Source organism: Paenibacillus algorifonticola, from assembly GCF_050481745.1.
In the GTDB taxonomy this organism is placed as follows: Bacteria; Bacillota; Bacilli; order Paenibacillales; family Paenibacillaceae; genus Pristimantibacillus; species Pristimantibacillus algorifonticola_A.
Map to the genome: position 1 here is coordinate 57672 of NZ_JBCNGR010000002.1, position 115343 is coordinate 173014.

Consider the following 115343-nt stretch of genomic DNA (forward strand, 5'->3'; position numbering starts at 1 on the left):
AAGCGGCGTTGCCTCGATCTCCAGCTCTACTTGCTCGCCTAGCCGGTCCATAACGAGCCGTCCGGTCGCTCCTCGCTTGCGCAAGCATTGCAGCGCCTTGAACTGCACGATAGGATGAACGTCTGACGCCTCAGTGAGCCACTGTGTAATGATGTCATCCACCTCGGTTGCCCGAATGAATACCGCCCGCTCCAGCGCCAAAATCTGCTGATCAATCATCGGGTGATGCTTCATAATGTAGAGTACCTGTTTCACATAGCCTTCATCCTGCTCAGCAGGATTGAGCAGATCTTCACGTATCGCTTGCTCATCCGCTTCCTGCTCTGCTGGATTCATAGCGTCCTCTTCACCTGGAACGCGATATTCCGGGAAAGCCATGTCGAGCCAGGAAAGCAAGCTTTCCCATTCCTCATAGTGCCGCTCGTCCTCGCCTTTGCAGGAAAGCAGAAACTGCAGCAGCCGCTTGGCTTCACCGTATTGCTCGGCTTCAAGCATCCGGGTCAATTGAATTTGATACTGATCCAACATTCGCGGGAACAAATACACGTTTTTTCCTGTGCCTTCATTATGCGAGTCATTGGGAGTTGTAATGGTACCACCACCTTGTCGGTCAAACTCCAGCTTCGTCTGTCCATTGCTTGCGATAGATTATACCATGGAAGCGAGCAATATAAAAATATACGTTTATCCGGCAGCATAATTTCAAAAAAAGCTTGCCCTGCCCATTGAAAATGTGTATATTAATTCATGTGGCTTTTTTACCCAACTGTTTTCTAATAGAAACATGAAATTGCCTATTGCGTAAATGCAGGCCGCCATGCTATACTCATTCTTACGTGTCCCAGTAGCTCAGCTGGATAGAGCAACGCCCTTCTAAGGCGTCGGTCGGGAGTTCGAATCTCTCCTGGGACGTATTTCAATTCCATTTATTTCAATTAGATAAAGCAACGAAAGCATACCATTTTTTCAAAAATGTGCGCTTCCGTTGCTTTTTTATTTTTAATTTTAACAAAGGAGTGGCTTCTCAAATTGAGGAGCCACTCCTTTGTTTTTACTACTTATAGTTCTTACGAATACATTAAATCTTGATGCTTTCTAAATCTTCATCACCGTAAATATCTAATGAGTAATACATTCTCTCTTCTTTATAATCGAACATTCCAAAAATAAAATTATGGAATACGCGGTACCCCGAGCCTTCTCTTTCAATTGATTCAGCAGGGTAAGCGCTAGGATAGGTTCTTGAATACGTATCGAGGTATAAACCGACAACTGCTTTTTCAACATTCAAGTTATCGTGCAGCTCTTCCGCAATATAATACATCAGATCCGGTATAACCATATCATCCTTTTTTTGCATTTTCATCAAGCTGGAATAATCAGCAACATCCGTAATGGCTCCACCAATTAATATACTCTTGGTATCCTCAGAATACGAAACAAACCAAGTGAACTCAAGATCTAAACCATCCTGGGTCAAGAAGCTATACTCATCATTCAGAAAATTTTCAATTTGCTTTACCGTTGCAGATTGTGTACTTCCAGACGTTGTTTCTCCTGGTGCTGCCGCAGTATAAGATTTAGATTGCTGAGGCTTCTTCAAAAATGTGCTTACATCAGTAGAAGGAATAGCTAAATTAATAGCCGCAGAGCTTTCCACAAGCGCAGTTGTAATACCCACCAGCTCGCCTCTCAGATTAAATAAAGCCCCGCCGCTGCTGCCATGATCGATAGGTGTAGAAATTTGGATATAATTTTGACCGTCGACCGTTCTGCTCTTCGAACTAACCACGCCGGAAGTAAGAGAATTAGTAAAGCCTAGCGGTGATCCGATCGCCACGACCGATTCGCCCAATTTCAGCTTGGAGGAATCACCAATCGTAACGGTTGGCAAGTTCAAATTGGAAGAATCTATTTTGATCAAAGCCAGGTCTCTATCCTTATCAGCATTCAAAACAGTGCTGGATACATATTTTACTTCATCGCTTGTATAAATGACCGCTTTATGAGCACCTTCGATAACATGATAATTAGTAATAATTTCACCTTTTGCACCGACAATTACGCCGCTGCCACTAGCGATGGCCTTATTATTTTGATCGACTACCTCAATATACACAACCCGATCGGACAGCTCGCCTATTTGCTCAACCGTCATATCTTGCGTTTTAGCAGGATCTGTTGGGGTTGGGGTAGGTGCTGGCGTAGTGGTCGGAGCAGGCGTTTCCGTCGTTGGCGCCGTTGCATTGCCAGCATTCAAATATATTTTTTTGCTTTTCACTTCAATGCCATAGCCTAACGTTTCACTTACAAAACGAAGCGGCACATACGTTACACCCGATATCGCCTTAGGAGCCACATTTAATTTAAAGGATGCCCCATTTGAATAAGCTATCGGATTATTGATCGTTAAAATAATTTCTGTGCTATCTTTTTTGGCATTGATCGTTTTTGTTTTGCCATTGTAGCTAATCGTTGCCCCTAAAGCTTCAAACAAATTGCGGAAGGGCACTAGCGTTGTGCCTTCACTAACAAATGGAGAATTGCTGAATGTCAGCTCTGTACCATCCAAATATACTTTCCATTTCCCTTCTGCTGCATAACTTGTTGTAGTACTTGGAATAAATAACGAAATCATAAGGATAAAAAATACTATTTTCTTCACTTCAAACATCCCTTCAGTTTATATGCTTCCTGCTTATTGAAGTATATTACAACATAGCTATGTAAGTAAAAGATTAATTTTTAAAATAAAAATATTTTTACGAAATTATAGCATTCATTATCCACATAGAAAAAGAAAAGACACCACTTCTTCCCCAATAAGCAGGAGAAATGGCGTCTTTAATTCCTAATCATTCAATTATAGCAACGATTTACTACTGTCTTTCAACGGTAAAGCCATCTTTCTCAAGCACCGTCACGATACCATCAGGGCCCAACATATGCAATGCCCCTACTACTACAAAATAGGTCGATTTATCAGTGCCGTTCAAAAACCCTTTCACTTGATCCGTCATGCCTTTATTGCGGTCTTTAATCAAACCATTATAATATTCAGGCTCTTTGGCAACTTCTTCTGTCAATGAAACGAGTACATCATCGCTGCCACTTACCCACATATCCGTTAAAGCATCAATGCCTGTAGGCTCCGAAGGTGCCTGCTGGCTTACTGCATCTAGAGCTTCAACCAGTTGCTTCTCCTGCAATGCATCAGAAAAACTGTCAAACATCGACAACTGGCCTTCTGCTGTCTCAAGGGAAATGACAGGGACATTCGCTTTATTCGCTTTTTCCGTAAAATAAAGATCTATGCCATTGCTGGTCTCATAGCCAGTACCCTGCATCTGCAGCGCAGCAATAGATTGTGTTACTGCCCAAGGCTTATAAGGATCAAACGCATTTTCTGGTAATTTATTTGCCTTCAACAAGGCAGCGATTTTCGCATACGTTTCAGCCGAGACATGATCCTTCAGCGTCGTGCCATCCGAGTAAGTACCCAGTTTGTTTGCATAAGTTTGCAATGCAGCTGCATCCAGCTTCGTCAAATCTACTTCTACCGCTAGATGCTGTGCAGTTTTGAACGCCTCTTCAATTTCCGGGCGAAGCGGATACATGCTGTCTTTCGCCACGTGAATTGAACCAAGCAAGTAAACCGTATTGCCGTTTTTTTCTACTTTCCACAGGAAGCCTTTGCTGCCTTCGGCATTGACCTTAACTGTGAAAGTAATCGTGCGAAGCGCTTTGCTCCAGTCTACTTGATAGCCAGCTGCCTCACCAATGAAACGAAGCGGAATATACGTTACATTTTTGATTGTTTTTGGAGCTACTTCAAGCTGTTTTTTCTCGCCGTTGACCGTAGCCGTTTTGTTGCCAATTTGCAGCGATAGGTCTACGCCCTCTTTGGTAGCGGTTACCGTTTGCGTGCTTTTGTTCCACACGACCTTCGCATCAAGCTCTTCCAAAATCGGACGCATTGGCACGAGCGTGCTGCCCTTCTCAATAACAGGCTCAAAATTGTCAAATTTGACTTCGCTGCCATTAATAACGACGCTTATTGGCTTCTCAGCCGCATATGCAGGAGTAAACAGGGAAAAAGCTACAAATAATGACATGATTAAAGCACTAATTTTTTTCATTTGGACTCCTTATAAAACCGTATTAGTAGGGAAGAATGCTGCTTGCTCGTTGTAAAAGCTCCCCCTTTCACACTCGTATCATTCCACCCCTCTTGGTAAGTTTACCCTCTTCACCCACAGGTTTCAATACCCGCCACCGCTGCATTTGTTAATAAACTCCATTTATTAAAAGATGAAAGCCTTTGGTCTTTTTAATAAAAAAAGCGAATGCTTACCGCATTGTACGCGCCTTACCCATTCGCTTCTTGGCGAATTCGTAAGGCGAAGCAGTAAAGCATTCGCTATCAGGTTATTAAAAAATGGTTGCATTCAGCCTTTGGCCAGCTAACGTCAAAAATAGCTTATCTTTGATTGCCGCGACGTTTGCCGGTCGGATTATTTTGCGCATCATGCTTGGGATTTTTATCGACGACCTGCTCGGCAAACTTCGGGTTTACGTCAAATTTCAAGCTTTTATCCTTAGGTGATTGACTCATCTTCTGCTCCCCCTCCCATTGTCTCCTATATAGTTCATTTCTTTATCACTAGCTGGGCTGAACGGCGTTTTGGCAAAATGGAACGTCTGCCCAGCCTGGACGGATACATAATATTTTCAGCGGGTTTGATCCAATCCATCGCCTTGTCTCATTTGCAAGCTGACACTCCCTTCTGAATTAATGCCGCAAACACAGCTGCTTGCCACGCCGCCACCCCTAGCTTCCCCAGATGGACAGACATTTTATGCCTTTTTTCAGCATATGACTATTATTATCGCGACTGGAGTCCTGCAGAAGAGAGGGATGAGGGCAATGTGTGGAATAACCGGCTGGATTGATTGGACGCGCGACCTAACCCAAGACAGCAGCACTTTGGAAAAAATGACAAAAACATTGGAGCTTCGCGGGCCTGACGCCTCAGGCACTTGGATATCAGCGCATTGTGCGCTTGGACACCGGCGGCTTAGCGTCATCGATCCGGAAAATGGTGCCCAGCCGATGATTCGGCGCACCGAAGACGATGATCTATTTGTCATCGTCTATAATGGCGAATTATACAACGCAGGTGAGCTGCGCAAGGAATTGGAGGCTGCTGGAAGCAAATTTACAACGACCTGCGATACGGAAGTGCTGCTCCATGCTTTTATGGAATGGGGCAAAGCTTGCGTCGAACGCTTTAATGGCATTTTCGCCTTTGCGATATGGAATGTGGAAGAACAGGAGCTTTTTTTGGCTCGCGACAGACTTGGCGTGAAGCCCTTGTTTATTAGTCAAGCCAGCGGTCTGTTTTTGTTCGGTTCAGAACCAAAGGCCATTTTAGCACATCCTGACGTGCTGCCGGAGGTCGGTGCAGAAGGGCTTGCCGAGCTGTTTATACTTGGTCCTGCACGAACGCCAGGCCAAGGCGTCTATAAGCATATTACCGAGCTGCTGCCAGCCGAGTGCATGACCGTGTCGCGGGCGGGCATCCGCAAAGCGAAATATTGGAGCCTCGAAAGCTCGCCACATACGGAAAACGTTCAAGAAACGGCCGAGCATGTCCGCGACCTGCTCCGTGATACGACCGAGCGCCAGCTCGTATCGGATGTCCCGGTGTGCACACTGCTGTCTGGCGGGCTGGATTCCAGCGCCTTGACGACGCTTGCGGTGCAATATTACGAGCAGACCGGGCAAGGAAACGTTCATACGTTTTCGGTCGATTATGCGGATAATGCCAAGCATTTTAAAGCTCATGCGTTTCAGCCAAACAGCGACGCCCCTTGGATCGAGCGCATGACCACCTACCTCGATACCGTCCATCATTCGGTGCAGTTTGATACGCCGGAACTGGTAGCCGCTTTGCGGGATGCCACCTTCGCCCGTGACCTGCCAGGCATGGCGGACGTCGATGCTTCGCTGCTTTTGTTTTGCCGTGAAATTAAAAAAGAAGCGACCGTCGCCATTTCTGGTGAGGCGGCCGATGAAATTTTTGGCGGCTATCCATGGTTCCACCGCGAGGATGCGCTGAATGCGTCCACCTTCCCATGGTCGCTCGCCTCGGATATGCGCGCAAGCCTGCTCGCCCCGGATGTGGAAAAATGGATTAAGCCGCGCGATTATATCAGCGACCGCTATGCCCAAGCGGTTGCAGAAGTTCCGCATCTGGACGGCGAAAGCGAGGCTGTACGCAAAATGCGGCAAATGTCTTACCTCAACATCACCCGCTTTATGCCAACGCTGCTGGACCGGAAGGACCGGATGAGCATGGCTGCTGGACTGGAAGTCCGCGTGCCATTTTGCGACCATCGCCTCGTACAGTATGTATGGAATATTCCCTGGGAAATTAAAACATCTGGGGACCGCGAAAAAGGGATTCTACGCAAAGCGCTCCGCGGCGTATTGCCAGATGATGTGCTGACACGCAAAAAAAGCCCGTATCCGAAGACGCATAATCCGAATTATTTAGCCGCTGTCAAAGGGTTGTTGCTTGACGTATTAAACGATTCCTCCTCCCCGTTGCTGCCGCTCATTGATGTTAAAAAAGTGCGCGAGCTCGCCGAGTCTGCTGACGCCAGCTCCAACATCCCCTGGTTCGGCCAATTAATGTCTGGCCCCCAGCTGTTTGCCTATTTGTATCAAATGAACCTTTGGTTAAAGGAGTATAGCATTCGCATTAAATAATACTGCCGTTAGTCGCTTACAACAAATGAAGGCCTGCTGAAATGGATACGTGAAAGCAAGGAAGGATTATAAAAAAGGAAGCGACACGCCTCGCAGCGTGCTCGCTTCCTTTTTAGTTATAAGTAGCCCTATGTGCGCCACTAGACCAGCTTCGGCAAAAGCTCCTTAAGCGCATTGCCGCGATGACTAATTTGCTGTTTCTCTTCCTTGGACAACTGTGCCATACCGCGGTCCAGGGTTGGCAGCCAAAACAGCGGATCATAGCCAAAGCCGCCATCGCCGCGCGGCTTGTCCATAATAAAGCCGTCAACCGTTCCTTCGGCTTCCATAAATTCGCCTGTCGCTGGATCATACAGCGCCAGCACACAAACAAATTGGGCACGGCTCAGCAGCCTTGTGCCATCATCCAGCGACTCAGCCGCTTCTGGCTGCGCCAAACGGTTGAGCTCAGCAAGCAGCTTCGCATTATTGGAGCTGGCCGTAGCCCCTTCACCAGAATATCTGGCCGAATATACGCCTGGAGCACCGGCAAGCGCCGCCACGCTTAAGCCAGAATCATCGGCAAGCACTGGCACTTGAAACGCATCGCCCGCTGCCTTCGCTTTAATTCGCGCATTTGCCGCGAAGGTATCGCCATCCTCTACAATATCCGCAAACCCCGGATATTCGTTCAGGCTGACAACACGCTTGCCGAGCTTGGCGAAGGCGTGGGCAAATTCCTTGACCTTGCCCTCATTTTTCGTAGCAATCAGAATGATCTCGCTGCTTAGCTCCATCATTTCTCTGCTCCTCCTCCGATCAAACCCGCTGCTTCCCCAAGCACCTCGCGCTGCTTTGAAATCAGCTCAGCGATGCCGCCTTCTGCTAGCTCTAGAAGCTCGTTCAGCTCCTTGCGCGAAAATGGCGCATCCTCGCCTGTACCTTGAAGCTCTACAAATTGGCCGTTTCCCGTCATCACGACGTTCATGTCCACCTTTGCCTTCGAGTCCTCGTCATAGGCAAGGTCAAGCATTGGCTGATCTTGAATAACGCCAACACTCACAGAAGCCAAATAATCCGTTATCGGATATTTCGTAAAGGTGACGTTCGTCGACAGCTTGTTAACTGCCAGACAAAGCGCGAGAAAAGCGCCAGTGATCGAGGTCGTGCGCGTACCTCCATCCGCTTGAATGACATCGCAATCGAGCGTAATCGTTCTTTCTCCAAGCGCCTGCAAATCTACGACAGATCGCAACGCTCTGCCAATGAGACGTTGGATTTCCATTGTACGGCCTGTCAGTTTGCCCTTAGCCGCTTCCCGATGATTGCGCGAATGGGTTGCTCTGGGCAGCATCGAATACTCCGCTGTAATCCAGCCTTTGCCCTGATTTTTCATAAAAGGAGGCACACGCTCCTCCACGCTTGCTGTACAAATGACCTTTGTTTCTCCGACCTCAATTAGGACGGATCCTTCCGCATATTTATTTACGCCCGTCGTTATTGTAACCGATCGCAGCTCATTGGTTTGACGTCCATCTGTTCTCATCGTCATGCAGCCTCCTAGCCTATGTTTCAACACAATACTACCCATTTTACCAAAGTAAAACTAGAAATGCATCCGTAACCGCAAAAAGAGAGCGCCCATGCGCCCTCTTCCTGCACTGATGCCATCACGTCAGGCTCCATGCATTTGCTTACATTTTACTTTTATGACTTCATCGCATTCACATGATGCGGTCTGCCGACTGGCTCGTTGTAAGAAATATTCTGATCATCTACAACGTTAGCTTCACCGTTCAACCGGATTTGAACTTTAGCTGCTCCTGTATTTTCCGTCACAGATAAGACGACGGCCTGCAGCATTTCAGCAGGAGCATTTTGACCGCTCTCATATGCGGTATCTTGAAGATCCACCGTTACGGTATCATCCTTCTGCTCAATACTTGTAACCTGAATATCATTCGTCATGACGCCATTCAGTTGCTTGCGGTTAAGCGGGCCGGCAATCAGTTCCTCCACCGCTGCCTTCACCGTCGACTCAGGCCTTGCGATCAGCCTTGTAACGGGAACATAATATTGCTCTTCATTGGATGTTTGGGAGGAGAAATACAGCGTCACTGGTGTTGAGTAAGCCGAGCTGACGCCATCCGCTGTTTCCAGGTTGATGCCGACTGAGCGAGTAAGCGGACGGTCCAGCGGGAAACCATCTACCGGCATTTCACTCAGCTTGCTGCCCTCGTACCATAGTTCCACCTTTTCAATTCCGGTCATCGCCGTCAACGTCCACGTAATGGCTTCAACGATTTCCCGCTCTTTCGTTGCCGTATAATCTGCAAAAGGAGCGGAAAACTCTACTGTAGCCATCTTCAACTGCGGATCAACATGGTAGGATTTAATCTGAGTACCTTGTGGAATTACAGCATGAAAATCTTCCGGAAGCTGGCTCGCATAAGCGCCGCCATCGACCATCATTTCCAGCGCCTTCTGCCCGGCTGCTTCTTTGCCGCCAAGCGTTGTATGCAGCGAGATTGGTGCAAGATATCCATTTTTGTCCTCTAAGTATACGGTCAACTGCGTTTCTTCACCCTGTGGATTTACGCTGCTTGTCTGTCCTGTATTCGTACCGTCAATGACGTTGGTTGATTCCGTCTGAGGCGGGTCAATCTCCTTGCTTGTCTCCGTTGAGAACAGCCCGCACCCTGCGGTCAACAGAGGCACAACCATAACACCGCTTATCGCGGCAAGGCGAATCCATTTCGTTTGAACCATTTTGTTTTTTCCTCCTCTAGTGATTTTTGCCGCATGCGGCTTTGTACAACTCTCATTTTGTAGTAATATGTATACGAGCCCTTCCCCGTTTTAGACCAGTTTTGTCCACAAATTTACATCCAATAAGGGGGACACCAAGATGACAACACCACAACCATACAGCTTGAACAGCCGCAAGGTTGCCGAAGCGACGGAGGAGTGGCTTGTAAAGCGCGGCATAACGAAAATCGCCGTGGCCCAGCTCGTGCATTTTTTGCAAAAGGATTATTTCCCAGAGCTAACAATCGATGAATGCATCGTAAATGTTGACGCTGTTTTATCCAAGCGCGAGGTGCAAAATGCAGTGCTCACCGGTATCCAGCTCGATATGCTCGCCGAGGAAGGAAAGCTGCTGCCGCCGCTTCAGGAAATGATTAAAAACGATGAAGGACTATATGGCTGCGATGAAATTCTCGCCTTGTCCATCGTCAATGTATATGGAAGCATCGGCTTCACAAACTTTGGCTATATTGACAAGCTGAAGCCCGGCATTTTGAAAAAGCTTAACGATAAATCGAGCGGCGATGTACACACCTTCCTCGATGATATTATCGGTGCCATTGCAGCCTCAGCTGCAAGCCGCATTGCTCATCGAAAGCAAGCGGAGCGTGAAGGAGCAACTAATCCCCCGCGTGATTAAAGACGGATAGATAACGGACAGGCGCCGCATCTTGCAAAAGACGCAGCGCCTGTTTTATTTCCAACCAGATGTTTACGCTTGCTCTATTTTTTGCTTTATGCTGTTATCCCCTTAGCTCAGAAACTAGGCTTTCATACGCAATCCCCCTTTTCTGAGCTAAGGGGATAACTCCCCAAAGCAAGCAAAAGACAATGTTTATTTTTCCCTTCACGCTCAGCCATCCCTCACACTTTGATTGCCCGGAATAGGCAATAATCATTCCTACCGCAAGCTACACCTCGCGCCGCTAAACAGCGTTTAGTTGTAATCGCTTACATGATCAAAAGAGAACCTTTCCGCCTATTTTCAGCTGAAAACGAGATTTTACAAAAAGCATGCCTGAGGACTATGATCATTGCACCTGCCTCAAGCCGAGTCGCCTGCGGAGAGATCAAGCAGCTTTTTTTTCCATGGTGAAAAAACTTATAACAGGAGATAGTAGCAATAACGTGCTTTGCAAAAATGCTTTTTACTCTTACGACTAACTGCTGGCGGTGACCTGAAATGATGACTTTTTTAAAACGACTTGTAATCGGACGGCCTCTTAAATCCAATGAACTGGGCGATCAGAAGCTGATCAAGCTGAAAGCGCTGGCCATTCTTTCGTCGGATGCCTTATCCTCTGTGGCCTATGGGCCGGAACAAATTTTGATTGTGTTAATAACGGTAAGTGCTGCTGCATTCTGGTATTCAGTACCGATTGCCGCGTTCGTGCTCATTTTGCTGCTGGCGCTTATTCTGTCTTATCGGCAAATTATTTTCGCCTATCCGCATGGCGGTGGCGCATATGTCGTATCCAAAGAAAATCTCGGCATTTTCCCCGGATTAATTTCAGGCGGCTCCTTGCTAGTGGACTACATATTGACGGTAGCGGTCAGCGTCTCCGCTGGAACCGACGCCATTACGTCGGCTTTTCCCAGCCTTCATGAGCATAATGTGTTGATTGCTGTTATTTTCGTCATTTTAATTACGATATTGAATTTGCGGGGCGTGACCGAGTCGGCATCCATTCTTGCCTACCCGGTGTATTTGTTCGTTCTTGCGCTGTTTATTTTAATCGGGGCAGGTATTTACAATATTGCAACCGGTCATGTGCCTCCTGAGCTGCATACGCCGATTGGGACGCCAGTTGCAGGCATCAGCTTGTTCCTGCTGCTGCGCGCCTTTGCTTCTGGCAGCTCCGCGCTCACAGGAGTAGAAGCTATTTCCAATGCGATTCCAAACTTTCGCGACCCGGCTCCCCGGAATGCTGCGAAGACGCTCTCATCAATGGGCATTTTGCTGGCTATTCTCTTCTCTGGCATTGTGTTCCTGGCCTATTATTACGGCATTAAACCGGCGGTAGAAGTAACCGTCGTTTCCCAAATTGCTGAGCATACGTTTGGACGGCATTTTATGTATTTCTTCATCCAGGGCACTACGGCGCTGATTTTGATTTTGGCGGCAAATACCGGATATTCGGCTTTTCCGCTGCTCGCAGTGAATTTGGCTAAAGACAAGTTTATTCCGCGGATGTTTACGGTCAGGGGCGACCGCCTTGGTTATTCCAATGGCATTATCAGCCTTGGCGTGCTGTCCATCCTGTTGATTATTGCTTTTGGCGGTCAGACCGAGCATTTGATTCCGCTTTATGCGGTTGGTGTATTCATTCCATTTACCTTGTCCCAGACGGGGATGATTGTGAAATGGGTACGCCAGAGGCCAAAGGGCTGGGTTGTGAAGCTGCTTATAAACTCGGCAGGGGCGCTCATCAGCTTGATCGTCACAATGATGTTCTTTTTGACGAAATTCGCTCAAGTATGGCCTGTGCTTGTGTTTCTGCCGATTATTATTTATGTGTTTCACCGGATTAAAAAGCATTACAACGCCGTCGGCGAACAACTGCGGCTCACCACGTGCGAGCCTGCGATGCCCATTGAAGGCAATGTGCTGATTCTGCCTGTAGCTGGGATGACACATGTCGTTGATAATTCCATTGCCTATGCCAAGTCTTTGTCGGTGAATCAAATTATTGCGGTGTATGTGCCGTTTGAGCGAGAGGAAGGCGAGGCGTTCGAGGAAAAATGGAAGGATTGGCAGCCGGACGTGCGATTAGTCGTACTGCATTCTCCTTATCGTTCGGTCATGCAGCCTCTGCTGAAATTTATTGATACGGTGGAGCGCAAGGCCAGCCAGTCCAGCTACCGCGTGACGGTGATTATTCCGCAATTTATCCCGAAACGCGGCTGGCATAATATTTTACACAACCAGACGAGTTTTATGATTCGTGCCTTGCTGCTGCACCGTAAAAACGTCGTCGTAACGACCGTTCCCTATCATTTAAAAAAATAAACAACGCCCGCACGCTCCGTTCGCGATATCCGGCCTGACAGCTCCAGCTCATACAAATGGGCAAGCGTCTCGGCCATTGCAAAACGGTGCTGATGCGGGCTTTGTTGTATCCGTGCACCGAAAGATCGTTCACACACCTCGAAGCCCGTGAGCGGCTCCTGCAGCATCATTCGCATTTGCTCCAGCCGCTGTACATGATGCTGCTTGATTTCGGCGATCCGGCTGGCAAACGTAGTGAATGAATCATAATGGCCTGGAAAAGCGCGCTGCACCTCGTATTCACTTAAGCGATCCAGACTTGCCAGAAAATCCCCAAGCGGATTTATCTCTTCACCAGGCATGACGCTAATATTTGGGGTTATGCGCGGCAGCACCTGATCGCCGCATATCATCCATTGTTTATTGGCTTCATAGAAGCAGAGCTGGCCATAGGCATGTCCTGGCGCATCAAGCAGCTCCCACTGCGAACCGCCAAGCTCAAGCGTCTCACCAGCTTCAATATAAATGATTTGATCTTGCTGCGGCTGCGGCGAAACTTTTTCATGAAAGCTGCTAAAGTTGCTGCTAATTTCATCAATATAATGCTGCGGCATGCCATGCAGCGCAAATAAATCAGCAAACTCTTCTGTCATCGTGGTGCCTGCTCCCCATAAGCGCTTGGCGTAGCGATGGGCGCCCCGGGACATCAAGACTGGCGCGCCGCTTAGCTTGGCAAAATAGCCCGCCAAACCGTAATGATCGGGATGCTGATGCGTAAGGACGATGCGCGAAATTTGCTCTGGCGCAATCGAATGGTCCGCAAATACCTCTTCCCAGGCCGCAAGCGTCTCCTCCGTTCGGAGACCAGGATCGATAAGCGTATATCCTCCCGCAGGCTCAGTAAATACGTAGCTGTTTACCGTTTTTAAGGCAAAGGGCAGCGGAAGCTTTACTTGCAGCAGCCCGTGCTCCCATTGCACCGTTTGGGCCGCCATTACGCATTAGCCCTTCCAAGCATAATAAGGCGCGGCGAGTTCAGCTCATCATAGGCTGAGCCATCGACGTTGCCGAATGTTTTCTCCAGCACAAGGCCTGCCTCGGCGAACGCCCGTTCAAACCACGTAAGCGAATACATGCGAACCTGCTCATCATAATGGCGATTATCTGCTTCATCACTGCTAACGGCAATTTCTATATGCTTTTTGACCCAGCCATCCTCAATTTTACGCTGCTCGCGAATGATCCAGCCGGTCTCTGCATCCTTGCGCTCCGATGCCGGAATGAGATTACGCTCTACATAAGCCGGATTCAGAAAATCAATTAGAAATGGCGCACCCGGCTTCAGCATGCGGTGAATTTCCCGCAGCACCTGTACGTTCTCTTTTTCATCTGCAAAATAGCCAAACGACGTAAATAAATTAACCGTCCCCTCAAACGACCCCGATTCGAAAGGGAGCTGGCGCATGTCGCCCTGCACCCAGGTTACACGCTGCAACGCATCATGCTTCCTTGCTTCGCTCAGCAGCGGCTCCGACAAATCCATGCCCGTCACCTCATAGCCGCAGTCCGCCAGTGCCAGCGCATGGCGTCCCATGCCGCAGCCAATGTCCAGCACCTTTGCCGTAGCCGGAAGCTGGAGCCACTGCGCCATCAGCTGTACCTCCTTGTAGGCGTTATCCCAATCCCGATGCTTATAAACAACCATATAATCGCTTCCAAAACTCTGCTCATACCAGTTGGACATATGTATTCTCCTCTACCCTTACGATTCACTTCTCATCCCTTCATTGTACTGCACTTTATGCTGTTTAGGCAAAAGGATGCCCTGTAATGATTCACTCCAATGGGTATAATTACAGGTCGCCTGGCGCACCTTAAGCCCGTAAGCGACAAGCTTGAAGCTCACTTTGCCCATTTTGCCGCTAAGGAGGAAGCCCTATGATTGATCACATCCGCCTTTTGTTTGCCCAATCGGTTGACTTGAAGGTGCAACAGCTCAAAAATGACGATTTGATTATCGAATTTGCCTATATCTCCTCATTATGCGACGAGCAAATGATCAGCAAATATGTGCTAGTTCCTTTTATGAAGGAAGAGGTGCCTTACGATAAACAGCTTCGTACGATTAGCGACTATCTAGTCGTTGATGATCCGGCTACGTGGACTGATTTGCTGCTGAAAGGCAATATTTTAATAGAAGCTCAAGGCATCGTTTACTCGCTTTACACAGCGAAAATTATAAGCAATGAAAGTACCCAAACCCAAGTAGAAAGTGCGATTCAAGGACCGCAGCTTGCGTTGAACGAAGATTTGATGAAATCGCTTAACCTCATCCGCAGCATGTACCACTCTCCTGAGCTGTGTGTAGAGGAGCACACCGTAGGGTCGCTGTCGAAGACGGAAATTATTGTGCTGTTCGATCAGCGCCGCGTCGATCCTAATGTATTGAATCAGTTGAGACAAAGACTGACGAAAGCCCAAACCGAAATGCTGCAGGCCGCAGGCGAGTTAGAGACTATTTTAACCGGAAAGCAGTGGCATCTGTTCCCTACCATTCTGATTACCGAGCGCCCGGATCGCATTACAACGGCTATCTCCAATGGTAAAATCGCCATTCTTATAAAAGGAAATATGTTCGCTCTAGTGCTGCCTGTTACCTTTTTTGACTTTATGCATGCGGTCGAGGATAACTACGAAGCCTTTTGGATGACTCGCACGCTTATTTTACTGCGCTATATTGCGGTTGTATTGACCATTACGCTGCCCGCCCTCTATGTATCCATTATCTCTTACAATCCAGAGCTCTTTCGGGTACAGCTGGCACTCTCCATCGCCGGAAGCCGCTCGGCTGTTCCGTACCCGTCCTTTATCGAGGTAATGGTCATGCTATTTATGATTGAAGCGCTGATTGAGGCCAGCATTCGGCTGCCCCGCTATATTGGCTCGACAGCTACAACCGTCGGCGGTCTTATTTTGGGACAAGCGGCCCAGCAGGCCGGTCTCGTCAGCAGCATTATGATTATTGTGACCTCCGTCGTCGCCATTTCCAATTTTGTCGTTCCGGTCAATTCCTTGTCGTTTGCCATCCGCTTTCTGAAATATCCGCTCATTGTGATGGCCATCTTTTTCGGCATTACTGGTGTTACCGTTGGCTCATTCATGTACGTGGTCTATTTATGCAATTTGCGCAGCTTCGGCAAGCCTTATTTCCGCATGTTTGCAGGCACAAAACCACAGTCAGGGGACATTGGGCAGGTGAAGGTGGAATGACACGCTACTTCTTTTACAACTTTTTTCTGACCAGCTTCGTCAACTTGATGCTGTATGTGCCGCATATTTTAATTGAACACCGCTACAGCGGCGCCGTCTCCTCGATGCTGATTTCCGGGGCCACCGGAACTTTGCTAACCTATGCCTATACTGCTGCGCTAGCACATTTTCCCGGCATGGGGCTGCCTGAAATTTTACGGCTCTATTGGCCGAGGTGGCTCGTCTCGCCCATAATGATTTATGTAGCGATAATTTGCTTCGTATCTTCTACTATTGTCGTGGCCGCCTTTGCGATCATGATTAACCGCTTTTTCAATCCGGAGCTGAATCCACTGGCCATTTTATGCCTGCTCGTTATTGCCTGCGGCTATGCAGCCACACGCTCGACGTTATCCGTACAGCATATTATCGAGGTTGGGCTGCTGCTCAATGCGCCGATTATTTTTTTCGTGCTGTTCAAAATGGTGAGAAGCCCGCAGCTAAATTGGGATGCCATTCATACCGTCGCCAATTTTGTCATGGTGCGCCCAGAGCTTGGCTCTATTGCCGCCGGGGTATTTGTATTCACCGGATTTTTCAATCTGTCGATTTTCAACCGTCTGCTGCCGCCGAATTTCAGCTATACGTACCGCTGGCTCGTTCCGATTTTGGGCATGATTATTTTGAGCATTTCCTTCTTCGTGCCTATCGGGTTTCATGGTACCGAGGCAGTAGGCGAATATCTCTATGTCTGGAGTATGACGGCCGACTCGATTACACTGCAATACGGCTTTATCGAACGGGTATTATTTCTGTTCCTGATTGTCTATTTAAATCTATCGCTCATTTATACGATGAGCTGCTGGCATCAAGCGATGGAATTTATTAAAAGCTGCTTCCCCAAGCTGAAAATGGCAACCGACTTCGAGGAAACGCCGTCTATCAACTATATCATTTGCGGCGTGTTTGCTATAGTGGCCGTAATTTATTTATTTTTCAGCGATGAACGTTTGGAGTTTATATTTACACGCTATTGGCTTACCGCGATGCTGTTTTCTTATATAGCCATCGTGCTTTCCGTGTTCATGCTTAGCCGAAAGGAGCGTAAATCCGCATGAAGATGTGCTGGTTAAAGCTCATGCTGCTAGCTTTGTGCATGCTGTTGGTCTGTACAGCATTAAGCGGCTGCGGCTTTAAAGATATTGACAAACGTTATTTTATCGTGGCGATGGGTATCGACTATAGTGGCAAAAAACAAAATCCTTTTCTCATTACGCTGCGCCTGGCCATTTCCTCACCGAAAATCGAGCCCGGCGCTGGCAAAGCGCAAGTAGAAACAATTGAAGCCGCAAGCATCGCCGAAGGTGTACGCATGCTGAAAGCCCATGTGGACAAGGAGTTGGACTTTGGCCATTGCAAAATTTTTCTCATCGGCGAGCGCGTTGCCTATAAGGATTATTCTCCTGTGCTGGATTGGATGAAAAGACGGCGGGATATACAAAGTATTGCAAATTTGGCGATTGGCAAGCCGGATGCCCGGACGATTTTGAAAATTAATCCCCAGGCAGAGCGCTATCCGGGAAATGCGCTGTTTCTAAGCTTCGGTGCAGATGGAACGGACAATCCCTATACGTATGTAGAAAATCTTTCGGATATGACGAGGCGCGTCATGGAAAAAGGTCTGGACCCCATCCTGCCGATTATTCGCAACGAAGGCAACAGCGGCTATATTATTAACCATACGGCACTGCTGGATAAAACAAAAATCAAGCTCGTCCTAAAGCCGGAAGAATCACAGCTATTTAACCAGTTGGCAAAAAACTTTGAGAAGTCTTCCATACAAGGAAGCTTCTCAAAAAATAGGGTTGTGGGAGCCATCAGCAAAATTAAAAGCCATTATCACTTTAGCGAACATAATGGCAAGCTTCAATTGAACATGGACGTTCGCATTAAAGCACTTATGGAGGAAGCCCCTCCACATTTGTTTGAGCAGGGCTGGGGACCGGTGGAGAAAAAGCTAAGCCAAGATTACGCCAAATTGACGGATAAGCTGCTGATAAAAATACAACAGGCTGGCATCGATCCTTTCGGCTTTGGCCTGCATTACCGGGCGACCCATGCTGGCGAAGCCGCCTGGCAGCAATGGCAAAATATTTACCCGACGCTGCCATTCGCCGTCAATGCCCGAATCAAAATCGAAGGGACCGGCCTGATTAAATAGGCTGCGGTCCCTTCGTTTGTTATGTGGGTATTTCTTGATTAGTCGGCTTTCGAAGCTAGCCGATCCGTCTGGCGCAGCTGCTCAATCGTGCGGACGCCAATGCCGAACATCGCCGCCTTTAATTCAAACTCAATTCGCTCAAACTGCTGGGTAAGCTGGCGAATCGACAGGTCGGTTGTCCCATGCACCGCTTGCGGCAATAAGACACGCCCAAAGCCAGCGAGATTCGCTCCAAGCGCAATCACTTTAGCCGCATCAACACCATGCCTTAATCCGCCGCTCGCTATGACGCTCATATGCGGCAATGTGCTGCGAATCGCGCTAACGCTTTCCGCTGTCGGAATGCCCCAATCGGCGAATGCCTCCGCAGCTTGCCGGCGCAATCCATCACCCGCCCTGTATTTCTCGACCTGGCTCCATGATGTGCCCCCCGCTCCAGCGGCATCAATAAAGGAAATGCCTGCATTCGCAAGCATTGCGGCGGTACCTGCGTCAATGCCCCAGCCTACTTCCTTCACACCGACTGGCACAGGGAGGGCACGGCATACATGCTCAATTCGCGTCAGCAAGCCGCGGAAGTCCGTGTTGCCTTCCGGCTGAAAAACCTCCTGCATGCTGTTGACGTGAAGCACGAGGGCATTCGCCTCTGCTATGTCAACTGCACGCAAGCAATCATCCGTACCGAAGCCATAATTCAGCTGTACCGCTCCAAGATTGGCGATGACAGGTACCGATGGCGCCTCCATTCTGATATGGAAGGAGGCCGCCAGGTCCTCACGCTCAATAGCTGCCCGCATGGAACCGAGTCCAATCGCCCAGCCTCGTGACTCGGCAGCCTCTGCCAGGCGGCGGTTAATAGCTCCAGCCTCTGAGGTGCCTCCAGTCATAGAGCTGACGAGCAGCGGCGCTTTCATCGGCGACTTGAACCACTCCGTCTTCAGTTCAATTTCATCAAATGACAGCTCAGGCAGCGCATTATGACGGAACCGCAGTCGATCAAGCCCTGTATCGATATGCTGACCGTTCACTTCCTCCTGCAAGCAAATGCGGATATGCTCATTTTTGCGTCTCGCGGTTTTCGCCGCTTCCTCCGCCTCCGTACGCTGCGTTGTCGTCATTGCCTTTACCTCCTGCAAATATTCTATCCGTCCATCATAACATACGCTGTGAGCACATGTTAAATTGATTGTAAAATTCATTAATATGAATTTTACAATCAAAATTATTGTTAAAAAGATATTTTTAGTTTAAAATAAAATCATAACCTGAAGGAGGCGCTTCATGATGCAAATCATTCACTTTAACGACTGGGAGCTGCTTGACGCTTATGCGGCTCAAACCATTATTAATAAAATCCAAGAGAAGCCAAATGCGGTGCTAGGGCTCGCCACAGGCTCGACACCTCTAGGCATCTATGCCAAAATAATAGAAGCATATCGCAGCAAGGAAGTGTCGTTCGCCCAGACGACTACCGTCAATTTGGACGAATATGTAGGCCTGCCTGCCGAGCATGAACAAAGCTATGCTTATTATATGAAGCAGCATTTATTCTCCCATATTGATATTGCAGACGATCATTATCATTTGCCTAATGGGCTGGCTGAAAATTTGGAAGCCGAATGCGACCGTTACGACCAGCTGCTGGAGCAAAATCCAATCGATATTCAGCTGCTCGGGCTTGGACATAACGGACATATCGGCTTTAATGAGCCTGATGCGTTGCTATCTGCGGGTACCCATGCCGTCCAGCTGAAGGCGGCAACGCTGGAAGCAAACGCACGTTTTTTCGCATCGGCTGCAGAAGTTCCGAAGATGGCGCTGACGATGGGTGTCGGCTCCATCCTGAAAGCACACACCATTATGCTCGTGGTTCGCGGCGCAGATAAGGCGGAGATCGTAGAGCAAGCGTTGACCGGCCCTATTACAACCGAGGTTCCGGCTTCGCTGCTCCAGACGCATCCCCGGGTTATCGTGCTTCTCGATCGTGAAGCCGGAAGGAAGCTGAAATAATATGAAAAACTCGCCCTTCTCCTGGGTGATTCATAACGTCCAAATCGTCTTGGAAGACCAGATCATTGCCGGCAGTGCCGTTATTAAAAATGGCCTCATTCACCGTCTGCTGGAAAATGCTGCTGTTCTTAGCGCTGAGGAGCAGGCGCTGCCCGCTATAGATGGAGCCGGCGGCTATTTATTGCCGGGCTTTATCGACGTCCATGTACATGGCGGCTTTGGCGCCGACTTTATGGACGCCAGCCGCAGCAGCTACGACAAGATTACCCGTTTCCACGCCTCTCAGGGCACGACGGGCATGCTGGCAACGACGATGACAGCTTCTAAAGAAGCTATTGAGTCGGTTCTGCATGCAGCAGCGGATTACAGAAGCGGCGACATGCCCTATGCCGCGCTGCTTGGTGTCCATCTGGAAGGACCGTTTCTGAATGAAAAATGGATCGGTGCGCAAAATCCCGCTTACCTCTCGCCTCCTCGGCAGGACTGGCTGGAGGCATGGACTGCAGAGTTTCCCGATTTGATTCAAATTTTGACGCTTGCGCCTGAACGGGAAGGCTCGCTTCCGCTCATTGCCTGGCTTGCTGAAAATAATATCGTCGCCGCTTGCGGCCATACCGATGCCTCCTTCGCGGATATCGAAGCCGCAGCAGACGCTGGGCTGTCCCACGCCGTCCATACGTATAATGCGATGCGCCCGCTGCATCACCGCGAGCCGGGAACCGTCGGCGCTGTTCTCAGCGATCCACGGATATATGCCGAGCTGATCGCCGATGGCCATCATGTCCATCCGGGAGCGATCCGGCTGCTTGCAGCTGCCAAACCGGCAGACAAGCTTATTCTCATTACCGATGCCATGTCAGCAGCAGGCATGCCCGACGGGAACTACTCGCTTGGCGGCTTGGCCGTCGAGATGAAAGATCAGGTTGCCCGCCTGCAAGGCAGCGGCAGTCTCGCAGGCAGCAGTCTGACGATGCTGCGTGCCTTCCGCTACATGCTGGCCAACACGGCGCTGTCTATCGCTGAAGTCAGCCGCTGCGCCAGCGGTAATGCGGCTAAGCAGCTCGGCATCTACGAGCAGACAGGCTCCATCTCATCAGGCAAGCAAGCAGATGTCATTTTGACAGATACTGATTTCACCGCAGTGAGCCGCACGTGGGTAGGCGGCAAGCTTGTGTTTGATGCTTCCCAAAATTAAACGATCTTCTCTATGAATAAAGCCGTCCTTGCCTAACAGCAGGGGCGGCTTTATTCATATGGAAGATCCAGCATAAACTCCGCTTTAATTAAGCTTATTTCCGGCAGATGAATCTAATTGCAGCTCACAGCTAGCCACTTTAACCCATTTCGGATAAAATTGGATAAGTCATTCCGCATAAAGAAAGGAGAAGCTATGCGCTTATTCCACTCATTCCATTCGATACGCTCTTTATCTGCTCAAACGCTCACATTAATAGGAGGCTTATTTTTCGTTGTCGTTTTCGCTGCTTCCTTTATGAATACAGCGCAGCTGCTCCAAAGTCCCTTGCTTGCCGCTAGCGGCGTTATCCTTACACTCATCCTTATACTTGCCGCCTCCTGGTTGCTTGGACGCCAACTATCGGCTAAAGGCTATTTGCTCACACTCATAGCGATCAGTCTGCTGGCCCGGCTCGGCTGGATTATTTGGATCGATACGCCTCCCGATTCCGATTTCCTGTTTATGTATAATGCTGCCCAGCTAGCAGCAGCAGGCGATTTTTCCTTTAATCAGGATGAATATTTCCTCAGCTGGGTGTACCAGTTTGGATTTACGATGTATGAAGCAGGCATGATCAGGCTGTTTGGCGGAGCGGCACTGTTCATGCTTAAGCTAGTTAATGTGCTGTTCAGTGCAGCGACCGTGCTGCTCGTTTATTACGCTGCTCTAGAGCTGTTTAACGAGCATACGGCGCGAATTGCGGGGCTGCTTTATGCGCTCTACATTCCCAATATCATCATGTGCTCGGTACTGACGAATCAGCATTGGTCGACATTCTTTTTCACACTCGGCTGCCTGCTCATTATTAATAAAAGCTTCGAAAACAAATATGGCTGGCTTCTAATCGGCCTCGCCTTCGGACTTGCGAACATGATGAGACCGCTAAGCCTCGTTTATTTAGCTGGCTTTGCTGCCTTTCTACTGTTATTTCGCTTGTTCAAAGCTAACCCGAACGATGGCGGGCCAGTTGGGCTATCGTTTGGAAAATCCACTACCCTACTGTTTGCTCGTGCCGCCGGCGTGTTTATTATATTTTATATGGTGCAAGCTTTAGCCAGCTATGCACTCGTGCAAAGCGAAGCCTCGCAATACCCGTTATCTAACCGGGAGCCTTATTGGAAATTCGTCGTAGGATTAAATGAGGAAACAGATGGCAGATGGTCGCTTGAGGATGGCAAGTACGTGCTGCAGTTTAAGCTTGGCGAGGAGCGCGACGCAGCAGAGCTGGAATTGATCAAGGAGCGTCTTGCTGATCCAATCGCAGTAGCCTCATTGTTTGCGCGCAAGCTCGCTATTTTTTGGGGCGAGGAGGATTCGGCGGTTATGTGGAGCTTGAAGGATATGAATCAGGAACAGCTTGCTGCCATCCTAAAAATAGCGGAGCGCTTCCTCTTCACTGCCATGAGCGCAGCGGGAGTCTATTCGCTATACAGCTTATGGCGCAGCCGGTTTGCCGAGCAGCATACGGCCGGCCACATGCTTTTTCTGATTTTACTGCTGGGCTATGCGTTCGTGCAGCTTTGGATTGAAATACAAGCAAGATATCGGCTCGATCTGCTCCCATGCTTTATTTTATTGCAGAGCTACGGTATCTATTTGATGCAAATGAAACGAACAGCGCGGCGAAAAATAAAGGTCGGCTCCCTTGATTGAAGGCAGCCGACCTTTAAATATTGAGCAGCAGCAGCGGAAGTTGCCATTGTCTTCGCTCTTACTGGCCTGATTCCGCTGCTATATATATTTAATTAATGAATGATCATTCATTAAAAACATAAAAATTTATCGCTTTATCGCGTCCCAACTCATTTTAATTGCGCTATCCAGGTTTTCAGGCGTAAACTCAAATTCACCTTTGAACTGCTCTTTAACCAGCTCGGCTACCGGCAAAATAGAATACGTAATGAGCATATGATTATCTACATCCTTGAACAGCTGCTGCTGCTTGCCACTCTCGAAAAACTCAAATATAGGCAAATACAGCGCTGCGCTTTCTTCCAAGCACCAATTTTGCAGCAATGGCGAGTTCGAGATTTGTTCCATAAACATAAAATAAGATTTGTGCTCCTGTACAAACTGGATAAAATTGCGAATGTACAGATTAAAGCGCTGCTCGATCGGTGCCGAATGGTCTACCCCATTAAACAGCTTATCGCTCATTATTTTTTTCGCTTTTAAATACGTCTTGCCGAGCATATCCTCCTTATTCTCAAAATAAATGTAAATCGTAGCTGCGGACACATTCGCCCGCTTGGCGATTTTAGAAATGGACGTTTCCGAAATGCCAATTTCGTTAATCAACTGAATTGTAGCTTCAAAAATTAATTCTATTTTATTTTCATCTCTTAGTCTCATGCGTCAATAATAAACGATCGTTTATTTATTGTCAACGACAAAGGCCAAAAATGCAAAAACAGGCAGCAGGCGCCACTTTCCACGCTCCTGTTGCCTGCCCTTGCTAACCATTGGTTTCTGCCACGTAAACGTCAATATTCAGCTGCTGTGCCGCCAGCTTAAGCTCGCCTTCAATCGGCTGATCGGTAATGAAAGCTTGCAGCGCTGCAAGCGGCGAAATCGAGAATAGTGACATTTTGCCAACCTTCGTCTGATCGAATACCGCATACGTCTCAACGGATCGTCTAATCAGCGCTTTGGCAATTTGCGCTTCCTGTTCCGAATACGTCGTAATGCCCCCGCCTGCTGATACGCCATCGACGCCAATGAACATTTTGCCAATATTCAAATGATCGACCATGCCTTCTCCCAGCGGCCCGCAAAGCTCAAAGCTGTTGTGGCGCATAATGCCGCCCGTGACAACGACTTGAATCGGGCTCCCCGCCAGCTCCATTGCAATATTCACCGCATTCGTCACGACGGTAATGCCGCTTCTGAGCTTAAGCTGCTTGGCGATCAAATAATTGGTCGTGCCGCCGGACAGCCCGATGACATCGCCCTCCTGAATAAGTGATACCGCCTTCGCGGCAATTCTTTCTTTTTCCAGGTACGAAATATCCTGCTTTTCCGAAAAGCCCATATCGCGAACGACGCTAAGCCCGTCATACATCGCCCCACCAATCGTACGAATAATCGGATAGCTGGCTTCCATTTGCTCCAAGTCTCTTCTTGCGGTCGCTTCCGAACAATCGAATTGCTCCACAATCTCGGAAATCGTAACGCGCCCCTGCTGCTTAAGCAGCTGCAAAATCGCCTCGCGGCGGCGCTGTCCTTTAGACGACGGAACATTCGCTTCAGCCATAATTAACGCTCCACCCATGCTTTATCGCTCATTCGCTGCTCGACAACGCTCCATTCTGGAAGCGCCTCCCAATCTCCGCGCATTTGAACGACGAGCGAGCCATTGATGCTGGCAAGCTTTACAGCGTCAACAGGCGTCATTCCCTTCATAATGCCTGCCAAAAAGCCAGCGCAAAAACCATCGCCTGCTCCGACCGTATCAATAACCTTGTCCGCCTTATAGAAAGGAACAGCCGTCTCCTCATTGCCATCCAGTACGATTGTCGCATCATCTTTGCCTTTAATGATCTTCACCGCATCCAGTTCAAGCAGCTTTTGCTTCACAACATCATAGCTATCTGTGTTGTACAGCAGCATCAGCTCATCCCAGCCCGGCAAAAAATAATCCGCAGCAGCCGCAAAGGGCAGCAGCACTTCGCGCGCTTCCTCTATCGACCAAAGCTTCAGCCGCAAATTGGGATCAAAGCTTACTTTGACGCCAGCATCCTTTGCAATATCGATGGCTCTGCGCACCGTCCGGCGGCAATTCTCGCTAAGCGCCGCTGTAATTCCCGTTACATGCAGCAGCTTCGCTCCTTGAATATATGCCTCATCAAGATGCTCCGGCTCCATCCGGCTGGCAGCGGAATGCTTGCGGTAATAATGCACGGCCATGCGTCCTGCTACCGTCTCGCGGAACATCATGCCTGTTGGCGCTTCTTCGCTCAGCCTGACGCGGGATACATCTACCCCTTCCCCGCGAAGCGTTTTCAATATAATCCGCCCGAAAGGATCATTACCAAGAGCGCCGAACCAGCCTACCGAGCTTCCCAAGCGTGAAAGGCCAATGGCGACATTGCTTTCCGCCCCGCCGAAGCCCTGCTCCAGTGTAGTCGCCCGTTCAATCGCCTTATGCTCCTGCGGCATAAAAAGTGCCATTGATTCTCCGAATGTAATGATGTCTGGTGATGCTTGTCCCACATTCTCCGCCTCCTGCAACGTTGATTTGAGTTCGCTTGCCTTCCATAATCAAACAAACACGGCGTTCACTTTCCGTCTTGCTACACAGTAGCAAAAATCGGGAAACGCATAAAATAAATAACAACCAGGTACAGCACCAGCACGATCAGGCTCATGACGCGAGCTTTGCCGATATGTGCAGTAGCGCTTTGGCCTTCACGAATAGAAGAAACGATACGCTTCAACGGCTTCGTAATGATACCGCCCAATGCTGCAATCCCCAAAAACAAAACCGTTACAATAATCATCCAGATTACCGCATAATCGCCTTTCGACATCATGTAGCCGCCTGTCAGAAGCTGTACAATGAGAAAATATTGTGCGACCCGGTTTGCCGACAGCAGGCCATCAGCCAGCCCTTCCTGTCCTACTCCTGCAAGCTTTGATGCCCGGCCAATCATAATCGGAAGTACGATATAAAAACCCATCCCTACAGCGCCCAATAGATGCAGCAAAACCATTACGTTATACATTCTGTTTTCCTCCTAATAAAATTTGCGGGGCAATATGCGTTGCGTAAGCATCAGCCTATTCTCGCATAGGAAAGCTTACGCGAGTAGCGTAAGCTTCATTGTTGCGACACGAAGAGTGCCCTGCCAGCGCTGCATTTGCACCGTTTTTCTACTAAACACAGTATACTAAATGAACCTAGCAAATACAAAGAACTTCCATAAACCAATCAACTTACTCCGTTAAAAAACTAGCCTTCGCTCAATCCTCTGCCTTCAAGCCGTATTTAAAAATAACGGCATGAATCGCAAAATAATCGACATCGTCAGGCAGCGCATCTTTAATCGGACGCAGCTTCTCGGGACTCAGCTCCATAATGGCTGCTACAATTTCCTCTTCGCGATGGGCAGGAATAATACGGCTAAAGTCCAGCTCATAGCCCTCTTCAGCACAGCGGATAATATGTCCCTCCACCGTTACCCGGCTTAGGCCGCGCTCTGCAGAAATGTCCTGCGGCGATTTGCCTTCATTAAACAGCTCTAAAGACAGCACATGGCTAGGCGTTTCATCATTCCCTGCCCTGCTGGAGGACTCTGCGGAAGCCGCGCTCGATTGCCCAACTGAAGGAGTCTGCCCGGAGCCAAAGGAAGCTGCCCTTCCTGCTGCACCGCCAGCTGCTTCGCTAGGCTTGCCTGTATGCTCGCCAATAATAGCTAGCACCTCCGCGCCATATTTCCGCGCCTTGGCTGCACCGATCCCTTTCGTTTGCAGCAGCTCATCTTCCGTAAGTGGTCTGGCATCAGCCAGCTCCTTGAGCGTTGCATCAAAAAACAGCATAAACGGCGGCACATTTTCGCGGGCTGCCGTCTCCTTGCGCCACTGCTTGAGCGCATCGAACAGCGGCGAAGCCATTCCGCCCTGCCCCGAATCCCGACGTTTTACCGTTGTCCGCAGGCGCTGCATGACCGTTTCCTTGCCTTCGAGCACAGGCAGAGCATTCGTCGTAAGCGAGACGGTCGGATATTGCCCATCGCTCATCCGCAAGTAGCCCTCGGCTACAAGCCAATACAGCCAATCGGTAATTTCCTTCTCTGGCCAGCTGCTCAGCAGCCCATATGTCGTGAGCTCATCCAGCCTGAACTCCAGCAGCCGTTTGTCGCGTGAGCCTTTAAGGACTTTAGCTGCCATCGTCACGCCAAACCGCCCGCGCATTCTGCCCACGCAGGATAGCGCCTTCTGTGCTTCTGACGTACGATCAACCAGCTCGCTTTTGTCGAGGCAGTTGCCGCATTTTCCGCACGGCTCTACATTTTTCTCGCCAAAATAATCGACGATAAACTGCTGCAGGCAGCGATGCGTCCTACTGTAGTTCATCATCGTATTCAGCTTGGACAGCTGAATCGACTTCCGTTCCGTATCACCTACGCCCTGCTCGATAAGAAACCGCTGCACCTGCACGTCCTGAGGCTCGAACAGCAAAATGCATTCGCTTTCCTCGCCGTCACGTCCGGCCCGGCCCGCTTCCTGATAATATGACTCTACGTCGCCGGGCATTTGCCAGTGCAGCACATAACGCACGTTAGGCTTGTCGATGCCCATTCCAAACGCATTCGTTGCAACCATAACGCGCAGTTCATCGAAACGGAAGCGCTCCTGGGTCGTCGCCCGCTCCTCGTCGGACAAGCCGCCATGATATTTGCCTGCGGCAATCCCTTTGCGTACAAGCTGGTCGTGTACTGACTCGGCCTCTTTGCGAGTAGCTGTATAAATAATGCCCGACTGCTCTTCGCGCTCGGTTATAAATTTCTGTAAAAATTTCTTTTTGTCCGCACCGCTAATGACCGATAACGATAAATTCGGCCTCGCAAAACCGCTGACAAAAATATTCGGATCATGCATGCCCAGCATGGCCGAAACATCCCGCGCCACCTCGTCCGTTGCCGTTGCGGTAAAGCCCGCTACTAGCGGACGGTTAGCCAGCTGTCCAATCCAGCCTGCCAGCTGGCGATAGCTTGGGCGGAAATCATGCCCCCACTGCGAGACACAGTGGGCCTCATCAATGGCGATCATCGGGATTTCCATCTGCTCGCTAAGCGAGCTGAACATGGGCGCATCAAGCCGCTCTGGCGCCACATACAGCAGCTTGTAATCACCTCTGAACGCGCTTCGCAGCACTTCCCGGTATTCTACAGCCCCAAGCGAGCTGTTCAAAAATGCCGCTGGAATGCCGAGCCTGTTCAGCGCATCGACCTGATCCTTCATAAGCGATATGAGCGGAGAAACAACAAGCGTCGTTCCATTCAGCAGCAAGGACGGTATTTGGTAACAGACGGACTTGCCTCCGCCAGTCGGGAGTATGGCAAGCGTATCCCGGCCTTCCAGTATTCCTTGAATAATGGCTTCCTGACCAGGTCGAAACGAGTCATAGCCGTATACCCGTTTCAGCTCGGCTCTAGCTTGCTCCAGCATGCTTCTTTCCCTCCCTTTGCACATTAAGCATCCTAAAAAATAGACCCATTAAAAGGGTGTAACTTATAAATTCTTATATTTCAAACGGAAAAACCCTGCCAGCAAAGTGTCAGGGTCCTCCCGTACCAAATCTTTTATAAAAGCCAGCTTGCGTTAACTAAGTCCATTAAGCAGTAACGATTTGGATGACAGCTCGAACTGATTGCGCCGATTGATCGAGCGCAGCCTTTTCTTCTGCCGTCAAATCAAGCTCCAGCACTTTCTCAATGCCATCGCCGCCAATAACTGCGGGTACGCCCATGAATAGATCGTCATAGCCATATTCGCCTTCAAGGTAAGCGATAACTGGAATAATGCGTTTTTTGTCCTTCAAAATCGCTTCCGTCATTTGTACGAGCGCTGCAGCTGGCGCATAATATGCGCTGCCATTGCCGAGCAAATTAACGATTTCTCCGCCGCCAACACGAGCGCGCTGTACAATAGCTTCAATGCGCTCAGCTGGGATCAGCTTCTCGATAGGAATGCCGCCAGCGTTTGAATACCGGACAAGTGGAACCATGTCATCGCCATGACCGCCAAGCACGAAGCCGCGAACATCTTCCACGGAAACGTTAAGCTCTTGCGCAATAAATGTGCAGTAACGAGCAGTGTCAAGAACGCCAGATTGGCCGATAACACGATTTTTAGGGAAACCAAGCGCTTGGTAAGCAACGTAAGTCATGGCATCAACCGGGTTGCTAAGAATAATGACATAAGCGTTAGGGCTTGTTGCCTTTACGTTCTCACAAACGGATTTCACGATACCCGCGTTGGTGTTAACAAGATCGTCACGGCTCATGCCGGGTTTACGGGCAATGCCCGCAGTAATTATAACGACATCGGAATCCTTTGTATCTGCATAGTCAGAAGTCCCGATAATGTTAACATCAAGGCCTTGTACTGGTGTCGATTCAAGCATGTCAAGCGCTTTGCCCTTTGTCGGGTTTTCCAATTGCGGAATATCGACGAGCACAACGTCGCCCAGCTCTTTTTGTGCTGCCATCAGGGCAGTTGTAGCGCCTGTAAAGCCTGCTCCAACAACAGTAATTTTTCTGCGTTTGATTGCCATTGTCTCATTACCTCCAGTCATTGCCCGTTCTAGAAGTTGTTAATAACCTCATCAGCGAACTCGGAGCATTTTACTTCTTTAGCGCCATCCATCAAGCGGGCAAAGTCATAAGTTACTGTTTTGTTGTTGATCGATGTTTCCAGACCTTTGTAGATCAGGTCAGCCGCTTCCTGCCAGCCAAGGTGCTCAAGCAGCATTACGCCGGAAAGAATAACCGAGCCTGGGTTAACAACGTCTTTATCTGCATATTTAGGAGCTGTACCATGCGTAGCTTCAAAGATAGCATGTCCAGTCAAGTAGTTGATGTTTGCTCCTGGAGCGATACCGATACCGCCAACTTGCGCTGCAAGTGCATCGGACAGGTAGTCACCGTTCAGGTTCAGCGTTGCGATTACGTCAAAGTCAGTCGGACGAGTCAGAACTTGCTGCAAAGCGATGTCCGCAATAGCGTCCTTCACGATCAGCTTGCCTGCTGCTTCAGCAGCTGCTTGTGCTGCATTAGCAGCTTCAGTGCCTTCTGCTTCTTTAATGCGGTCATATTGACCCCAAGTGAAGGTTTGCTCTGCAAATTCTGTTTCAGCTACTTCGTAGCCCCAGTTTTTGAAAGCTCCTTCTGTAAACTTCATGATGTTACCTTTGTGTACCAGTGTAAGCGACTTGCGGCCATGCTTAATCGCATATTCAATTGCTGCGCGGGCAAGGCGCTGGGAACCTTCTTTGGAAACCGGCTTGATGCCGATACCGGAAGTTTCAGGGAAACGGATTTTGTTAACGCCCATTTCAGTTTGCAGGAAGTTGATCACTTTTTTCACTTCTGCGGAACCTTCTTGGTACTCGATACCTGCATAAATGTCCTCTGTGTTTTCACGGAAAATAACCATGTCAACCAGCTCAGGGCGTTTTACAGGGGAAGGAACTCCGTCGAAGTAACGTACAGGACGCAGGCATACATACAGGTCAAGCTCTTGACGAAGCGCTACGTTCAGGGAACGGATACCGCCGCCGATTGGCGTAGTCAAAGGACCTTTGATTGCTACGATATATTCACGAATTGCTGTCAGCGTATCAGCTGGCAACCACTCGCCGTATTCATTGAATGCTTTCTCGCCGGCAAAAACTTCGTACCAAGCGATCTTTTTGTCGCCGCCGTAAGCTTTCGCTACAGCTGCGTCAAGCACGCGCTTCGAAGCGCGCCAGATGTCGCGGCCTGTGCCGTCGCCTTCGATGAAAGGAATGATTGGATTGCTAGGTACGTTAAGTACACCATTGTCGATTGTAATTTTGTCGCCTTCTGTAGGTAATGCGAATTTTTCGAATTGAGCCATTGTTTATAATTCCTCCTTTAATTTGTGTAACGGTACTAAAAGCAGCGCTTAGCGCTCGTCGATTGGAATATATTTCGCGTTGACTGGACCGATATAGTCGGCGCGAGGACGAATCAAGCGATTGTTCTCGTATTGCTCAAGAATATGAGCACTCCAGCCGGAAACGCGGCTAATCGCAAAAATTGGCGTGAATAGATCACGTGCAATCCCTAGTGTCGTATAGACGGAAGCAGAGTAAAAGTCTACGTTTGGCTTAAGGCCTTTTTGACCAGTAACGAGCTCTTCGATCTTGATCGACATTTCATAAAGCTCCAAATTTCCAGTCAGCTTGCCGAGCTCTTGCGACATTTTTTGCAGATGCTTGGCGCGTGGATCGCCGTTTTTGTAAACGCGGTGACCGAAGCCCATAATCTTCTGCTTGCTTGCAAGCGCATTGTTGATATATGGCTCAACATTGGCTAAGGAGCCGATTTCTTCGAGCATAACCATTACCGCTTCATTAGCGCCGCCATGCAGTGGGCCTTTGAGCGCACCGATTGCCGAAGTAACACCGGAATAAATGTCAGATAAAGTCGCTACCGTTACACGTGCCGCAAATGTAGATGCGTTAAGCTCATGGTCAGCATGCAGCACAAGTGCCTGATCAAGCGCTTTCACTGCAACCTCTTCAGGATCTTTGCCCGTAAGCATGTAAAGGAAATTATGGGCGATGGATACGCCCTTCTTCGGAGCAATTGGATCTTTGCCTTCACGAATGCGAGCGAACGCTGCTACAACGGCTGGCAATTGCGCCTGCAACTTAATCGCTTTCAGCTGATTAGCTTCAGCAGTCATTTCATTAGCCGACTCATCATAAAGAGCAAGGCTTGAAATAGCTGTACGAAGTGCCGCCATCGAATTCGTGTCCTTCGGGTACAGCTTAATTTGCTGGATAACGCCTTCAGGAATTGCTGTGTATGCATCTAACTGCTCTTGCAGTTTTGCTAGCTCGGAACGATTAGGCAGCTTGCCATACCATAACAAATAGGCAACCTCTTCAAATGTCGCATTTTCTGCCAAATCATCAATATCTATACCGCGGTATGTCAACACTCCGTCAATAATCGAGCTGATTGACGAAGAAGCGGCGACAATTCCTTCCAGACCTTTAGTTGCTGTCATCGTTCTCTCTCCTTTAGCTTGGAAATTTCACATCGCAAAATATCATTCGAATCCATGTCGTCCGTATAATCATAAATGATTTTGACAACAAAGTGAACAAAAGCACATATAAAAATGCTTTATCGGTAAGAAAGAAATTTGTGATGGGGCTGCTGTCATGTGAAATAACCTCCACATTTGACACCTTGACTAATCTGGTCACTGCTTATGTAGTTAGATATAAACACCTGTCTTCTATCTTAACAGAAAAACAGACAATGTACTAACCGATCACGATACAAGCTATAACAAACGTTTGTAAATAAACGAAACGACCGCTCCCCGGTAAAATACCGGGAAACAGCCGCTGCTTCATTTTAAAGATGAAATCGCTTGAAGGTTAATGATTTAACTCACCGAACGAGCCTTGGTACTGTGGCTGCTGATAAGCAAAGGACTGGTTTGCATTTGAATTGGAAATTTGATTGCAAATGCTGGAAATTTGCTGCATTTGCTGCATCGCCTTTTGGTGACCTTGCAACGCTGTTTGGATAATATGGGCCGCTTGATGCTCACGCTGTGCAATTTGCTCCAACTGTGCGGCATTCGATTGTTCTTGCTTCAGCAGTTGCTGATACATGCCTGATGCTTGCTGTGTTTGCTGCATCAGCTGCTGTAGAAGATGCTCGCATTGTGAAAGCTGTTGACTAATATTCGTTTGTGAAAACTGATTCATTCGTAATTCCTCCAGTATGTTTAATAAACTACCTCCATTAATATGACTTACAAATCCATTTTTATTCTTGATTTGGCAAATCCCGTTTATCGTGATACGGACTTCGATTCGGAACTTGCGTTCCATGTCGCCTTATGCTTCTTAGGACATTCTTCATTAGCTATGTTAAAATAAATTATTGCAAGGTGAAACGGCTGTTGCCATCCTTTGGCGGCGCGGCGCGTTTCATTCCGGGAAATATAGAGAAAGAATAACGTTAAGTTAGACTTTCCTATATTTCAAAAAAATGGAGGTTCGCTATGAATGAACATCGTATTGGTATTATAGATATAGGCTCCAACTCGGTGAGGCTCGTTGTTTATGAGCGAACAGCACACGGAGCACACCGCGTCATTGATGGGAGCAAACGACCGGCTCGATTAAGTGAACGAATTGACGAGCAAGGCAATCTGTCGGCTGAGGCAATGAGCGAGCTGCTCGGCACACTCAGCCATTTCCGCTTAATTTGCGCCCACAACCGAACTGGAGAAATCCGCGCTGTGGCAACAGCGGCAATTCGCAATGCTTCGAACCGCGCGATTATATTGGAAGCGATAAAAGCCGAAACCGGCCTTGACATAGAACTGCTTAGCGGCGAGCAAGAGGCAGCCTTTGGCTTTCTTGGGATGATTAATGCGATGGACCTGGAAGATGGTCTATTAGTCGATATTGGCGGCGGCAGCACGGAAGTATCGCTGTTTCGCGGACGCAAGCTGCAGCACTCCGTCTCCTTTCCCTTTGGCTGCGTGAGCCTGAATCGGCGTTTCGCCTCCAAAGGCATGCTAAGCGACGAGGCATTGCGCGCGCTGGACAGCTTAGCGCTCGAAGCCTTCAAGTCCGTTCCATGGCTCGCTAAAGCGCAGGGACTGCCCATGATTGGCGTCGGCGGCACCGCCAGGGCGCTGGGCAAAATCCATCAGGCGGCGACGAACTATCCTTTTCATCAAACACATAATTATGCAATACCCGGAGGGGACGCCGAAATGGTGTTTGATCAGCTGCGGGCCTTGCCGCTGGACAAGCGCAGCAAGTTTCCCGGCCTGTCCAAAGATCGCGTGGACGTTATTGTTCCCGGCTTAGCCGTGCTGCGCCAGCTTTACAAGCTGACGAAAGCTTCCGGCTATATCATTTGCGGTGCCGGATTGCGCGACGGCATTTTTCATGATACAAGATTTTCCCGGGAGTCTGCTCATCAGGATGTGCTGGGCTTCAGCCTGCATAACATCAGCATGCTTCATCCCGCTGCACCGATGCAGCATGTATCACAGGTAAACCGGCTTGCTTTGCAGCTGCATGATGAGCTGAGAGAGCTGCACCAAATGCCATCGCGAGCGCGAATTTTGCTTGATGCCGCTTCAAGCCTGTTTCGAATTGGCGCATCCATTGACTACTACGACTACGCCAAGCATACGTTTTATTTAATCGTCAACTCGCATTTGAATGGATTGTCCCATAAGGAAATTTTGATTACGGCTTCGATCGCTTCTTATAAAAGCAAAAGTCGGGCACGGCAGCAGCTCCGCCCCTACAAAGAGATGCTTGTCGAGTCCGACTATGAGTTAATCGGCAGGCTGGGCACGCTGCTGCAGCTCGCATCAGCGCTTGACCGCAGCGAGACACAGGCGCTAAGCAGGCTGACCGTCTCTCTTACGCTTGACCAGCTTAAGCTGCATGCCGTACGTCCTAGCAGCTCGTTGACCGTTGAGCGACTGGAGGTAGGCGAGCTTGCTCCCGAGTTCTCCAAGCTGTGGAAGCTGACCCCCGTGCTTGAGCTGCCTGATTATATTCAGGCATAGAATGTGTTGCTTTCCTTAAATATTTTCATAATAAAAAAAGCGATGAAAAAGGAATAAAGCTTCCCTTTCTCATCGCTTTTTACTTTTTTATACTTGTACTTTCCAGCCTGGGATATGTCTAGCCTCGAATTGACTGCGGAACGGTTTATTTTCATTCTCAACATGAACATAAGTGCCGTTTGACTGCAGCCTCCTAGCTTTGACATTGTCATTCAGATTCAAGTTCAGCATATTGATGAGCGTCTGGCGCAAATGCGCGTCGTACACTGGACACATCAGCTCCACCCGCTTCATCAGGTTGCGTGTCATCCAGTCTGCACTGGATAAATACACTTCCTCTTCCCCGCCATTGTGGAAATACATGACTCTTGCATGCTCCAAATAACGGTCCACAATGCTGATTACCTGAATGTTCTCGCTTCGGCCAGCAACACCAGGACGCAAGCAGCATACGCCGCGGACAATCAAATCGATTTTCACGCCTGCCTGCGAAGCCTCGTACAGCTTATCGACCATCTCTTGATTAGAGAGCGAGTTCATCTTCGCAATGACACGGCCCTTCTTGCCAGCCGCCACATGGGCGATTTCCCGGTCAATAAGGCGGAACAGCTTCTGCTTGAGATCCGTTGGAGCTACGCCAAAAGCTTTCCAGTCATACGGATCGGAATAGCCCGTCACCTCATTGAACAGCGCCGATGCATCGCCGCCGATTGTCGGATGAGATGTAAACAAACCGATATCGGTATAAAGCGTCGCTGTGCTGTCATTATAATTGCCCGTGCCCACATGCACATAACGGCGCAGCGTGTCCTGCTCCCGGCGCACGACGAGCAAAATTTTCGCATGGGTTTTCAACCCAATCAGACCGTAGACGACATGGCAGCCCGCTTTCTCCAACTGGCGCGCCCAAGCAATATTGCGCTCCTCGTCGAATCGCGCCTTCAGCTCGACAACAACGGTCACCTGCTTGCCAGATTCGGCCGCTTCAGCCAGCGCTTGAACGAGCGCTGACTTGCCGCTGACCCGATACATCGTCATTTTGATCGCAAGCACATCCGGATCGGTAGCCGCCTGCAGCACAAAATCATTAACCGCATCAAACGATTCATATGGATGGTACATCAGCACATCGCGCTGGCGAATCACTTCAAACATGTCGTCGGTATCGTCAAATTCCATCGGATAGACGGGCTCCATTTTGTCATAACGCAAATGGTCGTAGCCTGGTATAGCCTGAGCGAACTTCATCATAAAGCTTAAATCGAGCGGTCCATCAATTTCGATCAGGTTATCCTCGATTTCCAGCTCATCCTTGAGAATATCCAGCGCATCCGGATGCATGCCGCGCGCAACCTCAAGCCGTACGGAGATGCCCCAACGGCGCTTGCGCAGCTCCTTCTCAATCTCCTCCAGCAAGTCTTCGGCATCCTCATTAAGCGTAAAATCAGCATTGCGCGTCAAACGAAACGCATGTACCGCATAAGCTCCATAACCATTAAAAAGGGTATCAATAAATTGCTCAATCAGATCCTCCAGCAGCACATATTCACGCTTTTTGCTATTCGGGCGTTCAGGAAGCGGGACAAATCTTGCTAAAATGGATGGCACCTGCACCATCGCGAACAGCGGGTCTTCCTCAGGTGCGGCTTCCGGGTGGCGCAATAAAACAGCTAAATATAATTCCTTCGTATGTACAAGCGGAAAAGGCCTGCTCTGATCGACCGCCATCGGTGTCAGGACAGGAAATACAATTTCATGAAAATACTCTGATACGGCCTTGGACTGCGTCATATTCAGCTCGCTCATTGAACGGATGGCAATGCCTTCGCGTCCCAAGCCACGCAGCACGTCCCGATAAGATTTATATTGATCATGCACCATTTGATTCGTGCGTTTAATTAATCGTTTCCATAAGCCGGCGGGCGTATAGCCTGTAAAATCAATTTTAGAATAGCCTGCTTTAATTTGCTCTTGAATGCCCGCTACACGCACACTCATAAATTCATCTAAATTACTGGATACAATGGCTAGAAACTTGGCCCGCTCAAGCAGCGGATTGTTTACATCCTGAGCCTCTTGAAGCACTCGGCAGTTAAATTCGGCCCAACTTAAATCTCTGTTAACATAGTGGGACAAATGTTTTGTCATTTTGTGCGCCTCCCTCATATATGCCCCTATTATGCGCTACAACTATTCGTGTCATATTATTAATTTGTAAAGCTAATGTAAACATCTTAGAACTTGCGTATAGAAAAAGATCCTCCGCGTATCCGTTTCTCCAGCCAGTGCAGCATAACTTGCTGATAAAAGGAACGAGTAAACGGCAGCAGAAAGGTAATTCCGATCAGATCGGTGAAAAATCCGGGAATCAGCAGCAGCAAGCCGCCTGCCAGCACACATAAGCCTTCAAGCAGCTTGCGCCCAGGTATTTGACCCTGCTGCAGTTGAAGCTGCGCCTCTGTCCACACCTTGCGTCCTTCCGCCAGCGTTAAATACGCACCCGCCATACTGAACAGAACAATGAGTCCAAACGTCTGCCAGCCGCCGAGCCAGCTGCTTGCTTGTACGATGCCCCAAAACTCAATCAAAGGCAATATGATTAATGCTGCGATTATCCACTTTTTCATTACAAATTCCTCCCGTCCACTTTATGCAGGCAGCAGCCGTCATCCTTTAGCTTATTATCTGCCTTATTAAATCATACAGCGCAGGAAGCCCTTTGTCCAAACGCATGGGTCGCCACTCCTTATTCACCCATACATGCTTCGTTCCTCCCGTAACGAGCCGCTCCCCCGGAAGGCTTTCCTGCAGCTCGTAAAAAGCGGGTTTAAACGACGCCTCATCCACTTTACGAATTTCAGATTCGAAGGCTAAGCGCACGGAGGTGAAGTCCGATATGCGTGTACAAATAAGCAGCGTGTCATCGTATCGCGCCGGCAATGCATAATGGCAATGCAAATCGATGACAGGCAGCAGCATGCCGCTTTGTTCAATGGATTTGTAGTCAAAGCCTGCTGATCGTATCAGCTCGGTACGCCCAATTTCAAACCAGTTCAAATAGTTCGTATGAAACACGACCCCCATTTGATCCGTTTCCTGATAACGGACGCGCAGCGGATGCGCGAACCATCCAGACAACAGGCTGCTCATCATATAAACCTCCCTTTAAGTTCAACAAAAGCGACGGTGAAATTCACCATCGCTTGTTGTTGCTCTGTCTATACGAGCAGAGAATATGCAATTAAGGTGAAACGACCGAAAGCCATTCTCTGGCGGCGCGGCGTTTCAATCCGAGAAATATAGAGAGTGTATGACGAAATCATATACTTTCCTATATTTTGAAAAACTATACAGACTTGGATTGGCCGGAGTAAATAACGCCTGTTTCGCCGTAAAGCGTAACTTCCATGCCATCTTCCAAAATAGTTGTAGCATTAGAAATGCCCAGAATAACTGGAATTCCGAGGTTGATGCCGCAAACAGCTGCATGGCTAGTAATGCCGCCTTGCTCCGTTACAACAGCAGCCGCTTTCTCGAATGCAGGCATATATTCTTTATCCGTCGATACGGTTACAAGAATCGAACCTTGTGTTGTTTTTGCAATGGCTTCCTCAGGAGTACGGGCAACGACAACTTTACCGGTAGCTGTTTGGCTGCCAATACCTTGTCCATTTGCCAGAAGCTCGCCAATGTGGTGAATTTTGATCAGGTTTGTTGTTCCAGAGCGGCCTACAGGCACTCCAGCAGTAATAACGATAGTATCGCCAAGAGCAAGCAAGCCAGTGCTGAGTGCGCCTGTTACTGCATTTTCGAACAAACCGTCTGTAGAATCAACGAATGAGCCTTTAACCGGAATAACGCCCCATACAAGTGCCAGGCGACGCATAACCGTCTCTTCTGTCGTTACCGCAATGATCGGCGCTTTCGGACGGTATTTGGATACCATACGGGAAGTGAAGCCGCTTTGCGTCGAAGTAACGATCGCTTTCGCTTTCAGGTCAAATGCGGAATTAGCTACCGCTTGGGAGATCGCTTCCGTTACGCTTGTTTGCTGTGCATTCGCTTGTTTCGTGAAAATTTCACGGTATTCAAGAGCCGATTCTGCACGCTCAGCGATACGGGCCATCGTTTGTACCGATTCAACAGGATATTTGCCAGCAGCAGTTTCGCCGGAAAGCATGATCGCATCTGTACCGTCGAAAATCGCATTCGCTACGTCACTCGCCTCAGCACGAGTCGGACGCGGGTTGCGCTGCATCGAATCCAGCATTTGTGTTGCTGTAATAACGGGCTTGCCAGCGCGGTTACATTTTTGAATCATCGATTTTTGTACGAGCGGTACTTCTTCTGCCGGAATTTCAACGCCAAGGTCGCCACGGGCAACCATCAGGCCGTCGGAAACTTCCAAAATTTCATCAAGGTTGTCTACACCTTGCTGGTTCTCAATTTTAGAAATAATTTGGATATGGCCCGCATTGTGGCGCTCCAAAAGCTCGCGAATTTCCAAAACATCGCTTGCTTTACGCACGAAGGAAGCCGCGATGAAATCTACGCCTTGCTCAATGCCGAAGACGATGTCATTCGCGTCTTTCTCTGTAATACCTGGGAGCGAGATGTTAACGCCTGGTACGTTAACGCCCTTCTTGCTTTTAATTTGACCGCTGTTGACGATGCGGCAAATGATTTCCGTTCCTTGCACATCTTCAACCGTCAAGCCAATGAGGCCATCATCGATCAAAATGGTCGATCCAACCGAAACGTCGTTAGGCAGATCCGTATACGTAATTGGAATGCGCGTCACATCGCCAAGAATTTCTTCTGTTGTCAAAGCGATTTTCTCGCCTTGCACCAGTTCAATTGGCTCTTCTTTCAATTTGCCCAGACGAATTTCCGGACCTTTCGTATCAAGGAGAATGGCTGTTGTTTTGCCGAGTTCGATATTTGCTTGACGAATATTCTTGATACGGTTACCGTGCTCTTCAAAATCGCCATGGGAGAAGTTCAGACGAGCAACGTTCATGCCCGCTTGAATAAGTTTCTTCGTGTTTTCAAGTGATTCGCTGGATGGTCCGATTGTACATACAATCTTTGTTTTACGCATGTTTAGTTTTCCTCCGTTATATTGCCTGCTTGAATGGTAGGCCTTGCTAGTTAATCTTCTTTTAAAAATATAAGAATTTATAAGTTGTTCACATATAAATAGGCTTATATTTCTCGAACTGAAACGCGCTGTGCCGCCATAGGACGGGCGAAAGCCGTTTCACCTTGAAATATAGGAAAGTATATCATTTCGCCATACTTTCTCTCTATTTCTCGGACTGAAACGCGCCGCGCCGCCAAAGTATGGCGACAGCCGTTTCACCTTGACCACAACTTAAATTACACGATTACGGGCAGCTTGTACAGTATAAAATATTTGTAAACTATACCTGCGCCGATTCCGGCTGCGCTGCTTTCTCCGTGCTTGGTTCTCCGCCTGCTGCCGCTGCCTCGGAAGGCTTGTCTGCCAGCTCGGCGGCTTGCTGCTCTTCTGCCAGCGTCTGCTGGGCAATCTGGAACTTGCCGATTTTGCGGAATTTGCTGTAGCGGTCCTCTTTCAGCTCTTCCGGCGTCATGGCCCGAAGCTCCTGCAAATGGCTCCACAGCTTGGTCTTCAGGTGCTCTGCTGTAAAAGCAAGATCACGATGCGCACCGCCCTGCGGCTCCTCTACAATGTCCTCAATGACTTCAAACGCGAGTAAATCCTTGGCTGTAATCTTCATTGCTTCTGCGGCCAGATCAGCTTTCGATGCATCCTTCCAGAGAATCGAGGCTGCTCCATTGGGAGAAATCGCAGAATAGATTGCATTTTCCAGCATCAGCACCCGGTTGCCTACGCCAAGCGCAAGCGCACCGCCGCTGCCGCCTTCGCCAATAACGACGCATATGATCGGCACGCCGAAACCAGCCATTTCCCGCAAGTTTCGGGCAATTGCTTCCGATTGGCCACGTTCCTCAGCAGTATTGCCAGGATAAGCGCCTTTCGTATCAATAAAAGTAATAATCGGGCGATTAAATTTATTGGCTTGCTGCATGAAGCGCAGCGCCTTGCGGAAACCTTCCGGGTGGGGACTTCCGAAGAAACGGGCGATGTTATCGCGCGTATCCTTGCCGCGCTGGTGTCCGACAACCGTTACCGGTACGCCGTTCAGCTTGGCAAGTCCGCCTACGATAGCCAAATCATCGGCAAACAGGCGGTCGCCATGCAGCTCGATGAAATCGGTAAATACCGCCTGAATGAAATCCAGCGTCGTCGGACGCTGATGATGGCGCGCTACATGCATTTTTTGCGCAGGGGTCAGCTCCTGGTACATTTCCTGTTCCAGCTGCTTGCAGCGCTCCTCAAGCCGGGCAATTTCCTCGGAAAAATCCATGCCATTGCCCGCTGCGAGCGTTTCCAGCGTTTTTATTTTTTCCCTTAAATCACTGAGCGGTTTCTCGAACGGAAGCTCACCCGCCATTAGACAATCCCTCCCCTGCGGTATGCATATCAAGCAGTTTGGTCAGCATATGCTTCATGTCGTTACGGTGTACAACCATATCAAGCTGGCCATGCTGCAAATTGAATTCCGCCGTCTGGAAGTTGTCCGGCAGCTTCTGACGAATCGTCTGCTCGATTACAATGCGGCCTGCAAAGCCTACTAATGCTCCAGGCTCGGCCAAATTGTAGTCGCCAAGACTTGCGAAGCTCGCCGAGACGCCACCCATCGTTGGATCGGTGAATACCGAGATAAACAAGCCGCCCGCCTCATGAAGCTTGGAGAGCGCTGCGCTTGTTTTCGCCATTTGCATAAGGCTCAGAATGCTTTCCTGCATGCGTGCGCCACCTGATGTCGAGAAAATAATAAGCGGCAGGCGCTTGTCAAGCGCCGCTTCTACAGCCCGCGTTATCTTTTCACCTACGACCGAGCCCATGCTGCCGCTGAAAAAGTCAAAGCTCATGACAGCGACAACGACAGGAAGACCGCCGATAGTTCCTTCGCCGGTAACAACTGCTTCACGCAAGTTCGGGTTCTTAGCCAGTTGCTGCTCCAGCTTGCTCGCATAACCTGGGAAACCAAGCGGATCTTCCGATACAAGGTCGGTATCGTATTCCGTCAGCTGTCCTTCATCAAGCGTCATGGCAATGCGCTCCCAAGCCGAAAGGCGGAAGTGATAGCCACAGGAGGAGCAGACCTTCAGATTCTTCTCCAGCTCTTTGCTGTATTGAATCGTTCCGCACCGCGTACACTTATTCATCAGTCCTTCTGGAATGTCGCGTTTAGGGCGCTCCGAAGGTACTGTCGCGTATTTCTTCTTCGTAAACAAGTCCTTTATTTGCACGTATGACACCTCTCAAGGCGCAATCGAATAAGGGAATCCGTTACGGCTGAAACAAGGAGTTAAACACTTCTTGAACTTCCTCCAGCTCACCCGACGGCACCAATATTTCAAATTGCTGTTTAGACAGATTGACTGGACGGATCTTCACGAGAAATCCTTCTTCCGTAAGCCGTTTCTTGATATTCTCTGCGATTTTTGCTGTTGGCGCGATATAAATGACCGTCCACATTATGGTACCTCCTGAAAACTTTGCTACGGGCAAAGTTTACATGTTAAACATAGCTAAGTCCCGTTAACAGGTCATATGATCTTATAATAGTATCATAATCATGGGGAATCGGGCAAATGGTATTGCTGCGCTTTCGGGTCCTGATGTGCTATTCTTGCCGATGCGGCCGCCGCAAGTCCCGCAACGAGATCATCGAGGAACACATGGATATGCCGCCCTTTTATATTAAGCTGATTAATAATGCCAGGCTTCACTTTATCCAAATAACCAAAACTCGTCAAGCCGATCATCCCGTACACATTCGTAATGCCAAGCGCCAGCGTCTCATCCACCCCATACAGCGACTCGTCATTTTCCATAATCGCCTGCAGCGGTTCAGGCAATAACTTGCGCTCCGCCAGCTCGTCTAAAGCGATGCCCGTATAAAGCACATACTGCACCTCGCGCTTGCCCAGTACAGCCCGGACGCTGTCCTCGCATTCCTTCATGCATAAGCTCGCATTGTAAGGACGCTGCAGCGTATACACAATCTCTGCAATATCGTCGACCTTCACTCCGCGCTTGCCCAGCCACGCTTCAATCTTGGATGTCGAAGCCATGTCCATCCCTCCCATGCTTGTACGCTGTTATGCAGCGTAAGCAGCGGCAATGCGGCTATCGGGGCCCTAATAACGTTGCTGCCTTTCACGGAAGCTGTATCCCCGGCCCGCAAGCAGCTGGCCTCCCGCATTTCTCCGCTTGTATCCCTAAATGTATGCGGATAACGGAAGATATGTGCATCATTTTGAATTCGCTTGCGGAGAGGACGAAATAAGAGAAATGGGCAGCATTGGCTTGAAAATAGGGCTGGCCTCCGCTGTAGACAGCTAAGGCCAGCCCTATGAGAGCTCGCTCCGCCAAGTTTATGCTTCGCGATTTTTTAGTAAAAACAAACAGTCTAACCTTTGTAGGAGTCCTGCCTGCCTGCCTGTCTATGAACTCCTGTCATTTATGCTAGCGCCGTATACTGCTCGCTCCTATTTGACGACGACAGCACCTTCGCCGAACAGCTGCTCAATCTCGCCGAACAACTCCGGCGACGGCTTGACGCGGTAGCTGTCGCTAAGGGCGATCAGCTTCTGTTCACGCTCGTAGAACAGAACGGTGTCCAGTTGGCCGGGGTGCTCGGCCAGCAGCTGCTTGAGCCGCTCCAGCGCGGCAAGCTGCTCGCGCGCGGCTGCGAGCTTGATGTAAACCCGCTGGCGCTTTCGCCCAGCGGGTTCCTGCCGCGGTGCCCGCGGCGGCAACTGCTGCGCTGCGCCTGCAGCAGCAGTGCCGGGCCCGCGGCCCGCCGGGGCGGCTGGCGCTGCCGCCCCGCCCTTGCCCTGCCCGGACGGCTTCGCCTGTCCGGGGCCGGGCCACGCGCCTCTCGCGGCGCGGGCTTGCGCTTGCCGTTGCAAGCGCTGCGCCTGCTCTGCGAGCGGCGCCCCTGCCGCAGCAGCTCCGCCTGCAAGCGGCACAACATCCTCCAGGATGAGCTTAAACTCCTCATCCTGATGCTGAACGGTCGCCTGCACAATGGCGAGGCCTCCCTTTTCCAGCTTGTCCGCGCAGCGTTTCCACACTGCCGGGAACACAACGGCTTCGACGCGGAGGATGCGGTCCTCCAGCTCCAGAAACCCCATTGCATTGCCCTTCTTGTTCGTGAACGGCTTCAGCGACACAATGTGCACCGCCGCTACCGCCGGCGCACCTTCCGCGCTATCTGCCAGCTCGAACAGACGGTCGAGCCCGAGCGGTGCAAGCTGCTCCTCTACGGCGTCGAGCGGGTGCCCCGACAAATACATGCCTAGCAGCTCGCGTTCAAACTCCAACTGCTCGGATGTTGAAAATGGCCTGATGTCCGGCAGCTCCACATCCCAGTTCTGCACCTCGTCGAAGCCGAACAGCTCGATCTGCAGCTCGGCGCGCTCCTTGCGCCATTTCACCGCCGCTTCGACCGTCTCCTCCAGCGCACCGAGCAATTGCGCCCGGTGTCCAGGCAGCGAGTCAAAGGCGCCAGCCTGGATGAGCGACTCCAGCACGCGCTTGTTCACGACGCGCAAATCAACGCGGCGGCACAGGTCGAGCAAGCTTTCAAACGGTTTGCCCGCCCGCTCCTTTCGCAGCGCTTCAATCGCCTGCGTACCGACATTTTTCACCGTCGCCAGCCCAAAACGCACCGCTCCTTCAACCGGCGTGAACGTCACGCCGCTCTCGTTGACATCGGGCGGCAGCACCTGAATGCCCATTCGGCGGCATTCATCGACGTATTCCGCCGTTTTCCGCTGGTTGCCATTCACGGACGCCAGCATCGAAGCCATAAATGGAACTGGATAATGCGCCTTCAGCCATGCCGTCTGAAAAGCCAGTACACCGTAAGCGGCCGCATGCGCCCGCGGGAACCCATAGTCTGCAAAACGCACGATCATATCGTAAACGAGATTCGCCTCGTCCTCGCTGTAGCCCTGCGCCACGCTGCCCTTCACAAAATGCTCCCGCTGCTCATCCAGCACCTCGCGCTTTTTCTTCGAAACGGCACGGCGCAGCAAATCGGCTTCGCCTAGCGAGAAGCCTGCCATGCTGGAGGCAATCTGCATAATTTGCTCTTGGTACACGATAATGCCATACGTATCGGATAGAATCGGCTCAAGGGACGGATGAGGATACTCCACCTCTACCTCGCCATGCTTGCCTTGAATATATTTTGGAATAAATTCCATCGGACCAGGCCGATACAAAGCAAGGACCGATACGATATCTTCGAACTCCGATGCCTTCAAGTCCCGCAGCACGCGACGAACGCCGGAAGACTCCAGTTGGAAAATGCCCGTCGTCTCGCCGCGGCCGAGCATCGCATACGTTTCCGGGTCGTTGTCGGGAATCATGCGAAAATCAATCGTCTCACCGTACTGCTCCTTCACCCAATTCAGCGTCCGCTCCAAAATCGAAAGGGTGCGAAGTCCCAGAAAGTCCATCTTGAGCAGCCCAATCGCTTCCAGATGCTCCATCGAATATTGGGTTAAAATAGCCCCTTCGCCGCCCGCTTGCAGCGGCACATATTCCGTCAGCGGCTCGCTGGCAATGACAACTCCCGCCGCATGTGTCGAAGCATGGCGCGGCATGCCCTCTACCTTAATCGCCATATCCAGCATCGCCGCCGTCTTCGGCAAGCGCTCCGCCGCCTCGCGCAGCCCTTCAGTCGACCGCAGCGCCTCGGCAAGCGTAATGCCGAGCTGGCGCGGAATGAGCTTCGCCGCGCGATCCACCTCGGCGAACGGCACATTCATGGCGCGTCCTACATCGCGGACCGCCGCTTTCGCCGCCATAGTGCCGAACGTAATAATTTGGGCAACATGCCCTTCGCCGTATTTTTGGGATACATAGGCAATGACTTCATCCCGTCGTTCATCATTAAAGTCGATATCAATATCAGGCATTGATATACGCTCCGGATTCAGAAAACGCTCAAAGAGCAGCTTGTATTTCAGCGGATCTACGTCGGTGATCCGCAATGTATAAGCAACTAAAGAGCCGGCTGAAGAGCCCCGTCCCGGGCCTGTACGAATGTCCTGCTCATGGGCAAACCGGATAAAATCCCAGACGATTAGAAAATAATCGCTAAAGCCCATTTTTTCAATGACAGACAGCTCATAAGCTAGCCGCTCCTCAGCCTGCCGGCGGAAGTCCGGCTCCTGCGTCCACTCCGGCAGCAGGCTGTATCTCGCAAGCAGCCCCTCGCTGCATAGCTGCTGCAAATATCCTGCTGAGCTTGCTCCCTCTGGCACGGGATGAAATACCGGAAGCGGCGCCCGTCCGAAAGCCAGCTCAAGCGTACATTTATCCGCGATGGCTGCCGTATTTGCAATAGCCTGCGGCACATGGCGGAATAGGGCCGCCATCTCTTCCCCGCTCTTTAAATACATTTGGTCCGTCTGCATTTTCATACGGTCCTCGTCATCGACCGATTTGCCTGTCCCAATGCAAATGAGCACATCCTGCATTTCCGCGTCAGCCGCAGTCATATAATGAACATCGTTCGTAACCGCCAGCTGAATGCCGGTTTCCCGCGCCAGCTCAATCATCGCTGCATTCACTTTTTTCTGCTCCAGCAAATGATGATCCTGAAGCTCCAAATAAAAATCATCGCCGAAAATATCCCGGTACCGTTCCGCTGCCTTGCGCGCTTCATCGGGCTTGTCATGCAGCAAATGCTGCGAAACTTCGCCTCCAAGGCAGGCGCTCAGGCAGACGATGCCTTCCGCATGCTTAGCCAGCATTTCCGGATCGACGCGCGGACGATAATGAAAGCCTTCCAAATGGGCAATCGAGCTCAGCTTCATGAGGTTTCGATAGCCTGTTTCATTTTTGGCAAGCAAAATTAAATGATAGATCGGGTTTTCCTTGCGCGAGCCCTTCTCAAACCGCGAGCTTGCGGTCATATACATCTCACAGCCTACAATCGGCTTAATACCATGCTGCTGGCAGGCACGGATGAACGGAATCGCTCCATACATGACGCCATGGTCCGTAAGCGCCAGCGCCTTCATCCCAAGCTCCGCAGCGCGGGCTGCCAAATCACGAATCCGTGCCGCGCCATCAAGCAAGCTATATTCACTATGAACGTGCAAATGCACAAATGGCGACTCTTTAGCGGTCATTGCGCCTCGCCCCCTCAGGTGTTCCATCTCTATTTGTCTATTTTATCATAATCACCAAGGCACCGCCCATACAATGATAATAGGGGCCGGACGGGCTCCACTTGGCGAAGAGAGCTGGTGAGCGAAGTGAATTATTTTTTGATGAAGGCAGGGCTCGATTTCTTTATTGCCTTTGGCGTCGTATTAGGCGGATCAATGCTCGCTGGCATTGGATCGGTATTTCTACTGATGCCTCCCACCTCCATGATGGTCAATACAGCGGCAAATTTAAAAATCTGGGCTATAGTAGCTGCAGTAGGCGGCTCCATTGATCCGATGCGCGTCATAGAAAGCAACATTATGGAGGGGCATCTGTCCCCGGCGGCACAGCAGGTTGGCTATATTATCGCTGCTTTTCTAGGGGCTCATATGGGTACGGAGCTAGTCAGGCTCATTTGCAAAGGGACGGGCTAAGCGATGCGGCTGCCACCGTTTGACAAATATATTAAAGGGCTGCAAATGTTTGGCATGCTTCTGCTCGGCATGGTTGTCGGCGCGGTCGTTTACAACTCCCTCTACCAAGCACAATTTGAGGCACTTGTCAGTCTCAAAAGCGAGCTCGAAATTCGATTGGAGCAATATGAGCAGGACATTAGCAATCTTAAAGAGTTCAAGCATCAGCACACGGTGATCAAGAGCGTTTTGCCGAGAATCGAGCTGGAAGCCGGGCAAAATGCAGGCCGTCCGCAGCTGGACAAAATGACAGAGGCCGAGCTGATTCGGCGGATCAAAGCCGATCTTTCCGTATTTATCGGTCAAAGCATTTACGAGATTGATTCCAATGCGCAGTTTGCAAGAAAGCTGCTGAGCAAGAGAGTTTACAACGAGGTACTGGAGAAGGATTACGAGGTCGAGGTCAAAACGATGCTTGTCGTCGATAATGTGCTGCAGCTGTGGGTTAAAGTCCGCCTGCATGATCGCGGACCGAGCTAGCGTAAAGACATGCGCTGCACAGCTTCTGTTTTGGAAGGTATTCATGCTACAATAGCAGCAGAAATGTGGAATAGAGCACTATCATTCCGCTTGCAAAGGAGCTGCTTTAAAACTAATGGATTCACTGATGCAATATTTATTTGCCCCCGTCATCTTCCTCACCTTGCTGCTGACGGTTATTTTCAGTTACAGATCCCGCAGGGCCACCGATGGAGCAATGCGTATGCTGTACGGGGCCAGAATGAATATAAGCATGGGCGTCATGCTCATATTTATTGCCGGCGTTCAGCTGTTTTTGTCCAATGAATCCACCGTGCGCATCGTTATTGGCACGCTATTCATGGTCATTGGCCTATTCAATCTTTTCGCTGGCCTACGCAATCTCAGTATGCTGCGCACGACGCGTCGCTAATGAAGGGGAGCGGCGAACGCTGCGCTAATATAGCTTAGCTCCATTCTCCGCTTGCCTTCTTCAGAGCGGCCGCCTTGGCTGCTCTATGTCTAAGGATCAATCATTTGGGCTGACATCATCGCTTTCGCTGCCAGCCCATTGCGATCCCTCACTTCAATTTCGAGCTTTGTTGACTTGCGGCTCATCTCCATTGCCCGCGGTATAATCGTTATTTCACTGTCCATTTCAACCGGCTTCACAAAATAAGTCGTCATGCTTTCGAGCAAATAATCGCGTTTCCCCGTCTCGCGAATCATTCTCCTGCCAGCCTGCGTCATAAGCGTAACGAGCACGCCTTCCGATATCATGCCAAGCGAGCCTGACATTTGCGGCGTTACGACCCCTTTATAAACAAACTCGCCTGCTGCATCTTCGCTAGCCATAAATCTAGACCACATTAAATCATCGAATGTTTCGCCCGATTCTGGCTGTTTGCCCGCAAACCGGAGCGCATCAATCACCTGCTGGCGGCTAATGACACCAAGCAGCTTGCGATGCCGATCAACGATAGGCAGCAAATCAATCCCTTCCGCCGCCATCGTATGCGCAGCGGATGTAACGGTAATATTAGGCGCAGCCGTAATCGGATGGCGGGTCATCAGCTTATCGACGGTCTGCTCATCCAGTGCGCCGGAGGCATCCTTTGCCGTCATCATGCCAATGACTTTGCCACGGTCATCCACCACGGGAAAACGAGAATAGCCTGTTCTGCGCCGCAGCTCCTTGAAGCTGCCTGCCGTGTCTCCGGGATGCAGCACATCGGCTGGTCTGCTGAACGTAACCAAATCTTCAATCAGCATCACTTTTCGCTTAATGAGACGGTCGTACATAGCGCGGTTGATCATGGACGCAACGGTAAACGTGTCATATCGCGAAGATAGAATAGGCAGCCCCTTCTCATCCGCAAGCGCTTTAACCTCTTCGCTCGTCTCGAAGCCGCCTGTAATGAGCACACCTGCTCCTTGCTCTAGCGCCCGCTTATGCGCACCGATCCGGTTGCCGACAATAAGCAGGCTATCTTCATCGATATAACGCAGCATAGCATCGAGCTCCATAGCGCCGATAACGAACTTATGCAGCGTTTTTTCAAGGCCAGATGCGCCACCAAACAGCTGGCCTTCTACAATTTCCGCTACTTCGCCAAACGTAAGCTGGTCCAGTGCTTCTTTTCTTTTACGGTCGATGCGCACTGTCCCAATTCTTTCCTTTGTACTGACAAGTCCGGTTGCTTCCGCTTCTTTAATGGCTTTATAGGCTGTTCCTTCACTGACTCCCAGCGTTTTTGCAATCACTCTGACCGAGATTTTAGTTCCGATCTTCAGCTCTTGAATATGTGCAAGAATCAGCTCATGCTTGGTGCTGGTCTCTGAACCGGAACCGACTTTAGACACACCTGTACCTCCCTCTGGCTTTCAACACTGCTGGCTAACTATTAATGTTCTCATTATACCAATCCACCATAACGGCGGCGACCTTAAGTTTCGCGTCTATTTCATTGCCCCGCTTGTCCACAAAACGATATTTATCGAACACAGGCTGCAATACGCCTTTGCTTAAAGCTGTACTCATTCCTTCAATAATAAAAGCTTGCCAATCGTAAACAATCGGCACCGAGTAACGCAATTGGTAAGCAGGCACATCCGTCATCTTAACCGATTGCTGCGGAATTTCCTCGTAAATGGTGGAAAATAAAATCGAGGCCTTCTCGCTATAAGGACGCGACGCCACTTCCGATTCCAAGCTGATTCGATATTCCACCATTTGTGAATGGGGCTCCACCCGGCAGCGCAAAATACCATGCGCGAGCAGAAGCTTCTCTTTTTTATGAAAAATCGTATAGCTCAAACGCACGTGGAATCGCACTTGACGGTAATACAGCTGAACTTTGCGGAAAAACTCAAATTCTTCTAACATCTCCCAATCCCCTTGTAAAAAGAACCTTTTAAGTAAAAAGAAGTTTAATAAGGACCATTTTACATAATTATAATAAAGTCAGGTATTTCCGTCAATGACTTTAGTCATTATATTTAATAGGTTCTATAGAACGTTGTTGGTTGGCATCTAAAGCTCTATCTTTAGGCTGAGGTGAACAATTTGAGTAAATTTGCCCGATACATAGGAGATAACATCCGCACACTGCGCAAAATGAGGGGCCTTAGCCAGGAGCAGCTGGCGCTCAGAGCGGACATTAATGCTTCGTATATGGGGCAAGTCGAGCGAGGAGAGAAAAGTCCTACCGTCGATGTTCTCGGCAAAATTGCCGCAGCGCTCGACTCTCCGCTGGAACAGCTTGTTCATTTGGATGCTTCGCAGCAGACAAGCCCAGAAGACAATAGTTACGCCGACAAAATCGCCCATCAATTACATGGACTAACCGTCAAAGAACAAGAAGCGGTTTACAAATTCGTAAAGCAGCTCGTCCAGTTCAAAGAATTGGATTAAGGTATGAAAAACAAATAAGGCTCAGCGACCATCGCTGGGCCTTATTTGTTTTTGTTTCGCTTTTACTAGCTAGCCCCGCGCGCGCCGCCTGGCAACAACCTGCTGAAGCTTGCGCTCCAGCGCCCGGCTTTTAGCCCGTTTAATGCGCTGCATCTGCTGCCTCCTTGCTTCGCCTTGCATCAGCGCATCGATTTGCGCCGCTACAATGACAAGCGAGAACACCAGCCAGACGATGCTAAATAAGCTTGTCCCGCTCCAAGGAGCGCCCAAATCCAGTCTGGGCACCCCATAGACTAGCATCGCTACCGCAGCTAGCAAATATAATACATGACGGCTCCTGCCTTTTCTCATATCCCTCAGCTCCTCTGGTAGCACTCCTCACATTATATGAAGCAAGGACGAGGGATATGACCGCCGGCGTTAATCAACGATGGATTTTAGCACATCGGACATAATGCGGTTTATGTCCTCAAAAACGATGGAGAAGCGGCGCTCAGCCTCCATCAAGCCGCTGATGAGCGGATTTAGCGAAATGACCTCATACAGCTTGTTCAGCGTATCCATATCGACAGCGGAAGGCTCCTCGCCCGCCATCATTTTCTGCTGAAGCTCGTTTTGGCGCTCGCGAAAATCATCAAGCATCCGCTTTGCATCTGGATCAGCATCTGCAGCCCGCTTTGCTTCTTTGAGCAAACGCGCTTCCTCGCTGTCCTTTAGCGCTTTGGCCAGTTCATATGTTTTGTCGTAAACATTCATGGCTTTTCCCCTCCATTATTTGCGTGAACAGCTGTTAGTATCTAATCACCAAGGGATAGATGTCCTCATATGATGAATTAATTCGTGCAAAACACCCAGCGGCTGTTACCCGCTTGCCGGAATCCTCCTGCTTGGAAGGAGATTTACGATGCTCAAATCGAAAGTAGCCGTCCAGGTTATCAGCTCAGGCATGCTCGCCGAGGATACGCTCATGTTGGGCGAAGCCTATATGAAACAGTGGAAGATCCCTCAGGGCCAGCCTGTAACGATGACCTTCGGCTCACTTAAGCAACATGTCAAAGTATTACCCGTCACACGTTATGACGGTATTCGAATTAGCCAAAGCCTTGCACGCAAGATGGGCATTTCGAATGGCGCTGCCTTAAGAATCAACTATAAATCCGGATCAGCGACGCTTTCACTCGGCCCGCTTATCGGTATTCTGATCAGCAGGGATTATCCAGGGACGCCAGATAAGCCGTTCGGCTCGATCACCATGTTCTGCAAGGAGTTGGTTGACGGCTGCGCTGCACAGGGCGGGCATGTGTGTTTTTTTACACCCGTACAATTATCTGGCGGGCAGCAAACCGTGGAAGGCTGGATCTATGCGGGCGGCTGGCAAAGAGCGTCGCTTCCCATTCCAAATGTCATTAACAATCGACTAACTTCCCGAAAACTAGAGAACAAACCCAGCGTACAACATTTTTTCAAAGAAGTAAAATCCAGGTTTCAGACCACTGTTTTCAATGAAAAGTTTCTCGATAAAACGGAGGTTTTCGAAGCGCTCAAGAAGGACGAATCCGCCCTTCGCTATTTGCCAGAGTCTTATTCAATGCGCAGCTTTGCCACCTTTAAGTCCATGTGCAGCAAACACTCCAACATCTTTTTGAAGCCTGTTAGAGGAAGTCTTGGCAAAGGGATCATTCGAGTATCAAAAACTGAAACGGGCGGCTACCAGGCCCAATTTACGACAACGACAGGCTCGCGCAAGCAGCTTTATCCCAGCCAGCTCAAAGTCTATTCCGCCATCTCTGCAAAAATGAAAACCGTCCGCTACCAGGTGCAGCAAGGCCTCCAGCTGATTGAAATCCAGAAGCGTCCCGTCGATTTCCGGGCGCTCGTACAGAAAAATGTCAGCGGAAAATGGAAAATCACTTCGATTGTAGCCCGGACAGCTGGCGGACAGCATTTTGTTTCCAACCTCGCGCGGGGCGGCACATTAAGTACCGTTAGCGAGGCCATTTCCAAATCCAACTTGACGAGCGGCCGAGCGGATGCTTCGAGCAGGCTGCAGCATGCAGCGCTCCTCATTGCCAAAGGAATTGAGACGCATATTCCCGCCCACTTCGGTGAGCTTGGCATCGATCTGGCTATTGATACGAGCGGTAGGGTATGGCTGCTGGAGGTCAACTCCAAGCCTTCCAAAAATGACAATACGCCGCTGAATGACAATAAAATTCGTCCCTCAGTTCGCATGGTTATTCAATATTCCCGATTTTTATCGGGCTTCTAGCGGAGGCGCCTATGACAGCAGAAGGCATGACGATCGGATTATATGTTGCTTCCATTGAGATGCATGCCACGCAGGAGGACCCGCGGCTTCCAGAGCCCGCCTTTTACAAGCAGCTTGCGGAAACCGCTAGAAGGAAACAGATTGATTTTTACGTCTTTTCTCCATGCGAATTTAACGAAGATAATGGCCAGCTTCAGGGCTATCGCTATCTGAATCAGCGATGGGAGAAGGGCATCTGCAAGCTGCCCGATATTATTTACGATCGGCGCTTCTGCAAAAGCATGGAAGAGCAGCTTGCTTGTCGCAGTGCCCTGCAAGCTATTGCAGCTTGCAAGCCGCATATCATTTTGAACGGCATCCTCCCATCCAAATGGGAGGTTTACGAAGCGCTGGCGAGCGATGAACGCATCCAGCCGCTTCTGCCGGCTACCCAGCGTTATAGCCAATGCGCTATGCTGCGCGCCCGCCTTTCAGCTCCAGGCGCCGGGCTGTTTCTCAAGCCCGCTTCCGGCATGCAGGGCAAAGGCGCCTTGCTGCTCAGGCGGCATACCGAAGGATATTGGACCGTCTCAGGGCGCAGCAAAAGCAATCTGCCTTTTCAAAAGCAGCTCCTCAGCTTGAAAGCGCTGGAGCAATGGCTAGCCCGGTTTATCGGAAATGCCAGCTACATTATTCAGCCATATTTGCAGCTCCAGCTAAAAACAGGCGAACCTTTTGATATAAGGACTTTGGTACAGAAAGATGCGTATGGACGCTGGCAAGTAACAGGCCTTGCAGCCCGCTGCGGACAGAGCGGCTCGATCACCTCCAACCTCCACGGAGGAGGCGGGGTCAGGTCTGCAAAGGAACTGCTTATAGCGGAATACGGTGAAGCCATAAATGATCTTTTATTGAAGCAAATTCACGAAATAAGCCTGTATGCAGCCGAGCAGCTTGAACAGCGTTTCGGCAGACTAGCTGAGCTTGGACTTGATTTTGGCATTGAGCAGGGCAGACGATTATGGCTTCTGGAAGCGAACTCCAGACCAGGAAGATCGGCGTTTAGGCGACTTGGCCTTGAGAGATGTGCTGCACAATCTCTTGAGCGGCCAATAGGCTATGCCCAAATGCTGGCCCGCCGTCTCCATACGCCGTTAATTACTCCATCACCCGAATTAGACCGTTCTCGGTATGACAACGTTCAGGAGGTTCTTCCATGAGTTTGACAACTTGCAACGTACACTTTTCCCAACAAACCGATCGAGTCGTCTATCTGTCCAATCCGCTTCTTAAAGAACTGAAGCTGTCAGGCAAAAAAACGATGCACCTCAAGCTAGGCAGAGAAGTTATTACGGCTGCCATCCGCCCAGTCAAGCGCCAAGGCAACCATCTGTATTTATCGGCGGGCGTCCGCCAGTCTATTAAAGTACCGAAGACTGGCAATATTTATCTGCTTCAATCCGGAAATAATGAAATTCAGCTGGGGCCATTGGTCGGTATCTTAAGCGATACTGGATTCCCTTCCTCCGATAGTGCGCCATTTGGCGCAAGAACCGGCTTCATTAAGCAAGTCATCCGATCTGGAGAGAGCAAAGCATATTTGTTCGGCTTTACGCCAAACGACATCAACTGGCAGCAGGAAACCGTCAATGGCTACTTTTTGACGGCCCAGGGCAGCTGGTATCGCAAAACGGTTCCGCTTCCTGACGTTGTCTACAATCGGCTTCCCAGCCGCAAAGCGGAAACCTCGGCTATGATCAGTTCGCTGCGTGAGCGGTTTGTAAGGAAGAAAATCCCGTTTTTCAATTGGAGCTTCTTCAATAAATCGGATGTCTACAAGCTGCTCGATAAAGACCCAGAGGCCCTGCAGCATTTGCCTGAATCAGTGTCGGGCCCTACCCCGGAAAAAATCAAGGAGATGCTGGAAGAGCATCAATTCTTATATTTCAAGCCTACAGCCGGAAGCCTCGGCATCGGCATCTATCGCTTGACCTACCACCCTAAGCGGGGCTATTTTGCAAGGTACCGTAAAGGGAATCAAAATGTGCTGCTGCGCTTTACGAACTTCCAGAGCATGATCCGCATGCTGCATGCGCGCCACGGCAGCTCGTTAAATAACTATGTCGTCCAACAGGGAATACGGCTCGCCGAAATTGACGGCTGTCCGCTTGACTTCCGTTTTCATATGCATAAAAACGGCCAGAACGAATGGGTGCCCGCAGGAATTGGCGCAAAAAAAGCCGGGCGAGGCAGCGTCACTACCCACGTCAAAAACGGTGGCTCCCTCATGACGCCGCAGCAGGCGCTAAGCCGGACCTTCGGCAGCGGGGCTGCCGATGTGCTGGACAAAGCGAAGCAGGTAGCCATCAACCTTTCAGAAGCCATTGAACGCAACTATCCGCACCGTCTTGGCGAACTGGGACTTGATATCGGTATCGATAAAAATAGCGAGATATGGATGTTTGAAGCTAATGCCAAACCCGGTCGTTCGATTTTCAAGCATCCTTCCTTAAAATCGGAAGGTCGTGCCTCACTGGATTATATTATCGAACATTGCCTGTACCTCAGCAAGTTCCAAGGGGGTGACAGCTGATGGAGCAGCTGGTTAAAGAACAGGAATCAACAGCAGAGATCCGGGCCGGAAGGCCCGTACTCGCTATTTTGACTATAGAGGATGATATTCAGCTATTTCGCGGCAACCGCAGCAATTTTGCTGATTTAATCCGTGTAGGCCGGGATCAGGGCTTTATCGTTTACGTGCTTACTGCCAAAAATCTATATTTAAGCCGGACCAGTCTGAAGGGCTTCATATTTGACGAACAGCAGGAAATATGGCAGCAGCGCCTTCTCCCTTTTCCGGACATCATTTATAATCGCATTCCTCAACGGGAGGATGAGCTGCTGCCAGCCGTCAAAAACAAAATCAATGCTTGCATTAAAGATCCCAGAGTTACATTATTCAACCCCTTTTTTTTCAACAAGTGGCATTTATTCGAGTGGCTTCGCCAATCCAAAACGACTAAGCCCTACATCCCTTTGACTCGCAAGTTAATGTCCCTCAACGGGCTGGGCAAAATGATGCAGAAACATTCCTTTTTATATTTGAAGCCAGAGAGCGGCAAAGCAGGCAAAGGCATTATGACGATTACCCTTAAAGCCGAGAAGCAGCTGCCCTATCGTTTAAAAATCCAGGAGGAGCGCAAAAGTGCTACCTATAATTGCGCCACGATAACGAAGCTGTGGAGCCGCATCCAAAAGCAAAGCGCAGGCGAGGCCTATATCGCTCAGCAGGGTATCCAGCTTGCTTCCTTTAATGACCGCCGCTTCGACCTCCGTGCCCTTGTACAGAAGAACGGGCATGGCAGATGGGAAATGACAGGAATCGGCGCAAGGGTCGCCGGCTCCTCCAGCATTACGACTCATGTGCCTCGCGGCGGAATGATTGAAGATCCGGAGAAGCTGCTCATTAGTTCTTTTAATGCAGAGCAGGCGCGTAGAATACTTCTAAAAGCTAAACGCACCGCCTTGCTGATTGCGAGGCAGATCGAGCGCGCCTCCGGGCAAACGCTAGGTGAGATGTCGATGGACCTAGGAATAGACAGCTTGGGCAGCGTTTGGTTTTTCGAAGCCAACTCCAAGCCAATGAAATTCGATGAACCTCATATCCGTCAAAAATCACTGGAGCGTATTTTTCAATACGGCTTATATTTAACAAATAAAAAAGCAGGCAAGGCAGGAGGCGTATAATGATGGAAGTGCAGCTGCTCACTCCGAAACAATGGAACAGCAATCGCAATCGACTGGCTGATTTTGCTGTTCAGTATGGTGATAAGAGATTGACAGTTGCCTCCATTCAAGCCTTTCGCTCCTTGAATTCTGCCCAGCTCGGCCCATCAGTTGAAGCTGCATATTCCGAGGCGGCCGTTTCAATCGCTAGGCAAGGCTCACGTTTACTTGGCGTGGGCTTCGCAACAAATGGCGGCAAGCAGGAATGCTTTTTCGTCGTCCATCCAGAAGCCCGAGAGCTTGGCGTCGGAACGGCTGTCGCTCGGAGTCTAATTAACAAATTGGGCCAATTAACCTGTCATGTTGCGGTTGACAACATTCCGAGCATGGCACTGTGCTTCCGCCTTGGAATGAGTGCGGTATCTATGTTCACCGGACCGACCGGCAAGCCGACGCTCCGTTTTGAAAGGAGAACTTCTAATGACGCAGCCTGTACTCGGAATATTGACGTTATACCTCAATGAGAACGGTATGCTTGAAGAACGGGATATTTACCGTAAAATGACAATTGCTGGCCACAAACTGGGACTCGACATTATTATTTTCACCCCTCAAGACGTAAACTACAAACAAAATCGCATTCATGCGTTAATTTATAATGAAACATCCAAAAAATGGTCGCGAAAATGGACCTCATTTCCTCACATGATTTTTGACCGCTGCCGCATTCAACGTACTTATCGGTTCGATCAGCTGCTGCAATTCCGATCCCGTTATAGCCATCTCAACTTCCTCAACCGCCCGCTTCGCAACAAATGGACGATACATCGTACATTGATAAAGGACTCCCGATTTAAAAGCTATCTTCCTGCAGCACGCATTGCAGAAAATGCCCAAGTCGTATCCGAGATGCTGCGCAAGCATCCGCTTATTTACCTTAAACCGATTAACGGCACAGGTGGCAGAGGCATTTTGCGTATCGAGCGGAAACAAAGCGGAAGCCTTCTCATTCAAGGCCGCGATCAAGCAAGACGAATTATTAGCCCGCAAAAAATAAACGCCGCCTCCTTAAGCAGCTATTTATCCTCATGGGATTTAAAAGGTACCCGTTATATAGCCCAGCAGGGCATCCACCTCAAGCTTCCGAGCGGACGCGTGCATGATTACCGGATGCTCGTCCAAAAAAACGGGGAAGGCGCTTGGAGCGTAACAGGCTGCGCGGGCAGAGTAGGGCCTCTCGGCAGCGTAACCTCCAACCTTCACGGAGGCGGCCACGCTGTCCCCATGAATAAACTGCTGCAGCAATGGGTAAGCGATGACTCACTCGTTAAAGATATCGAGGCGGACGCCGAGCAATTCAGCATTAACGTCGCCAAACATCTCGAGCAGGTTTATGGACGGCTTTGTGAGCTTGCTCTAGATCTGGCTATTGACCGCAAGGGCCAAATCTGGCTGCTTGAAGTCAATCCCAAACCAGCAAGGGAAGTATTCGCCCAAGCGGGCGAGAAAGAGGCTTATAACCAGGCGATTATTAAACCTTTAGAATACGCTCTATGGCTATATCGGCAGAAAAAAAATGGAAAAGCCAAAGATACCATTACCAATACCAACAACAGTAGCAGCTTGACCCACATAAATGGCCTAAGCAAATCCTCGACCGATTCCGCCTAATGATTCACATAAAAAAGAACCTGGCTGTGTGACGTCATCTACGTGACGCCATATCCAGGTTCTTATTATTTCACTTCGTTTAAGCCTCAGCCAACAGCTCAACGATATCCGGCAACTTGGCAATCAGCACATCTGCTCCCACAAGTTCGGTATCTCGTCCATAGCTTGCATAAGCGCAGCCAATTACTTTAAGCCCGTTTGCTTTTCCCGCCTCCACATCAGAAGAGCGATCCCCAACCATCCATGCCGATGCAATTGAATGATCTTTCAACAATTGAGCAACCAAATCTACTTTCGTCGCCGTTTGGTATTCCCCTGCACTATACAAGCCGTCAAACAAATCGTAAATGCCCTTGTAGCGAGCCACACCACGTACATATTCTTCCAGTCCGTTGCTAGCTACGAACAGTTTGATGCCATGCTCCTTAAGCTTTTTCAGCATTTCTACCGCTTGAGGATACAATCTGCCTTCCCCTGCTTCCAGCTGATCCAGCTCATAACGCAGCATCAGCTCGTCAGCGCGTCTATGAGCCGCGTCTGAGGCGTCAGGCATAACTTTACGCCAAATATCTTCCAGCAACATGCCAAGGCAGCTGAGCAGCCGCTCAATAGGCGGTGTTGGCTGATTATACAGACCTTCTTCACGCAGCGTTTGAAACAACCTCTCGTGAACAGATACTAATAGAGTATCCGTCTCAAACAACGTTCCATCCATATCAAAAATAACCGCTTCCGGCTTCGTCCATTTCTCTCCAGCCATATGTAGGTGCCTCCTCGAATTATGTGTCCTTATCATACTAATTATGCTGAGCCCCCGCAACCACTAACGCGTTAAGCCCATACTCTAATGCCTCCCCCCACACACCACTAGCTCATTCTAAAACCTTATAAAAAAGCTTTAACGCCGCATCAAGTAATGGTTATATTTCAAATTTAGAGTCTTTCAAGAAAGCGGCTCTGTCCTAGAGAGGCTTTGCTGTTTTTGTTGCTTACAGGCATTATCCCCTTAGCTCAGAAAACTTTTTCCATCTACTATCCTAACTAATTGACTTCCTGTCATCATTTCGATAAAATAAGAACATAGGTTCCCATTAGAGTGAGGTGTTAGCGATGCCTGCCATTTCTGAGTCTATTGCAAAGTTCGATAGTTGCTTTTCCAATAGCGAAGCATGTTATTCTTTTTTATATAGTATTAAATGGCCAGAAGGTTTTCGCTGCCCTCGTTGCAATCACGATGCAGCCTATAGGATCACTTCGCGATTCTCTGATTTATATCAATGCTATTCCTGCCGTCATCAGACGACACTAACTGCTGGCACTCTCATGAACAAAAGCCGAACACCATTGCGCAAATGGTTGCTTGTGTTATTTCTAATCTCCCAGCACCAAATTCAGATTAACGCTGTTCAAGTAGCAATAGCTCTACATGTAACTTATAAAACAGCCTGGGGCATGCTCCACAAAATTCGCCAATTTATAAGCCAAGCCGATGAACATGAAAAGTTATCTGGTGTTATTAAAGCTGCAGTGGAGTTATATGCTAGAAAGCAACATTCATCCAATCACGACTCACCTAAAGAGTGTTCAATTGTTATAGCCTGCTCTGCCAGCTTTTGCTCTACTTCACACTTTAAGTTCAAAGTTATCCCATCTGCTCATTTGAATGAAAGGTGCTTATTACGTTCAGGAGTAGCGGCCTTTGCTCGCAACTACGTTAGCAAATCATACATTAATGAAATAATTATTCAGCCATTGTACCGTATGGCAGATTCAAGATTTTTGAGACAACAATATAAACGTTCCATCATTAAATTAAACGCTTGCTTTAAGGGAATTGGCGCTATCCATTTGCAATCTTATCTGAACTACCTTTGCTTTTTTCTGAATCATCCTAACCTAGACCCGCATTCTCTCTTGCAGGAACTTACATCGTTATGCTTGGGCAGACCATTTTCAAAAAAAAACCTACTAGCACTATGAACTCTCCAATTTTTTCATATTATTATACCCATGAATCATTTCCTCTTTATTAATTGGAATCAAAGCCTAACTAGTTACTCCTCCTTGTTAGAGCTGCCCCTTTTCGATGTTTTTGAATTTTTGAAACTACAGTAACACCAATAAAAGATTGAATTTGTTTTTTCTCGCAATCAAATAATACATAAATGTTTTGAGGTTAGTTATTCAGTCTCTCTCTGACCCAATAATATATTGGATTTTGGCATAGGTTTTCTATTAATTCTTTATCAACACTAATACTATTCTTTAGCATTCCCCTTTATTAATTCAAGGTTTACAATGACAACAAGTTCAATTCATCCATCTTTCACCTCCACTAAAAAAAACAAATCGGTTTCTTTCCTCAGTAGCACTTCCAATCCTCAAGTCCGTCACTCCCTAAGCACGAGCTTCGGGCTATTTCTATTTTCCTACAAAATTTCGTAGTCAATTAATTTGAAAGGGCTAACGTTCTACGTTCTACGTTCTACGTTCTACGTTCTATCTTCACACTCCATGTTTTACGCACTTTGTTCTACATTCTTAATTTGCACGCTTTGTTCGCAATATTTGTTCCACATTCTTAGTTTGCACTCTTCGTTCTACGCTTTGTTCTAGACTCTTTGTGTCCTACGCTTTATGTTCACGCTCTATGTGCATGCTCTATGCTCATGCTCTGTGCTCATGCTCTGTGTTCACTTTCTGTGTTCACGTTCTGTGTTCACGTTCTATGTTCACGTTCTATGTTCACGTTCTATGTTCAGACTTTGTGTTCACGATCCATGTTCACGATCTATGTTCATGCTCTGTGTTCACGCTCTGTGTTCCATGCTCTGTGTTCCATGCTCTCCGATTTATGTTCTCCGCTCTATTTTCTATAAGGATAAAGGCTTACGGGCGTTTTCTGAGCTATGGGGATAATGGGCTAAAGCAAAATTCATAGTGTTGGCATCATCCAGAAATCAGAGCTTTTGCAAACATTAATATTCCCTATATTTATATGCAAACACGCAAAAATGACTGGCACACGCAAAGGGGGTGTCAGTCATTTTTTTCGTTTTTTATCAATAGCAGCTTTAATCGAAACGTGCGGTGCGTTGGTGGAAATCTACTTCTTTGTAATACATATCTTTCACCAGTAAGTTGGGGCCACAACATGAGGCAGCAGGGCAATAGCAGTTTACGTCTTGGGCTAACGGATGTTCCAGCCATTTTGTGAACAAGTCATCCAGCTTAGAACTTGCTATGTTTCCAAATGATGGAACATCTGAAAAGTCGGTGACGAATACTTCTCCTGTAAATAAATTGACGTTTAGACGGTTCCGTCCATCTGGGTCATTGCGCACTGTGACATTTGGCTCCGCAGCCAGACGGCTAAGCAGTGCTCGTTCCTCTGTATGATTGCTGCATTGATAAAAAGGCAGCGTTCCAAACAACATCCAAACTGACGGGTCGCGGTTATCCAATAGCCGTTCAATTGCTTGACGCATTTGCAAACGAGTGATGACCGGCAAATCTTTAGCAAATGAACTTGGATACATAGGATGTACTTCATGACGCTCGCAGCCCATTTCTACAATCAGTTGGTGAATTTCATCGATTTTATCATGTGTGCGGAAGTTAATCATGGACTCGGCAGATACTAGTACGCCTGCTTTGCTTAAAAGACGTGCATTCTCAATCATTCGCTCATAAAGCTTAACCGAAGCCTCGTAGGAAACTTGATGTCCGGCTTTAGCAAAACCTACTTGGTGAAAATCATCCACATTCGTATAGTTAAATGAAATGTGCATGACATCCAAATAAGGAATAATCGCCTCGTAGCGACTGAATGGTAAAGTTACATTAGAGTTGATTTGAGAACGAACACCACGATCTCTGGCATATTGAAGCAGCGGCAGCATATATTCCTTGACCGTTTTAGCCGAATAGGAGGGCTCTCCGCCAGTAATGCTTATCGTCTGCAAATGTTCAACCTCATCCAATCGTTTGAGCAGATCCTTTAAAGGCAATTTGGCCGGCTCCGACATAACTAGCGTATCGCCAACCGCGCAATGTTCGCAGCGCATATTACATAAGTTTGAAATCGTCATTTCCACACTCGTCAATTGGTGCTTGCCGAACTTCTGGATGGAACGAATAGGATCCCATGGGTCGTTAACTGGGGTTAGCAGCGGCAAAGCCTTGGGGTTGCCACTCACTGCTAATGGATTTGCTGCTATAGCATTCAATGTATTCATTTTATCAACACCTGATTTCTGCATCTTTCGATTGTATAATTTCTAGTACCATTGTAATGTTCGAATCCGAAAGAAGCAATAAAATAGACATGAAAAAGAAAAAAGAGCCCCAAGTAGCGGGCTCCTCATGCTATTACCCATTTTTAGCTGATAGTACAGGCAAATCATTTTGTTCATCATTTACGCTTATAATCATAATGCTTAGCTGCTTGGACATGTCGATTTCATAGGGCACAGCGAGTTCTTCGCCAACCTCGTTGCTTAATATACGAATAATCGGTCGATGCGGATAGGCATGATTAAAGTCTACTACTACACCTGATTCACCTGTATTGATTTTCACCGTAATACCAATAGGATAAATGGCTACCTTATCTCGAAATAATTGTACCATATGCTGTTCGTATAAGGTTCCAGTTCCTGCATACAGAAGCTCAATAGCATGATGCGGTAGCATCGGGGCGCGGTAAATCCGATTAGTCGTCATTGCGTCATATGAATCAACTAACCCGATCCACTTTGCATACTCATGGATTTCATTGCCTTTGATTCCTCTTGGATATCCACTGCCATCCAGCCGTTCATGATGCTGATAGGCACAATGAGCCACAATTAGCGGCAAATTAGGCTCATCCTTTAATAGCTCAAAGCCGAAACGAGCGTGATTTTTCATCATGATGAATTCATCGGGAGTTAAAGCTCCAGGCTTTTGAAGGACATCAATTGGAATTTGTGTTTTTCCAATATCATGAAGCAGCGCTCCCATCCCGAGAGTCATTAGTTCTTCATGTGAATAATTGTAGGCTATGCCAAGAATGGTCGTGTAGACGCACACATTTAAAGAATGCTGATATAAATAATGATCTACTGTTCCCATATTCATTAGCATAATCATTGCATCCTTATGAGCGGACAAATCATCAATAATCAAATTCATCATTTGTTTGAAGGTTTGGCCAATATACGGATACGTAACGCCTTTTTTACGCTTTGGTCGATCCATCATATCACGAAAATTTGTACGTATTTCCTTCAAGGCAAATAGCAGCGTTTCCTCGCGAATAATTTCTGGCATCGTAATATCATCGGTTTTCGGATCAAGAATATATATATACTGTATTCCACATTGTTTGAGCCGGGTAATAAGCCGACTGGTCAGCTCAACATTTTCCCCTAACAGCACTAAACCATCATGTGAGAAAATCTTTTTGGCCAATCGCATGCCGGGCTGAGTCTTTGTTATAGGCATCAAACGCATTTTCTCGATCCTTCCTTGACTGAGTGGTTTCTTCTTAATTAATACATCGGATAAAATTAATAAAAATGTTATATCGTTGATGCTATATTATTCCACCTAGGCAGCTTGCAATCCACAATATTAGCCTGTTCTTTCAAAGCTTCAGCCAATACATCCCGAATAAATTCCGGTAAAAAATAATCTATATTGACTCCTTGTCCTAATGACAAATAGCCGATATGGAACGTGAACATATCAATGGAAGCTACATTATACCATTTTTCTTCCATTAGAGTTTGCCCATTGACCAATATCTTAACGATTCGGTCCAGCGGCGGCCGCTCGGAATCAAAAATAACCTCAAGACCGTCTACTGCAAGTGTTCCTAATACTTCGCCGCGAAACCCATAACCTTTAATTCGCTTATCCATATACTCCGGCAGGAGGGATTGCTCAAGCGCCTCCTTGATATGCCTGCCAGTAAGCTGCATTTTGCAAGGGTTTATTGGAGACGGACATAACGCATGCAACTGTCCAGCTGTCACTTCTCCCTGCTGCAAGCCACCTAGTAGTTGTCCGGTATTTACAATCGCGATTTCTGCTGCAGTATGTCTCTTTAAACCTGCTGCAAGCAAATTGGCGAGCGGCGACTCTCCCGAAATTGCCATCGAAAGGGGCTCATCAATACATGCGACTGTACGATTGAGTCGTGCGAGCCCTTCTTCTTTATATTTTGCAATAATGGCTTCAGCTTCCGGGTGTTCCTCAAAAGCAGCAGTCGGTATACAAGCCGCCTTTACTTGCGGTTTAGCAGCAATCCCCAGCGAAATTTCGATACGCCCAATATGCTCGCCAAATTTCCCAGCTGCACAAATCGAAGTTTGTTTTACTTGCAGTGCTTCCTCAAGCAAATGATGAGTATGAGCACCGAATACCAAGTCAACACCTGTCAATTCTTGCGCTATCCGCTCATCATTCGCCAGCCCAAGATGTGACAACACGATGATCAAATCCACTTCTTTACGCAATTGCTCCACTTGTTTTTGAATTGCCTCGAAAGGGTCCGTCGCGTTCCAACCGAGCAAAACATAAAAATCCGTAAAATTTGCCGTAACACCAATTAAACCAATTTTTATATGGCCTTTATTTACAATAATATGAGGCAGCAGCCACGGCGGTTGCTTGTTCGTTGCCGCATCCAACATATTCGCCCCTAAAACGGCAAATTTGGCATGTTTGCCATATAACTCGGCCAGTCTTTCCTTTGAATACGTTAGCCCTTCATTATTTCCGATAGTTACCGCATCATAACCTGCTTCATTTAGCAGTGCAATATTTACCATGCCGTCGCTGCCTTCTGTTTCACTTCTCATTCTGTCCATATGGTCGCCGATATCGAGGACTAACAAGTTGTCCTTACCGTGAACGCGACGTTGATCAGCTATATAGGAAGCAATTCGTGCGGCATTTTCCAAGCGACTATGAATATCATTGGTGTGTAAAATAACAATATTTGGCTCTAATCGTAGTTTGGAATCCATGCCTGCCTCCCCTAAATTTAAAAGTTATAAACGCCCGCCTAACTATCTTAGGCTGTCTCTTTAGCATAACATTTTTCTATAGATTATGGTATGCTGTTATAGTACACCTATATCATTACGTGAGGTTAAATAACATGATTACGCAATGGAAAATTGATTTATTTGCAGGTTTGTCAGAGCGCTTCGGTGTGCGTTCTCTTATTATAGAGACTGCTGAGCAAAATATGACGGTGGCAGAACTGAAGAAGCACTTGATCGCTTCCTATCCCGAACAAGCGGATATTTTAAGCATCTCTTTTCTCGCCTGCAACCACGCTTACGCTCAAGCTGATAGCATCATAAACGCCACTGATGAGCTCGCGCTTCTCCCCCCCGTTTCGGGAGGACAAGCTGAACACTCTAATGAAGATGAACAAAAAACTCCCCTAGAACAATTGTACATGCTAACTAATGAGAAAATTACGACAGAGGAGGTTTTATCCAAAGTTATTGTTCCGGGGCATGGTGCTTCCATTGCTTTTGTGGGAACGACGCGAGAGTGGACGCAAGGACAGCGTACCATTCGCTTGGAATATGAAGCTTATGAACCGATGGCTGTTAAAATGATGAAGCAAATCGGTGATGAGCTTGAACAGCAATGGCCAGGAACTTTGTGTGCCATTACACATCGGCTTGGCATTGTCGACATTGCCGAGACTAGTGTAGTCATTGCTATTTCCTCGCCGCATCGCGCTAGCTGTTATGACGCCAGCCGGTACGCGATCGAACGATTGAAGCAAATTGTTCCAATCTGGAAAAAAGAAATTTGGGAGGATGGATCAGAATGGAAAGGCCATCAGCTTGGCCCTTGGAATCCTGATACGTCGCTAGCAACCTCTCAAGATGAAGCCTAAAATAAACCGCTTATCAAATATTCCCATCAAAAGCGCGAAAAATAGGTCTTAAGACTACTCTAAACATTATCAAGATAAAAAAAGAGCGTTTTTTGTCGAAATTAGTGGGTATTTAGACTCAAATTAAAGTTCCTCATATTGCCATACCCTCAAATCATTGCTACTATACTACTTAAGTGATCAACTATTCAATAGAGGTGCAGCGATGAAGGTTCACGTAACTGATTTAAAAACGGGAGACCGTTTATTAAAAGATACCTTTAATGGATACGGTCTGCATGTGCTTTCTAAAGGCACCTTGCTGGAAAATAAAGAAATATCAAAGCTGCTTCAACATCAAATCGATTATGTTGAAGTCGAATCTGTCCCTATTGTTAATTTACCGAATCGCACATTGGAGCAAACCGTTAGTCCCAAGTGGCTTCCTTCTGTTCAACCGGATTATGATAATGCGATTCAAGGCTTTCATAATCTTTTTGCCAAAGCAAGCGAGGACCAGACCATTGATGAGCAAGAAGTCGAGGATGCCTTCCTGCCACTGATTAAGCATCTTAACATGGAGCGAGACGTCGTATCTATGCTGCTGCTGCTTAACACCAAAGACGACTACACGTACCAACACTCCGTACAAGTGGGCATGCTGGCCTATTATCTGGCTACCTGGCTCGGCTACTCCGTAAAAAAATCGGTGCAAATTGGTAAAGCCGGATTCCTTCATGATATCGGAAAAAGTCAAATTCCTGAAACCATTCTTAACAAGCCCGGCAAGCTTACAAAGGAAGAGTTCGATGAAATCAAAAACCATACGATATATGGCTATGACATTATAAAAAAATCCTTTGATGAACGCTACATAGCCTTAAGTGCGTTGGAGCATCATGAGCGTAATGACGGCAGCGGTTATCCGAAAGGTCTTAATGGCGACCAAATTGAGCCTGTTTCTAAGCTTATTTCAGTTGTCGATATTTACAGTGCTATGATTTCCGAACGGGTTTATCAGAAAAAACGCGATTTATTTTATGTATTGAAGGAACTATACAAACTGAGCTTTAGAGAACTGGATCCACATATTACACATACATTCATAAAGCATATGATCCCCAACTTCATTGGAAAAAAAGCTTATTTGGAAACTGGTGAGACAGGTATTATCGTTATGACTCATCCAACCGAATTTTTCAGGCCCCTGCTGCAAATTAATCATGAATTTATAGATTTGACTGTTGAACGCCATCTCAAAATCAAAGAAATTTTCGTATAACAAAATGCCTGTTCCCTTAGCTGATTGAAAGCAACCAGTGAGGGAACAGGCATTTTTGTCGTTTATTCATCTAAATCATCAAGCCTGTATGCTTAACCGATTGAACCTTCCATCTCAAACTTGATAAGACGGTTCATTTCTACCGCATATTCCATCGGCAGCTCTTTCGTGAATGGCTCAATAAAGCCCATAACGATCATTTGTGTTGCTTCCGCTTCCGACAAGCCACGGCTCATCAGATAGAACAATTGATCCTCGGAAACTTTGGATACTGTAGCTTCATGCTCCAAAGTAATGTTATCATTCATGATCTCATTGTATGGAATTGTATCCGAAGTGGATTCATTATCCAAAATCAATGTATCACATTTAATGTTAGATTTCGCGCCATCCGAATTACGACCGAATGAAGCAAGACCGCGGTACGTTACTTTACCGCCATGCTTACTGATCGACTTGGAAACAATCGTCGACGTCGTATCTGGTGCAAGATGAATCATTTTCGCGCCTGCATCCTGGTGTTGGTTTTTACCGGCAACTGCGATCGATAATACCATACCTTTCGCACCGCGGCCACGAAGCACAACAGCCGGATATTTCATCGTCAATTTGGAACCGATGTTGCCATCTACCCATTCCATTGTCGCGTTTTCATCAGCAACTGCACGTTTTGTAACGAGGTTGAAAATGTTTGGTGCCCAGTTTTGAATCGTCGTATAACGAACGCGGGCATTTTTCTTAACCAAGATTTCAACGACTGCGCTGTGCAGCGAGTTTGTGCTGTAAACTGGAGCTGTACAGCCTTCAACGTAGTGAACGAAGCTATCTTCGTCAGCAACGATAAGCGTACGCTCAAATTGTCCCATGTTTTCGGAGTTAATCCGGAAATAGGCTTGCAGCGGAATTTCACATTTCACGCCTTTTGGTACGTAAATAAAGCTGCCACCGGACCAAACTGCACTATTCAAAGCAGCGAATTTATTATCATTAGGTGGGATGATTGTGCTGAAATATTCACGCACGATTTCAGGATGTTCACGAAGCGCCGTATCCATATCAGTGAACAATACGCCTTGCTTTTCCAGATCCTCTTGCATGCTGTGATAAACAACCTCGGATTCATACTGTGCGGATACACCAGCAAGAAACTTTTGTTCCGCTTCAGGAATACCGAGCTTGTCGAACGTTTCTTTAATTTCAGCAGGAACCTCTTCCCACGTCTTGCCTTGCTTCTCAGAAGGTTTAACATAATACTGAATATCATTGAAATCCAGATCATCCATATTGCCGCCCCAATTAGGCATTGGCATTTTGTTGAACTGCTCCAGTGATTTCAGACGAAAATCGAGCATCCATTCCGGCTCGCCTTTCATTTCCGAAATAGTGCGAACGATTTCAGGCGTCAAGCCTTTTCCTGATTGGAAAATCGACTTATGCTCATCGCGGAAACCATACTTATACTCTTCCATTTCCGGCATTGTTTTAGCCATCGTATTCACTCTCCTCTTTCATAATGATGTTACTCGTGCTGTTGTTCAATACCTTTGCGCAAAGCGTTCCACGAAAGGGTAGCACATTTGATACGGGCTGGAAACTTGTTAACTCCAGACAGCGCCTCAATGTCCTCATAATCTTCAAATTCGACTGGTTCGCCTTTCATTAGCGCAGAAAATTTATCCGCTAGCTCCAGTGCCTGATCGAATGTTTTGCCTTTAACGACTTCCGTCATCATGGAGGCAGAGCTCAGGCTGATCGAGCAGCCTTCTCCGCTAAACTTCGCGTCCGTTACTAGACCATTCTCCACTTGAAGCTGGAGCGCAATGCTGTCGCCGCAGGTTGGGTTGTTCAGTTTAATCGTGACGGCATCGGCTTCCAATGTTCCATGGTTGCGTGGATTTTTATAGTGATCCATGATGACTCTACGGTATAAATCATCCAATTGCATGACCGAAGAACTCCTTTGTTTTGAGCAGTCCAGCTATAAGCTGATCAACGTCCTGCTCGGTATTATATAAATAAAAGCTTGCTCTTGCTGTCGAAGAAACGTTCAGAAAACGCATAAGCGGCTGGCAGCAATGATGACCAGCTCGAACGGCAATGCCCTCCGAATCAAGAACTGTCGCCACATCATGTGGATGCACGTCGCCCAGATTGAACGTAACAAGGCCCGCACGATCTGCCTTAGGGCCATAAATCGTAACCCCTTCAAGCTCTGACAATCGGTCATAAGCATATGCCGCCAGTTGACGCTGGTGCTTGTCAATCTCATCCATGCCAATCTCTTGCAGAAAATCGATTGCTGCGCCCAGCCCGACGGCGTTCGCAATAATCGGCGTCCCGCCTTCGAAGCGGTACGGAATGTCCTTCCATGTTGACTCATACAAGTCGACATAGTCGATCATTTCTCCGCCGAATTCAATCGGCTCCATCTTCGAGAGCAGCGCCTTCTTGCCATACAAGGCGCCAATTCCCGTCGGGCCGCACATTTTATGGCCCGAGAAAGCATAAAAATCACAATCCAAATCACGAACGTCAACACGCATATGCGGCGTGCTTTGTGCGCCATCAACGACCATTACGGCGCCGTTGCGATGTGCAATAGCTGCAACTTCCTTAACGGGATTGACGATACCCAGCACATTCGATACATAAGTCATCGCAACGACCTTCGTATTCGCTGTAATCGTCAACTCAGCATCAGCTAGCGTGAATGAACCATCTGGCTGAAGCGGAATATATTTCAATGTCGCGCCGGTTGCTTTCGCAACCTGCTGCCATGGGATGAGATTGCTGTGATGCTCCATTTGCGTAATAACGATCTCATCGCCAGGTTTACATGCATTTCTGGCATAGCTTGAAGCAACCAGATTCAGCGCGGTTGTCGTACCCCGCGTAAAAATAATTTCTTCCGGCAGTGCCGCATTCAGAAAAGAAGCCACTTTCTCCCTTGCACCCTCATAAGCGTCAGTCGCCCGCGAACCAAGCGTATGAACGCCTCTATGCACATTGGAGTGGTCCTTCTCGTAATAGCGATTAATCGCATCAATGACGGAGCGCGGCTTCTGGGAAGATGCCGCGCTGTCCAGATAAACGAGCGGATGTCCGTTTATCTCTTGATGCAGAATCGGGAACTGCTCCCGAATTGCTGCTATATTCATCCTTCGAGCTTCCGCACGAGCAATTTCTCAAGCTGTTCGCGTACCGCATCAATCGGAATTTCAGAAACAACAGGAGCAAGGAAGCCGTAGATTACAAGGCGTTCCGCATTCTGCTTGCTAATACCGCGGGACATTAGATAGTAAACCTGCTCAGGGTTAACCTGCCCAACGCTCGCTGCATGGCCTGCAGTAACATCATCTTCATCAATTAGCAAAATCGGATTCGCGTCACCGCGTGCTTTCGGGCTCAGCATCAACACTTTTTCGGTTTGAACGCCATTAGCTTTCGTAGCGCCCTTCTCGATTTTAGTGATGCCGTTAATAATCGCCGAAGCCGAATCCTTCATCACTGCACGCGTAACCATGTTGCTGTCTGAGCGAAGGCCAAAATGTACAGCCTGCGTCGTCAAGCTCATTTGCTGAGCGTTTTTGCCGATGCTGATCACTTTAGCGTCCGATTGCGATCCGTTGCCTTTCAGCACGGACTTCGTGTCCGAAAGTGTGTTGCCATCGCTCAAATCGCCGAGTACCCATTCCATCACGCCATCATTTTCGATAATAGCGCGGCGAACTGTGAGATCCACTCCGCTGCCGCCCAGATGATGGACGGAGCCAAAGCGAACGTGAGCGCCTGCTTTTACATAAACTTCGACTACCGAGTGGTAAACGAAAGGCTCTGTTACAGCACCTGGTTCAGTAACGACATAATCGACATACGTAACGCGGCTGTTGCTTTCCGCTATGATTACAATATGCGGTGCAAAGGAAGCCTCTGCTTTTGTATTAAATAGAATAGCTTGCAGTGGAATTTCCACCTCTACATTGCGAGGAACGTATACGAAAACGCCGCCATTCCACAATGCAGCATGCAAAGCTGTTAATTTGTCTTCATCTTTGGCAACAGCTTGGAACAGGTACGGCTTAACAAGATCGCCATGCTCCTTGCAAGCTGTCTCCAAATCGGTAAAGATGACGCCTTTCGCTGCCAGTTCAGCAGATAGCTGCGTCCATACCGGACTCGAATTTTGCTGAATAACGAGGTTTTCAGTTCCTTCAGCAACCAATTCACGTACAACTTCTGGCAAATCGGTTAATGCATTTGCTGGAGCTGCCTGATCGTAGCTGCCTACAGCTGTCAGGTTCCAGCGTTCAATTTTGACTTTCTCCGGCTTTGGCCATTCTAATGTACCAGCAAGCTCAGCCGCTTCGCCGCGCAAATCTACCAGCCAATTAGGCTCGTTTTTGCTACGGGACAAAGCTTCTGCAGATTGGCGGTCCGTCGGAGTCGATAGTTGTGTACTCATCCGTTATACCCCTTTCTCCGCTTAGGCCTGGCCAACCGTTTCGTCCACGATGCCCAGTTCTTCTTTAACCCAGTCATAACCTTCATTTTCCAAACGCTCAGCAAGTTCCGGACCACCGGATTTCACAATGCGGCCTTGCATCATAACGTGTACAAAATCAGGTGTAATATAGTTCAGCAAACGCTGATAGTGAGTAATGATAAGGAAACCGCGATCTTCGGAGCGCATTTCGTTAACGCCTTTGGATACGATTTTCAGGGCATCGATGTCAAGACCTGAGTCAATCTCGTCAAGAACAACGATTTTCGGATCAAGCAGCGTCATTTGCAAAATTTCGTTACGCTTCTTCTCACCGCCGGAAAAGCCTTCGTTCAGGTAACGATGTGCGAACTCAGGGTTCATTTCCAAAGCTTTCATTTTGCCTTCCATTTGGCGAATGAATTTAATGAGGGAAATCTCGCTGCCTTCCTCACGACGAGCATTGATCGCACTGCGCAAGAAATCGGAGTTCGTTACGCCAGGAATTTCGCTCGGATATTGCATAGCAAGGAACAGGCCTGCGCGTGCTCTCTCATCTACATCCATTTCAAGCAGGTCTTCTCCATCCAATAATGCGCTGCCTTCTGTCACTTCATATTTCGGGTGGCCCATTAGAGCGGAAGCAAGCGTACTTTTACCAGTACCGTTTGGTCCCATAATCGCGTGGATTTCTCCGCCTTTGATTTCAAGGTTAATGCCTTTCAAAATCTCTTTTCCTTCGATAGCCGCTTTCAGGCCATCAATGACAAAATGCGTTGCCATAATATGCTGATCCCTCCATGGTTGGTCTATTTACCTAATCACCTATAATCAAAAATGCTTCCATTATAATGTGATTCAATATAATTCTCAATGTCTTCTCAATAATCATTTTATTATAAGTTTTGTTATAAAGCAACGCCGAGACCGTTCAATCTACAAGAAACCGCCATAAATCGGGCTTAATCTCTATTCCTGATTCAGCGCAGCTTGAATTTGGGCAACTTTCAACGCGAATTCCTCATTGGATAGAACGGGAACCATTGCTGCCTCTGCTAGATCACTTTCAAGCTTTACCCAAGATTTGCAGCCGCTATAGGCAGGCAGCATCTCAAGCACAGCAGGAGTTGCGAGACGGTACACACGCAGCAGCAGTAAATGCAACGGCTTCGTCCGCTTCCATTTTAGCCTTTCTTCGGAAAATTTATCCGTCCAAATGTGAAACTCCCGCAGCCGATCAAGCGTTTCCTGATCGTTGATCTCGATATCATGAACGGCCTCCGCATAGGCGCCAAGCGTAATGCTGTCCATATCCGGCGACCAGCCTTTCATTATGCTTTCGATTCGGCCCTGATATGCCGCCTTAAGCAAATGCTCCTTCTGATGCTCAAATGCAGGCATTAAGTAGAAGCCTTTGCTAACCAATTGAAAATCACGTGTTTCCTCTTCAATTCCGCCTTTGCGCAAAACCATAATAAGCTCGCCATCACGCAATGCGTTAACGGTTACAGCCCACTCCTTCAGAGCGACCGGCTCCCGCGTCATGCTGTTATTCATGCCAAATTCCTCCACTCCAGCAGATCCGCCAAGACCTTCGTTGCCATTTGAGCTTTAAGACTGCGACGAAATAAAGCACCGCTAATTTCCTCGCAGCTCCCTAGCGGACAAATACCTTGCCTACTTTACGTAACATTATATCATTTGTTATCATTTGTAGGTATTCCAAGTCGAAATAATATTCGATATACTAAGCTTAAATGTTTATATTTTGAAAAATACAGTCGGAGGTGGACAAACTGTCTGCTTATCATCCTTTAACCGAGCAAGAAGCAATTGAATTTTCACGCTCTATTCCTGACTTTTTTCCTGCGGAAGCTAAGCTTGCCTCCCGTGAGATCGGCGATGGCAATTTGAACTTGGTCTTCCACATTACCGATCCAGCTAGCGGTAAAGGGCTAATTGTCAAACAAGCACTCCCTTACGCTAAAGTTGTCGGAGAATCTTGGCCGCTTACGCTTGACCGGGCACGCATTGAAAGCGAAGCGCTGATTTTGCAAAATGAGCTGGCTCCGGGACTTGTGCCAACCGTATATCAATATGATGCGGAGCTTGCCCTCACGGTAATGGAAGATCTCAGCGATCATGTGATTATGCGCCAAGGCCTCGTGGACGGCAACCAGTATCCAAAATTCGCTGAGGACATTTCCACATTCATGGCGAATACACTCTTTTTTACTTCTGATCTGGGCATGAACCAGCAGGATAAGAAAGAACGCGTCAAAGCATTTATTAACCCGGATTTGTGCAAAATAACCGAAGATTTGATTTTTGATGATCCGTATACAGATTCGCCAAACAATAACTTTGAAGCAGCGATTGCCGATGCTGCTGAAGCTCTTCGCCATGATGATGCCCTTCATCTTGAAGTCGCTATTTTGCGCTACAAGTTTTTGACGAATGCCCAGGCGCTTCTCCACGGTGATCTTCATACCGGCAGCGTATTTGTTACCGCACAATCGACGAAAGTGATCGATCCTGAGTTTGCTTATTATGGCCCTATGGGCTTTGATGTAGGGGCGGTTATTGCCAACCTGCTGCTCAATTACGCCGGACAAGCCCACTGGATTAAAGACGAGGCAAAGCTGACCGATTTCCGCAGCTACCTGCTCGGCAGCGTACGCGAAATTTGGACCAAATTTGAAAACAAATTTGGCGCTTTGTGGGACGAGCACAACGTGGATCGCCTAGCCTCAAGCGCACCAGGCTACAAGCAATATTACATGAACAAGCTGCTTCAAGACTCGATCGGCTTTGCTGGCTGCAAAATGGTACGGCGCATTGTAGGCCTTGCCCACGTTGCTGACATCGACCGTATTGAGGATGCTGCGGAGCGCGAGAAAGCACAGCGCTTGGCACTCGAAATCGGCACCTCGCTCATTCACCTGAACCGTCAGGCGATTTCGATAGAGCAAGCGATAGATATTGTTTTGTCTGCAACGGCAAAACACGGTTAAAATAAATCCCCATGTTTCGAAAAGAAAGGAATTTGCATAATGACTAGCCAGAATGCCCCCTTGCAATCCTTGATTTGGTCGGAAGACCGTCTGGATTTGCTGGATCAACGGCTTTTACCTGAAGAAATCGTATATTTGCCGCTTATTACTTCAGAGGACGTATGGGAAGCGATCCGCCATTTGAAAGTGAGAGGCGCTCCAGCAATCGGCATTTCCGCTGCATACGGCGTCGTGCTAGGCAGCCGAAATGAAACGACGCCTAAGCGCTGGCTTGAGGAAGTGCTCAATCAGGCCGAATATTTGGCAACCTCCAGACCAACCGCTGTCAATTTGTTCTGGGCTCTTGATCGAATGAAAGCTCGTGCGGAGCAGCTTGCTGTAGCCGATTTATCGCTTGATGAATTGAAGCAGGCTTTGCTTAATGAAGCGCTGGCGATTCACAGTGAAGATGAAGAGACCAACCGTTTAATCGGCGAGCATGCGCTAACGTTGTTTGAAGATGGCATGGGCGTGCTCACGCACTGCAATGCTGGCGGACTTGCAACTGCTAAATACGGTACCGCGCTGGCGCCATTTTATCTTGCGCTTGAGCGCGGCATGTCGCTCCGTGTATTCGCCGATGAGACGCGTCCTGTCCTGCAAGGCGCCAGGCTAACCGCTTTTGAACTGCAGCAGGCTGGCGTCGATGTCACGCTGATTTGCGATAATATGGCGGGCATGGTCATGTCCAAAGGCTGGATTCAGGCTGTCATTGTTGGGACTGACCGCGTAGCCGCTAATGGAGATGTGGCCAACAAAATCGGCACTTACAGCGTTGCCGTTCTTGCCAAGGCTCACGGCATTCCCGTATATGTAGCCTGCCCCTTGTCCACAATCGACCTCAATACGCCGACTGGCGCGGAAATTCCAATTGAGGAGCGCAGTGCCGAGGAAATCACCGAAGGGTTTGGCAAACGTACAGCGCCGCAAGGTGTGAAAGTGTACAACCCGGCCTTCGATATTACACCGAATGAATATGTAACAGCGATTATTACGGAAAAGGGCATCGTCCAAGCACCTTATGATGTCAATCTCAAAAAGCTTTTTAACGAATAAAACATAAATCAAGAGCCTCTGTCCCATCTTTCCAGAAGATAAGGGTAGAGGCTCTTCGTATTATGCCATTAAGGAAAGGGCATCTGTCCCCTTCATCCCGACATGAATCCCCATCGTTTCCGCAGTTGTTGTAACCGATTCCAGAGGCGCAACAAGAAGTTCCTCTAATGTGCGTACACCAACGGCTCTCCCGGCGATAATCCCCCGATTTTGCAACCGTTCGTTAAGCAGGCCAACATCAAGCGCACCACACATGATATACCCTTTATCCGTCGACCAGGCAAGCAATGTCGTTTTAGGAAGCTTGACCTCAATTCCAAGCACGGTCAGCCCATTTTGCAGTGTGGCAGGAACCATTCGCATCATTTTACGCTCACCTCCTTTGCCATCAATTAGCTGCCAAAGCTGCCAAAGCATTATATGCAAAAAAGTTTTTGTCGAATTGGACGGTTAGCAAATTTTAGCACTATATATCTATTGAGATTAATGGTATAGTAATTATGCAAAAATTAACATTAGGTCGGAGGAACTATAGAACAGATGCAGAACACACAAAAACAGTCATACGTACTCCAAGTAGAATTGCTAGTAGAAAACGTTAGCAACGCTGCTGCCTTGGAGCAGGTCATTCATGCCTTAAATGCTGGCGGATTTGTGGATTATCGGATTTTATCAGGTGTTCAGCTGGGACAAGTTATCGATCAACGCAAAGCTGATGCTGCTGTTCAAGTTCCTATGGATATCGATTTTAAAGGGTCAACGCAAAATGAAAAACAAACACAAAGCAATAAATCTGCAGTAAATGGCAAGTCTGCACCGTCTGCCAAAGACAATGACGTACCGTCTGTTAAAGCAGCTAAGCCTAAGGTTGTTGAACCTTCACTCTCTGATCCCTATGACGGATTTGCGGACATTCGCGGTTTTATGAAAAGCAATAAGCTCATTCGCCTTATTGTAAATAAGGGGCTTGGCATTACGCTCAGCATTCCATGCCGTATTCTAAATGTGGATGATACAACGAATATGATTACGGTCTATCACGTGGATGAGAAGCAAGTCTACACATTCAAGCTTAATGAAATTGAAGACTATATATCCTGATTATGCGGCAGCACAAATTGAAAAGGTCCGTTTGAATGAGCTGGAAGTGTTCCCAGCCATTCAAACAGACCTTTTTTCTACATGTAATAGCCGCCCAGCATTTGCTCAATATTGTCGCTTGGGACCGGCGCACTCCAGAAATATCCCTGCATTTCGTCGCAGTTGTGCTTGCGCAAAAATTCAATTTGCTCTTGTGTCTCCACACCTTCTGCAATAACCTGGATGTTAAGATTATGTGCCATAGCAATAATAGCTGCTACAATTTCCGCATCGCTTGGATCCTGTTGGATGTCGCGAACGAAGGAACGATCGATTTTAAGCCGGTCGATCGGGAAGTTTTTCAAATAATGAAAGGAGCTGTAGCCTGTGCCAAAATCATCAATGCTTATGCCAACGCCAAGCGCCGTCAAATCCAGCAGGCAGCGCGATACATGGTTCACATCCATCGTCATCGATTCCGTAATTTCCAAATCCAAATATTGCGAATCTAGTCCGGTACGATTCAGAACGTCTGCCACCTTGCTAGCCAAATCATGCTGGACGAACTGCCTAATAGAGAGGTTGACCGATACAGGCATCGGCGGCAAGCCTGACTCCTGCCAGCATTTATTTTGGCGGCAAGCCTCTTCCAGCACCCAATCGCCAATTTGCACAATCATGCCGCTCTCCTCAGCCAAAGGAATAAAATCGCCCGGAGGGATCATTCCCCGGATCGGATGCTTCCAGCGCACCAGCGCCTCAACGCCGATCATCCCGCCAGAAATCATATCATATTGCGGCTGATAATATAAAATGAACTCCTTGCGCTGAATAGCCCGATACATTTCATGCTGCATCGACAAATGCTCAAACGAATAATTGCTCCAGCTTTCGGAATAAAGCAGCGCATCGTTTCGTCCATTCTGCTTCACCTTCATTAACGCCATATCCGCTTTATTAAGCAGCGCGTAATCATCGTCTTCCCCCAGACGGTTCGTGACCGCACCTATGCTCGCTGTAATTTGGATCGGGAAGCCTTTAAGCTCGAAAGGCTCTTCAATCGCCTGCAGCACCATGCGGGCGCGGCTCAACAGCTGCTCCTCCGATTCTAAATCCTTAAACAGCAGAGCGAACTCATCGCCTTCCATCCTGGCGGCAAAATCCTGCTCGGACATCACACTGGTAAAGCGCTCCGCCACCTGCATGAGCAGCATATCGCCAAATTCGCGGCCGAAGGAGGCGTTGACAAGTTTAAAACGGTCCAAATCCATATAACACAGCCCCACAAGCTGGTTATGATCGTGGGCGAAAGCAAGGCTCTCATTCAGTCTCATTTGAAAAAGCGTCCGATTCGGCAATCCCGTTCTATCATCGTAATAGGCCATATAACGAATCCGTTCGACATTTCGCTTGCGATCGCTCAAATCATGGCTGACCACCAGCGTTCCGATGACCTTCTCATCCTGCACCATGGGGGCGCATACGAGATGCAGCTCAAGCGGATAGCCTGACCGGTGTATAATATGAATGTTACCCTGCTTTGGACAACCGGTAAGCGAATGCTCCAGCATCGTATGTAAGGCATCCCGGCTGCCTGCATCTACGAAAGAGGCCAGCCAATTTCCCATTAACTCCGCGCGTTCATAGCCAAAAGTGCGCTCTGCGCCTTCATTTAATTCCATAATGATGCCCTGTGGATCAATGATAGCGAGCGGGACCGCTTCCGAGCGAAGCAGCGCCTCGACCATTGGTTTATGATAGCTGAGTGTATTCGCCGCCTTGGACTGCCTGACCATCAGGACGAAGCTTCCTATCAGGATCACCATAGTCAAACAAGAGGCCAGCCAAATGAAAAGCGAAGGTATTGCTGAAACTATTATCGCTGCCACCCACACTCCTATGATAATGAGCAGCAAACCACCTTGCAGCCACGGAATCCACAACTTGGACAACCATTGTGTAAGCGCGTTACGTGGCGGTCTATCAGGCCGACCAAACGTTCGTTTCGTCACGCACTAACTTCCTTCCTACATTCGAATCCAATAAGGTTAGCCTTATTATAATCGAAACCACCGTTCCGGCATAGAAATATTATGCAAAATCAAACGGCTTTTTTTCGCGACTTGAGGGTCGCGACGATGACGCAAACCCAGCCCGCTAGAAAAGCTACGCCGCCGATTGGTGTAATGGCTCCCAGCACGCGAATATCGCTTAAAGCAAGGATGTAAAGGCTGCCGCTGAAAATAATCATGCCCGCAAGCAGCAGCCTTGCTCCAGACAGCAGCAACTTGCTCTCGCCCAAGCGATCCGCAAGCAGAGCAACCAGCATAAGGCCAAGCGAATGATACATATGATAGCGTACGCCCGTTTCGAAAATAGCGAGCAAATCAGCTGGCAGCATCTCCTTTAAAGTATGAGCGCCAAAAGCTCCTAATGCGACTGCAAGAGCGGCACCAATAGCGCCGATTGTGAAATATTTTTGGAACATCCGTTTTCATTCCTTTCAGAATTGAGTATAATTTACTGTAATTGTGTTTTAAGATGAGTTACATATACTGGAGGAGAATATTTTAATGGAAGAAAATAAAAACAATTCCACACCGATATCATTTACGAAATCGGATACGGACCATACCCAGACACCGGATTATAATCCGTACGGGTCTGCACCATCGGCGGGATTTTCCGATCCCTCACCTTTTCAGCCCAGCCAGCCGCTTAAGCACTCGGGGCTTGGCATTGCTTCCTTCATCATGGCCATTGCATCTATTATAATAGGCGTCATTAGCATCATCATGTTTTTTGCAGCCATTGCTAGTGTCATTCCTACAGGAAATGAATACCTAATGGAAGACCCTGCCTACTTTGAAGATTTGATTACGGGAGGCGCTGGCTCCTTTATGGCATCGATTATAGCGATTATTCTCAGCGTCGGCATTACGTTTGTCGGCCTGATTCTTGGTATTATTGGCGCCTGCTCCAAGCAGCGCCGCAAAGTATTTGCCGTTATCGGCATTATCCTGAACGGACTTGGCGTAATGGGCACGGTTGTCTTTTTTATTTTTTCCATTGCTGTATTCTCTGCTGGAGCAAGCGCATTATCCGGGTACTAACATTCAGACGGGATAGGCAGGAAACAACGTACGTGTTGTTTCCTGCCTCTTTCTATTAACGGACCGTTACGGCCGTGCGGCTGTAGCCTTCCTTCGTCTTATGAACTTCAAGGCAGGCGGGAAAAGCCTGCTTAAGCTCCTGTACATGTGAAATGACGCCAATCATGCGGCCGGCGCGCTGCAAATCAACCAAAGCCTCAATCGCCTTGTTCAGTGCCTCCTCATCCAATGAGCCAAACCCTTCGTCAATAAACATCATTTCAATCGAAATTCCGCCTTGATGCGCCTGAATAACATCGGTCATGCCTAAGGCAAGGCAGAGAGACGCATTAAATTTTTCCCCACCGGACATCGTTTTTACATCGCGGTTTTGCCCTGTATAGGCATCGTACACGTCCAGTCCAAGGCCGCTTTGCTTCCCTCTGACCTCCAAACGGTCGCTGCGCTGCAGCATAAACTGCCCGCCCGAGAGCCGCTGCAGACGCACATTTGCTGCCTGCAAAATTTGCTCCAAGAACTCCATCAATATATAACGTTCAAAGGAAATTTTAAGCGCATTGTCGCCTTTAAGCATCTGATAAATATCGAGCACCTGCTCCAGCTCCGCCTCAAGCTGCTTCACGCGCTCGCTCGTCGCAGTGAGCTGACGAATCAGACGAGCAGCTTCCTCGCCATGCCTTGCAGCGGTTTGCAGGGCAGCGACAATCGTCTCCAACCGCTGCTTAAGCTCCGCTCCTGCTGCATGAAGCTGCTGCATATCCGCGGGCTGCTTTCCTGCCAGCTCCAGCTGCATATCTGTTACACGGCTCGACAATGCCTGAACGGCAGACTTATACGCGTCCAGCTGCTCCTTAAGCGCTTGCCGCTCCTGCGGCGTTTTTGCGGCGGCGCGATAGGCCTCCAATGAATCAAATGCAGCTGCCTTCAGCTCGCTCAGGAGCCGTTCCTGCGCTTCTTCCTTATTTCGCTGCGCTTCTTCAAATTGGCCTTGGGCCTGCACCGCATGAACGGAAGCTTCCGTCTCCTTAAGCTGCGTCTGCTGTAATTGCTTGACAGCAGCCTGCCAGGCATCTGCATGCTGGCGAACTTTCACCTGCTGGGCGGCCAGCGCCCGCTGCAATTGTTCAGGCTCGCGAAGCGACTCTGGAATGCGCTCCAGCTCTCGGGCGAGCAGCGACTCCTTCGCCCCCAGCTCAATTTGCACCTGCTGATATGCCGCTTGCCGCTGTTCTTTATCCTGGATGAGCCGCTCCAGCTCCGCTTCCCGCTTCTCCGCCTGCTCTTTAAGCAGGCGCATTTCCTCATTTTGCTGAAGCAGCCTGTCAGTCTCGTCCTTCAGCTGCTTCCACTTCGTGCGCAGGTCAGCCTGCTGCTCGGCGAGATGCTCGGCAGAGGCGCCGTATTCCGCAAGCTCGGCGGCGCTGCTTTCCCAGCCGGAACGGGCTGCCGCTACTTGCAGCCTTGACGCATGCAGCTCGCGCTCGCAGGCAGCAAGCTGCTCTTTTGCCTGCGCGAGCTGCTCGCGAGAAGGAACGTCGGCGGCCGTTTGTATTTTGCCGGGATGCTCGACGCTGCCGCATACCGGGCAAGGCTTGCCGTCATGCAAATGGGCGGCGAGCAAGCCTGCTTGGCCTTCAATCCATTGCTGCTCCAGCCCGTCATGCCGGGCACGAACGGTCGAAAGCGCCTGTTCCTGGCTCGCTTCCAGCCGATTGAACTCCGCCAGCTCCTGCTCCAGCTTGATCAGCTTGGAGACATATTTCCCCTGCTGCTCAACGCGCCTGAACTGCTCCTGCTTTGCTTGCAGCTGCTCGCCATCGCTCTCCATGAGCTTCAGCCGCGAAGCGCTAAGCTGCTTCGCTTCCTTCTCCGCCGCAATAGCCACTTCTTCGCGCTCGAGCTGCGCCTGGCCCTGCTTCGCCCGTGCCCGCAGCTCCGTCACCGCCTGTCGCTGCTCGCCAATCTGCTGCACCGCTGGCGCCAGCTCCTCCAGCCGGCTCAGCTCACGCTCCGCCTCCCGCCGCTCGGGCTCACGCTGCTCCTCGCTCGCATGCCGCTGCTCAGCCGCGGCCAGCGCTTGCTTTGCCGCCTCGGCTTCGCGCTGCTTCGCCGCGCTGGCCTGCTGCTTCGCCTCCGCGTCCTTGCCAGCGCGGCTCGCTTGCTCCTCATAAGGCGTGAGCAGCGCTGCCCGCTCAGCCAATTGCAGCTCGCGCCCCTTTGCTTCCTGCGCGGCGCGGCCCAGCTCCAGCTGCTCCAGCTTGCTGCGCTCCGCCGCAAGCTCGTCGAACCTTGCGTTCAGCGCGAGCGCGGCGCGCAGCCTCTCTTCCTGCGCATGCAGCTGCTCGTCCATCTGCTGCCGCTGCACATCGCCTTGCTGCACCAGCTCGCCGTAATAAGCAGCCTCCTGCTCCAAACTAGCAAGCAATTGCGCCGCGTTATACACCTCTTGGCTCAGCGTCGCTGCCAGCAAGCTCCCCTCGCGCTGAGGAAGCGCATCGCCCGATTGCTTCATATACATATCATTTCGCAGCCGCGCTTCCTTAAGCGTTTCATTCAGCTCGCGGTTTTGCTGCTGAAACTTAAGCTCCAGCTTCTCATACAGCTCCGTACGAAAAATCCGCCGCAAAATCTCTTCTTTATTATCGGTATCTGAAGTAAGCAGCTTGCGAAATTCTCCCTGCGGCAGCATCACGATTTGATTAAACTGCTCTTTCGTAAGGCCAATGATCGATTCCAGCTTGGCATCAACGTCGCGAACTTGAAAACGGTCGACAAGCGGCACAGCTTGTTCATCAACAAGCTCATACAGCTCTGCCTTGCCGCCCGTCTCGCTTTTGTTTGAGCCTTTACGATGCGGGAGCTGGCGAAATACTTGGTATTCCCGCTGTGCAACTGCAAAATGGAATTCAACCGACGTATGCGTATCATCTCCAGCAAAGTGGCTCCGCAGCATGCGTGCCTCCGAGCGGTCCTCCCCGCTGGCCGCGCCATAAAGCGCAAAGCAAATCGCATCAAAAATCGAGGTTTTACCCGCTCCTGTACTGCCGGAAATAACGAACAGCCGATGCTCGTCCAGCTGGGCAAAATCAATCGTTTCCGCATCCCGATACGGGCCAAAAGCGTTCATCGTAAGCTTGAGCGGTCTCATGCGCCTCCTCCTTCTTCATCCAGCAGCCGCCCGAACACATCGGCGAAGCGCTGCCGTTTACTCTCGCTGAGCGGACTGCCCTTGACCTCCTGATAAAAGGAAGCAAATAAAGCTACCGGATCAGCTTCGCGGCGGCCAGCCGCCTCGATAGCACCTTCAGCGGAAGCCTCCGCTTCTGCAAGCAGCACCGCTTCTGGCCTGCGCTCGACATGAAGCGCATTCGGATAAATCGCCCGTACCTTCTCCATCGGAAACAGCACTGGATTTTCATTCAGCAGCGTAACAAATACATAATCCCCGCTCATTGCATGCTGCTCAATTTCCTCCATTGTTCCGGAAACGCGGCGCAAATCGCGCAGCGGCTGGAATAACCGTTTTTCCACAGCTACCGCGCCTTTGTCATCCATCTCCACTACATAATAGCCTTTGGCGTGATGCTCCTCGGAAACGGAATATTTAAGCGGCGAACCCGCATATCTGATTTTATCGTCGCTGACATTATGCGCCTGATGCAGGTGGCCGAGCGCCGTATAATGAAATGGCGCAAAATAACTGGCACGCACATGCTCCGCTCCGCCAATCGCCAGCGGCCGCTCCGAATCGCTCGTATTCGGCTCCGCCTCGCCGGTTGCCGTAACAAAGGCATGACCGACAAAAACGTGGCGCGCAGCAGGATCAAGCTGTTCACGCAGCCGATCCGTCAAAGCTTTCATCGCATCATCATGCGTACGAATGCTCTCATCGTCCAGCACGTAACGCACATATGCAGGATCGGCATAAGGCACAAGGTGAAAATGCACCTCCCCGTGCTCGTCGCGGAGAATGACAGGCTTCTGCTCCCGCTTCATTCTTCCCGCAATATGCAGCCCCCGGCTCGCCATCATCGCTGTGCCAAAATCAATCCGATCCGGACTGTCGTGATTGCCAGACACAGCAAGTACCGGCGTTTCAAGCTTAATAACGATATGCTGCAGCACCTCATCGAGCAGCTCTACTGCCTCAATGGGCGGAATGGCCCGGTCATACAAATCACCAGCAATAATAACGGCATCCGGGCGTTCGCGTTCAATATCGGCAATCAATTGCTCCAGCACATAACGCTGGTCTTCTGTCATATATACACCTTGAACCAGCTTGCCTAAATGCCAGTCTGCGGTATGGAACCATTTCATAATGGCGTAACATCCTTTCTTGCCCTTGACCTTCACGCAGCGTCAACGATTATCCTCTAAGTATACCAAGGAGGGGACAAAGATGAGAACACTAATTCAAAACGTTCATATTTTAACGATGAAAAAATACGAAAAGCTTTTTCACGGGGAGCTGCTGATCGAAAATGACCGCATTGCGGCCATTGGCAAAATTTTGCCTGAGGATAAGGTTCAAATAAGCAAAATCATCGATGGCAAAGGCATGCTGGCAATGCCTGGCCTCATTAATGCCCATCAGCATACGCCAATGAGCTTGCTGAAAGGTTTTTCCGATGATTGCAAGCTGATGGAATGGCTGGAGCATAAAATGCTTCCTGCCGAGGCGCGGATGACGCCTGAAGATATTTATTGGGGAGCCAAGCTGGCCATGGCGGAAATGATCAAATCCGGCACAACGGCATTTGCCGATATGTATGTGCATATGAACGAAATTGCTGCGGCTGCCTTGGAAACAGGGATGCGCGCCTCCTTAACACGGGGACTTGTATTTATGCAAAATGACGGCGGCAAACGGCTAACCGAAGCGCTTGACCTCATTGACCGCTGGCACGGCAAGGCCGACGGGCGCATTACAGCGATGTTCGGACCCCACGCCCCCTATACTTGCCCGCCAGAACCACTAGCAGAAATTATTAAGCTCGCCGCCGACAAAGATTTGCCGATCCATATTCATCTTGCAGAAACGGTAGAGGAAGTCGTCAAGATCAAAACTAAATACAACTGCTCCCCAACCGCTTATTTGCACAATCTCGGGCTATTCACCGAGGCCCATACTTTGCTGGCTCATGGCGTGCATCTAACACATGACGATATCCAGCTGCTCCGTGGTATGAAAGGCGGCATTTCCCACAATCCGGTCAGCAATTTAAAGCTGGGCTGCGGCATTGCTCCGGTGGCAGCGCTTATCGAGGCTGGCGTTACGGTGGGACTCGGCACGGACGGATCAGGAAGCGCTTCGACCGTTGACATGTTTGAGGGGATTAAGGCGGCGGCCTGGATGCAAAAAATGGCGGCAGGCGACCCGTCCGTTTTCCCGGCCCATCAGGTGCTGGAAATGGCAACAGCTGAAAGCGCCAAGCTGCTGCGCATCGATCATGAGACAGGTACGCTCGAAGTTGGCAAAAAAGCCGACCTTATTTTAGTCAATATGAATAAGCCCCATCTGCAGCCGGTCCATAATCGGGAGTCTCTGCTCGCCTACGCTGTGAATGGCAGCGATGTCGATACGACCATCGTCAATGGCAAGCTATTGATGCAAGGGCGCGAACTGCTGACAATAGACGAAGAGGTACTGCTTCACGAGGCGGGAATTCGAGCACGGAGAATCGTAGACGGTTTATAGAACAGCAAGCATGCGTCAGCGCGGCTGCGTTTTTCGCAGTCTGGCGCTTGCCTGCCGTCGCGACAAGGCTGCTCTATTTTTCAACTATAGCTTGGCTTGTATTTGCTGTTCAACATAACGCTTAATATGGTTAATCTGCCATTTGGGTTGCAGCGTTTTCTTCGCCTTTTGCCGGTTATCCCCTTAGCTCAGAAAAGCCGCTTGAACGGTCCAATCCGGCATTATGCCTGATCTCACCGCCCAAACGGCTCTCCCAGTTCTCCAAGCAAAAAAGGGTCTCCAGCCCGTTATAGTTACAATTTGAACGCTGTGACCACAGCAAGTCCTCGTTCATGCAAAATCGTATATTGTTTGTTTCGAAAATCGAATACTCTTGAGTAACCAAGCATCACCAAATGAATAAAAGCTGGATTCTCATATTGGAGATGGTCTTCCCCCTTCCACCAACCAAGCTCCTGAAACTTTCAAAAATAGTACGACTTCAACTGCCATGTCGCATGAATTACTCTCGTATACCATTCCTTTTTGCTGGTGGTGCCTCAATCCTGAACACCTACATACCGTTTTGCTTCTTTACTTCTTTCCTTCTTTAGTTGTTCACTTCTATTTACGCTGTAATTCTATAAAATGACTTGAACAGACTCCGATCTCAATGTTGCTGAGCTAAGGGGATAATAACCCTAACTCTATGAAATAGGAGCGGCTTGTCCATGAACTGCGCTTAGTGCTGCGCCTGAAGCACCTTGAGCGGCTGCACTTGGATCAACCGGGCCAGTCGGCACACTGTTGTCTGGCTGTTGTTCAGGAATGGGGGTCGTTACCGACTCTGTCTGAGGTTCTGTTTCAGGTTCTGTTTCAGGTTCTGTTCCCGGCTCCGTTTGCGGATCAGACTCCTGTTCAGGGGCAGTCACTGCTTCTTCCAAAGCAGCCTGCTCAGCGAGCAAAGCATTGGCCGTGCCTACTTCCGTAAATGAGGCCTGTGGCAGAGTCGTGTACATGCTTGGTGCAGGAGGCGTGCTCATGCCATTTCCAAGGAAATAGCTCGTATGCGGCGGCTGGTTGTAGGCTACATTTTGCCACGCAACACCTAAACGGTATACGGCATCATGCATCAGCGTGTAGAGACGATTCGTCGTAACATCTGTGGTTGTATACAAGCGCAGCTTAGTGCTGTCCTCCGTACGCCACAACACTTCCTCGCGCCAATCGCCAATCAGATCCGCCTGCAAGCTAGGATTCCCTTTTGTCGTATTGTTGGAGTAAGTTCCCGTTGCCGTTAGCAGGCGGCTGACTGCACCGGTATTGTAATTCCATTTTTCAATTTTGCCGACGCCAACTCCAGCGCTTCCTGACCATACATGGTCAAGCAGCTCGCGCAGCAGGTCGCCGTCCCACCAGATGCCGAAATTTTGCGAGGATGGAGGCGTGCTGGAAATGAGCTGCCCCGTAATCGTCCTCAGTCCTACACCGCTGCCAGCCCAAACCTCAGCTCCCGGGTAACGAGGATCGATGTCGGCCGCCATGCCGCGTCCCGTATCAGCCCCCGTATAAACACCCCATAAAATTTGACCAGTAGCCGCATCATGCACTTGGGCGCCATAAGGCTTGCTCGTATCCTCATTTACCTTGAATACCTCAAAGCCAGCGCGATTCGGGTCCAAATCGCTGACATGCATCGCATCGCCATGCCCCATATTTGTGTTATATAGCTTCTGTCCATTATCATCAACCGTCATCGCACCGAAAATAATTTCATCCTTGCCGTCATTATCGACATCGGCCACACTAAGGCTGTGATTGCCTTGCCCCGCATAGGCAGAATTGCCGGAACTGTTCGTATCAAACGTCCAGCGGCTCGTTAAGGACCCGTTCCGGAAGTCAAACGCAGCAATGACCGTTCTCGTATAATAGCCGCGCGACATGACGATGCTTGGCCTAACCCCATCCAAATAAGCAACGCCAGCCAGGAAGCGGTCGACACGGTTACCGTAGCTATCTCCCCAGCTCGATACGGTGCCTCTGGCCGGCACATAGTTCGTTGTTGCAAGAGCAGCCCCCGTCTGGCCTGAAAAAACAGTCAAATATTCCGGACCTGACAGCACATAGCCCGAAGAATTACGGTAATCGGCAGTCGAGCTGCCTATCACCTGCCCTACTCCATCGACGGTGCCGTCCGCTGTTTTGATGACCACCTCGCCTTTGCCGTCGCCGTCAAAGTCATAGACGAGAAATTGTGAATAATGGGCGCCTGCGCGAATATTTTTGCCCATATTAATGCGCCACAGCTTTTGTCCGTTCATTTTGTAAGCATCAAAAATAACATTGCCGGTATACCCCGATTGCGAGTTATCCTTGGCGTTTGACGGGTCCCACTTGAGGACGATTTCGTATTCCCCATCTCCGTCAAGGTCGGCTACGCTTGCATCATTTGCGCTATAGGTGTAGCTTTCGCCGCTCGGTGTTGTCCCGCCAGCAGGCTTGTCCAGCGGAATCTCTTTATAGTTGTTCGCCCATACGGCTGCCGTATTGGAGGCTGGGCGTTCAACGCCATTTATTACGGCGCGGACATAATAGGTAGAGGAGTTGCTTCCGCCAGCATCCAAAAGATTTGTGCTCGTCGTAATGACACTGCTGTTGACCTTCGTCCCATTGCGATAAACGTTAAAGCCCGTATTAGCCGCCTCGCCGCCGAGCAGCCGCCAGCTGACAAATACGCCTCCGCTTACTTTTACCGCAACGACTCCTCTCGTTAAAGCTTCCATCTGCCTTGGGGCGGCGGCACTGACCTTCGGATCAACAACAATAGCCGGAATAACGAGCAAAGAAGCAACAGCGAGCATAACCGTTTTGCGAAATGCGTTTTTAAAGTTCATCTCTTCTTATTCAGCTCCTTTTCGCAAATGATATTTTATCAACACCCACAAATGAAAGCGTTACCAAATTATTTGAAAAATAAGTCTGCTTCTTGCCTTGAATTCCCTTAATCACGAACCGTTAACCATTCGGACGAGCATCCACCTCCTTTATAAATCATACGTTTTTATGAATCAAAACCATAATTTGGAATCGCTTTCATTGTCGATGATAGACTCTGTTCCGACATTTTACTACTTAAAAAACAGAGTTCTTTGTTAAAAAAACCGAGATTCATGCGATTAATTAGCTAGAATCAGATCGCTTTTGACTCACATATCCGCCCCAGACTTGAATATATTGAATAACAAGGTGAAACGGCTATCGCCGCCCTTTGGTGGCAAGGCGCGTTTCACTCCGAGAAATATAAGCCTAATGATAAGTGTGAAACTTATAAATTCTTATATTTCAACGAAAAATGAGATCCCCTGGCCCTGGTCCAGCTATTATTGATGAAAGATGGGAGTGTAACGCTCATGGCAGATCCGTTATTTATCGTGTCACAAGAGGATTGGTCCTTGCATCGCAAAGGCTACGAAGACCAAGCCCGGCACCAGGAAAAAGTAAGAGAAGCTGTTCGGCAAAATCTCCCCGATATTGTAACCGATGAAAGCATTGTATTATCCGATGGCAAGCAGACGGTGAAAATACCGATTAAAAGCATTGATGAATCCCATTTCGTCTACAACTACAACAAGAAGCAGCATGTTGGACAAGGCGATGGCGATTCACAGGTAGGTGATGTGCTCGGAGTTGATCCTGGGGCGGCCAAAGGTCCGGGCAAAGGACAGGGTGCTGGCGATCAGCCGGGCGAGGACTATGTAGAGGCGGAAATCAGCATTGACCAGTTGGAGGATATGCTCTTCGAGGAGCTGGAGCTTCCTAATCTGGAGCAAAAGCAGAAGGATGTTATGGAAACAACCGAGGTCGTCTTTCACGATATCCGCAAAAAAGGCATTATGTCCAACATCGACAAAAAACGGACGCTCATTCAAAATTTGAAGCGCAATGCCAATGAAGGACGCTCAGGCATTGGCGGCATCTCGCCGGATGATTTGCGTTTTAAAACGTGGAATGAAGTTGTGAAGCCTCAATCCAATGCTGTCGTATTGGCGCTCATGGATACTTCAGGCTCTATGGGCTCTTTCGAAAAATATTGCGCCAGAAGCTTCTTCTTCTGGATGACTCGCTTTCTGCGCCGGAAATACCAGCATGTTGAGATGGTATTCGTGGCGCATCATACCGAAGCGAAGGAAGTAACCGAAGAGGAATTTTTCACTCGCGGCGAGAGCGGCGGCACCATCTGCTCCTCGGCCTATCAGAAGGCGCTTGATATTATCGACAGCCGCTATCCGTCCGCCAACTGGAACATTTATCCTTTTCATTTTTCCGATGGCGATAATTTGACCTCCGATAACGAAAAATGCGTGAAGCTAATCGACAAGCTGCTCGAACGGGCCAATCTGTTCGGCTACGGCGAGGTTAATCAATATAATCGCAGCAGTACCTTAATGTCGGCTTATAAAAACATAAGCAATAAAAAATTTATGTATTCGATTATAAAGGATAAAGGCGAAGTGTATAAAGCGCTGAAAACCTTTTTCTCCAAGCCCGCAAGCGGCGCTTAAAAGCAGACATTAGACTTCGTTCAACAGGGAGCTGTCTCAAGCAAGCCGCTGTTCAAACACATTATCTCAGACTTAAAAAGCTTCCTCTTCGGGCGTTTCCGAAGAAGAAGCTTTTTTCGCATGATTTTACAGAGCTTATAACAAGAGCATTGGCTGCCCGGTTGTTTCGCTAAACCTGCCCGGTTAAAATCCCGCGCTGCTGCAAACAACGGATAACGACCTCGGCCGCTGTATCTGCATCTCCTTCACCTGAAAACAGCTCCAGCTCTGGAGCTAGCGGCTTCTCATATGGAGCAGATATGCCTGTGAACAGCGGAATTTCACCTCGCCGCGCCTTGTTATACAGCCCCTTCGGATCACGCTGCTCGCATATCGCAAGCGGACAATTCACATATACCTCCACATAGGGAAGCGGAGCTGCTATTGCTCGCGCCAGTGCGCGATCCGCCTCAAGCGGCGAGACGAGCGCTGCAATGGCAATGCATCCACTTCCGGCAAACAGCTTTGCCACCTCTGCGGTGCGCCGCACATTTTCGCGGCGATCCTCTGCGCTAAAGCCAAGATCGCGGTTTAGTCCATGCCGCAAATTATCGCCATCCAGCACCGTCGTTCGCACGCCGCCTACTTGAAGCTGCCTGTGAAGCGAAGCAGCAATAGACGACTTTCCGGATGCAGGCAGCCCGGTTAGCCATACGACGCTGCCGGAATAGGTCCACTGGCCAGACTGCCGCAATCCGCCAAGCTCATACGAATGCCACTGTACATTCGGGGATTTTTGATCCATCTGGCCCCCCTATTTTAGACGTTCATTTAGAAAAAGCACCGTCAGCCGAAGCGCTTCCTCCAGGTCTGCAGTCGTGCCGGTAAAAGGATGCTTCGCACCAAAGGTGTGGTCCGCTCCTGCCAGTGCAACGAACGTATGCTGCGGCGCAGCCTCGCGCATTTGTTCATAGCCTGATACAAGCCGCTCCGAATCTTGATCACCCTGTATCAGCAGCGCCGGAACTGTGAGGGAACCTAGTGCCTGTTTAATATTAAACGCTGCTGCATGGCGCTCCAGGTCTTCAAAAAATACAGGCGATATCGGCATTTGCTGCTTCGTTCGCATATTGGGGACATAACCGACGCCGCGGCTCATGACCTCTTGCCTGAACGCCTCTGTAAAGAGGTTCACGTCGGCTATGCCATTCCACGTCACAACCGCCTGAAGCTGCGGATACCTCGCAGCAGCCAAAATAACATTGCCGCCGCCGCGGCTATGTCCAACCAGAGCAATCTGACTCGGATTCATCTCCTCGGCAAACGGCAGCTTCCCTTCCAGCAGCTGTACAATGATCGCATCAAGATCCAGCTGTTCACGGGAATACGTGTTTACCGCAAATTTATCCAGCTCGTCAAAGTCCGTCTCCGCTACGCCATTGCAGCTGAAATTAAAGGAAAGGACTGCAAAGCCGAGTCTCGCAAGCTGCTCGCAGGCATAGGGCATAAATCCCCAATCTTTAAACCCTTTGAAGCCATGAGCAACGATAACAACCGGCTTCTTCTCTGGTCCGCCTGACACTCGAACGTCCCCGCGCAGCGTCAGATTTGATTCCAAATCAATGGTAAAAGGTTTGCTATTTACGGCTTCCACCTACAAACTCCCCCGTTTCTCCAAATAGATTCGTCCTGCTTTCTATTATAAGTGAAATAACAGGGGAATGAATAGCTGGGCTGCTTAGAAGCTAGCTTGCTAGTTCAAGAAACCTTCCAATGCGATCGTCGGTTGGCCGTTTGCCTGCCAAGCACCTTTGTTATAGCCGCCATTGTAGCCCGGAGGCGCCTCCGGCTCCCAATAAAAGACGCCTAGCCCCTTGCCGCCAGAAATATTGCGAACCTTCGTCTTAATCGCAGCAACGAAGCTCTTCGTAGCAGCTGGCTGGTTATATTCAAGGCCAATTTCAGATATGATAACCGGCTTGCCATACCGGGCAATCATATTATTGGCATTGCTGATCGTTTGGTCGACCTTGGCCGACCAATCCGTAGCCGATGGATACAGCGACATCCCGATAATATCAAAGGTAGCGCCATTGCTGATCAGCCCCCCGATATTCCAAACGAATAAAGCATTATCATTGCCGCCTGCCAGATGAACAATCGTCTTCGTACCGGAAGAGATTGATTTTACCGCATTGTTCCCGGTATTGACCAGCCATGCGTAGTTCTTCATGCTGACAGTGGCTTTGCCGTCATTCCACAGCATGCCGTTGTTCGTCTCATTGCCGATCTGCACCCAATCCGGGGTCACGCCCTTCGCCTGCATCGCCGTCATAACTGCCCGCGTATGGTTCCATACCGCATCCATCAGCTGCTGGAATGTGTAATTATTCCAAGCGGCAGGCTTCGTCTGCTGACCTGGATCGGCCCATGAGTCGCTGTAATGCAGCGTCAGCATAATGCTCATCCCTGCATTTTTCGCCCGCTGTGCCAGAGCTGCGGTCCGGTTCATATCCAAGTAACCGTTTGCATAATTGCTCGAAGGATTTACGAATACGCGAATTCGCACCGAATTAATCTGGTAGTCATTTTTCAAAATTTGAATGATATCCTTGGTCGTGCCGTTTTTGTCCTTCCAGGTGTAGCCTTGCGCCTCAAGACCGGGAACCCAGCTAATATCCGTTCCTTTCGCAAAGGCAGGAGCCGCTTCGGCCTGCTTAAGCGGCAGCTGTACCGTAATAAGGGCGATAATCATCATAGCGAAAACGAGCAGTTTGAGTCTTTTTTTCATTTTCAACATTCCCTCTTCCTTTAATAGTTTGCCGGGTTTGGCCCCGACTGGCGTGCAGCCAATATTGTATCCGCTTACATAAATGTGTTTCAACAACCGTTCCCTAGTAGGATAGGCTTTCAAGCCTATGGTGAAGAAGCATCGGCAGCGTTGGCAATGGGGGGACTGCCGATTCCTTCACCATGTCTTTTCCAACAATAACTACGGGATACGCTTCTGATTATAAATTCACCGCCAGCAGAAAAACAGGATACAATGTGAATATAATGGATGATTTTACAACATTTCCTCCTCTCTGCACTCCTGATCACCCTGCGTAAGCCTGATGCGTTTCACTAGCAAAATGTATTATAATAGAGCCATTCATGCCAAACTGGCAAGCAGGAGGAAACGAATTGACGAATAGCGAGCTTAAACATATGCAAACCCTGCTGCCCGAATGGGTAGAAACATCCCGCCAGCAGGCTCTTCATGGCAAAGTGGCCTCCTACATACCTGAGCTTGCAAAATCCCCCAAGGACGCCTTGGGTATTCATATTGTTGGTGCGGAAGGTCAAGTAGCATCTGCTGGAGATTGCGGCATATCCTTTACTATGCAAAGCATTTCCAAAGTTTTCACGCTCATTCTGGCGTTAATGGACAATGGCGAGGAAGCGGTTTTCGCCAAGGTTGGCATGGAGCCGACCGGGGACAGCTTCAACTCCATGCTCAAGCTGGAGCTTGTGCAGCCCGGCATTCCCTTTAATCCACTGATCAATGCTGGAGCGATTGCGATTTCTTCGCTGATTGCCGGAAGCAGCCGGGAGGAGAAATCGGCCCGCGTACTCGATTTTTTCCGCAATCTCTCAGGTAATAGTACGCTGGATTATGATAACGAGGTATATTTATCAGAAGCCAAAACGGCAAATTTGAATCGGTCGATGGCTTATTTTCTGAAGGATAAGCAGGTGCTGCAGGGGGAAGTCGAGGAAGTGCTCGACGTGTATTTCCGGCACTGCTCGATCAGCATCACCTGCGCGGATCTCGCTCGTATGGCGCTCGTTATGGCGCATAACGGAACTGATCCCGTCACTGGAACCCAGCTGATACCAAGGCGTTACGTGCAAATCGCCAAAACGTTTATGATAACTTGCGGCATGTACAACGCCTCGGGCGAATTCGCGATTCAAGTGGGCTTGCCGGCCAAAAGCGGCGTATCCGGCGGCATTCTGGCGATCGTTCCAGGTCGCTACGGCATCGGCGTCGTCGGGCCATCCCTGCACCGCAAGGGCAACAGCATTGCAGGCGTCCATTTGCTGGAGACGTTGTCGCGAACATTTGACCTTAGCTTATTTTAACGAAGAAGGTGCCTATTATGAATCCATCTGTTGAGCTTGGCATTTCCTTTCACTCCTCCGGGCAGGAGATTGAAATGCTCAAGGTAACGCCGATTGACGATCAGCGCTACCGCATTGAAGAAAATCCATTATTTACGGAAATGGTATCATTCGGTGATATTGTCAAGCTGGAGCAGCAAGGCAACATTTATTTTTATAAAGAGACGGTTCGCAAATCCCGCTTAAGAAGATATTCGTGGCTGCTCAGCCAGGAAGTCGCTTCTTCCGAGGAGCTTGCCGCTTTCAAAAACCGGGTCGCCGACAGCGGCGGCAACTGGGAAACGATTTTTGGGGGCATGCTCATTATCAATGTGCCGAGCCATATTGATTTTGATCCCGATGTGGAAATAAACAATATTACGGTAAGTAAGGACAGATAAGGGGTATGCGCGAATGAATATTATTGATTTGCATTGCGATGCTTTGATGAAGCTGGCGGATAAGAAGGGCAGCCTTTCCTTCAACGATGCGCCTGAGCTGGAGACAAACAAGCAGCGCCTGCTCGCAGGAGGCGTCAAAGTACAAGGCTTCGCCATTTTTGTCATGCCGAACTTGACTGATCAAGAGAAGCTTCAATCGGCGCTCGACCAGGTGCATTATTTTTATGAGGAAGTATTAGGGAAAAATCCGGACATCAAGCACATAAAGGAATGGAAGGATATCGGCAAGCTGGCGGAGCACGAAATTGGCGCTTTTCTTACGCTTGAAGGTGTCGATCCGGTCGGCAATGACTTGCATAAGCTGAATATGTTTCATCGCCTTGGCGTGTTGTCGGTCGGCCTCACCTGGAATTTCGCCAACCTTGCTGCTGATGGGGTGCTGGAGCCTCGCGGGGCAGGACTTTCCTCCCTCGGACGCAAAATGGTACAATTTCACAATGAGCACCAGATTTTGACCGATGTCAGCCATTTGAATGAGCAGAGCTTCTGGGATGTTGTGGAAACGGCCGATTATTTGATCGCCAGCCACTCGAACGCCAAAGCGGTGTTCGATCATCCGAGAGGACTGACCGATGAGCAGGCGCAGGCGCTGTTCGCCAAAAATGCAACCGTCCATGTCGTCTATTATCCTGAATTTATTAAACCCGAGTCGGGAGCGATTACGACAATCCCCGATTTAATTAAGCATATTGATCATTACTGCGCCATTGGCGGCGTTCAACATGTTGGCCTTGGCTCCGATTTTGACGGCATCGGCGCTTACGTGCATAATCTCGAAAACGCCGCAAAAAGCCAAAATCTGATTAATGAGCTATTGAAGCATTACTCTGAGGAGCAGGTGCGGGGCTTTGCGCATAATAATTTCCTGCGCCGAGTTTCCTCCCTTTAATGTAAAAGACGCCGCAGTGTGCTGCTGTCCTCCCCTTGCGGGCAGACAATAAGCGCTGCGGCGTTTTCTTTTTTTATCCAGTTTAACCTGCTACTCGCTAGTTCAATGATTATTTGCGTTTCCAGACAGAGCCGTCGGAGAAGGCTACTTTATCGATCTGAATGTTTTTCAGCTTTGACGTATTGTAATAGGAGGACAAGTCCCAAGAAAAGGTATATTGTTCCCCACTTTCCACTCGTATATCATTGCCCCTGCCGTAAAAACGGTTGGTATAAGGATATCCGCCTTTTACAGGATCGTCATAAACATCATACGTGCTGAAAGAAAGCTCGAAGGAAACAATGGCTTTATCCGTTAAATTAACCATTTTTATATTGGCCTCAGGATAATTGTAGGAATCTTTCGTAATACTGTGGCCCACAATTTTAAAAGGAACATTATTATTTTTCTTAAGCTCCTCTTTCAGCCGTTTCTTGTATTCATCTTCCTTCTGTTTATAGAGGGCTCTCATCTGCTTTTCAATCGTACCCCCGTTGGAATAAAGCTGATTAGCCAGTCTGTAGCTTTTGCTTACCGTTTCCTTGTCTCCAGCCTCTATGCTATAGATGGTTCTGCCAAAAAAGATATAATTCGTACCATTCGAATCAAAATTATCGCCAGGCTTTACGGTCGCATTGTTAAAAGCGGCTTTGCCGCGCGCATTCAACGATGCGGTAAAATCATAGGCCTGCACAGCACCAGCGGCATAATAATATTCTTTATAGTTAACAACGATTTTTTCCGTGCCTAGGTTTTTCACAGCGGAATTCGTAATTTGCAGCGGCAGGCCTGTATAATATTTGCTTTTGCTAGGTTCTACTGTTTTAATGCTGATTTGCTGACCTTTCGTTCCCATAGAAGCGCCTAGACCATCTGTCAACAGGCGAAGCGGAACCATCGTGCGGCCATTTCGCTCTACAGCAGGCGTGCCTAAAAATACAGATATGCCATTGACCATAGCAACAGGCTCATCCAAAATAATCGAAATCGTCATTTCGCCGCTTGAAGCGATGATCCGCTTGTTGCCCTTGTCCCAGCTAAAGGCAAGGCCAAGTGCTTCAATCGTTTCTTTTGCCGATACAAGCGTAGTGCCGTTCTCGCTAATTGGCGCCTGCGCGTAAGCGACTTTCTTGCCGTTTACAAAAACAGTCTGGCTCTCCGCCTTAGCGGCCGAAAGCCCCGTTGGGATTGCCAGCAGCATGACCATAGCCAGCAAAATGGTAAGCACTCTCTGTTTCATATCTAATTCTCCCTCTATTTATATATTTCGAGTGAAGACTATTCACTACGCAGCGAATAGACGTATTCCTTGCCTTCAATGGTAACGATAATATCAATCGGTTTCTTGTCTTTGGCCGCTTCCTTAGGAAGCTCGGCGATAAAATGCAGAACTCCTGTTTTTAGTGGCTCAATGCTCGTTATATTCGTATAGGTAAAGTTGCCTCCACCCGACTCTTCAATTGTTGAAAAGCTTTTATACTCATATTTGCTATCATATTTCACTTGTACAGAGGCAAAATCATCTGCACTTTTGGAGGAGCTGAGCAGGCTTTTGAATTTAAGAACGACGTCCAAATAAATATTTTCGGCATCCTTCACCTCATAATACGTGTAGAAGCTGTCCGGCTTCGGAGGAACGACTTTAGACGTAAATTCTGTCTTTGTGAGCGTCACCTCTGCGAAGTCAGCAATAACGAGCGCTTTTTTCAATTCTAGTACATTGCCAGTGTCGGCGGACGGCTCCGGTTGTGGCGCTGAAGAAGCCTCGCTTGTGGCAGCGGTCTCCGGAGCCTCGGCAAGCTGTGCTTTTAACTTCTCATTTTCAGCACTCAACTGGCTCACTTGCTCCTTTAATTGACTGACCTCTGTAGAAAAATCCTGGGTTTGACTGGCGCAGCCAGCCATGACGAGCATTACGGCAGCTGCAAAAATAGCTTTTTTCATAATGGTAAATCCCCCCCTATCATCTTTAGCTATTAAAATTTCTACATAAAGTGCTAAAATCCTCTATAATCATTCCATTTTACTGAAAATCCATCAATTATTTTTTCGATCTCTGTCATAATTTATCGAACTTCAATCATTAACTGCTCCAAATATGATTTCAAACCGCCATAACAAATTTACCAAAATAACGGACAGAGGCATTTTTAAACAAATAAAAAACGTTGCTTCCGCAAAGGGAAACAACGTTAAAGCATACGTCATCATTCAATATGCTTAGCGATTTACAAAATCAAATCAGCGAACAGGCCAAACAGCAATAAGTACGCACAAACCGAAAGAGCAATATAAGACCAAAGCTTTTCCTTCGTCACCTGGCTGGCCACCGACGCGCCGACCAAGGAAATGCCAAGTGTAGACAGCAGAGCCGCCGCCATTACAAAAAAACCCAGCTTGAAGCTAATGAGCGAAACGACGCCCGCGATTAAAAATCCAGCGCCAGCAGCGAGCTGCATCGCTCCAATCGACGTAATAAAAGCTCTGATTGTTAGACGCTGCGTCGCTCTCCACAAGCTTATTCCCCACAATGAACCGAGGAAGGCAATCGTCGAAATTAGCGACAGCAGCAAGATTTTTCCGAATAGCGCTGCACTCATGCCGCTTCCCTCACGCAATAGATCGGACACCCCATAGCCGAAAAATAGCTGGATGGCGCTGCCTGTAAGCAGCCCGAACAAGAGGAAACCTATTATCGCACTTACAATGCCGATTATACCGTAACTCAAATCTTTGGTCGGGTTTAAATTCAGCCCCTCCAGCGGATTTTTCAACAGCTTCAGCAATAGTTGCATATCGATCTGCTTAACCGATCCGGATATATTTTGCAGCAGCTTGCTTGCAGCCTCTGCTGCTCCGCTTTTCGCTCCTGCTCCTGCAATTGCGCCTGTACCAGCACCCGTAGCACCTGCCATACCGGCAGCTTCATTCCTCGCTGATGCAGCCATTCCAGCCGCCTCATTTCTGGCTGACGCCGCCGTAGCAGCTGTCACTGCATCAATTGCTGCATCGTATTCGCTATTGTCATCGCCGTATGCGCCATATTCCCCATATTCGCCGTAACGGTCCCTTTGTCTCGGCTCTTCTCCCTGAGCCTCATATTCCTGCAGCGCTGATTGCTCCCGCGTCGCCTCAAGCAAGCGCGCATCTTCCTCCTGGCGCGCCAGTTCCTCCTGCCGTGCTGCTTCCGCACGCCGCAAAATCTCTTCCTGCCTCGCCGCCTCTGAACGCCTCGTAGCCTCCGCCTGCCTTGCCGCCTCCGCTTGGCGGGCTGACTCGGCCCGCAGCTCCGCTTCTTCCCGCGCAGCTTGGGCTGCTGCTTGCGCTGCTGCCTGAGACTGCTGCGAATCCCGCGGCTGGCGGAACACATGCACCGCCTGGCTAGCTGGCTCACTCTTTTCTAAATCGAAAGGCCGTCCATTTTTCGAGTGCTGCTCTTGCTGCTTTTTATCATCCTGATCATCCATCTCTGCATCCTCCTCTTGCTGTCAAGAACCACCCTAACGAGGGGCAGTCTTATTATGCTAGTCCATATCCCGATAATTCGCTTCGTCAGCAATGCTCTGAATATCATCCGAGCTGATGCCGATGTAGCGATAACCATCGGCCTGCTGTCGGCGAAGCGCACGATCCTTGAAGTAGCGCGGACTGCCTTCCCCCGCATCCTCATCGTACACGAGCAAAATGCCCTCGGTTTTGCGAAACAGCAGCTCATCCCTCGCCTGCAGCTGCCAAATACCGTCATAAGGCTTGTCACTGACCGACGCATAATAATCGACGCCCTTCAGCACCTGCTCATAATATTCCTTCTTGTCATCCTTCCACTTCTCTTCCGGATTACTGTAAGCCGTAATAATAGAAAGCCTGAGCTGCGGGTATTGCAGCTTAAGCGCGATAACGGCTTCACACGCCCATAGATCAACGCCATATTGGCCGGGCGTAATGACCCACTGCAAGCCATCATCAATGAGCGGCAGCAGCTTATTCGTAATCGCCTGCTTAATATAGGCAATGCCTTCATGCTTTTGATTGAAAATGTTCAGCTCATGCGCGCGGTATCCCGAAACTAGCAAATTGTTCATGCCTTCGGCGCATTTCTAAAGGTTCGTTCGTAATCCTCGAACCGGATTTTACGAATCATTTTGCGATCGGCCGTTCGCGCAATGATCCCTTCTGATTTTCCGGCTGCATCCATTCCTACACGCGTGGTCGCAAAATCGCTGAGAAAACGGCTCGTCTCCTCCAGACCGACTGGAAATGCCGCTCCACCCAGCTCAGCCAGCAGCGGTGCAGCGTCGAGACTCCAGCGCGCGATAAAAGCCGCCTTTTCCGTCTCCTGATAAAACGGCTGGCCGCCATGATCACGCCACTTGGCAATTTGGTCAATCGGCAGCGCCAGCAGATGCTGAAGCTCTTCATGCGTCAGCGAAAACAGATCGAATACCCGGTAGCCTTGGCTGCCGCTGGACGTATAATTTTTGGCTGCCTTTGTTTTTCCGCCATAGCTCTCCTGATAAATGACCGTAAGTCCAAGCCTGCCATCCGCCAAGCTAGCCTGCATCCGCTCCGCAATCGGGGTTAACAAGGCCGCCATATTGCCATAGGGATTACCAATTCGGTCTCCCTTGGCAAACAGCAGCTCCTCTCGCGATCCAATAAAATAGTCTGTCCCAGCTTCATTATGCAGCAAAATCATGCGCGCATTTTCCCCGTCTACTTTTTCATATACATAAACGGGCTTATCCGAATCGAAGGCCCCGCCTTCGGTTAATGTGTCGTTTAAACGGCCGCGTTCCCCAAGCTGGTGATAGGTGAGGATACTCGGATATTTCGTTAAGGAATTCAATTTTGTAAAATCCATTATTCATCTCCTGCATCATAATAAGTCTGTTATCCTATCATAATACCATCGTTTCCCGCTCTTGGTTAGCCATGTATTCCTGTCCTTTGCATTTAGCTTGCAATGCTTTGCGAGTACGCTAGCCTCCTGCTTAATCGTTATGCGCCGCAAGAAGCCAGCCTCCACGGACTGTGAAGGCTGGCTTCTTGATGAACGATGCGGCTATAGCCAAGCTTGCAGCCTCCATCTACTTGCTGATTTTATTTTTGAGCTCGCCGATTTTTTCTTGGGCGATACCTTTCACTTTATCCAGCTTGCCTTCTCCTTGCAACGAATCATTGTTCGTCGCTTTGCCGATCTAGTCTTTAATCCCGCCTTTTACTTGATTGACTTTGCCTTTTATTTTATCGCCTAAACCATTAGTTGAAGCTGTCATACTCTGTACCTCTTAAAAGAGATTATGAAACATGGCGATGCAAGTGTCGGCTATCATCAAGCTTATTTCCCTCTCGTCATGGGATGCTCCAAATCGGCATGTCCCATTAAGCTTTCCAGTTGCTTGCCATCAACGAGCAAATCAATGGTTTTCACCTCAGCGAATTGAAATAGCGTCCATGTGAAAGCATCCACAGCGAGTATTTCACTGCCAGATCCGAGACGCGCTGTGTCCGGCATATGAATGTCGAGCGTGAGCGCTCCGTTTTTAAAATGGACGGATTTCAGCTCAATCTCCTTCGACCAGAGCGGTATCAGCTCGGCATTGTCGCTTTGCTGCAAAGCTTTGAAGGCTTCCGTATATTTTTCTGCAGGTGTGGAAAAAGAAATCTGGACACCTGCTTTATCCAGCTTTTCCCCCTGCGGGTCTGAGAAAAAGACTTCAATTGTCCGCTTCTTCACTTCCGCAGCAGATACCGAAGCCTCGGCCGTTTGCTGCGGCTCCACAACTGTGGCCGCTGTGACCGTCTTGGATTGTGTAACATCTAAAGTAACCTCTTGCGCCGATTGGGCTGATGACTTGTCCGCGCAGCCTGCTGTCGTCATAACGATTAATAGGAGCGCCGCAATAGCAAACTTTTTGTTCATTCAAACTCCACCTCCCTCAGGAATTGAAAGAAACAAGCTGTACTATTTAATACCCAAATATTCTTTAATTCCCTCAACGATGCCTTTTGCCATACGCATTTGCACCGTTTCATTCGTTATAACCGCCAAATCCGCCGTGTTGCTCATGAAGCCTGTCTCGAGCAGAACCGCTGGCATCGTTGTCTCTCGTATGACGTGGTAGTTGCCATATTTCACTCCGCGATCTTTCAGTCCAGTCGCTTCCAGCAAATAGCGATGAATCGTCTTAGCTAATGGTATGCTCGAATCCCGCGCATAATACGTCTCCGTGCCTGAAGGCGTAGGTGTCGTGAAGCTGTTGGCATGCAGGGAGACGAACAAATCAGCATTCAGAGCATTTGCCATCTTTGCACGATTCGAAAGGCTAACTGTACTATCATCAGTTCGTGTCATCACCAATTTAATGCCAGACACCTGCCTCAATAGCTGCTCGACCTTCAAGGAAAGCGACAGGTTGATTATTTTTTCCTGCAGACCTGTCGGGGCCACCTTGCCTGGCTCAACTCCGCCGTGGCCCGGATCAATGACGACGATTTTTTTGCCGTCCGAACTAATTGGTGGCACTATCGGGGCACCGCCTACGTCGCCGTCCACATTAAGGTCTATGACATAAAGGCCAGAATCATCGCTGACAAGCTGATAGGAGGTCGCCTGTCTCAAATCCAAAACGATGCGTATAGCCGATGGCTCGCGGGTAAACAAAGAATAACGCACCTTCGTAACATCTGAGCTGTCCGTAATGACAAGCTCACCCATCTGGCTGCCGTTCAAAGCTTGTCCATCGCCAAACGACGGGGCAAAAGCCGAATTTGGCAAATCGATGACAAGGCGGTCCGGCGCCTTCATCGTAAAAATTTTCGGCCCTACCTTGCCGCTTGTCGTGACGATAAGGCGGTTATCATTAAAGCTGATAGCGCTTACTGTTGAAACGCCACTCGGGACAGCTCCATCAATAATGGTGCCTCCCGTTTCGGAAGGTGAAGGAATAACCGGGTCTGTTTCGCCCTCATCGATGACGACCTCGGGAATCGGGCTCGTTAAAGTAACCGTCTTCGTCGTATTGTTCCAACCCACCTTGAGATTCATCTGCTCGCCTACGAAGCGCAGCGGAACGAGCGTTGTTCCTTTCTTAATAACAGGAGGAGCATCTATATCTACGGCAGCCGTATTGACCTTTGCCGCTTTCTGGCCTACCGTCATTTCAATAAATGTACCTTCCTTGCTAATGGTGACGGTCTGTGTCTGCTTGTCCCATAGCACGTCGTAGCCCAAGCTTTCCGATACGATCCGAATCGGGATCATCACTTTTTTGTCAATGATTTCGGCTTTCGTATTTTCCGGCTGAACAAGCTCCGTTCCGTCCAAGATCACCTTCGTATCCACTGCTGCTGCAAAGCTGTTGTCTGGAAGCGCCAATAAAAAGATAAATAATACCAACAATAAACCAAGCTTCTTCATCATAATCTCCTGCCATTGTGTCTTTTTTTGAATCATTGCAACCTCTCTTCTCTGTAGAAATTCAAATTTTCCCATAAAAGAATAGACGATGAAGTTTGGTAAAAGTTGCAAGAGTCCTAACAAATTAGGAGAGTAGATTTACTGAGGCCAATAGTGTACCATATCCACGGTTTAATTAAATTTATTACAGTATTTGCTCAAAAAGCGAGACAGAACGGCTCAGCCTCCATATGCTGGACCTCTTCTTTTCCAAGCCATTGCCGCATAATCTAGGGTTAAAATGATACCCTGGGGGTGTTGCCATGAACAACCAACCGCGCTCAAGAAAAAAGCCTAATTTCCTTGTCATTCTCGTCGATGAGGAGCGCTATCCTCCCATCTATGAGAACGCGGAAATTAAGCAATGGAGCAAAGAAAATCTCGTAGCCCAGCAATTCCTGAGAAAATCGCACAGCATGGAATTTCACAGGCATTATATTGGAAGCGCAGCGTGCTGTCCGAGCCGAGCTACCTTAATGACCGGGCAATATCCTTCGCTCCACGGAGTCAGCCAAACGACGGGAATTGCCAAGGAACCGTTTGACTCGGATATGTTTTGGCTGGGCAGCAATACGGTGCCTACGCTTGGGAACTATTTTCGCGAGGCAGGATACCAAACCTACTATAAGGGAAAATGGCATTTTTCCTACCAAGATATCATTATTCCCGGAACCCATCAAAGCGTCCTCAGCTATTCCCCCGAGAACGGTATTCCCGATCGTGAAAGGGAGGGGCTCTATTTGCATGCCAATCGAATGGACCATTTCGGATTTTCCGGCTGGATTGGCCCAGAGCCTCACGGCAGAGATCCGCGGAACTCCGGTTCGTCTGCTGCTATAGGCCTGAGCGGCCGAGATATCGTCTATGCCTCAGAAGTGGTTTCACTGATTCAAGCTCTTGCGGATGAGAAAGAGCGGAATGAGGCGGCAAAGCCATGGCTCGTCGTGTCTTCATTTGTGAACCCGCACGATATTGTTTTATACGGCGCTCTCGCTGCGCAGCTGCCTACCTTCAATTTTGACATCGGGCCAATGCCTCCGGTCGCGCCAGCCCCGACTCAAAATGAACCTTTAGATACGAAACCGCGCTGCCAAAAAAGCTACCAGCAAATTTACCCGCGCGCGCTGCAGCCGATTATTAATGAGCCTCATTACCGTAAGCTCTACTACCATCTGCAAAAACAAGCTGATATGCAAATGCAGAAAGTGCTTGAGGCTCTCGCTCAATCCTCTGCCTATGATGATACGATTGTCATTTTCACTTCCGATCACGGAGATTTACTTGGCTCCCACGGCCGCCTCCATCAGAAATTTTACTGCACCTATGAAGAAATGCTCCATGTCCCTCTGATCATTCACAGCAAGCAGCTGTTTCCGAAGCCAGAGCCGCAGCCTTTCAACACCCTTACAAGCCATGTTGATCTGCTCCCGACTATGCTTGGGCTAGCACAAGCTAACGTAGGCGACATTCAAAGCCGCTTGCAAAAAAAATTCAGCGAGGTCCATCCCTTTGTGGGCCGTGACCTGTGCAGCTTTATTTTAGGGCAAAACACATCTGAGCCCGTAGAATCACCGATTTATTTTATGATCGACGACGATGTTACGCGGGGCCAGCACCAAGTTAACCCAATCGGAATACCGTTTCTTTCCGTTGTTCAGCCCAATCATATTGAAACGGTAATTGCCCCTCTCTATAACGGAAACAACAAACAATTATGGAAGTATTCCCGCTACTATGATAACGAGCAGTTTTGGAGCGAACCGGGAATTAGAGACGTAACCTTTCAGCCGACCGCTCAGCATGCCGGGATTACAGCCCCCGGGTCACCCTCTGCCTCTAATATCTGCTATGTTGCAGCTATCAAAACCGTTCCTGTTGCTGAGGAATACGAGCTGTATAATCTGACCGCTGACCCCCTTGAAACACGTAATCTCGCCCATCCTGCCTTCGCAACCGAGCAGACGAAACGCGTCCAACAACAGATGACACAGCTGCTTGACGAACAACGGCAGCAAAAAAGGATAAAGCCTTATCTTACTGGCTTATCGCCAGACGAATTATAAATTCGGCAGCCTGAAATTCCTTTCACTGCTGAACACAAAAAGAGTATGAGGGCTGTTTAAACCTTCATACTCTTTTTATTTTTTTGAAAAGGGCAGTCCGACAAGATGCAACAGATGTTTCAATCATTTGTTGTTGCCTTATTGTGCGACCATAAAAATGTTTTTCTCGTAGCACTCCATACGGAGTGCTACGCTCGATAAAGATGGGCAGCCGATCAAGTCCCAGTTTCAATCCACGCACTTCATACGGAGTGCGACTTAAGGCGATCCAGGACGCAAAAAAAGAGCCTGTGGTTTCAATCCACGCACTCCATACGGAGTGCGACCGAAAGTAGCGAACCATATCGTTGAACTCAACGGTTTCAATCCACGCACTCCATACGGAGTGCGACGATATGACTCCAGAACAACAGATAGCAAGGTTGGCGGTTTCAATCCACGCACTCCATACGGAGTGCGACCATAAACGTGATAAACGTAAGCGTCTCCGTGCTGGTTTCAATCCACGCACTCCATACGGAGTGCGACGTGGGCCTCCGTCATTTAAAATAGCGTCATAAATAAGGTTTCAATCCACGCACTCCATACGGAGTGCGACAATGACGGACATGAGACAGCAACAGCGTTTGAGGTTTCAATCCACGCACTCCATACGGAGTGCGACTCAAAAGCCAGACAGCATAGTCGGTGCTCACGATATGTTTCAATCCACGCACTCCATACGGAGTGCGACGATTGAAGCAATTGCAGATTTTACGTGAAAAGGAGTTTCAATCCACGCACTCCATACGGAGTGCGACGGCCGATCATTTCAAGTGGACGTAATTGACGGTCTGTTTCAATCCACGCACTCCATACGGAGTGCGACAGTAAGCGTTTATACTAGATATAGATTTTATCGGTTTCAATCCACGCACTCCATACGGAGTGCGACGCTCTCAGCATGTTTGTGGGCACGTGCGCGCGACTTGTTTCAATCCACGCACTCCATACGGAGTGCGACTCGATTGCGCATCAATTGATGCTGATAGATTATTGTTTCAATCCACGCACTCCATACGGAGTGCGACGGATTACCTCTCTGTGCCGCGTGAATGGCTGGGAGTTTCAATCCACGCACTCCATACGGAGTGCGACGGAGTCAATCGCAAGCATCTTGCTGCAGCGGCTGTTTCAATCCACGCACTCCATACGGAGTGCGACGGCGCAAGCTACGGAGAAGTAGGAGCAACTATAGTTTCAATCCACGCACTCCATACGGAGTGCGACAGCGAAAATACATACAATTGATTCCATCATGGCATCAATTCATAATCTTTTCAAGAAAATAATGCCAAGCTTATATGATTAAAACCTTGACTTTTTAAAGAGTTACTCAAAAACGACATAAAGCGACATTTTCTGAGGTGCGAATCTCCTAGGGAATTCATGGGAGCTTCACATTCGCACCAAAAGGCGGCTACGATTGCCTTTGCTCAAATTGTAATTTTTTCATCTACGTTTTCGTCGTATCAATCGGCAAATCATAAATCCGGCAGCATGCCGCCGGAATTTCCTCAGCCAGCCACACCTCATTGCCAGCATAATAAAAAACAACCCCGAGCTCCGCAGCAAGCTTCGTATCCACTGCCAAAATCACCAGCTTGCCCCTTCGGCTGCCCGCAAGGGCTGCAAAATCCAGCCCCTCCGACAGATGGCAATATTGGCGGCCCATCGCTTGAATACCTTCGCGCAAAATAGCCGCCACCACCGCTTCATTCGTGCCATGATACAACACCTGCGGCGGCACCGCAGCCGGATAGCTCACCTTCTGCACGCTATGCCCATAACGGGCGCGAATGCGCCCGTCTGTAAGCTCAAAGCGCTGCTTAGATGAGCGCTCTACAACATAACAAATATGCGCTTCTGTTATGCTGCTCCAATCCGGCTGCCGATTAATTGCAGCCAGCAGCTCGCTGAGCAAGCAGGAGCCCTCCGCTTCATCGAGCAGGACGCCGAACTTTTCGGGCGCATGCCGCAATATTTTGGTCATCATCTTGCTGAGGCTTTTTTCCCGTTTGTCCATTAACATCGCTTAAGCCCCCTTAATTGTCGCCAGCGGCTTGCATTTGGCCACAACCTCGGCAAGTCCGGCTCCAACGACACTCTCAATAATTTGATCCACATCCTTGTACGCCTGCGGCGACTCGTCGACCATCGACTCCAGCGAACGCTGGTTGAGAACAATTTCGTCCTCCATCCCTACCCGCATCGATGCGGCAAACTCTTCAACTGTAATGAGCCGTTTGCTCGCACTCCGCGAACGGATACGCCCTGCGCCATGGCAGATGGAGTGGTAATTGTCGCGTCCTCCCGGCTTGCCCACCATAATGTAGGAGGAGGAGCCCATCGAGCCGGGAATGAGCGCCGGATGCCCCGTTTCCTTATATGGCTCAGGATTATCCGGATGCTGTGCAGGAAGCGCTCTTGTCGCCCCTTTGCGATGCACGAAATACGAATGCCCGTCATGCTCTTCCTCCCATGCATAATTGTGCATGAGATCATACAGCGTCGACATTTCAAATTTGCTGCCAAAAACATCCTTCCCCGCCTCGCGAATCGCATAAGCGATGAGGTGGCGATTGACGACCGCATAGTTCAGTGCGGAATACATCAGCTCTACATAATCTTTGCCCAGTTGATGTGCAAGCGGCGCGAACACCAGCTTTGGATCAGCGGTGCCCATCCCTTCGGCTTTCATCATTTTAGTCATATTGCTGCTGCAATATTGGCTGACCGAGCCGCCCCATGCACGCGAGCCGGAATGTATCATGATGACGACCTGACCGTCGGTCAAGCCCCAGGCTTCCGCGATTTCGCGGTTTTCCTCGGGAATTTCAATCGCCTGAATTTCAGCAAAATGATTGCCGCCGCCAAGCGTGCCGAGTTGGCGATGCGAGCGATGCCATACCCGTTCCGGAAATAAGTCGAGCGCGCCGCCTTCTACATAAAATTTGCTGCTTTCCACGTGCGTCAGCGAAGTCGCTTTACGCGGTGTATAAGCATCCGGAATATATTTTTTCGGCAAGCCGTGCAAGCCTTTTTTCACAATATGCTCTAAGCGAATATCTGAAAAATAGCCCCGCCCATGCTCTTCCATTGGCAAATATTTCTCAATCGCCTTCACCAGCTTGCGGCGCAGCTTCACATCCTTCAATTCGTCCTTGTGCAAATTGGTCAAATGAACCCGCATGCCGCAGCCAATATCGCTGCCGACAATTGAAGGCGAGACGTAGCCGTCCTCCATATTCCATACCGCGGTCGTCCCAATGCACGTACCAACGCCAACATGAACGTCAGGCGTGTACCCCATATAAACTTGATTCGGAATTTGCAAATTGTTGTTTGCCAGCTCAAAAACCTTATAATCCAGCGCAGCAAACAGCTCTGGTCCTGCATATACATGCACCTGCCCCGAAGGCAGCTTCACTTGTTGATAATAGTTTTGTAACATACTCTAAATTTCCTCGTTTCCTATGCTGCGGCTGCGCCCTGCCGCCTTACCTGCCGACCTATTCCGTGCCCGGCCCCCATACTTCCCGAAGTGCCGAGCGAAATAGTTCATCCAGCGCTTGATCCTGCTTCTGAACTGAAGCTGGCGCATGCTTTGCCACTTCCTCGTAATAGGCGATACGCCTAGCAAGAAAATCGTTAATTACGCTGATTTTCGGCTCCAAATCCAGCTCGATGCCTGCTTTCTTGCGTTCAAGCAGCGTAAGCACCTCGCATTTAAGCGGCGAATCCGGCAGCAGCTCATGCACCAGTTCCTCAAACAACAGAGGAGGCACGGTGCCTCGCTCTTCAACCCATTGGCAGGCGAGCACCGGGCGCAGCACGTAGAAATATTTTTTAATTTTCACTTGGTCGCCCTGCAAATACTCGCGAAAGTTACCTTTCGCCATATGCAGATAATGATAGATGCTGGAGCGTGGCGAGAAGCTCGCCGGGAGGAGCTCGCGAATTTGCTCTGCTACCGTCGTCTCCTCCAAATAGTTGATCGGCGATTGCAGCCATTCCAGCAGCGGCGGATTCGATTTGCGGAATAAATTCAGCGCCTTTTTCAAATCCCAGCCGTTAATATCGAGCATGTCGCTGATCGGGCGTTCGATCACATCGCGCTGCTCAAATATGGATAAATACCAATTCGTCTCCCGCACATAAATAAATCTTACATCGTAATCACTGTCCTTCGATGGGAAGCCCCATGCGCGGCTGCCTGACTCACAGGCATACACGATACGCACGCGTTCCTCCGCTTCTATTTTGCGCAGCTCGGCTGCTATTTTAGCTTGATAATCGCTCATCCGAAGCCCTCCTTTGATTTTTTGGCAACAAAAAAGAAGCTACGGACATTCGAGCATCGTCCATAGCCTCTTAAGTGATTAGAGCTATTGCAAGTCAGTATAGACAGCGCACAGCTGACCTATATTCCTTCGACTTACAGCAGTTGATTCCGCTGAGGCCGACCCGCATGGACGTTAGCTATGAAGTTGGTTGGTGGGATAATCATCATATTTACGGACATTTGTTTCGGCCTCCCTTCAAGTTATTTCGTTCATCTTACTCGCGTACCCAACAATTGTCAACCCATTTTTAACTAATTTACGATGGATACTGTTCTGTTGCAAATCATTTGATTATTTAGTACTGTTTAAATCATAGTTAAACAGTAGGATTAAACAAAACAGGAGGAGAAAAATTGGCTAACATTCATAAAAATTTAACCGAACTAATTGGAAATACGCCGCTGCTTGAGCTTGTTAATTTTGGAAATTCACAAAACTTGCAAGCAGCTGTAATAGCAAAACTGGAGTATTTAAATCCAGCTGGAAGCGTAAAGGATCGTATAGGCTTTGCCATGATTAAAGATGCCGAAGAAAAGGGTCTCATTCATAAAAACTCGGTCATTATCGAGCCAACGAGCGGCAATACCGGAATCGGGCTAGCGTTTGCCGCCGCAGCTCTAGGCTATAAGCTAATCATTACCCTTCCTGAAACGTTTAGCATTGAACGGCGAAAGCTGCTGCTTGCGCTTGGTGCCGAGCTGATTTTAACACCGGAAGCGGAAGGCATGACGGGCGCCATTAGACGGGCCGAGCAGCTTGCTGCTGAGACGCCAAATTCTTTTATCCCCCAGCAGTTCAACAATCCTGCCAATCCGGAAATTCATCGCAGCACAACCGCAGAAGAAATATGGCGCGATACGGACGGTGAAGTTGATATTTTCATCGCTGGTGTAGGAACAGGCGGTACCATATCTGGCGTAGGGCGGCTTTTGAAGGAACGCAAGCCCGCTGTGCAGATCATTGCGATTGAGCCCTACGATTCGCCTGTATTGTCTGGAGGCAAGCCGGGTAGACATGCTATTCAGGGACTTGGCGCCGGATTTATTCCAGACAATTTCCACAGCCAATATGTCGATGAGATTTTCAAAGTTAAAAAAGAAGATGCGTTTGCAGCTGCAAGATTGCTTGCAAGAACCGAGGGCCTGCTGGCCGGAATCTCCTCCGGCGCAGCTGCATATGCAGCAGCACAAATTGCCAATCGGCCAAGCAATGCAGGCAAAACCATCGTCGCTTTGCTTCCAGACAGCGGAGAGCGTTATTTATCTACATCGCTGTTCCCTTCTATCGATTAGTAATAGATTTCACTTTATCATTCTTGCTTTGCGCTCAGCAGCGAATTGAGCTGCTCCAGCATATTGCCGCCGCTGGACAGCGAAATCGTACCGATTTTCTCGCAAATTTTTTCCATGAACTCCAGCTCTTTGAGGCGGTACAGCGTCGTATTTTCATCCATCAGCTTCGCTGTGTTCAGCAGACTGCGGGTCGAGGCCGTTTCCTCGCGGCGGGTAATGAGATTGGCTTGCGCCTTCTTCTCCGCAATGAGCACCGTGTTCATAATGTCCTTAATATCGCCTGGCAAAATAATGTCCTTCACGCCTGCCGACAGAAACTGGACGCCGTAATCATCGCCTTTCTCATTAAGCCGGGAAAGCACGAATGCGGCGATTTCCTGCTTCATCTTCAGCAGATCATCGAGGCGCAGCGTACCGACATATTCCCGCAAAATCAGCTGGAGCGCGATATACACTTGATCCTCAAATGATTTAATCATCAGCACTTTAAGCGGATCGATGATCTTGTATTGGCAGACGAAGTTGAGCCGCAGCGTCACCTTGTCCTCCGTCATCATTTCCTGTCCCGTCAAATCGAGCTGCTGCTGACGCAAATCCGTCTTGCGGACGAGCACCGTCGTCGGGCCATTCCAGAAATAATATTTGCCCGGCGCCAGCTCCCGCTGCATCACATTGTTATAAAACAGTGCCGCTGTCTCATAATTCGCGACCTCCACGCACTGGTAATAGCCATTAAGCTTAGACATAATCGCGAGATTAATGTCCTTGCTGATCTCAGGCTGGCGAATATCCGCATGAACGAACGTATGCTTTTTCAGCACATTCCAGAAAATATGCTTGCCTGCCGTCAACAAGGAATGAAATTTCCCATCTACATAATGCAGCACATATTCAAAATCCTGCACCTCAACGATAGTAAGCTGGGCAAGCAGCTCCTGATCATGCAGAAACATATCGGAATCCTTGCCCGCAACTTGAAAACGCTTCGTCACATTCAGTACAGTCGCCGTTTCCTCGCGCCATGCGGACAATCGGTATTTGCCTGGCTGCAGAAGCTTGATATAGCCGCCTTTACGGAACAGCAGCGCGCGCTCATCATCCTGTATTATTAATGGATTTTTAAATTTAGCCGTCATATAAAGCCACCTCATTCAGGTTAGTTAAACGTTAGATTGATTGATTTGTCATTTGAGTCGCTGTGATTCTTACAATCAGGAATGCTTCCTGCGGCTAAAGCGGAATCAGGCTTAAGAGCATTTGAAGCGCAGCAATCTGCACGGTGCTCTGCGAAGCATAGCGGCCGCGTTCAAATTCAACCAGCCGATCCTTCGCTTTGCTAACCGCAAAATATACCCGCTTGCCCTGCTCGGTATCCACCGATTGCATAGCCGAGCCACAGCGCCGCCGTAAAGGCCGGCATGAGCATTCCTGCTGCAAGAGTCTCTCATTTTTTTGCTCCTTGGAAGGGAGTTAATGTGTGCTATAGCATGGCTACAGCTGTACCAATACTCCGTATCAACTACGGTTGGGATTCGAACCCGATTGTAAAGCTAGGGGCCCAAGCTTCATGCGCTTTGCAGCACACAAGCGCACAGTGTGCGCCCGTACTGCTGGATCATATTGAAATCCATGCCATGGCAAGCCATAAGCTAAGCAGCCCAATCTATAATTGAAGTTATCTTAAATAGCAAGGTTAAGGAGCTGCGAGGAAATTAGCGGTACTTTATTTCGTCGCAGTCTCTAAGTGCCTTTAATGGCAGCCATCGGCTGGCATTTGGCAACGACAGCGGCAAGCGAAGCGCCGACCACACTGTCGATAATTTGATCCACATCCTTATAAGCCTGCGGACATTCATCGAGTATATCCTGCAGCGAGCGATGGTTGACCAAAATTTCATCGTCGCTCCCGACGCGCAGCGATTGCTCGAATTGATCAACGGTGACCAGTTCCTTCGTCGCCCGTCTCGATCTGGCGCGACCCGCCCCATGGCAGATGGAATAGAAGTTTTTCACTCCTTCATCCTTGCCGACCATAATATAGGATGCCGTTCCCATCGAGCCTGGAATGAGGGCGGGATGCCCCGTCTCCTTATAAGCAGGCGTATTTAAAAAATGGTTCGGCGGCAGCGCACGCGTCGCCCCCTTCCGATGAACGAGCATCGTCTGCTTGCGGTGAAACTCCTTGAGCGCATAATTATGCATCAGATCATAAAGCACAGGCAGTTCCATCTCCGGGCCAAAAATATCCCGGAACGCTTGCTGGACGCCAAACGCAATCATATGGCGATTGCTGACGGCGAAATTCAGCGCTGAATACATGAGATTCAAATACATTTGTCCCTCATGGCTTGCAATCGGTGCATACACCAGATTTGGATCAGGGTTTCTGATTCCCCACTGGTACATCGATTCTTTGATGACCTTGTTATATTCACGGCCAACGGCAGCACCCCAGGAGCGCGAGCCGGAATGAATCATGATGACGACCTGGCCATCGAACAGGCCCCATTTTTCCGCCAATTCGCTGTATTCCTCATTGATGTCCAAATATTGAATTTCAATAAAATGGTTGCCGTTGCCGAGCGATCCCAACTGCCCGTGGGCATTACGCATAATTCGGGGCGGCAAATGCTCCAGCGCAGCATGATCGAAGGCAAATGCCGCCTGCTCGACGTGCGTAAGCCATTGCTCACTTGGCACATACTGGGCCGGAAGCCCTTTTAGCCCATGCTGCACAACGCTCATAATATCGATATCCGCGTAATTCGTATTCGTCCGCTCATGGGTTGGCACGTATTTTTCAATCGCTCTAATTAGCGCCCGACGCACCTCTTTATCCTGAATTTCACGCTTATGCAGCGGCGTTGTATGCACCCTCATGCCGCAGCCGATATCCGATCCCACAATCGACGGCGAGATAAAGCCATCCTTCATATTCCAGACGGCCGTCGTTCCTATACACGTTCCTACTCCAATATGCGCATCCGGCGTATAACCCATATATTGATTGCGCGGAATGCGCAAATTGTTGTCAGCCATTTGATATACATTAGGCTCAAGCGATGCAAATACTTCATCATTTGCGTACACATGCAGCTTTCCGTTTGGAAGGCTTAGCTCGCGGTGATTGGTTCCTTTAAGCTGAATTATCTTCATTGTGCTGGTCATTGCTGTTCCTCCTTCATTCTGCCCTGCATCATTGATGCTCCGTAGCCTCTCTTATGTATCTGATTTTGCCTTAAAAATCCCCCCTCGAACATGGTGAAAGTATTACGACCAGGAAAAATATAACGATTTTTCACGCCTATGGTCTTTTTTGACAACGCTGCTGATCCTTCATAGAATAAAATAATAGTAAGCGAAAGTAAGCCGGAAGGCAGGGGAACACCATTGGCTAAAGAAAGCTTTGATAAAGAGATTCAGTTTCTGCGCATGCTTGTGTTAACAAGCGGAGCCTATAATCGGCAGCAATTCGCAGATCGGCTCGGCATCTCCATTCATACATTTGATAAAACGATTAAAAAGCTCAAAGAAATTGTAAACGCCGTCTACCAGCAGCTTCCCGAGGAACAAGGCAAGGAATTTGCTGAGACGGTTCGTTACAGCTATTTTGATTCTGCCGATCCTATGCTGCTCTTTCTATTCCGCGCCAAGTCGCTGAAGGAAACCGAGAGCAAGCGTATTTCCCTGCTGCTGGAGACGCTGCAAAGCGGCAGTGCAATGACTGCCATGGAACTGATGGATGCCTGCTGCGGCAATATGTCCGCTGAGCTGGCTCCCCCGGATGAGAAAACAGTGCGCAGCGATCTGAAATATTTGGAGGAGGTCGGCGTCATCCGCAAAGAACCGGGGCCTCGTCCGTACCGCTACCGGCTGGCAAACGAGCTGGTGCAGGAGCTGACGGAGGAGGAGCTGCTGGATTTATACGATTTTGCCGACGTCATGGCGAATACGCATGTTCCTTCCGTACAGGGCTATATGCTGCGCGACAGCTTGAAAAAGCATTTGCAGCGCACGCAGAAGGACAACGTCACGCTGGACGCTTTTTTATATAAATATCATTTCTACTCCCGC

General features: G+C 49.0%; 99 protein-coding genes, 1 tRNA gene, 2 pseudogenes and 1 CRISPR repeat array (2 of these 103 cut by a window edge). Of the genes and pseudogenes, 38 read left to right on the plus strand and 64 right to left on the minus strand.

Features of this window, described 5'->3' with window-relative positions:
* Positions 1-546: the 5' portion of a hypothetical protein gene (locus ABEW34_RS00550; RefSeq protein WP_430153927.1), read on the minus strand. The gene continues 363 nt to the left of window position 1, outside the view; only the first 546 of its 909 coding nucleotides appear in the window; the start codon lies at positions 544-546; its stop codon lies beyond the left edge, outside the window.
* A gap of 292 nt (positions 547-838) precedes the next feature.
* Here ABEW34_RS00550 and ABEW34_RS00555 point away from each other — a divergent pair.
* Positions 839-912: transfer RNA gene (locus ABEW34_RS00555), tRNA-Arg, on the plus strand.
* A gap of 166 nt (positions 913-1078) precedes the next feature.
* Here the strand turns inward: ABEW34_RS00555 and ABEW34_RS00560 are convergent.
* From ABEW34_RS00560 to ABEW34_RS00570, 3 genes are all read right to left on the minus strand, one after another.
* Positions 1079-2665, minus strand: a complete 1587-nt coding sequence (locus ABEW34_RS00560) for a trypsin-like peptidase domain-containing protein (RefSeq protein WP_430153929.1) — start codon at positions 2663-2665, stop codon at positions 1079-1081.
* Between the two features lie 214 nt (positions 2666-2879).
* Entirely contained in the window at positions 2880-4139 is a 1260-nt protein-coding gene (locus ABEW34_RS00565) for a TraB/GumN family protein (protein ID WP_430153931.1), read from the minus strand.
* A gap of 341 nt (positions 4140-4480) precedes the next feature.
* Positions 4481-4615, minus strand: a complete 135-nt coding sequence (locus ABEW34_RS00570) for a hypothetical protein (protein ID WP_257790761.1) — start codon at positions 4613-4615, stop codon at positions 4481-4483.
* A 312-nt stretch (positions 4616-4927) separates the two neighbouring features.
* Here ABEW34_RS00570 and asnB point away from each other — a divergent pair, with 312 nt between their 5' ends.
* Complete coding sequence (gene asnB, locus ABEW34_RS00575) at positions 4928-6775, plus strand: asparagine synthase (glutamine-hydrolyzing) (RefSeq protein ID WP_430153933.1); 1848 nt, start codon at positions 4928-4930, stop codon at positions 6773-6775.
* A 140-nt stretch (positions 6776-6915) separates the two neighbouring features.
* Here asnB and rdgB read toward each other — a convergent pair whose 3' ends face one another.
* From rdgB to ABEW34_RS00590, 3 genes are all read right to left on the minus strand, one after another.
* Complete coding sequence (gene rdgB / locus ABEW34_RS00580; protein ID WP_430154120.1) at positions 6916-7551, minus strand: RdgB/HAM1 family non-canonical purine NTP pyrophosphatase; 636 nt, start codon at positions 7549-7551, stop codon at positions 6916-6918.
* A complete protein-coding gene (gene rph, locus ABEW34_RS00585) occupies positions 7551-8300 on the minus strand; it encodes a ribonuclease PH (RefSeq protein WP_430153935.1) in 750 nt (249 codons plus the stop codon). Before rph ends, rdgB begins: the two co-directional genes overlap by 1 nt.
* A 161-nt stretch (positions 8301-8461) precedes the next feature.
* A complete protein-coding gene (locus ABEW34_RS00590) occupies positions 8462-9523 on the minus strand; it encodes a GerMN domain-containing protein (RefSeq protein ID WP_430153937.1) in 1062 nt (353 codons plus the stop codon).
* A gap of 139 nt (positions 9524-9662) precedes the next feature.
* Here ABEW34_RS00590 and ABEW34_RS00595 point away from each other — a divergent pair, with 139 nt between their 5' ends.
* Together ABEW34_RS00595 and ABEW34_RS00600 are read left to right on the plus strand one after the other, a co-directional pair.
* Positions 9663-10202 carry a phosphatidylglycerophosphatase A family protein gene (locus ABEW34_RS00595; RefSeq protein WP_430153939.1) on the plus strand — a complete coding sequence of 180 codons (540 nt, stop codon included), beginning with the start codon at positions 9663-9665 and terminating at the stop codon, positions 10200-10202.
* A gap of 543 nt (positions 10203-10745) precedes the next feature.
* Positions 10746-12572 carry an APC family permease gene (locus ABEW34_RS00600; protein WP_430153941.1) on the plus strand — a complete coding sequence of 609 codons (1827 nt, stop codon included), beginning with the start codon at positions 10746-10748 and terminating at the stop codon, positions 12570-12572.
* Here ABEW34_RS00600 and ABEW34_RS00605 read toward each other — a convergent pair.
* Together ABEW34_RS00605 and ABEW34_RS00610 are read right to left on the minus strand one after the other, a co-directional pair.
* On the minus strand, positions 12557-13546 hold the full coding sequence (locus tag ABEW34_RS00605) for an MBL fold metallo-hydrolase (RefSeq protein WP_430153943.1): 990 nt from the start codon (positions 13544-13546) through the stop codon (positions 12557-12559). The genes ABEW34_RS00600 and ABEW34_RS00605 overlap by 16 nt on opposite strands.
* A complete protein-coding gene (locus ABEW34_RS00610) occupies positions 13546-14295 on the minus strand; it encodes a class I SAM-dependent methyltransferase (RefSeq protein WP_430153945.1) in 750 nt (249 codons plus the stop codon). Before ABEW34_RS00610 ends, ABEW34_RS00605 begins: the two co-directional genes overlap by 1 nt.
* A 194-nt stretch (positions 14296-14489) precedes the next feature.
* On the opposite strand from ABEW34_RS00610, the gene ABEW34_RS00615 reads away from it, so the two are divergent.
* Genes ABEW34_RS00615 through ABEW34_RS00625 form a run of 3 tightly spaced genes read left to right on the plus strand, consistent with a single transcriptional unit; the run spans position 14490 to position 18021 of the window.
* Positions 14490-15821 carry a spore germination protein gene (locus ABEW34_RS00615; protein WP_430153947.1) on the plus strand — a complete coding sequence of 444 codons (1332 nt, stop codon included), beginning with the start codon at positions 14490-14492 and terminating at the stop codon, positions 15819-15821.
* Entirely contained in the window at positions 15818-16918 is a 1101-nt protein-coding gene (locus ABEW34_RS00620; RefSeq protein WP_430153949.1) for a GerAB/ArcD/ProY family transporter, read from the plus strand. The genes ABEW34_RS00615 and ABEW34_RS00620 overlap by 4 nt, the downstream gene beginning before the upstream one ends.
* Positions 16915-18021 (plus strand): Ger(x)C family spore germination protein, encoded by a 1107-nt coding sequence (locus ABEW34_RS00625; RefSeq protein ID WP_430153951.1) that lies wholly within the window; start codon positions 16915-16917, stop codon positions 18019-18021. Before ABEW34_RS00620 ends, ABEW34_RS00625 begins: the two co-directional genes overlap by 4 nt.
* A 38-nt stretch (positions 18022-18059) precedes the next feature.
* On the opposite strand, the gene fni is transcribed toward ABEW34_RS00625, so the two are convergent.
* A complete protein-coding gene (fni, locus tag ABEW34_RS00630; RefSeq protein WP_430153953.1) occupies positions 18060-19139 on the minus strand; it encodes a type 2 isopentenyl-diphosphate Delta-isomerase in 1080 nt (359 codons plus the stop codon).
* A gap of 166 nt (positions 19140-19305) precedes the next feature.
* On the opposite strand from fni, the gene nagB reads away from it, so the two are divergent.
* From nagB to ABEW34_RS00645, 3 genes are all read left to right on the plus strand, one after another.
* Positions 19306-20031: a glucosamine-6-phosphate deaminase gene (nagB, locus tag ABEW34_RS00635; RefSeq protein WP_430154122.1), complete on the plus strand. Its 726-nt coding sequence runs from the start codon at positions 19306-19308 to the stop codon at positions 20029-20031.
* 1 nt (position 20032) lies between these two features.
* Positions 20033-21226, plus strand: a complete 1194-nt coding sequence (gene nagA / locus ABEW34_RS00640) for an N-acetylglucosamine-6-phosphate deacetylase (RefSeq protein WP_430153955.1) — start codon at positions 20033-20035, stop codon at positions 21224-21226.
* Between the two features lie 297 nt (positions 21227-21523).
* Positions 21524-22921 (plus strand): ArnT family glycosyltransferase, encoded by a 1398-nt coding sequence (locus tag ABEW34_RS00645; protein ID WP_430153957.1) that lies wholly within the window; start codon positions 21524-21526, stop codon positions 22919-22921.
* Positions 22922-23047: 126 nt separating this feature from the next.
* Here the strand turns inward: ABEW34_RS00645 and ABEW34_RS00650 are convergent, their stop codons facing one another.
* From ABEW34_RS00650 to ABEW34_RS00690, 9 genes are all read right to left on the minus strand, one after another.
* A complete protein-coding gene (locus ABEW34_RS00650) occupies positions 23048-23620 on the minus strand; it encodes a TetR/AcrR family transcriptional regulator (protein WP_430153959.1) in 573 nt (190 codons plus the stop codon).
* A gap of 103 nt (positions 23621-23723) precedes the next feature.
* Positions 23724-24521 (minus strand): DeoR/GlpR family DNA-binding transcription regulator, encoded by a 798-nt coding sequence (locus tag ABEW34_RS00655; RefSeq protein WP_430153961.1) that lies wholly within the window; start codon positions 24519-24521, stop codon positions 23724-23726.
* Positions 24522-24523: 2 nt separating this feature from the next.
* The gene (locus tag ABEW34_RS00660) at positions 24524-25480 is read right to left on the minus strand and encodes a sugar kinase (RefSeq protein ID WP_430153963.1); all 957 of its coding nucleotides are present in this window, start codon (positions 25478-25480) and stop codon (positions 24524-24526) included.
* Positions 25481-25560: 80 nt separating this feature from the next.
* Positions 25561-25992 carry a hypothetical protein gene (locus ABEW34_RS00665; RefSeq protein WP_430153965.1) on the minus strand — a complete coding sequence of 144 codons (432 nt, stop codon included), beginning with the start codon at positions 25990-25992 and terminating at the stop codon, positions 25561-25563.
* Between the two features lie 238 nt (positions 25993-26230).
* Entirely contained in the window at positions 26231-28438 is a 2208-nt protein-coding gene (gene recQ, locus ABEW34_RS00670) for a DNA helicase RecQ (RefSeq protein WP_430153967.1), read from the minus strand.
* A gap of 166 nt (positions 28439-28604) precedes the next feature.
* Complete coding sequence (gene mdh / locus ABEW34_RS00675) at positions 28605-29546, minus strand: malate dehydrogenase (RefSeq protein WP_430153969.1); 942 nt, start codon at positions 29544-29546, stop codon at positions 28605-28607.
* 29 nt (positions 29547-29575) lie between these two features.
* Positions 29576-30871, minus strand: coding sequence for an NADP-dependent isocitrate dehydrogenase (gene icd / locus ABEW34_RS00680; RefSeq protein WP_430153971.1), 1296 nt, complete (start codon positions 30869-30871; stop codon positions 29576-29578).
* A 48-nt stretch (positions 30872-30919) separates the two neighbouring features.
* On the minus strand, positions 30920-32032 hold the full coding sequence (gene citZ, locus ABEW34_RS00685; protein ID WP_430153973.1) for a citrate synthase: 1113 nt from the start codon (positions 32030-32032) through the stop codon (positions 30920-30922).
* A 379-nt stretch (positions 32033-32411) separates the two neighbouring features.
* Positions 32412-32873, minus strand: a complete 462-nt coding sequence (locus tag ABEW34_RS00690) for an AMP-dependent synthetase and ligase (RefSeq protein WP_430153975.1) — start codon at positions 32871-32873, stop codon at positions 32412-32414.
* 173 nt (positions 32874-33046) lie between these two features.
* Here ABEW34_RS00690 and ppx point away from each other — a divergent pair, with 173 nt between their 5' ends.
* Positions 33047-34582 (plus strand): exopolyphosphatase, encoded by a 1536-nt coding sequence (ppx, locus tag ABEW34_RS00695; protein WP_430153977.1) that lies wholly within the window; start codon positions 33047-33049, stop codon positions 34580-34582.
* Between the two features lie 87 nt (positions 34583-34669).
* On the opposite strand, the gene ppk1 is transcribed toward ppx, so the two are convergent.
* From ppk1 to ABEW34_RS00740, 9 genes are all read right to left on the minus strand, one after another.
* Entirely contained in the window at positions 34670-36730 is a 2061-nt protein-coding gene (ppk1, locus tag ABEW34_RS00700; RefSeq protein WP_430153979.1) for a polyphosphate kinase 1, read from the minus strand.
* Between the two features lie 86 nt (positions 36731-36816).
* Positions 36817-37209: an FxsA family protein gene (locus ABEW34_RS00705; protein WP_430153981.1), complete on the minus strand. Its 393-nt coding sequence runs from the start codon at positions 37207-37209 to the stop codon at positions 36817-36819.
* 46 nt (positions 37210-37255) lie between these two features.
* Entirely contained in the window at positions 37256-37735 is a 480-nt protein-coding gene (locus ABEW34_RS00710; RefSeq protein WP_430153983.1) for an acyl-CoA thioesterase, read from the minus strand.
* Between the two features lie 193 nt (positions 37736-37928).
* The gene (gene pyk / locus ABEW34_RS00715; RefSeq protein ID WP_430153985.1) at positions 37929-39683 is read right to left on the minus strand and encodes a pyruvate kinase; all 1755 of its coding nucleotides are present in this window, start codon (positions 39681-39683) and stop codon (positions 37929-37931) included.
* 322 nt (positions 39684-40005) lie between these two features.
* A complete protein-coding gene (locus ABEW34_RS00720) occupies positions 40006-41082 on the minus strand; it encodes an acetyl-CoA carboxylase carboxyltransferase subunit alpha (RefSeq protein WP_430153987.1) in 1077 nt (358 codons plus the stop codon).
* The gene (gene accD / locus ABEW34_RS00725) at positions 41072-41944 is read right to left on the minus strand and encodes an acetyl-CoA carboxylase, carboxyltransferase subunit beta (protein ID WP_099516502.1); all 873 of its coding nucleotides are present in this window, start codon (positions 41942-41944) and stop codon (positions 41072-41074) included. Before accD ends, ABEW34_RS00720 begins: the two co-directional genes overlap by 11 nt.
* Positions 41945-41984: 40 nt before the next feature.
* On the minus strand, positions 41985-42173 hold the full coding sequence (locus ABEW34_RS00730) for a hypothetical protein (protein ID WP_046229439.1): 189 nt from the start codon (positions 42171-42173) through the stop codon (positions 41985-41987).
* Positions 42174-42271: 98 nt separating this feature from the next.
* Positions 42272-42772 carry a phosphatidylglycerophosphatase A family protein gene (locus tag ABEW34_RS00735; RefSeq protein ID WP_081418968.1) on the minus strand — a complete coding sequence of 167 codons (501 nt, stop codon included), beginning with the start codon at positions 42770-42772 and terminating at the stop codon, positions 42272-42274.
* Positions 42773-43189: 417 nt separating this feature from the next.
* Positions 43190-46852 carry a DNA polymerase III subunit alpha gene (locus ABEW34_RS00740; RefSeq protein ID WP_430153989.1) on the minus strand — a complete coding sequence of 1221 codons (3663 nt, stop codon included), beginning with the start codon at positions 46850-46852 and terminating at the stop codon, positions 43190-43192.
* Between the two features lie 126 nt (positions 46853-46978).
* Between ABEW34_RS00740 and ABEW34_RS00745 the strand changes: the two genes are divergently transcribed.
* From ABEW34_RS00745 to ABEW34_RS00755, 3 genes are all read left to right on the plus strand, one after another.
* Entirely contained in the window at positions 46979-47305 is a 327-nt protein-coding gene (locus ABEW34_RS00745; protein ID WP_056040129.1) for a YtrH family sporulation protein, read from the plus strand.
* A 3-nt stretch (positions 47306-47308) separates the two neighbouring features.
* Positions 47309-47824: a hypothetical protein gene (locus ABEW34_RS00750; protein WP_430153991.1), complete on the plus strand. Its 516-nt coding sequence runs from the start codon at positions 47309-47311 to the stop codon at positions 47822-47824.
* Between the two features lie 115 nt (positions 47825-47939).
* Positions 47940-48236, plus strand: coding sequence for a YtpI family protein (locus tag ABEW34_RS00755; RefSeq protein ID WP_430153993.1), 297 nt, complete (start codon positions 47940-47942; stop codon positions 48234-48236).
* Between the two features lie 89 nt (positions 48237-48325).
* On the opposite strand, the gene ABEW34_RS00760 is transcribed toward ABEW34_RS00755, so the two are convergent.
* Positions 48326-49666 (minus strand): DRTGG domain-containing protein, encoded by a 1341-nt coding sequence (locus ABEW34_RS00760; protein WP_046228760.1) that lies wholly within the window; start codon positions 49664-49666, stop codon positions 48326-48328.
* 34 nt (positions 49667-49700) lie between these two features.
* Positions 49701-50189 (minus strand): hypothetical protein, encoded by a 489-nt coding sequence (locus ABEW34_RS00765; protein ID WP_430153995.1) that lies wholly within the window; start codon positions 50187-50189, stop codon positions 49701-49703.
* Between the two features lie 180 nt (positions 50190-50369).
* Between ABEW34_RS00765 and ABEW34_RS00770 the strand changes: the two genes are divergently transcribed.
* Positions 50370-50717, plus strand: coding sequence for a helix-turn-helix domain-containing protein (locus ABEW34_RS00770; RefSeq protein WP_046228758.1), 348 nt, complete (start codon positions 50370-50372; stop codon positions 50715-50717).
* A 69-nt stretch (positions 50718-50786) separates the two neighbouring features.
* Here ABEW34_RS00770 and ABEW34_RS00775 read toward each other — a convergent pair whose 3' ends face one another.
* Together ABEW34_RS00775 and ABEW34_RS00780 are read right to left on the minus strand one after the other, a co-directional pair.
* Complete coding sequence (locus ABEW34_RS00775) at positions 50787-51068, minus strand: hypothetical protein (RefSeq protein ID WP_430153997.1); 282 nt, start codon at positions 51066-51068, stop codon at positions 50787-50789.
* Between the two features lie 69 nt (positions 51069-51137).
* Positions 51138-51473: a YlbF family regulator gene (locus ABEW34_RS00780; RefSeq protein ID WP_430153999.1), complete on the minus strand. Its 336-nt coding sequence runs from the start codon at positions 51471-51473 to the stop codon at positions 51138-51140.
* 148 nt (positions 51474-51621) lie between these two features.
* Between ABEW34_RS00780 and ABEW34_RS00785 the strand changes: the two genes are divergently transcribed.
* The 6 genes from ABEW34_RS00785 to ABEW34_RS00810 are packed head-to-tail and all read left to right on the plus strand — an operon-like array spanning position 51622 to position 58362.
* Complete coding sequence (locus ABEW34_RS00785) at positions 51622-52986, plus strand: YheC/YheD family protein (RefSeq protein ID WP_430154001.1); 1365 nt, start codon at positions 51622-51624, stop codon at positions 52984-52986.
* 11 nt (positions 52987-52997) lie between these two features.
* Complete coding sequence (locus ABEW34_RS00790; RefSeq protein ID WP_430154003.1) at positions 52998-54185, plus strand: YheC/YheD family protein; 1188 nt, start codon at positions 52998-53000, stop codon at positions 54183-54185.
* Positions 54182-55558 carry a YheC/YheD family protein gene (locus tag ABEW34_RS00795; protein ID WP_430154005.1) on the plus strand — a complete coding sequence of 459 codons (1377 nt, stop codon included), beginning with the start codon at positions 54182-54184 and terminating at the stop codon, positions 55556-55558. The genes ABEW34_RS00790 and ABEW34_RS00795 overlap by 4 nt, the downstream gene beginning before the upstream one ends.
* Entirely contained in the window at positions 55558-56712 is a 1155-nt protein-coding gene (locus tag ABEW34_RS00800) for a YheC/YheD family protein (RefSeq protein ID WP_430154007.1), read from the plus strand. The genes ABEW34_RS00795 and ABEW34_RS00800 overlap by 1 nt, the downstream gene beginning before the upstream one ends.
* Positions 56712-57215 carry a GNAT family N-acetyltransferase gene (locus ABEW34_RS00805; RefSeq protein ID WP_430154009.1) on the plus strand — a complete coding sequence of 168 codons (504 nt, stop codon included), beginning with the start codon at positions 56712-56714 and terminating at the stop codon, positions 57213-57215. The genes ABEW34_RS00800 and ABEW34_RS00805 overlap by 1 nt, the downstream gene beginning before the upstream one ends.
* Entirely contained in the window at positions 57172-58362 is a 1191-nt protein-coding gene (locus tag ABEW34_RS00810; protein WP_430154011.1) for a YheC/YheD family protein, read from the plus strand. Before ABEW34_RS00805 ends, ABEW34_RS00810 begins: the two co-directional genes overlap by 44 nt.
* A gap of 79 nt (positions 58363-58441) precedes the next feature.
* Here the strand turns inward: ABEW34_RS00810 and ABEW34_RS00815 are convergent, their stop codons facing one another.
* Positions 58442-59122, minus strand: coding sequence for an HAD family hydrolase (locus ABEW34_RS00815; protein ID WP_430154013.1), 681 nt, complete (start codon positions 59120-59122; stop codon positions 58442-58444).
* A gap of 350 nt (positions 59123-59472) precedes the next feature.
* Between ABEW34_RS00815 and ABEW34_RS00820 the strand changes: the two are divergent.
* Both ABEW34_RS00820 and ABEW34_RS00825 read left to right on the plus strand, forming a co-directional pair.
* Positions 59473-59649, plus strand: a pseudogene (locus ABEW34_RS00820) (transposase); the annotation flags it as partial.
* A 36-nt stretch (positions 59650-59685) separates the two neighbouring features.
* Positions 59686-60342 carry a hypothetical protein gene (locus ABEW34_RS00825; protein WP_430154130.1) on the plus strand — a complete coding sequence of 219 codons (657 nt, stop codon included), beginning with the start codon at positions 59686-59688 and terminating at the stop codon, positions 60340-60342.
* Positions 60343-61436: 1094 nt separating this feature from the next.
* Here the strand turns inward: ABEW34_RS00825 and yfkAB are convergent.
* The 3 genes from yfkAB to ABEW34_RS00840 form a co-directional block, all read right to left on the minus strand.
* Positions 61437-62600: a radical SAM/CxCxxxxC motif protein YfkAB gene (gene yfkAB / locus ABEW34_RS00830; protein WP_430154015.1), complete on the minus strand. Its 1164-nt coding sequence runs from the start codon at positions 62598-62600 to the stop codon at positions 61437-61439.
* Between the two features lie 133 nt (positions 62601-62733).
* The gene (locus tag ABEW34_RS00835) at positions 62734-63858 is read right to left on the minus strand and encodes an HD-GYP domain-containing protein (protein ID WP_430154017.1); all 1125 of its coding nucleotides are present in this window, start codon (positions 63856-63858) and stop codon (positions 62734-62736) included.
* 68 nt (positions 63859-63926) lie between these two features.
* Positions 63927-65378, minus strand: coding sequence for a bifunctional metallophosphatase/5'-nucleotidase (locus ABEW34_RS00840; protein ID WP_430154019.1), 1452 nt, complete (start codon positions 65376-65378; stop codon positions 63927-63929).
* A gap of 134 nt (positions 65379-65512) precedes the next feature.
* On the opposite strand from ABEW34_RS00840, the gene ABEW34_RS00845 reads away from it, so the two are divergent.
* Positions 65513-66271, plus strand: coding sequence for a molybdenum cofactor biosynthesis protein (locus ABEW34_RS00845; protein WP_430154021.1), 759 nt, complete (start codon positions 65513-65515; stop codon positions 66269-66271).
* A gap of 205 nt (positions 66272-66476) precedes the next feature.
* A complete protein-coding gene (locus ABEW34_RS00850; protein ID WP_430154023.1) occupies positions 66477-67532 on the plus strand; it encodes an HD-GYP domain-containing protein in 1056 nt (351 codons plus the stop codon).
* Positions 67533-67624: 92 nt separating this feature from the next.
* Here the strand turns inward: ABEW34_RS00850 and sufB are convergent, their stop codons facing one another.
* From sufB to ABEW34_RS00880, 6 genes are all read right to left on the minus strand, one after another.
* The gene (gene sufB, locus ABEW34_RS00855) at positions 67625-69022 is read right to left on the minus strand and encodes a Fe-S cluster assembly protein SufB (RefSeq protein WP_056039758.1); all 1398 of its coding nucleotides are present in this window, start codon (positions 69020-69022) and stop codon (positions 67625-67627) included.
* A 29-nt stretch (positions 69023-69051) separates the two neighbouring features.
* The gene (gene sufU / locus ABEW34_RS00860) at positions 69052-69477 is read right to left on the minus strand and encodes a Fe-S cluster assembly sulfur transfer protein SufU (protein ID WP_056039756.1); all 426 of its coding nucleotides are present in this window, start codon (positions 69475-69477) and stop codon (positions 69052-69054) included.
* Entirely contained in the window at positions 69464-70690 is a 1227-nt protein-coding gene (locus tag ABEW34_RS00865; RefSeq protein WP_430154025.1) for a cysteine desulfurase, read from the minus strand. Before ABEW34_RS00865 ends, sufU begins: the two co-directional genes overlap by 14 nt.
* Positions 70687-71994, minus strand: a complete 1308-nt coding sequence (gene sufD / locus ABEW34_RS00870) for a Fe-S cluster assembly protein SufD (protein WP_430154027.1) — start codon at positions 71992-71994, stop codon at positions 70687-70689. Before sufD ends, ABEW34_RS00865 begins: the two co-directional genes overlap by 4 nt.
* 21 nt (positions 71995-72015) lie before the next feature.
* The gene (gene sufC / locus ABEW34_RS00875) at positions 72016-72795 is read right to left on the minus strand and encodes a Fe-S cluster assembly ATPase SufC (RefSeq protein ID WP_430154029.1); all 780 of its coding nucleotides are present in this window, start codon (positions 72793-72795) and stop codon (positions 72016-72018) included.
* A gap of 186 nt (positions 72796-72981) precedes the next feature.
* Positions 72982-73569, minus strand: coding sequence for a DUF1802 family protein (locus ABEW34_RS00880; RefSeq protein ID WP_430154030.1), 588 nt, complete (start codon positions 73567-73569; stop codon positions 72982-72984).
* A gap of 239 nt (positions 73570-73808) precedes the next feature.
* Between ABEW34_RS00880 and mtnK the strand changes: the two genes are divergently transcribed.
* Complete coding sequence (gene mtnK / locus ABEW34_RS00885; RefSeq protein WP_430154124.1) at positions 73809-75026, plus strand: S-methyl-5-thioribose kinase; 1218 nt, start codon at positions 73809-73811, stop codon at positions 75024-75026.
* Between the two features lie 39 nt (positions 75027-75065).
* Entirely contained in the window at positions 75066-76121 is a 1056-nt protein-coding gene (gene mtnA / locus ABEW34_RS00890; RefSeq protein ID WP_430154032.1) for an S-methyl-5-thioribose-1-phosphate isomerase, read from the plus strand.
* A gap of 60 nt (positions 76122-76181) precedes the next feature.
* Here mtnA and ABEW34_RS00895 read toward each other — a convergent pair whose 3' ends face one another.
* Positions 76182-76487, minus strand: coding sequence for a YunC family protein (locus ABEW34_RS00895; protein WP_430154034.1), 306 nt, complete (start codon positions 76485-76487; stop codon positions 76182-76184).
* A 174-nt stretch (positions 76488-76661) separates the two neighbouring features.
* Here ABEW34_RS00895 and ABEW34_RS00900 point away from each other — a divergent pair, with 174 nt between their 5' ends.
* A complete protein-coding gene (locus ABEW34_RS00900; RefSeq protein ID WP_430154036.1) occupies positions 76662-77222 on the plus strand; it encodes a hypothetical protein in 561 nt (186 codons plus the stop codon).
* A gap of 77 nt (positions 77223-77299) precedes the next feature.
* On the opposite strand, the gene ABEW34_RS00905 is transcribed toward ABEW34_RS00900, so the two are convergent.
* A complete protein-coding gene (locus ABEW34_RS00905; protein ID WP_430154126.1) occupies positions 77300-79027 on the minus strand; it encodes a putative bifunctional diguanylate cyclase/phosphodiesterase in 1728 nt (575 codons plus the stop codon).
* Between the two features lie 275 nt (positions 79028-79302).
* Positions 79303-79689, minus strand: coding sequence for a DUF423 domain-containing protein (locus ABEW34_RS00910; RefSeq protein ID WP_430154038.1), 387 nt, complete (start codon positions 79687-79689; stop codon positions 79303-79305).
* 85 nt (positions 79690-79774) lie between these two features.
* Here ABEW34_RS00910 and ABEW34_RS00915 point away from each other — a divergent pair, with 85 nt between their 5' ends.
* Positions 79775-80314: a hypothetical protein gene (locus ABEW34_RS00915; protein WP_430154040.1), complete on the plus strand. Its 540-nt coding sequence runs from the start codon at positions 79775-79777 to the stop codon at positions 80312-80314.
* Between the two features lie 55 nt (positions 80315-80369).
* Here the strand turns inward: ABEW34_RS00915 and ABEW34_RS00920 are convergent, their stop codons facing one another.
* Both ABEW34_RS00920 and ABEW34_RS00925 read right to left on the minus strand, forming a co-directional pair.
* Positions 80370-83462 carry an AAA family ATPase gene (locus ABEW34_RS00920; protein WP_430154042.1) on the minus strand — a complete coding sequence of 1031 codons (3093 nt, stop codon included), beginning with the start codon at positions 83460-83462 and terminating at the stop codon, positions 80370-80372.
* Positions 83459-84634 carry an exonuclease SbcCD subunit D gene (locus ABEW34_RS00925; protein WP_430154044.1) on the minus strand — a complete coding sequence of 392 codons (1176 nt, stop codon included), beginning with the start codon at positions 84632-84634 and terminating at the stop codon, positions 83459-83461. Before ABEW34_RS00925 ends, ABEW34_RS00920 begins: the two co-directional genes overlap by 4 nt.
* A gap of 82 nt (positions 84635-84716) precedes the next feature.
* Between ABEW34_RS00925 and ABEW34_RS00930 the strand changes: the two genes are divergently transcribed.
* Complete coding sequence (locus ABEW34_RS00930; RefSeq protein ID WP_430154046.1) at positions 84717-86015, plus strand: amidohydrolase; 1299 nt, start codon at positions 84717-84719, stop codon at positions 86013-86015.
* Between the two features lie 989 nt (positions 86016-87004).
* Here ABEW34_RS00930 and ABEW34_RS00935 read toward each other — a convergent pair.
* Positions 87005-88855, minus strand: a pseudogene (locus ABEW34_RS00935) (rhamnogalacturonan lyase); the annotation flags it as partial.
* Positions 88856-89404: 549 nt separating this feature from the next.
* On the opposite strand from ABEW34_RS00935, the gene yhbH reads away from it, so the two are divergent.
* Positions 89405-90556, plus strand: a complete 1152-nt coding sequence (gene yhbH, locus ABEW34_RS00940; protein ID WP_430154048.1) for a sporulation protein YhbH — start codon at positions 89405-89407, stop codon at positions 90554-90556.
* A 169-nt stretch (positions 90557-90725) separates the two neighbouring features.
* Here yhbH and cysC read toward each other — a convergent pair whose 3' ends face one another.
* The 3 genes from cysC to ABEW34_RS00955 all read right to left on the minus strand — a co-directional run bounded on the left by cysC (position 90726) and on the right by ABEW34_RS00955 (position 93326).
* Positions 90726-91340 carry an adenylyl-sulfate kinase gene (gene cysC, locus ABEW34_RS00945; RefSeq protein ID WP_430154050.1) on the minus strand — a complete coding sequence of 205 codons (615 nt, stop codon included), beginning with the start codon at positions 91338-91340 and terminating at the stop codon, positions 90726-90728.
* A gap of 9 nt (positions 91341-91349) precedes the next feature.
* Positions 91350-92189 (minus strand): alpha/beta hydrolase family protein, encoded by an 840-nt coding sequence (locus ABEW34_RS00950; protein WP_430154052.1) that lies wholly within the window; start codon positions 92187-92189, stop codon positions 91350-91352.
* A 99-nt stretch (positions 92190-92288) separates the two neighbouring features.
* A complete protein-coding gene (locus tag ABEW34_RS00955; RefSeq protein WP_430154054.1) occupies positions 92289-93326 on the minus strand; it encodes a glycoside hydrolase family 53 protein in 1038 nt (345 codons plus the stop codon).
* Positions 93327-93745: 419 nt separating this feature from the next.
* On the opposite strand from ABEW34_RS00955, the gene glsA reads away from it, so the two are divergent.
* The 3 genes from glsA to ABEW34_RS00970 are packed head-to-tail and all read left to right on the plus strand — an operon-like array spanning position 93746 to position 96031.
* Positions 93746-94663 carry a glutaminase A gene (gene glsA, locus ABEW34_RS00960; RefSeq protein WP_430154128.1) on the plus strand — a complete coding sequence of 306 codons (918 nt, stop codon included), beginning with the start codon at positions 93746-93748 and terminating at the stop codon, positions 94661-94663.
* A 17-nt stretch (positions 94664-94680) separates the two neighbouring features.
* Positions 94681-95082, plus strand: a complete 402-nt coding sequence (locus ABEW34_RS00965; RefSeq protein ID WP_430154056.1) for a DUF4265 domain-containing protein — start codon at positions 94681-94683, stop codon at positions 95080-95082.
* A 13-nt stretch (positions 95083-95095) separates the two neighbouring features.
* Positions 95096-96031 (plus strand): dipeptidase, encoded by a 936-nt coding sequence (locus tag ABEW34_RS00970; protein ID WP_430154058.1) that lies wholly within the window; start codon positions 95096-95098, stop codon positions 96029-96031.
* A 109-nt stretch (positions 96032-96140) separates the two neighbouring features.
* Here ABEW34_RS00970 and ABEW34_RS00975 read toward each other — a convergent pair whose 3' ends face one another.
* From ABEW34_RS00975 to ABEW34_RS00995, 5 genes are all read right to left on the minus strand, one after another.
* Complete coding sequence (locus ABEW34_RS00975; protein WP_430154060.1) at positions 96141-97310, minus strand: stalk domain-containing protein; 1170 nt, start codon at positions 97308-97310, stop codon at positions 96141-96143.
* 38 nt (positions 97311-97348) lie between these two features.
* Positions 97349-98014, minus strand: coding sequence for a hypothetical protein (locus tag ABEW34_RS00980; protein ID WP_430154062.1), 666 nt, complete (start codon positions 98012-98014; stop codon positions 97349-97351).
* A gap of 284 nt (positions 98015-98298) precedes the next feature.
* On the minus strand, positions 98299-99537 hold the full coding sequence (locus ABEW34_RS00985; protein ID WP_430154064.1) for a hypothetical protein: 1239 nt from the start codon (positions 99535-99537) through the stop codon (positions 98299-98301).
* Between the two features lie 57 nt (positions 99538-99594).
* On the minus strand, positions 99595-100152 hold the full coding sequence (locus tag ABEW34_RS00990) for a DUF1273 domain-containing protein (RefSeq protein ID WP_430154065.1): 558 nt from the start codon (positions 100150-100152) through the stop codon (positions 99595-99597).
* A complete protein-coding gene (locus ABEW34_RS00995) occupies positions 100149-100931 on the minus strand; it encodes an RNA ligase family protein (RefSeq protein ID WP_430154067.1) in 783 nt (260 codons plus the stop codon). The genes ABEW34_RS00990 and ABEW34_RS00995 overlap by 4 nt, the downstream gene beginning before the upstream one ends.
* 185 nt (positions 100932-101116) lie before the next feature.
* Between ABEW34_RS00995 and ABEW34_RS01000 the strand changes: the two genes are divergently transcribed.
* Entirely contained in the window at positions 101117-101272 is a 156-nt protein-coding gene (locus ABEW34_RS01000) for a hypothetical protein (protein ID WP_430154069.1), read from the plus strand.
* A gap of 136 nt (positions 101273-101408) precedes the next feature.
* Here ABEW34_RS01000 and ABEW34_RS01005 read toward each other — a convergent pair whose 3' ends face one another.
* A complete protein-coding gene (locus tag ABEW34_RS01005) occupies positions 101409-101993 on the minus strand; it encodes a GerMN domain-containing protein (RefSeq protein ID WP_430154070.1) in 585 nt (194 codons plus the stop codon).
* Positions 101994-102035: 42 nt separating this feature from the next.
* Positions 102036-103526: an N-acetylmuramoyl-L-alanine amidase gene (locus tag ABEW34_RS01010; protein WP_430154072.1), complete on the minus strand. Its 1491-nt coding sequence runs from the start codon at positions 103524-103526 to the stop codon at positions 102036-102038.
* Positions 103527-103792: 266 nt separating this feature from the next.
* On the opposite strand from ABEW34_RS01010, the gene ABEW34_RS01015 reads away from it, so the two are divergent.
* Positions 103793-105592, plus strand: a complete 1800-nt coding sequence (locus ABEW34_RS01015; RefSeq protein ID WP_430154074.1) for a sulfatase-like hydrolase/transferase — start codon at positions 103793-103795, stop codon at positions 105590-105592.
* 225 nt (positions 105593-105817) lie between these two features.
* Positions 105818-106861: a CRISPR direct-repeat array (repeat unit 33 nt; unit sequence GTTTCAATCCACGCACTCCATACGGAGTGCGAC).
* 226 nt (positions 106862-107087) lie between these two features.
* On the opposite strand, the gene ABEW34_RS01020 is transcribed toward ABEW34_RS01015, so the two are convergent.
* From ABEW34_RS01020 to ABEW34_RS01030, 3 genes are read right to left on the minus strand one after another with little or no spacing between them, the layout of a single operon-like run.
* Complete coding sequence (locus tag ABEW34_RS01020; protein ID WP_430154076.1) at positions 107088-107663, minus strand: RNA 2'-phosphotransferase; 576 nt, start codon at positions 107661-107663, stop codon at positions 107088-107090.
* A 3-nt stretch (positions 107664-107666) separates the two neighbouring features.
* Positions 107667-109085: an RtcB family protein gene (locus ABEW34_RS01025; RefSeq protein WP_430154078.1), complete on the minus strand. Its 1419-nt coding sequence runs from the start codon at positions 109083-109085 to the stop codon at positions 107667-107669.
* Positions 109086-109143: 58 nt separating this feature from the next.
* Positions 109144-109935 carry a nucleotidyltransferase domain-containing protein gene (locus tag ABEW34_RS01030; protein ID WP_430154080.1) on the minus strand — a complete coding sequence of 264 codons (792 nt, stop codon included), beginning with the start codon at positions 109933-109935 and terminating at the stop codon, positions 109144-109146.
* A 395-nt stretch (positions 109936-110330) separates the two neighbouring features.
* On the opposite strand from ABEW34_RS01030, the gene cysK reads away from it, so the two are divergent.
* Positions 110331-111269: a cysteine synthase A gene (gene cysK / locus ABEW34_RS01035; RefSeq protein ID WP_430154081.1), complete on the plus strand. Its 939-nt coding sequence runs from the start codon at positions 110331-110333 to the stop codon at positions 111267-111269.
* A 17-nt stretch (positions 111270-111286) separates the two neighbouring features.
* Here cysK and ABEW34_RS01040 read toward each other — a convergent pair whose 3' ends face one another.
* From ABEW34_RS01040 to ABEW34_RS01050, 3 genes are all read right to left on the minus strand, one after another.
* Positions 111287-112405 (minus strand): slipin family protein, encoded by a 1119-nt coding sequence (locus ABEW34_RS01040; protein ID WP_430154083.1) that lies wholly within the window; start codon positions 112403-112405, stop codon positions 111287-111289.
* A gap of 94 nt (positions 112406-112499) precedes the next feature.
* Entirely contained in the window at positions 112500-112655 is a 156-nt protein-coding gene (locus ABEW34_RS01045) for a hypothetical protein (RefSeq protein WP_430154085.1), read from the minus strand.
* Positions 112656-113009: 354 nt separating this feature from the next.
* Positions 113010-114437, minus strand: coding sequence for an RtcB family protein (locus ABEW34_RS01050; RefSeq protein ID WP_430154086.1), 1428 nt, complete (start codon positions 114435-114437; stop codon positions 113010-113012).
* 222 nt (positions 114438-114659) lie between these two features.
* Here ABEW34_RS01050 and ABEW34_RS01055 point away from each other — a divergent pair, with 222 nt between their 5' ends.
* Positions 114660-115343: the 5' portion of a WYL domain-containing protein gene (locus tag ABEW34_RS01055; protein WP_430154088.1), read on the plus strand. The gene runs 636 nt beyond the window's last position; only the first 684 of its 1320 coding nucleotides appear in the window; it begins with the start codon at positions 114660-114662; its stop codon lies beyond the right edge, outside the window.

Coding starts and splice junctions, on each gene's coding strand:
- asnB (WP_430153933.1), top strand. CDS start 4,928: ATGTGTGGAATAACCGGCTGGATTGATTGGACGCGCGACCTAACCCAA.
- citZ (WP_430153973.1), bottom strand. CDS start 32,032: ATGACAGCAACTAAAGGTCTGGAAGGAATTGTCGCCGCTTCTTCGTCA.
- ABEW34_RS00840 (WP_430154019.1), bottom strand. CDS start 65,378: ATGGATTCCAAACTACGATTAGAGCCAAATATTGTTATTTTACACACC.
- ABEW34_RS01020 (WP_430154076.1), bottom strand. CDS start 107,663: ATGTTAATGGACAAACGGGAAAAAAGCCTCAGCAAGATGATGACCAAA.
- ABEW34_RS00880 (WP_430154030.1), bottom strand. CDS start 73,569: ATGAATAACAGCATGACGCGGGAGCCGGTCGCTCTGAAGGAGTGGGCT.
- ABEW34_RS00900 (WP_430154036.1), top strand. CDS start 76,662: ATGCAGAACACACAAAAACAGTCATACGTACTCCAAGTAGAATTGCTA.
- ABEW34_RS00620 (WP_430153949.1), top strand. CDS start 15,818: ATGACACGCTACTTCTTTTACAACTTTTTTCTGACCAGCTTCGTCAAC.
- ABEW34_RS00980 (WP_430154062.1), bottom strand. CDS start 98,014: ATGAAAAAAGCTATTTTTGCAGCTGCCGTAATGCTCGTCATGGCTGGC.
- ABEW34_RS00690 (WP_430153975.1), bottom strand. CDS start 32,873: ATGGAACGCAAGTTCCGAATCGAAGTCCGTATCACGATAAACGGGATT.
- ABEW34_RS00775 (WP_430153997.1), bottom strand. CDS start 51,068: ATGAGAAAAGGCAGGAGCCGTCATGTATTATATTTGCTAGCTGCGGTA.
- ABEW34_RS00790 (WP_430154003.1), top strand. CDS start 52,998: ATGACAGCAGAAGGCATGACGATCGGATTATATGTTGCTTCCATTGAG.
- ABEW34_RS00610 (WP_430153945.1), bottom strand. CDS start 14,295: ATGTCCAACTGGTATGAGCAGAGTTTTGGAAGCGATTATATGGTTGTT.
- mtnA (WP_430154032.1), top strand. CDS start 75,066: ATGACTAGCCAGAATGCCCCCTTGCAATCCTTGATTTGGTCGGAAGAC.
- cysC (WP_430154050.1), bottom strand. CDS start 91,340: ATGGATCAAAAATCCCCGAATGTACAGTGGCATTCGTATGAGCTTGGC.
- ABEW34_RS00615 (WP_430153947.1), top strand. CDS start 14,490: ATGATTGATCACATCCGCCTTTTGTTTGCCCAATCGGTTGACTTGAAG.
- ABEW34_RS00850 (WP_430154023.1), top strand. CDS start 66,477: ATGAAGGTTCACGTAACTGATTTAAAAACGGGAGACCGTTTATTAAAA.
- ABEW34_RS00865 (WP_430154025.1), bottom strand. CDS start 70,690: ATGAATATAGCAGCAATTCGGGAGCAGTTCCCGATTCTGCATCAAGAG.
- ABEW34_RS00910 (WP_430154038.1), bottom strand. CDS start 79,689: ATGTTCCAAAAATATTTCACAATCGGCGCTATTGGTGCCGCTCTTGCA.
- ABEW34_RS00720 (WP_430153987.1), bottom strand. CDS start 41,082: ATGGCGGGTGAGCTTCCGTTCGAGAAACCGCTCAGTGATTTAAGGGAA.
- ABEW34_RS00805 (WP_430154009.1), top strand. CDS start 56,712: ATGATGGAAGTGCAGCTGCTCACTCCGAAACAATGGAACAGCAATCGC.
- ABEW34_RS00920 (WP_430154042.1), bottom strand. CDS start 83,462: ATGAGACCGCTCAAGCTTACGATGAACGCTTTTGGCCCGTATCGGGAT.
- ABEW34_RS00750 (WP_430153991.1), top strand. CDS start 47,309: ATGCGGCTGCCACCGTTTGACAAATATATTAAAGGGCTGCAAATGTTT.
- ABEW34_RS00570 (WP_257790761.1), bottom strand. CDS start 4,615: ATGAGTCAATCACCTAAGGATAAAAGCTTGAAATTTGACGTAAACCCG.
- ABEW34_RS00905 (WP_430154126.1), bottom strand. CDS start 79,027: ATGGTGATCCTGATAGGAAGCTTCGTCCTGATGGTCAGGCAGTCCAAG.
- ppk1 (WP_430153979.1), bottom strand. CDS start 36,730: ATGACAAAACATTTGTCCCACTATGTTAACAGAGATTTAAGTTGGGCC.
- ABEW34_RS00835 (WP_430154017.1), bottom strand. CDS start 63,858: ATGCGTTTGATGCCTATAACAAAGACTCAGCCCGGCATGCGATTGGCC.
- ABEW34_RS00810 (WP_430154011.1), top strand. CDS start 57,172: ATGACGCAGCCTGTACTCGGAATATTGACGTTATACCTCAATGAGAAC.
- ppx (WP_430153977.1), top strand. CDS start 33,047: ATGAATGAACATCGTATTGGTATTATAGATATAGGCTCCAACTCGGTG.
- ABEW34_RS00710 (WP_430153983.1), bottom strand. CDS start 37,735: ATGATGAGCAGCCTGTTGTCTGGATGGTTCGCGCATCCGCTGCGCGTC.
- rph (WP_430153935.1), bottom strand. CDS start 8,300: ATGAGAACAGATGGACGTCAAACCAATGAGCTGCGATCGGTTACAATA.
- yfkAB (WP_430154015.1), bottom strand. CDS start 62,600: ATGAATACATTGAATGCTATAGCAGCAAATCCATTAGCAGTGAGTGGC.
- ABEW34_RS00765 (WP_430153995.1), bottom strand. CDS start 50,189: ATGTTAGAAGAATTTGAGTTTTTCCGCAAAGTTCAGCTGTATTACCGT.
- ABEW34_RS00785 (WP_430154001.1), top strand. CDS start 51,622: ATGCTCAAATCGAAAGTAGCCGTCCAGGTTATCAGCTCAGGCATGCTC.
- icd (WP_430153971.1), bottom strand. CDS start 30,871: ATGGCTCAATTCGAAAAATTCGCATTACCTACAGAAGGCGACAAAATT.
- sufB (WP_056039758.1), bottom strand. CDS start 69,022: ATGGCTAAAACAATGCCGGAAATGGAAGAGTATAAGTATGGTTTCCGC.
- ABEW34_RS00845 (WP_430154021.1), top strand. CDS start 65,513: ATGATTACGCAATGGAAAATTGATTTATTTGCAGGTTTGTCAGAGCGC.
- ABEW34_RS00595 (WP_430153939.1), top strand. CDS start 9,663: ATGACAACACCACAACCATACAGCTTGAACAGCCGCAAGGTTGCCGAA.
- ABEW34_RS00655 (WP_430153961.1), bottom strand. CDS start 24,521: ATGGCTGAAGCGAATGTTCCGTCGTCTAAAGGACAGCGCCGCCGCGAG.
- ABEW34_RS01045 (WP_430154085.1), bottom strand. CDS start 112,655: ATGCAATCGGTGGATACCGAGCAGGGCAAGCGGGTATATTTTGCGGTT.
- ABEW34_RS00815 (WP_430154013.1), bottom strand. CDS start 59,122: ATGGCTGGAGAGAAATGGACGAAGCCGGAAGCGGTTATTTTTGATATG.
- ABEW34_RS00625 (WP_430153951.1), top strand. CDS start 16,915: ATGAAGATGTGCTGGTTAAAGCTCATGCTGCTAGCTTTGTGCATGCTG.
- ABEW34_RS01005 (WP_430154070.1), bottom strand. CDS start 101,993: ATGAACAAAAAGTTTGCTATTGCGGCGCTCCTATTAATCGTTATGACG.
- ABEW34_RS00985 (WP_430154064.1), bottom strand. CDS start 99,537: ATGGATGATCAGGATGATAAAAAGCAGCAAGAGCAGCACTCGAAAAAT.
- ABEW34_RS00975 (WP_430154060.1), bottom strand. CDS start 97,310: ATGAAACAGAGAGTGCTTACCATTTTGCTGGCTATGGTCATGCTGCTG.
- sufU (WP_056039756.1), bottom strand. CDS start 69,477: ATGCAATTGGATGATTTATACCGTAGAGTCATCATGGATCACTATAAA.
- ABEW34_RS00825 (WP_430154130.1), top strand. CDS start 59,686: ATGAACAAAAGCCGAACACCATTGCGCAAATGGTTGCTTGTGTTATTT.
- ABEW34_RS00800 (WP_430154007.1), top strand. CDS start 55,558: ATGGAGCAGCTGGTTAAAGAACAGGAATCAACAGCAGAGATCCGGGCC.
- ABEW34_RS00605 (WP_430153943.1), bottom strand. CDS start 13,546: ATGGCGGCCCAAACGGTGCAATGGGAGCACGGGCTGCTGCAAGTAAAG.
- ABEW34_RS00755 (WP_430153993.1), top strand. CDS start 47,940: ATGGATTCACTGATGCAATATTTATTTGCCCCCGTCATCTTCCTCACC.
- ABEW34_RS00600 (WP_430153941.1), top strand. CDS start 10,746: ATGATGACTTTTTTAAAACGACTTGTAATCGGACGGCCTCTTAAATCC.
- ABEW34_RS00665 (WP_430153965.1), bottom strand. CDS start 25,992: ATGTATAACGTAATGGTTTTGCTGCATCTATTGGGCGCTGTAGGGATG.
- ABEW34_RS00780 (WP_430153999.1), bottom strand. CDS start 51,473: ATGAATGTTTACGACAAAACATATGAACTGGCCAAAGCGCTAAAGGAC.
- ABEW34_RS00645 (WP_430153957.1), top strand. CDS start 21,524: ATGAATACAGCGCAGCTGCTCCAAAGTCCCTTGCTTGCCGCTAGCGGC.
- nagA (WP_430153955.1), top strand. CDS start 20,033: ATGAAAAACTCGCCCTTCTCCTGGGTGATTCATAACGTCCAAATCGTC.
- ABEW34_RS01015 (WP_430154074.1), top strand. CDS start 103,793: ATGAACAACCAACCGCGCTCAAGAAAAAAGCCTAATTTCCTTGTCATT.
- ABEW34_RS00735 (WP_081418968.1), bottom strand. CDS start 42,772: ATGGCTTCGACATCCAAGATTGAAGCGTGGCTGGGCAAGCGCGGAGTG.
- ABEW34_RS00930 (WP_430154046.1), top strand. CDS start 84,717: ATGAGAACACTAATTCAAAACGTTCATATTTTAACGATGAAAAAATAC.
- ABEW34_RS00795 (WP_430154005.1), top strand. CDS start 54,182: ATGAGTTTGACAACTTGCAACGTACACTTTTCCCAACAAACCGATCGA.
- ABEW34_RS00650 (WP_430153959.1), bottom strand. CDS start 23,620: ATGAGACTAAGAGATGAAAATAAAATAGAATTAATTTTTGAAGCTACA.
- ABEW34_RS00990 (WP_430154065.1), bottom strand. CDS start 100,152: ATGAACAATTTGCTAGTTTCGGGATACCGCGCGCATGAGCTGAACATT.
- nagB (WP_430154122.1), top strand. CDS start 19,306: ATGCAAATCATTCACTTTAACGACTGGGAGCTGCTTGACGCTTATGCG.
- ABEW34_RS01040 (WP_430154083.1), bottom strand. CDS start 112,405: ATGACGGCTAAATTTAAAAATCCATTAATAATACAGGATGATGAGCGC.
- ABEW34_RS00915 (WP_430154040.1), top strand. CDS start 79,775: ATGGAAGAAAATAAAAACAATTCCACACCGATATCATTTACGAAATCG.
- rdgB (WP_430154120.1), bottom strand. CDS start 7,551: ATGGAGCTAAGCAGCGAGATCATTCTGATTGCTACGAAAAATGAGGGC.
- ABEW34_RS00925 (WP_430154044.1), bottom strand. CDS start 84,634: ATGAAATGGTTCCATACCGCAGACTGGCATTTAGGCAAGCTGGTTCAA.
- ABEW34_RS01025 (WP_430154078.1), bottom strand. CDS start 109,085: ATGTTACAAAACTATTATCAACAAGTGAAGCTGCCTTCGGGGCAGGTG.
- sufD (WP_430154027.1), bottom strand. CDS start 71,994: ATGAGTACACAACTATCGACTCCGACGGACCGCCAATCTGCAGAAGCT.
- ABEW34_RS01050 (WP_430154086.1), bottom strand. CDS start 114,437: ATGACCAGCACAATGAAGATAATTCAGCTTAAAGGAACCAATCACCGC.
- ABEW34_RS00740 (WP_430153989.1), bottom strand. CDS start 46,852: ATGACCGCTAAAGAGTCGCCATTTGTGCATTTGCACGTTCATAGTGAA.
- pyk (WP_430153985.1), bottom strand. CDS start 39,683: ATGCGTAAAACAAAGATTGTATGTACAATCGGACCATCCAGCGAATCA.
- yhbH (WP_430154048.1), top strand. CDS start 89,405: ATGGCAGATCCGTTATTTATCGTGTCACAAGAGGATTGGTCCTTGCAT.
- ABEW34_RS00995 (WP_430154067.1), bottom strand. CDS start 100,931: ATGGATTTTACAAAATTGAATTCCTTAACGAAATATCCGAGTATCCTC.
- sufC (WP_430154029.1), bottom strand. CDS start 72,795: ATGGCAACGCATTTTGTCATTGATGGCCTGAAAGCGGCTATCGAAGGA.
- ABEW34_RS01030 (WP_430154080.1), bottom strand. CDS start 109,935: ATGAGCGATTATCAAGCTAAAATAGCAGCCGAGCTGCGCAAAATAGAA.
- fni (WP_430153953.1), bottom strand. CDS start 19,139: ATGACGACAACGCAGCGTACGGAGGCGGAGGAAGCGGCGAAAACCGCG.
- ABEW34_RS00565 (WP_430153931.1), bottom strand. CDS start 4,139: ATGAAAAAAATTAGTGCTTTAATCATGTCATTATTTGTAGCTTTTTCC.
- ABEW34_RS00590 (WP_430153937.1), bottom strand. CDS start 9,523: ATGGTTCAAACGAAATGGATTCGCCTTGCCGCGATAAGCGGTGTTATG.
- mdh (WP_430153969.1), bottom strand. CDS start 29,546: ATGGCAATCAAACGCAGAAAAATTACTGTTGTTGGAGCAGGCTTTACA.
- ABEW34_RS01010 (WP_430154072.1), bottom strand. CDS start 103,526: ATGATTCAAAAAAAGACACAATGGCAGGAGATTATGATGAAGAAGCTT.
- recQ (WP_430153967.1), bottom strand. CDS start 28,438: ATGCTGGAGCAAGCTAGAGCCGAGCTGAAACGGGTATACGGCTATGAC.
- ABEW34_RS00895 (WP_430154034.1), bottom strand. CDS start 76,487: ATGATGCGAATGGTTCCTGCCACACTGCAAAATGGGCTGACCGTGCTT.
- ABEW34_RS00955 (WP_430154054.1), bottom strand. CDS start 93,326: ATGAAAAAAAGACTCAAACTGCTCGTTTTCGCTATGATGATTATCGCC.
- glsA (WP_430154128.1), top strand. CDS start 93,746: ATGCAAACCCTGCTGCCCGAATGGGTAGAAACATCCCGCCAGCAGGCT.
- ABEW34_RS00730 (WP_046229439.1), bottom strand. CDS start 42,173: ATGTGGACGGTCATTTATATCGCGCCAACAGCAAAAATCGCAGAGAAT.
- ABEW34_RS00970 (WP_430154058.1), top strand. CDS start 95,096: ATGAATATTATTGATTTGCATTGCGATGCTTTGATGAAGCTGGCGGAT.
- ABEW34_RS00965 (WP_430154056.1), top strand. CDS start 94,681: ATGAATCCATCTGTTGAGCTTGGCATTTCCTTTCACTCCTCCGGGCAG.
- ABEW34_RS00705 (WP_430153981.1), bottom strand. CDS start 37,209: ATGAAAAAGTGGATAATCGCAGCATTAATCATATTGCCTTTGATTGAG.